The 94,526-nt window shown below is 68.1% G+C and carries 94 protein-coding genes, 2 tRNA genes, 1 other RNA gene and 2 pseudogenes; 50 read left to right on the top strand and 49 right to left on the bottom strand.

Annotated elements, in window-relative coordinates:
• Positions 1-44: 44 nt before the first annotated feature.
• A complete protein-coding gene (gene nth / locus MAY35_RS19165) occupies positions 45-734 on the bottom strand; it encodes an endonuclease III (RefSeq protein WP_238422877.1) in 690 nt (229 codons plus the stop codon).
• Positions 735-1,067: 333 nt separating this feature from the next.
• On the opposite strand from nth, the gene MAY35_RS19160 reads away from it, so the two are divergent.
• Both MAY35_RS19160 and MAY35_RS19155 read left to right on the top strand, forming a co-directional pair.
• Positions 1,068-1,328, top strand: coding sequence for a hypothetical protein (locus tag MAY35_RS19160; protein ID WP_238422869.1), 261 nt, complete (start codon positions 1,068-1,070; stop codon positions 1,326-1,328).
• Positions 1,329-1,513: 185 nt separating this feature from the next.
• Complete coding sequence (locus MAY35_RS19155; protein WP_004022089.1) at positions 1,514-2,188, top strand: Crp/Fnr family transcriptional regulator; 675 nt, start codon at positions 1,514-1,516, stop codon at positions 2,186-2,188.
• A gap of 190 nt (positions 2,189-2,378) precedes the next feature.
• Here MAY35_RS19155 and MAY35_RS19150 read toward each other — a convergent pair whose 3' ends face one another.
• The 7 genes from MAY35_RS19150 to MAY35_RS19120 all read right to left on the bottom strand — a co-directional run bounded on the left by MAY35_RS19150 (position 2,379) and on the right by MAY35_RS19120 (position 7,547).
• Entirely contained in the window at positions 2,379-3,200 is an 822-nt protein-coding gene (locus MAY35_RS19150; RefSeq protein ID WP_238422868.1) for an MBL fold metallo-hydrolase, read from the bottom strand.
• A 76-nt stretch (positions 3,201-3,276) separates the two neighbouring features.
• A complete protein-coding gene (locus MAY35_RS19145; protein ID WP_238422867.1) occupies positions 3,277-4,428 on the bottom strand; it encodes an SPFH domain-containing protein in 1,152 nt (383 codons plus the stop codon).
• Positions 4,429-4,558: 130 nt separating this feature from the next.
• On the bottom strand, positions 4,559-4,780 hold the full coding sequence (locus MAY35_RS19140; protein ID WP_238422866.1) for a hypothetical protein: 222 nt from the start codon (positions 4,778-4,780) through the stop codon (positions 4,559-4,561).
• Between the two features lie 41 nt (positions 4,781-4,821).
• Positions 4,822-6,078, bottom strand: coding sequence for an MFS transporter (locus tag MAY35_RS19135; protein ID WP_238422865.1), 1,257 nt, complete (start codon positions 6,076-6,078; stop codon positions 4,822-4,824).
• Positions 6,079-6,136: 58 nt separating this feature from the next.
• Entirely contained in the window at positions 6,137-6,898 is a 762-nt protein-coding gene (locus tag MAY35_RS19130; protein ID WP_238422864.1) for a TSUP family transporter, read from the bottom strand.
• An 8-nt stretch (positions 6,899-6,906) separates the two neighbouring features.
• Positions 6,907-7,380, bottom strand: coding sequence for a RidA family protein (locus MAY35_RS19125; protein WP_238422863.1), 474 nt, complete (start codon positions 7,378-7,380; stop codon positions 6,907-6,909).
• Between the two features lie 2 nt (positions 7,381-7,382).
• Positions 7,383-7,547 carry a DUF4177 domain-containing protein gene (locus MAY35_RS19120; RefSeq protein ID WP_238422862.1) on the bottom strand — a complete coding sequence of 55 codons (165 nt, stop codon included), beginning with the start codon at positions 7,545-7,547 and terminating at the stop codon, positions 7,383-7,385.
• 43 nt (positions 7,548-7,590) lie between these two features.
• Here MAY35_RS19120 and MAY35_RS19115 point away from each other — a divergent pair, with 43 nt between their 5' ends.
• Together MAY35_RS19115 and MAY35_RS19110 are read left to right on the top strand one after the other, a co-directional pair.
• On the top strand, positions 7,591-8,661 hold the full coding sequence (locus tag MAY35_RS19115) for an ArsA-related P-loop ATPase (RefSeq protein ID WP_238422861.1): 1,071 nt from the start codon (positions 7,591-7,593) through the stop codon (positions 8,659-8,661).
• On the top strand, positions 8,661-9,755 hold the full coding sequence (locus MAY35_RS19110) for an ArsA family ATPase (RefSeq protein WP_238422860.1): 1,095 nt from the start codon (positions 8,661-8,663) through the stop codon (positions 9,753-9,755). Before MAY35_RS19115 ends, MAY35_RS19110 begins: the two co-directional genes overlap by 1 nt.
• A 17-nt stretch (positions 9,756-9,772) precedes the next feature.
• On the opposite strand, the gene MAY35_RS19105 is transcribed toward MAY35_RS19110, so the two are convergent.
• Entirely contained in the window at positions 9,773-10,081 is a 309-nt protein-coding gene (locus MAY35_RS19105) for a WhiB family transcriptional regulator (RefSeq protein WP_238422859.1), read from the bottom strand.
• A 279-nt stretch (positions 10,082-10,360) separates the two neighbouring features.
• Between MAY35_RS19105 and MAY35_RS19100 the strand changes: the two genes are divergently transcribed.
• The 4 genes from MAY35_RS19100 to MAY35_RS19085 all read left to right on the top strand — a co-directional run bounded on the left by MAY35_RS19100 (position 10,361) and on the right by MAY35_RS19085 (position 14,799).
• Positions 10,361-12,811, top strand: a complete 2,451-nt coding sequence (locus MAY35_RS19100; protein ID WP_238422858.1) for a penicillin-binding protein — start codon at positions 10,361-10,363, stop codon at positions 12,809-12,811.
• 73 nt (positions 12,812-12,884) lie between these two features.
• Entirely contained in the window at positions 12,885-13,892 is a 1,008-nt protein-coding gene (locus tag MAY35_RS19095) for a metallophosphoesterase (protein WP_238422857.1), read from the top strand.
• Positions 13,889-14,602, top strand: a complete 714-nt coding sequence (locus MAY35_RS19090; RefSeq protein ID WP_238422856.1) for a haloacid dehalogenase type II — start codon at positions 13,889-13,891, stop codon at positions 14,600-14,602. Before MAY35_RS19095 ends, MAY35_RS19090 begins: the two co-directional genes overlap by 4 nt.
• 5 nt (positions 14,603-14,607) lie before the next feature.
• The gene (locus tag MAY35_RS19085; protein WP_238422855.1) at positions 14,608-14,799 is read left to right on the top strand and encodes a hypothetical protein; all 192 of its coding nucleotides are present in this window, start codon (positions 14,608-14,610) and stop codon (positions 14,797-14,799) included.
• A 133-nt stretch (positions 14,800-14,932) separates the two neighbouring features.
• On the opposite strand, the gene MAY35_RS19080 is transcribed toward MAY35_RS19085, so the two are convergent.
• Positions 14,933-15,006, bottom strand: a tRNA-Pro gene (locus tag MAY35_RS19080).
• Positions 15,007-15,207: 201 nt separating this feature from the next.
• Between MAY35_RS19080 and MAY35_RS19075 the strand changes: the two genes are divergently transcribed.
• Both MAY35_RS19075 and MAY35_RS19070 read left to right on the top strand, forming a co-directional pair.
• Complete coding sequence (locus tag MAY35_RS19075; protein ID WP_238422854.1) at positions 15,208-15,633, top strand: hypothetical protein; 426 nt, start codon at positions 15,208-15,210, stop codon at positions 15,631-15,633.
• Positions 15,634-15,749: 116 nt separating this feature from the next.
• Positions 15,750-16,364, top strand: a complete 615-nt coding sequence (locus tag MAY35_RS19070) for a lipocalin family protein (protein WP_238422853.1) — start codon at positions 15,750-15,752, stop codon at positions 16,362-16,364.
• Positions 16,365-16,442: 78 nt separating this feature from the next.
• Here the strand turns inward: MAY35_RS19070 and MAY35_RS19065 are convergent, their stop codons facing one another.
• Entirely contained in the window at positions 16,443-16,874 is a 432-nt protein-coding gene (locus tag MAY35_RS19065; RefSeq protein WP_238422852.1) for a helix-turn-helix transcriptional regulator, read from the bottom strand.
• A 226-nt stretch (positions 16,875-17,100) separates the two neighbouring features.
• Here MAY35_RS19065 and MAY35_RS19060 point away from each other — a divergent pair, with 226 nt between their 5' ends.
• Positions 17,101-18,183, top strand: a complete 1,083-nt coding sequence (locus tag MAY35_RS19060) for an acyl-CoA dehydrogenase family protein (protein WP_238422851.1) — start codon at positions 17,101-17,103, stop codon at positions 18,181-18,183.
• On the opposite strand, the gene MAY35_RS19055 is transcribed toward MAY35_RS19060, so the two are convergent.
• The 3 genes from MAY35_RS19055 to MAY35_RS19045 form a co-directional block, all read right to left on the bottom strand.
• A complete protein-coding gene (locus tag MAY35_RS19055) occupies positions 18,180-19,559 on the bottom strand; it encodes a dipeptidase (RefSeq protein WP_238422850.1) in 1,380 nt (459 codons plus the stop codon). The genes MAY35_RS19060 and MAY35_RS19055 overlap by 4 nt on opposite strands.
• A gap of 54 nt (positions 19,560-19,613) precedes the next feature.
• A complete protein-coding gene (locus tag MAY35_RS19050) occupies positions 19,614-20,990 on the bottom strand; it encodes a DUF2252 domain-containing protein (RefSeq protein WP_238422849.1) in 1,377 nt (458 codons plus the stop codon).
• Positions 20,991-21,125: 135 nt separating this feature from the next.
• Entirely contained in the window at positions 21,126-22,583 is a 1,458-nt protein-coding gene (locus MAY35_RS19045; protein ID WP_238422848.1) for a hypothetical protein, read from the bottom strand.
• A gap of 153 nt (positions 22,584-22,736) precedes the next feature.
• On the opposite strand from MAY35_RS19045, the gene MAY35_RS19040 reads away from it, so the two are divergent.
• Positions 22,737-23,291, top strand: coding sequence for a hypothetical protein (locus MAY35_RS19040; protein ID WP_238422847.1), 555 nt, complete (start codon positions 22,737-22,739; stop codon positions 23,289-23,291).
• Positions 23,292-23,366: 75 nt separating this feature from the next.
• Here the strand turns inward: MAY35_RS19040 and MAY35_RS19035 are convergent, their stop codons facing one another.
• From MAY35_RS19035 to MAY35_RS19020, 4 genes are all read right to left on the bottom strand, one after another.
• Positions 23,367-23,843, bottom strand: a complete 477-nt coding sequence (locus MAY35_RS19035; RefSeq protein WP_238422846.1) for a Dps family protein — start codon at positions 23,841-23,843, stop codon at positions 23,367-23,369.
• Positions 23,844-23,951: 108 nt separating this feature from the next.
• The gene (locus tag MAY35_RS19030) at positions 23,952-24,383 is read right to left on the bottom strand and encodes an organic hydroperoxide resistance protein (RefSeq protein ID WP_238422845.1); all 432 of its coding nucleotides are present in this window, start codon (positions 24,381-24,383) and stop codon (positions 23,952-23,954) included.
• A gap of 157 nt (positions 24,384-24,540) precedes the next feature.
• Positions 24,541-25,230, bottom strand: a complete 690-nt coding sequence (locus MAY35_RS19025) for a hypothetical protein (RefSeq protein WP_238422844.1) — start codon at positions 25,228-25,230, stop codon at positions 24,541-24,543.
• A 51-nt stretch (positions 25,231-25,281) separates the two neighbouring features.
• Positions 25,282-26,574: a lipase family protein gene (locus tag MAY35_RS19020; protein WP_374237982.1), complete on the bottom strand. Its 1,293-nt coding sequence runs from the start codon at positions 26,572-26,574 to the stop codon at positions 25,282-25,284.
• 35 nt (positions 26,575-26,609) lie between these two features.
• On the opposite strand from MAY35_RS19020, the gene MAY35_RS23385 reads away from it, so the two are divergent.
• From MAY35_RS23385 to MAY35_RS18995, 5 genes are read left to right on the top strand one after another with little or no spacing between them, the layout of a single operon-like run.
• Positions 26,610-27,506 carry an alternate-type signal peptide domain-containing protein gene (locus MAY35_RS23385; protein WP_238422843.1) on the top strand — a complete coding sequence of 299 codons (897 nt, stop codon included), beginning with the start codon at positions 26,610-26,612 and terminating at the stop codon, positions 27,504-27,506.
• Between the two features lie 22 nt (positions 27,507-27,528).
• Complete coding sequence (locus MAY35_RS19010; RefSeq protein WP_238422842.1) at positions 27,529-28,098, top strand: hypothetical protein; 570 nt, start codon at positions 27,529-27,531, stop codon at positions 28,096-28,098.
• Positions 28,095-28,724, top strand: coding sequence for a signal peptidase I (locus MAY35_RS19005; RefSeq protein ID WP_238422841.1), 630 nt, complete (start codon positions 28,095-28,097; stop codon positions 28,722-28,724). The genes MAY35_RS19010 and MAY35_RS19005 overlap by 4 nt, the downstream gene beginning before the upstream one ends.
• Positions 28,721-29,323: a SipW-dependent-type signal peptide-containing protein gene (locus MAY35_RS19000; protein WP_238422840.1), complete on the top strand. Its 603-nt coding sequence runs from the start codon at positions 28,721-28,723 to the stop codon at positions 29,321-29,323. Before MAY35_RS19005 ends, MAY35_RS19000 begins: the two co-directional genes overlap by 4 nt.
• Positions 29,316-30,656 carry a signal peptidase I gene (locus MAY35_RS18995; protein ID WP_238422839.1) on the top strand — a complete coding sequence of 447 codons (1,341 nt, stop codon included), beginning with the start codon at positions 29,316-29,318 and terminating at the stop codon, positions 30,654-30,656. Before MAY35_RS19000 ends, MAY35_RS18995 begins: the two co-directional genes overlap by 8 nt.
• Positions 30,657-30,676: 20 nt before the next feature.
• On the opposite strand, the gene MAY35_RS18990 is transcribed toward MAY35_RS18995, so the two are convergent.
• The 3 genes from MAY35_RS18990 to MAY35_RS18980 all read right to left on the bottom strand — a co-directional run bounded on the left by MAY35_RS18990 (position 30,677) and on the right by MAY35_RS18980 (position 34,092).
• Entirely contained in the window at positions 30,677-32,098 is a 1,422-nt protein-coding gene (locus MAY35_RS18990; protein ID WP_238422838.1) for a hypothetical protein, read from the bottom strand.
• Between the two features lie 96 nt (positions 32,099-32,194).
• Positions 32,195-33,589, bottom strand: coding sequence for a GntP family permease (locus tag MAY35_RS18985; protein WP_238422875.1), 1,395 nt, complete (start codon positions 33,587-33,589; stop codon positions 32,195-32,197).
• Complete coding sequence (locus MAY35_RS18980; RefSeq protein WP_238422837.1) at positions 33,589-34,092, bottom strand: gluconokinase; 504 nt, start codon at positions 34,090-34,092, stop codon at positions 33,589-33,591. Before MAY35_RS18980 ends, MAY35_RS18985 begins: the two co-directional genes overlap by 1 nt.
• A 124-nt stretch (positions 34,093-34,216) precedes the next feature.
• Between MAY35_RS18980 and MAY35_RS18975 the strand changes: the two genes are divergently transcribed.
• Positions 34,217-34,948 carry a FadR/GntR family transcriptional regulator gene (locus MAY35_RS18975; RefSeq protein ID WP_238422836.1) on the top strand — a complete coding sequence of 244 codons (732 nt, stop codon included), beginning with the start codon at positions 34,217-34,219 and terminating at the stop codon, positions 34,946-34,948.
• Between the two features lie 31 nt (positions 34,949-34,979).
• Here MAY35_RS18975 and MAY35_RS18970 read toward each other — a convergent pair whose 3' ends face one another.
• Entirely contained in the window at positions 34,980-36,005 is a 1,026-nt protein-coding gene (locus tag MAY35_RS18970) for an aspartate-semialdehyde dehydrogenase (RefSeq protein WP_238422835.1), read from the bottom strand.
• A gap of 2 nt (positions 36,006-36,007) precedes the next feature.
• Entirely contained in the window at positions 36,008-37,273 is a 1,266-nt protein-coding gene (locus MAY35_RS18965) for an aspartate kinase (protein WP_238422834.1), read from the bottom strand.
• A 164-nt stretch (positions 37,274-37,437) separates the two neighbouring features.
• Here MAY35_RS18965 and MAY35_RS18960 point away from each other — a divergent pair, with 164 nt between their 5' ends.
• The gene (locus MAY35_RS18960) at positions 37,438-38,832 is read left to right on the top strand and encodes a hypothetical protein (protein ID WP_374237981.1); all 1,395 of its coding nucleotides are present in this window, start codon (positions 37,438-37,440) and stop codon (positions 38,830-38,832) included.
• A 66-nt stretch (positions 38,833-38,898) separates the two neighbouring features.
• Here MAY35_RS18960 and MAY35_RS18955 read toward each other — a convergent pair whose 3' ends face one another.
• Entirely contained in the window at positions 38,899-39,561 is a 663-nt protein-coding gene (locus MAY35_RS18955) for a TetR/AcrR family transcriptional regulator (RefSeq protein WP_238422833.1), read from the bottom strand.
• 152 nt (positions 39,562-39,713) lie between these two features.
• On the opposite strand from MAY35_RS18955, the gene MAY35_RS18950 reads away from it, so the two are divergent.
• Positions 39,714-41,291: an MFS transporter gene (locus MAY35_RS18950; RefSeq protein WP_238422832.1), complete on the top strand. Its 1,578-nt coding sequence runs from the start codon at positions 39,714-39,716 to the stop codon at positions 41,289-41,291.
• A 41-nt stretch (positions 41,292-41,332) separates the two neighbouring features.
• Positions 41,333-41,911: a nitroreductase family protein gene (locus MAY35_RS18945; RefSeq protein ID WP_238422831.1), complete on the top strand. Its 579-nt coding sequence runs from the start codon at positions 41,333-41,335 to the stop codon at positions 41,909-41,911.
• 149 nt (positions 41,912-42,060) lie between these two features.
• Here the strand turns inward: MAY35_RS18945 and MAY35_RS18940 are convergent, their stop codons facing one another.
• Positions 42,061-43,467, bottom strand: a complete 1,407-nt coding sequence (locus MAY35_RS18940) for an MFS transporter (protein ID WP_238422830.1) — start codon at positions 43,465-43,467, stop codon at positions 42,061-42,063.
• 356 nt (positions 43,468-43,823) lie between these two features.
• On the opposite strand from MAY35_RS18940, the gene leuA reads away from it, so the two are divergent.
• The 6 genes from leuA (at position 43,824) to MAY35_RS18910 (ending at position 50,500) form a co-directional block, all read left to right on the top strand.
• The gene (leuA, locus tag MAY35_RS18935; protein ID WP_238422829.1) at positions 43,824-45,674 is read left to right on the top strand and encodes a 2-isopropylmalate synthase; all 1,851 of its coding nucleotides are present in this window, start codon (positions 43,824-43,826) and stop codon (positions 45,672-45,674) included.
• 112 nt (positions 45,675-45,786) lie between these two features.
• Complete coding sequence (locus tag MAY35_RS18930; RefSeq protein ID WP_238422828.1) at positions 45,787-46,806, top strand: LLM class flavin-dependent oxidoreductase; 1,020 nt, start codon at positions 45,787-45,789, stop codon at positions 46,804-46,806.
• A 125-nt stretch (positions 46,807-46,931) separates the two neighbouring features.
• Positions 46,932-47,252 carry a putative quinol monooxygenase gene (locus MAY35_RS18925; protein ID WP_238422827.1) on the top strand — a complete coding sequence of 107 codons (321 nt, stop codon included), beginning with the start codon at positions 46,932-46,934 and terminating at the stop codon, positions 47,250-47,252.
• Between the two features lie 179 nt (positions 47,253-47,431).
• Positions 47,432-48,625 (top strand): thiolase family protein, encoded by a 1,194-nt coding sequence (locus MAY35_RS18920; protein WP_238422826.1) that lies wholly within the window; start codon positions 47,432-47,434, stop codon positions 48,623-48,625.
• Complete coding sequence (locus MAY35_RS18915) at positions 48,618-49,289, top strand: TetR/AcrR family transcriptional regulator (RefSeq protein WP_238422825.1); 672 nt, start codon at positions 48,618-48,620, stop codon at positions 49,287-49,289. Before MAY35_RS18920 ends, MAY35_RS18915 begins: the two co-directional genes overlap by 8 nt.
• A gap of 59 nt (positions 49,290-49,348) precedes the next feature.
• Positions 49,349-50,500: an acyl-CoA dehydrogenase family protein gene (locus MAY35_RS18910; protein ID WP_238422824.1), complete on the top strand. Its 1,152-nt coding sequence runs from the start codon at positions 49,349-49,351 to the stop codon at positions 50,498-50,500.
• Between the two features lie 72 nt (positions 50,501-50,572).
• On the opposite strand, the gene MAY35_RS18905 is transcribed toward MAY35_RS18910, so the two are convergent.
• A complete protein-coding gene (locus tag MAY35_RS18905; RefSeq protein WP_238422823.1) occupies positions 50,573-51,454 on the bottom strand; it encodes a LysR family transcriptional regulator in 882 nt (293 codons plus the stop codon).
• 155 nt (positions 51,455-51,609) lie between these two features.
• Here MAY35_RS18905 and trxA point away from each other — a divergent pair, with 155 nt between their 5' ends.
• The gene (gene trxA, locus MAY35_RS18900; RefSeq protein ID WP_238422822.1) at positions 51,610-51,972 is read left to right on the top strand and encodes a thioredoxin; all 363 of its coding nucleotides are present in this window, start codon (positions 51,610-51,612) and stop codon (positions 51,970-51,972) included.
• Positions 51,973-52,055: 83 nt separating this feature from the next.
• Entirely contained in the window at positions 52,056-53,048 is a 993-nt protein-coding gene (locus MAY35_RS18895) for an EamA family transporter (RefSeq protein ID WP_238422821.1), read from the top strand.
• Here MAY35_RS18895 and MAY35_RS18890 read toward each other — a convergent pair.
• Positions 53,037-54,128 (bottom strand): alpha/beta hydrolase, encoded by a 1,092-nt coding sequence (locus MAY35_RS18890; protein WP_238422820.1) that lies wholly within the window; start codon positions 54,126-54,128, stop codon positions 53,037-53,039. The two genes, MAY35_RS18895 and MAY35_RS18890, sit on opposite strands and share 12 nt — an antisense overlap.
• Before the next feature lie 75 nt (positions 54,129-54,203).
• Between MAY35_RS18890 and MAY35_RS18885 the strand changes: the two genes are divergently transcribed.
• Entirely contained in the window at positions 54,204-55,505 is a 1,302-nt protein-coding gene (locus MAY35_RS18885) for a MurT ligase domain-containing protein (protein WP_238422819.1), read from the top strand.
• Complete coding sequence (locus MAY35_RS18880) at positions 55,502-56,224, top strand: type 1 glutamine amidotransferase (protein WP_238422818.1); 723 nt, start codon at positions 55,502-55,504, stop codon at positions 56,222-56,224. The genes MAY35_RS18885 and MAY35_RS18880 overlap by 4 nt, the downstream gene beginning before the upstream one ends.
• 5 nt (positions 56,225-56,229) lie before the next feature.
• Here the strand turns inward: MAY35_RS18880 and MAY35_RS18875 are convergent, their stop codons facing one another.
• From MAY35_RS18875 to MAY35_RS18840, 8 genes are read right to left on the bottom strand one after another with little or no spacing between them, the layout of a single operon-like run.
• The gene (locus MAY35_RS18875) at positions 56,230-56,952 is read right to left on the bottom strand and encodes a uracil-DNA glycosylase (protein WP_238422817.1); all 723 of its coding nucleotides are present in this window, start codon (positions 56,950-56,952) and stop codon (positions 56,230-56,232) included.
• 50 nt (positions 56,953-57,002) lie between these two features.
• Complete coding sequence (locus MAY35_RS18870) at positions 57,003-57,554, bottom strand: uridine kinase (RefSeq protein WP_374237983.1); 552 nt, start codon at positions 57,552-57,554, stop codon at positions 57,003-57,005.
• A 14-nt stretch (positions 57,555-57,568) separates the two neighbouring features.
• Positions 57,569-59,200, bottom strand: coding sequence for an alpha/beta fold hydrolase (locus MAY35_RS18865; protein ID WP_238422816.1), 1,632 nt, complete (start codon positions 59,198-59,200; stop codon positions 57,569-57,571).
• Positions 59,201-59,246: 46 nt separating this feature from the next.
• Positions 59,247-59,858 (bottom strand): recombination mediator RecR, encoded by a 612-nt coding sequence (recR, locus tag MAY35_RS18860; RefSeq protein WP_238422815.1) that lies wholly within the window; start codon positions 59,856-59,858, stop codon positions 59,247-59,249.
• A gap of 51 nt (positions 59,859-59,909) precedes the next feature.
• The gene (locus MAY35_RS18855; RefSeq protein ID WP_238422814.1) at positions 59,910-60,326 is read right to left on the bottom strand and encodes a YbaB/EbfC family nucleoid-associated protein; all 417 of its coding nucleotides are present in this window, start codon (positions 60,324-60,326) and stop codon (positions 59,910-59,912) included.
• Positions 60,304-60,633 (bottom strand): hypothetical protein, encoded by a 330-nt coding sequence (locus tag MAY35_RS18850; RefSeq protein ID WP_238422813.1) that lies wholly within the window; start codon positions 60,631-60,633, stop codon positions 60,304-60,306. The genes MAY35_RS18855 and MAY35_RS18850 overlap by 23 nt, the downstream gene beginning before the upstream one ends.
• Before the next feature lie 24 nt (positions 60,634-60,657).
• Positions 60,658-61,632: a pseudouridine synthase gene (locus MAY35_RS18845; protein WP_238422812.1), complete on the bottom strand. Its 975-nt coding sequence runs from the start codon at positions 61,630-61,632 to the stop codon at positions 60,658-60,660.
• Positions 61,633-61,650: 18 nt separating this feature from the next.
• The gene (locus MAY35_RS18840; protein WP_238422811.1) at positions 61,651-62,088 is read right to left on the bottom strand and encodes an SRPBCC family protein; all 438 of its coding nucleotides are present in this window, start codon (positions 62,086-62,088) and stop codon (positions 61,651-61,653) included.
• 80 nt (positions 62,089-62,168) lie between these two features.
• Between MAY35_RS18840 and MAY35_RS18835 the strand changes: the two genes are divergently transcribed.
• Both MAY35_RS18835 and MAY35_RS18830 read left to right on the top strand, forming a co-directional pair.
• A complete protein-coding gene (locus MAY35_RS18835) occupies positions 62,169-63,551 on the top strand; it encodes an FAD-binding oxidoreductase (RefSeq protein WP_238422872.1) in 1,383 nt (460 codons plus the stop codon).
• Positions 63,548-64,870 (top strand): class I SAM-dependent methyltransferase, encoded by a 1,323-nt coding sequence (locus MAY35_RS18830; RefSeq protein ID WP_238422810.1) that lies wholly within the window; start codon positions 63,548-63,550, stop codon positions 64,868-64,870. Before MAY35_RS18835 ends, MAY35_RS18830 begins: the two co-directional genes overlap by 4 nt.
• A gap of 176 nt (positions 64,871-65,046) precedes the next feature.
• On the opposite strand, the gene MAY35_RS18825 is transcribed toward MAY35_RS18830, so the two are convergent.
• From MAY35_RS18825 to MAY35_RS18805, 5 genes are all read right to left on the bottom strand, one after another.
• The gene (locus MAY35_RS18825) at positions 65,047-67,608 is read right to left on the bottom strand and encodes a DNA polymerase III subunit gamma and tau (protein ID WP_238422809.1); all 2,562 of its coding nucleotides are present in this window, start codon (positions 67,606-67,608) and stop codon (positions 65,047-65,049) included.
• A gap of 43 nt (positions 67,609-67,651) precedes the next feature.
• On the bottom strand, positions 67,652-69,139 hold the full coding sequence (locus tag MAY35_RS18820) for a glycosyltransferase 87 family protein (protein WP_238422808.1): 1,488 nt from the start codon (positions 69,137-69,139) through the stop codon (positions 67,652-67,654).
• Positions 69,140-69,271: 132 nt separating this feature from the next.
• Entirely contained in the window at positions 69,272-70,546 is a 1,275-nt protein-coding gene (locus tag MAY35_RS18815; RefSeq protein ID WP_238422807.1) for an aminotransferase class I/II-fold pyridoxal phosphate-dependent enzyme, read from the bottom strand.
• 70 nt (positions 70,547-70,616) lie between these two features.
• An RNA gene (gene ffs / locus MAY35_RS18810) (signal recognition particle sRNA small type) lies at positions 70,617-70,711 on the bottom strand.
• 216 nt (positions 70,712-70,927) lie between these two features.
• Positions 70,928-71,016 (bottom strand) — tRNA-Ser (locus tag MAY35_RS18805).
• A 79-nt stretch (positions 71,017-71,095) separates the two neighbouring features.
• Here MAY35_RS18805 and MAY35_RS18800 point away from each other — a divergent pair.
• Together MAY35_RS18800 and MAY35_RS18795 are read left to right on the top strand one after the other, a co-directional pair.
• The gene (locus tag MAY35_RS18800; protein WP_238422806.1) at positions 71,096-71,959 is read left to right on the top strand and encodes an NmrA/HSCARG family protein; all 864 of its coding nucleotides are present in this window, start codon (positions 71,096-71,098) and stop codon (positions 71,957-71,959) included.
• Between the two features lie 42 nt (positions 71,960-72,001).
• Positions 72,002-72,952, top strand: a complete 951-nt coding sequence (locus tag MAY35_RS18795) for a calcium/sodium antiporter (protein WP_238422805.1) — start codon at positions 72,002-72,004, stop codon at positions 72,950-72,952.
• Between the two features lie 9 nt (positions 72,953-72,961).
• Here MAY35_RS18795 and MAY35_RS18790 read toward each other — a convergent pair whose 3' ends face one another.
• Together MAY35_RS18790 and MAY35_RS18785 are read right to left on the bottom strand one after the other, a co-directional pair.
• Positions 72,962-74,047 (bottom strand): DNA polymerase domain-containing protein, encoded by a 1,086-nt coding sequence (locus MAY35_RS18790; protein WP_238422804.1) that lies wholly within the window; start codon positions 74,045-74,047, stop codon positions 72,962-72,964.
• A gap of 3 nt (positions 74,048-74,050) precedes the next feature.
• Positions 74,051-75,103 carry an ATP-dependent DNA ligase gene (locus MAY35_RS18785; RefSeq protein WP_238422871.1) on the bottom strand — a complete coding sequence of 351 codons (1,053 nt, stop codon included), beginning with the start codon at positions 75,101-75,103 and terminating at the stop codon, positions 74,051-74,053.
• 141 nt (positions 75,104-75,244) lie between these two features.
• On the opposite strand from MAY35_RS18785, the gene gluQRS reads away from it, so the two are divergent.
• The gene (gene gluQRS / locus MAY35_RS18780; RefSeq protein ID WP_238422803.1) at positions 75,245-76,156 is read left to right on the top strand and encodes a tRNA glutamyl-Q(34) synthetase GluQRS; all 912 of its coding nucleotides are present in this window, start codon (positions 75,245-75,247) and stop codon (positions 76,154-76,156) included.
• Between the two features lie 51 nt (positions 76,157-76,207).
• On the opposite strand, the gene MAY35_RS18775 is transcribed toward gluQRS, so the two are convergent.
• Positions 76,208-77,221 (bottom strand): hemolysin family protein, encoded by a 1,014-nt coding sequence (locus MAY35_RS18775; RefSeq protein WP_238422802.1) that lies wholly within the window; start codon positions 77,219-77,221, stop codon positions 76,208-76,210.
• Positions 77,214-78,644 (bottom strand): hemolysin family protein, encoded by a 1,431-nt coding sequence (locus MAY35_RS18770; protein WP_238422801.1) that lies wholly within the window; start codon positions 78,642-78,644, stop codon positions 77,214-77,216. The genes MAY35_RS18775 and MAY35_RS18770 overlap by 8 nt, the downstream gene beginning before the upstream one ends.
• A 279-nt stretch (positions 78,645-78,923) precedes the next feature.
• Here MAY35_RS18770 and MAY35_RS18765 point away from each other — a divergent pair, with 279 nt between their 5' ends.
• The 3 genes from MAY35_RS18765 (at position 78,924) to MAY35_RS18755 (ending at position 81,568) form a co-directional block, all read left to right on the top strand.
• Entirely contained in the window at positions 78,924-79,583 is a 660-nt protein-coding gene (locus tag MAY35_RS18765; protein WP_238422800.1) for a class II aldolase/adducin family protein, read from the top strand.
• A gap of 20 nt (positions 79,584-79,603) precedes the next feature.
• A complete protein-coding gene (locus tag MAY35_RS18760; RefSeq protein ID WP_238422870.1) occupies positions 79,604-80,533 on the top strand; it encodes a carbohydrate kinase family protein in 930 nt (309 codons plus the stop codon).
• 120 nt (positions 80,534-80,653) lie between these two features.
• Positions 80,654-81,568, top strand: coding sequence for an SDR family oxidoreductase (locus tag MAY35_RS18755; protein WP_238422799.1), 915 nt, complete (start codon positions 80,654-80,656; stop codon positions 81,566-81,568).
• 9 nt (positions 81,569-81,577) lie between these two features.
• Here the strand turns inward: MAY35_RS18755 and tgt are convergent, their stop codons facing one another.
• A complete protein-coding gene (gene tgt / locus MAY35_RS18750) occupies positions 81,578-82,849 on the bottom strand; it encodes a tRNA guanosine(34) transglycosylase Tgt (RefSeq protein WP_238422798.1) in 1,272 nt (423 codons plus the stop codon).
• A 65-nt stretch (positions 82,850-82,914) separates the two neighbouring features.
• Between tgt and MAY35_RS18745 the strand changes: the two genes are divergently transcribed.
• Positions 82,915-83,412 (top strand): hypothetical protein, encoded by a 498-nt coding sequence (locus tag MAY35_RS18745; RefSeq protein WP_238422797.1) that lies wholly within the window; start codon positions 82,915-82,917, stop codon positions 83,410-83,412.
• A 192-nt stretch (positions 83,413-83,604) separates the two neighbouring features.
• Here the strand turns inward: MAY35_RS18745 and MAY35_RS18740 are convergent, their stop codons facing one another.
• Positions 83,605-84,075 carry a hypothetical protein gene (locus tag MAY35_RS18740; RefSeq protein WP_238422796.1) on the bottom strand — a complete coding sequence of 157 codons (471 nt, stop codon included), beginning with the start codon at positions 84,073-84,075 and terminating at the stop codon, positions 83,605-83,607.
• A 117-nt stretch (positions 84,076-84,192) separates the two neighbouring features.
• On the opposite strand from MAY35_RS18740, the gene MAY35_RS18735 reads away from it, so the two are divergent.
• Positions 84,193-84,396: a hypothetical protein gene (locus MAY35_RS18735; protein ID WP_238422795.1), complete on the top strand. Its 204-nt coding sequence runs from the start codon at positions 84,193-84,195 to the stop codon at positions 84,394-84,396.
• Between the two features lie 64 nt (positions 84,397-84,460).
• On the opposite strand, the gene MAY35_RS18730 is transcribed toward MAY35_RS18735, so the two are convergent.
• On the bottom strand, positions 84,461-85,051 hold the full coding sequence (locus MAY35_RS18730) for a DUF2716 domain-containing protein (protein WP_238422794.1): 591 nt from the start codon (positions 85,049-85,051) through the stop codon (positions 84,461-84,463).
• Between the two features lie 309 nt (positions 85,052-85,360).
• Between MAY35_RS18730 and MAY35_RS18725 the strand changes: the two genes are divergently transcribed.
• Together MAY35_RS18725 and MAY35_RS18720 are read left to right on the top strand one after the other, a co-directional pair.
• A complete protein-coding gene (locus tag MAY35_RS18725; protein WP_238422793.1) occupies positions 85,361-86,128 on the top strand; it encodes a MerR family transcriptional regulator in 768 nt (255 codons plus the stop codon).
• Between the two features lie 51 nt (positions 86,129-86,179).
• Positions 86,180-87,604 (top strand): glutamate decarboxylase, encoded by a 1,425-nt coding sequence (locus MAY35_RS18720; protein WP_238422792.1) that lies wholly within the window; start codon positions 86,180-86,182, stop codon positions 87,602-87,604.
• Between the two features lie 3 nt (positions 87,605-87,607).
• Here the strand turns inward: MAY35_RS18720 and murF are convergent, their stop codons facing one another.
• Positions 87,608-88,921 (bottom strand): UDP-N-acetylmuramoyl-tripeptide--D-alanyl-D-alanine ligase, encoded by a 1,314-nt coding sequence (gene murF, locus MAY35_RS18715; RefSeq protein WP_238422791.1) that lies wholly within the window; start codon positions 88,919-88,921, stop codon positions 87,608-87,610.
• Between the two features lie 68 nt (positions 88,922-88,989).
• Here murF and MAY35_RS18710 point away from each other — a divergent pair, with 68 nt between their 5' ends.
• The 7 genes and pseudogenes from MAY35_RS18710 to MAY35_RS18680 all read left to right on the top strand — a co-directional run.
• Positions 88,990-90,066: a D-alanine--D-alanine ligase family protein gene (locus tag MAY35_RS18710; protein WP_238422790.1), complete on the top strand. Its 1,077-nt coding sequence runs from the start codon at positions 88,990-88,992 to the stop codon at positions 90,064-90,066.
• Positions 90,067-90,140: 74 nt separating this feature from the next.
• Positions 90,141-90,551: a hypothetical protein gene (locus MAY35_RS18705; RefSeq protein ID WP_238422789.1), complete on the top strand. Its 411-nt coding sequence runs from the start codon at positions 90,141-90,143 to the stop codon at positions 90,549-90,551.
• 160 nt (positions 90,552-90,711) lie between these two features.
• Positions 90,712-91,119, top strand: coding sequence for an NADH-quinone oxidoreductase subunit A (locus MAY35_RS18700; RefSeq protein WP_238422788.1), 408 nt, complete (start codon positions 90,712-90,714; stop codon positions 91,117-91,119).
• A gap of 38 nt (positions 91,120-91,157) precedes the next feature.
• Positions 91,158-91,712 carry an NADH-quinone oxidoreductase subunit B family protein gene (locus MAY35_RS18695; protein ID WP_004021558.1) on the top strand — a complete coding sequence of 185 codons (555 nt, stop codon included), beginning with the start codon at positions 91,158-91,160 and terminating at the stop codon, positions 91,710-91,712.
• A complete protein-coding gene (locus MAY35_RS18690) occupies positions 91,709-92,416 on the top strand; it encodes an NADH-quinone oxidoreductase subunit C (protein ID WP_238422787.1) in 708 nt (235 codons plus the stop codon). Before MAY35_RS18695 ends, MAY35_RS18690 begins: the two co-directional genes overlap by 4 nt.
• Positions 92,416-93,729 carry an NADH dehydrogenase (quinone) subunit D gene (nuoD, locus tag MAY35_RS18685; RefSeq protein WP_238422786.1) on the top strand — a complete coding sequence of 438 codons (1,314 nt, stop codon included), beginning with the start codon at positions 92,416-92,418 and terminating at the stop codon, positions 93,727-93,729. The genes MAY35_RS18690 and nuoD overlap by 1 nt, the downstream gene beginning before the upstream one ends.
• Positions 93,726-94,331: pseudogene (locus tag MAY35_RS18680) on the top strand (NADH-quinone oxidoreductase subunit NuoE); the annotation flags it as partial. The gene nuoD and the pseudogene MAY35_RS18680, both read left to right, overlap by 4 nt.
• Before the next feature lie 59 nt (positions 94,332-94,390).
• Here the strand turns inward: MAY35_RS18680 and MAY35_RS18675 are convergent.
• A pseudogene (locus MAY35_RS18675) lies at positions 94,391-94,513 on the bottom strand (NAD(P)H-dependent oxidoreductase subunit E); the annotation flags it as partial.
• Positions 94,514-94,526 lie beyond the last annotated feature (13 nt).

Here is a 94,526-nt window from a genome sequence, read left to right as displayed (position 1 = left end):
GTGCGTCGGGGTGGGGGGTGCGTCGTTCACGGGGGGTGCATCGTTCACGGCGCCTCCACCCCCGCGAGTGCGAGAAGATGCTCGGTCTCCGGACCCTTCACCAGGGCCGCCGCTTCCGCCTTGTCCATCGGACCGGTTCCCACCGACGGGCAGTCCTTGGCGAGGATGCACACGCCGCACGCGGGTTTGCGTGCATGACAGACCCGCCTCCCGTGGAAGATGATGCGGTGCGAGAGGTCGGTCCACTCCCGGCGCTCGATGAGTTCACCGACCGCGTGCTCGACTTTCACCGGGTCGGTCTCCTCCGTCCACTGCCAGCGTCGGACCAGACGGCCGAAGTGGGTGTCGACGGTGATGCCCGGAACGCCGAAGGCGTTGCCGAGCACCACGTTCGCGGTCTTTCGTCCGAAGCCGGGAAGCGAGACGAGGTCCTTCAGGTTGTCGGGGACCTCACCGTCGAAGCGTTCGACGAGAGCCTGGCCGAGCCCGATGATCGAATTCGTCTTGTTCCGGTAGAAACCGGTCGGACGGATCAGCTCCTCGAGTTCGGTCCGGTCGGCCTCCGCGTAGTCGCGCGCGGTGCGGTACTTCGCGAACACAGCGGGCGTCGTCTGATTGACCCGGACGTCGGTGCACTGGGCGGAGAGGATCGTCGCCACCGACAACTCCAACGGATCGGTGAAGTCGAGTTCGCAGTAGACATGCGGAAACGCGACCTTCAGCGTCCGGTTCATCCGTCGCGCGCGCCGGACCAGACCGAGATGGGTCTCCTGTTTGCGGACCGCGGCCGGACCCGCGGACGCCGCCTTGCGTGCGCTCACCTGATTCAGGTTAGCGATGTACTCCGCATATGCCGCTTCCGCAGGTGGGCCACGGCCCGGCGCCGGGCCGTGAGACCGCGCCCATGGCGGCAACAGCGCAGCTCACCGCCCCGACACGAGCCTCCGGACGGGGTCGATGGCTGCGACAGAGAACACGTCGCCCACAACCTACGGTCAGGTAACAAGTCAGTGACGTCGGTCCCTCGGATGAGGATTCCGCGGGGTCCATTGTGTTTACTTGTCCCCATGCATGGTCTCGCGGCGCTGCTGTTCCCGGCTGTACTCATGCTCTTCGCAATGGGCATGGACAAGGTGCAGGCACGGATCGACCGCTCCTCGGTCACCCGCGACGACGTCGAGGACTTCCTCGACGCCGCCGACGCCCAGAACGTCGACACCCTCGCCCGTGAGGGGATGCCCGCTGCTCTCGACGAGCTCCGCACCCGCCGGGTGACGAGGTCCGAGCCCGTCGTCGAGCGCGCCGAATCGCCCAAGCGCGCCAGCTGATCCGCGGCGACGACACACCGACGCACCAGGCACCGAACCCGTCGTTAACATCTCGCTCGCCGGACACACACGCAATGCACGTTCAGTGACCCATTCAACACTTATGCTTGGGCGCGGGGTAGCGTGTCCAAGGGCGCGCGATCTTCAGACGTGGCTGTGGCAAAGATTCGAGAAAGGTTCCCTAGGTGGAAGAAGTACTGGCGCGGGCGGGCATATTTCAGGGCGTCGAGCCTTCCGCCGTCGCGGCGCTGACCAAGCAGCTTCAGCCCGTCGACTTCCCTCGCGGACACGTGATCTTCCACGAAGGCGAACCCGGCGACCGGCTCTACATCATCATGTCGGGCAAGGTGAAGGTCGGTCGACGCTCCCCCGACGGCCGCGAGAACCTGCTGACGATCATGGGGCCGTCGGACATGTTCGGCGAGCTGTCGATCTTCGACCCGGGCCCCCGGACGTCGTCGGCGACGACCGTCACCGAGGTCCGGGCGGTCTCGATGGACCGTGACGCGCTGAAGGCGTGGATCAAGGATCGCCCCGAGATCGCCGAGCAGCTGCTGCGCGTGCTCGCGCGTCGTCTGCGTCGCACCAACAACAACCTCGCCGACCTGATCTTCACCGACGTGCCCGGTCGTGTCGCCAAGCAGTTGCTGCAGCTCGCGCAGCGCTTCGGCACCCAGGAGGGCGGCGCGCTCCGCGTGACGCACGACCTGACCCAGGAAGAGATCGCCCAGCTCGTCGGCGCCTCGCGCGAGACCGTCAACAAGGCGCTCGCCGACTTCGCCCAGCGCGGCTGGCTGCGCCTCGAGGGCAAGAGCGTGCTGATCGCCGACTCCGAACGACTCGCACGCCGCGCTCGCTGACCCTTCGAGACGCTCGCTTCGCTCGCTCCTCAGGGGGCAGTGGTACCGATGCTCGCTCCTCAGGGGGCGGCGGTACCGACGCTCGCTCCTCAGGGGGCGGTGACACAGACGCTCGCTCCTCAGGGGGCGGGGACACAGACGCGAAAGCCGCCCACTCCTCCGGGAGTGGGCGGCTTTCGATCTATGACCCTCAGGCCTCTCGCAAGTACTCCAGCTGCGCCTTCACCGACAGTCGGGCGGCCGGCCACAGCTTCTTGTCGACATCGGCGTAGACCCGGCGGACCACCTTCATCGGTTTCGCCTCGCGCGCGGAGACACCCATGTCGTCGAGTGCCGCGACGATCTGGTCGATGCGATCCTCGCGGTGCGCCTTGTAGTAGCGGGCGACAGGCCCCAGGTCCGGGTGGTCGGGACCGTGCGCCGGCAGCAGCGGCGCTCCTTCGCCCTCGACGATGAGCCGGTTCAACGAGTTCAGGTAGTCGCGCAGACCGCCGTCGGACGGATCGAGAACGGTCGTGCCACTTCCCAGGATCGTGTCGCCGGTGAGAACGGCACGCTGCCCGTCGCATTCGACGACGAAGCTCACCGAGTCGCCGGTGTGCCCCGGCGTGTCCAGCACCGTGATGCGCAGTCCGGCCACCTCGATGACCTCACGGTCGCGCAGGGGCGCCGCCTTGCGGCAGTGCTTCTCCAGACGAGCGCGCACCGGCGCCCCGGTGCGCTTGTGCAGCCGTGAGATACCACCGGTGTGGTCGTAGTGCCGGTGCGTGATGAGTACTAGTGCGACGCCCGGGAGTTCGGCGAGCCGACGGGCGTGGGCCTTGTACTTCGGCGGACCGGGATCGACGACCACACACTCATCGCTGCCGGGTGCCCGCAGGACGTAGGTGTTCGTGCCGTCGAGTTCCATCATCCCGGAGTTGTCGCACAGCAGCACCGATGCGAAGGGCGTCACCTCACGCAGGACCCCGTATGCGGGGTGGGTGGGGGCCGCCTCGTTCTGTGAGCTCATGGTCTCCGAGACTATCGACTCCGGACACCAGTCGTCCCGATGCCCGCCGATCGGGCCGGTGTGCCGATGCCGCCGATCAGTTCTCGGCGACCGCGGCGCCGTTGCTCGTCGCGTCGACCCGGGTGGACCCCGCACCGTCGACGACGGTCGGTGTCACCTGATCCTGCAGGCTGCGCAGCAGGGCCGCCCCCTGGGTGATCACGCCGGTCATGATCTCGTTGACGCCTTCCGCACCGTTGTAGACGGTCAGGTTCGCGGTGCTCAGCCCCTTGGCCACCTCGCCGACCAGAGTCGGCAGCGCTTCGATGAGCTGCTGGTCGAGCGCGATCCTGTTGTGCTGAGCCGCCGCCGCGGATTGGATCTCGACGGCCTTGGCCTCCGCCTCGGCGATGATGCGACGGCGGAGCGCCTCGGCCTCGGCAGGCTTGACGACCTCCGAGATCAGTTCCTGCTCACGGAGTTCGGCCTGGGCCTGGGCGAGCAGCGACTGTTCGCGGATCACCTCCTGGTTGACCCGCGCCTGGGCCAGCGGACCCGCCTGGGCCGCTTCGGCATTGGCCTTGTCGGTCTCGGCCTTGATGGAGGCGCGCTTGATCGAGGTCTCCCGCTCGTAGTCCGCCTGATTCCGCAACGACTCCTGCTGTGCTTTCGCCGACTCCTGGTCGGCGCGGGCACGTTCGACGGCGGCCTCGCGCTGCACCTTGGCGATGTTGGGCGCGGCCAGCGCGTTGATGTAGCCGGAATCCATGTCGTCGATCGACTGGATCTGGAACGAGTCGACGACCAGACCGATCGAACCCATCTCACGCTTGGACGCGTCGAGCACCTGGCGAGCGAGCGTGTCACGCTCGCGGATGATCTGTTCGACGGTCATCGACCCGACGATCGAGCGCAGATGGCCCGAGAAGATCTGTCCGGTCAGCTGATTCATCTCGTTCTCCTGCTCGGAGATGAACCGCTGACCGGCGTTGACGATCGACATGACGTCGTTGCCGACCTTGTGGGCGATCACGGCCCGTACGTTCAGCTGGATGCCCTGGGTGGTCACGCAGACCTCGCGGATCGTGGCCTCGTGCAGCGCCATCGACAGGAACCGGACCTTGCGGAAGAACGGCATCACCCACTTCCCGTGACCGACGACCACGACGAACGGCGCGTTGTCGGCATCTGACTTCGCACCCGAGATCAACATGGCCTCATCGGGTTCCGGGACGTAGTAGCCGAGCATGCAGTTCTCCTGTGGCGTCGCGCTTCGGGACAGCGAGGTGTCGCCCCGAACGGGTGGGTGTCGAGTGCCGATACTGCCCCATCGCACGCCGTACGAGAATCGGTTGTTCACATGCTGCCCCCGGCGGCCCTCACCATCCCGGGGGCTGCACCCACTTCTCGACGTCGACGATCCGCCCGGGGGACTCGGCGATCACCAGGATCGCGGCGTCGACCTCGATCGGTTCCACGCCGCGCGCGAGGAACCGTTGTGTCCCGCCGGCGAACCGCACCTCGACCTCCCCGAGCGTGTCGTCGCCTGCAATCGACATCGTCACGGTCCCGGTGCGCCCGACGAGCTGCGAAGGTGCCATCTGCTGCCTCCCGGCGAGTGTCGCGATCCCTGGCCGAAACCCTATGCGACCGCGGTGCGACGCCGGTCCCGCGCGCCGTCGGCCACCACGTACACAGCCGTGACGACAGCGATCACCGCCGATCCGAGGACGAGGACGCTGTATCCGAAGGCGCCGACCACGACCCCGGCGAGAGCCCCCGCAGCCGCCCCGGCGAGGCTCATCGCGGTGTCGGACACACCCTGCGCGGGAGCGCGATGCTCCACGTCGACGCTGTCGGTGAGCAGTGTCGACGCGGCCACCGTAGACGCCGACCATCCGATGCCCAGCAGTACGAGCGCCACCACCAGTCCGGCCTGCGTGCCCGCGAACACGAAACCCGTGACACAGCTGACCACGAGCGTCGCCTGACCGGTGAGGATGATCGGCGTCCTACCCACGCGGTCGGCGAGGAGCCCCATCACCGGTGCGAGCGCGTACATCCCGGCGATGTGGGCGCTGATCGACAGTCCGACGACCGTCACCGACGCACCGCCGTGATGCATGTGGACGGGAGTCAGCGCCATGACCCCGACCATCACCGCGTGCGCGGAGACCACCGCGGCCGTTGCCGCGCGCGCCGACGGCGACCGCAGGATCGCCGAGAGTCCCTCTTTCAGCGGAACTCTCGTGTGTGTCGCACTTTGGGCGTCGGTGGCCACGACGAGCGGGTCGGGGCGGAGTCCGGTGAACAGCACCGCTGCCGCCGCGGCACAGCCGACGGCGCCGAGCAGGAAGGGGCCGGAGAGTTCGGCCATCGAGAACCAGTCCGCGACGGTCGCACCCAGCGGCACCAGCGCGGGGCCGACGACCGCCCCGATCATCGTCATCCACACGACGAGCGAGAGGTCGCGGCCCCGTGTCTGCGGCGAAGACAGGTCGGTCGCGGCGAAGCGGGCCTGCAGGCTCACCGCGGTTCCCGACCCCACCCCGACCATTCCCACCAGCATCAGGGGGAACCACTCGCGGTCGACGGCGAAGGCGACGACGAGTGCACCGGCGGCGGCGATCAGCATTCCGGTCGTCAACGCCGGTCGGCGACCGCGGCCCGCGGCGAGCGACGCCAGCGGGAGACCGGCCGCCGCGGCGCCGAGCGTGAGCACGGTCGTCGGCACGCCGGCCAGCGAGTCGGTTCCCGACAGTTGTTCGCCGAGGATGGCGCCGAGCGCGAGCGCGCCGCCCATCGACACCCCGCCGAGGACCTGCCCCGCACACAGCAGCACGACGGTGCGCCGCTGGAGGCTTGCCCGGTCCGGCCGCATCTCGCCTGTGTTCACCATCCGAGCATCGACGGTCCGGCGCCGGTGCGCCAGCATTTTTCGTCGACGCCGCGCCGGGTCACCCGACGAGCAGGTCGTACCCCAGCTTGCCGACCATCACGACGACGACGCCGAGCAACACCCAGCGCACGAACGAACTGCCCCGGCCGATCGCCATGTGCGAGCCGATCTGGGCGCCGATGATGTTGGCCACGGCGAGGCCGAGCCCCAACAGCCACAACACATTTCCCTGGAGCCCGAACACCGTGAGGGCACCGAGGTTGGTCGCGGTGTTGATGACCTTCGCCATCGCCGAGCTCTCGAGGAAGCTGGTCCCGACCAGAGCGGTCAGGCTGATGATGAGGAACGTCCCGGTCCCCGGCCCCATCACCCCGTCGTAGAAGGCGACGACGACGCCGGCCACCACGAGACCGGCAATCGTGGACACGCGCGAGCGCGGTCCCGCCGATGCGTCACCGCCGAAGCCCGGGTTGAGCGCGACGAACAGTCCCACGCCGACGAGCATCACCAGCACGATCGGCGTGAAGATCTCGGTGGGCAGCGAGATCGCCACCGCCGCACCGAGTGCGGAGAAGACGAGCGCCGCGGCGAACACCGGGATGAGCCGCCGCAGGTCGATGCGCACGTGTCGCACGTAGCGCCAGGCGGCCGACGCGGTGCCGAAGACCGCGGCCAGCTTGTTGGTGCCCAGCGCGGTCGCCACGGGTAGGCCCGGTTGGGCGATCAGCATCGCGGGGATCAGGACCAGGCCCCCGCCGCCGACCACGGCGTCGACCCACCCCGCAGCGGCGGCCGCGACGATCAGAAGTGCGACGTCCAAGGCGGACGTCAGGCCACTTCGACGATCAGCTCCACCTCGACGGGCGCACCGAGCGGCAGTTCGGCGACACCGACGGCAGAGCGGGCGTGCACCCCGGCGTCGCCGAAGATCTCGCCGAGAACGTCGGAGGCACCGTTGATCACGCCGGGCTGGCCGGTGAAACCGGGTGCGGAGGCGACGAACCCGACGACCTTGACCACACGCACGATCGAGTCGATCCCCACGAGCGCGTCGATCGCCGCCAGTGCGTTGAGCGCACACACACGTGCCGCGGCGGTGGCGTCATCCGGTTCGACGACGCCCTCGGCGCCCTCGGCCACTTTCCCGCGCGCAGTGAGTTCGCCGTCGACCATCGGGAGCTGACCCGAGGTGTAGACGAGGTCGCCGGTCCGTACCGCAGGGGTGTAGCTCGCCACCGGGGGCACCACGCCGGGCAGCGTGATGCCCAGTTCGGCGAGTCGATCGGTCCAGGTGGTCGCCATGATCAGGCCTTCGGCCGCTTGAGGTATGCGACGTGCTGCTCACCGGTGGGGCCGGGCAGCACCGAGACGAGCTCCCAACCATCGGCGCCCCACTGGTCGAGGATCTGTTTGGTGGCATGGGTCAGCAGCGGCACCGTCACGTATTCCCACGCGGTCACTTCAGTCATGGACTCACCCTATCTGGCGAGGGTCAATGGATAAGGTGTTGCGGTGGCCAATGAACAGGGCTCACGATCCGGGGTGGGTGAGGCGCTCGATCCCGGCGTGACAGACGATTCCTCCGCTGCCGGCGAGAACGAGTGGCCGGACGCGGCCGCACGCGCCCGCCTGCACTTCGTGTCGGGCAAGGGCGGCACCGGCAAGACCACCATCGCCGCAGCACTGGCCCTCGCCCTGGCCGCGGACGGCAAGAAGGTCCTCCTGGTCGAGACGGAGGGCCGCCAGGGCATCGCGCAGGTCTTCGACATCCCGCCGCTCCCGCCGACCGACACCCGCATCGCGACCGCCGAGGGCGGGGGCGAGGTGTCCGCGCTGGCCATCGACATCGAGCATGCGTTGCTCGAGTACCTGGACATGTTCTACAACCTCGGTTTCGCCGGCCGGGCGATGAAGCGCATCGGCGCCATCGACTTCGTCACGACCGTCGCACCCGGCCTGCGTGACGTGCTGCTCACCGGCAAGATCAAAGAACGCATCATCCACACCGACAAGCAGGGGAACCGGGTGTACGACGCGGTGGTCGTCGACGCACCGCCGACCGGCCGCATCGGCAACTTCCTCGACGTCACCCAGGCGATGGCCGATCTCGCCAAGACCGGTCCGATCCGTAACCAGAGCGAGGGCGTCGTCCGACTCCTGCACTCCGAGGAGACGATCATCCACCTGGTGACGCTGCTCGAGGCGATGCCCATCCAGGAGACCGTCGAGGCCATCGCCGAACTCCGCGGCAAGAACCTCAACCTCGGCAGCCTGATCATCAACCGGGTGAGCACGCCGCACCTGCCCGCCGAGGTGATCGACGAGATCGCCGAGGGCCAGATCGATGCCGGTCGCGTGGAGGACGCGCTGACCGCCGCCGGACTCAAGCTCGCCGACGGCGACCTCGCCGGGCTGCTGACCGAGACCATCGAGCACGCGACCCGCCTGCAGGCGCAGCAGATCGCGAAGGCGCAGCTCGACGAGGTGGAACTGCCGATGGTCGAACTGCCGTCCCTCGGCGACGGCGTCGACCTCGGCTCCATCTACGAGCTGGCCAACCTCCTCCAGAAAGCGGGTGCCTGATGCCACTCGACCTCAAGATGGGCTCGGTCCTCACCGATCCGGCGACGCGCGTCGTGATCTGTTGCGGCGCGGGCGGAGTGGGCAAGACGACCACTGCGGCCGCGATGGCCATGTACGCCGCGGAGCAGGGCCGGACGGTTGCCGTCCTGACGATCGATCCGGCCCGACGCCTCGCGCAGTCGCTCGGCATGTCGGAACTGACCAACGATCCACAGCCGGTGAAGATCGACGGCGCCGGCACGCTCGACGCCATGATGCTCGACATGCGGCGCACGTTCGACGAGATGGTGCTCGAGTACTCGACCCCGGATCGGGCCGAGGCGATCATGCAGAACGCCTTCTACCAAACCGTCGCGTCGTCGTTCTCCGGCACACAGGAGTACATGGCGATGGAGAAGCTCGGCAAACTCCTCGAGCAGGACCACTGGGACCTCATCGTCGTCGACACCCCGCCGTCACGGAACGCGCTCGACTTCCTCGACGCGCCACAACGACTCGGATCGTTCCTGTCCGGTCGTCTGATGAAGGTGCTCGTCGGCGGCGGCCGTGGGGTGGGCCGGATGGTCACCGGCGCGATGAGCCTGGCGATGCGCGGGGTCTCGACCATCATCGGTGGGGAGATGCTGCGCGACGTGGCGACATTCGTGCAGTCCCTGGATTCGATGTTCGGCGGCTTCCAGGACCGCGCGGCGAAGACCTACGCGCTGCTCAAGCAGCCCGGGACCCAGTTCGCGGTGGTCGCGGCCGCCGAGGCGGACGCGCTGCGCGAGGCGGCGTTCTTCGTCGACCGGTTGTCGGAGGAATCGATGCCGCTCGCGGGGCTCATCCTCAACCGGACCCATCCGAACCTGACGTCGATCCCGGAGGAGTCGGCTCTGGTGGCACTGGAGTCGGTCACCGACGACCTCACCCGGGGCGTCCTGCAGATCCACGCCGACCGGGCCGCCACCGGGAAGCGTGAACTCCACCTGCTGCAGCGGTTCACGGCCTCACATCCGCGCGTGCCGATCGTCGGGGTGCCCGCGCTGCCCTTCGAGGTGGCCGACGTGACCGCGCTGCGGGCCGTGGCCGAGCAGATCACCGGCCGGGGCTGAGTCAGGCGGCGTACCGCTCAGACCGCGTCGCGATGACGCCGGCGCTGAGCGGAGAAGAACGCCGACCACGACGTCACCTCGGGGTGCTGGCGGAGCAGCGCGCGCCGCTGGCGCTCGGTCATCCCGCCCCACACGCCGAATTCGACGCGGTTGTCGAGAGCGTCGGCGCCGCATTCGAGCTGCACGGGGCAGTGGCGGCAGATCGTCGCGGCCTTGCGCTGCGCCGCTCCTCGCACGAACAGATCATCGGGGTCTCCCCCACGACAACGCGCCTGCGCAACCCACGTCAAGCGATCTTCTTCGTTGGAAACTGCCGCTGTAGCCATCCGCCACCCCTACCTGTCGTCTCCGCGTCGCTACGAACGCGCCTCAACATCGCTGCTCAAGCCACATTTACAGCCAACTGTTATGTGAGTCACATTCTGCACTCAATTTAGGGATGTGTGCTTGGGTGCGCAACCCCTGGAGCCAACAAAGTGGGACAAGCGTGCAATCTCATCTGTTCGGACGGGCGCTCGTGAGGGGTCGGGGCGGCCGGGTCTCACCCGTCCCGACGGGCGAGGGAGGGCGATGTTCTGTGGCGACGCACGTATCCTGTCGGGGTGATGTCGAAGAAACTGTGGTCGCTGGCCTGGGCGAGCCTGCTGGCCGGAGTTCTCGTCGCCGGCCTTCTGTACCCCGTGGCCAGCGGAATCGGGGTCGTCTCCAACCGAGCGGCGGCCGCTGTCGAGAACGTGTCCTCCGAACTGCTGAACGGCACCCTGCCGGAGGTCACCACCATGACCGACGCCGACGGCAAGCCGATCGCCGTGCTGTTCGACCAGTACCGCTACCAGGTCGGATACAACGACATCTCCCCCGACATGATCCGGGCGATCATCTCCGTCGAGGACCGCCGCTTCCTCGAACACGACGGGGTCGACTGGAAGGGCACCATCCGTGCCGCGCTGAAGAACTCGTCGTCGGGCGAGGTCCAGCAGGGTGCATCGACCCTCGATCAGCAGTACATCAAGAACTATCAGCTCCTCGTCCTCGCACGGACCGAGGCCGACCGCCAGGCCGCGGTCGAGACCACCCCGGCACGCAAGCTGCGCGAGGTGCGGATGGCGCTGACGCTCGAGCAGAGCCTCATCGATCAGGCCAAGCGCGACAAGGGCCTCGACGACGCCGCCGCCAAGCAGGAGGCCAAGAAGCAGATCGTCACCCGCTACCTGAACGTGGTGCCGTTCGGCAACAACGCCTATGGCATCGAGGCCGCGGCCCAGACCTACTTCGGCATCCCCGCCAAGGAACTGAGGGTCGAGCAGGCGGCGCTCCTCGCCGGCATGGTCCAGTCCAGCTCGGCGCTCAACCCCTACTCCAACCCCGAGGCCTCCCTCGAGCGGCGGAACCTGGTGTTGGACACGATGATCGACAACTTCCCGGAACGTCGCGCCGAGCTGATCACCGCCAAGGAGAAGCCGCTGGGCGTCCTCGCCCGCCCGCAGACCCCTACCCAGGGGTGCATCGCCTCGGGCAACAACGGCTTCTTCTGCGACTACGCACTGCAGTTCCTCGCCGAGAACGGCATGTCCCGCAACTCGGTACTGCGCGGCGGGTACATCATCCAGACCACCCTCGACCCCGAGGTGCAGCGCGCGACGACCCGCGCGGTGAAGTCGCAGGCCAGCCCCACCGCCGACGGCGTTGCCGACGTGATGAGCACGCTCCGGCCCGGCAAGAAGTCGCACGACGTGCTGTCGATGGCGTCGAGCCGCGACTACGGCCTCGATCTCAACCGCGGCGAGACCATGCAACCCCAGCCGTTCTCGATGGTCGGTGACGGCGCGGGCTCGGTGTTCAAGATCTTCACCGTCGCCGCGGCGATGGAGAAGGGACTCGGAGCCGGCTCCAACATCCCCGTCCCGGGCTCGATCGCGGTCGAGGGCATGGGCAACAGCGGCGGCGCCAACGGTTGTCCGGCGAATGCCTACTGCGTCAAGAACGACGGCCGGTACCCCGCGTCGATGTCGGTGACCAACGCGCTGGCCCAGTCGCCGAACACCGCGTTCGTGAAACTCCTGCAGCAGGTCGGCGTGAAGCCGGCGGTGGACATGGCCGTCCGTCTCGGCTTGCGCTCCTACACGATCCCCGGGTCTTCGGGCTACGGCGAGAAGAGCATGGCGCAGTACGTCAAGGACGGTAACTTCGGCTCGTTCACCCTCGGCCCGCTGCCGCTGAACGGTCTCGAACTCGCCAACGTCGCCGCCACCATCGCGTCGGGCGGCACCTGGTGCCCGCCCAATCCGATCAAGTCGATCAGCCGGATCAAGCGCGACCAGTACGGCAACCCGGTGATGGGACCCGACGGCCGTCCGGCCCTGACCTCGATCCCGTTCACCACGCCGCCGTGCGAGCAGGTCGTCGACGAAGGTCTCGCGCACACTCTGGCCAACGCGATGAGCAAGGACGACGTGGGTGGCGGAACCGCGGCGGGTGCGGCCGGATCGGCCGGTTGGACCCTCCCGATGTCCGGCAAGACCGGCACCACCGAGGCCCACCGGTCGTCGGCGTTCGTCGGTTTCACCAACCAGATCGCCGGTGCCGCCTACGTCTACAGCGACGGCCCCAACCCGCAGGGAGTCTGCAGCAGCCCGTTGCGCTCCTGCTACGACGGCGACCTCTACGGCGGCATGGAGCCCGCCCGGACGTGGTTCCAGGCCGTGCGGCCGGTGGCCACCAAGTTCGGGCCGGTGAATCTGCCGCCCATCGACCAGGAGTACTGGAACGGCAGCGACCGCGGCCGCATCCCACAGGTCAGTGGGCTGAGCGCCAGTGAGGCCACCTCTCGACTGCAGGCCGCAGGCTTCAAGGTGAGCGAACTCGACGTCGACAGCGGTCGTCCGCAGGGAACCGTGGTCTTCACCGCGCCGTCGGACTCGGCCATGCCGGGCAGCACGATCACCATCTACGTGTCCAACGGTCGCCGCGCCGGCGGCGGGGACGGTGACGGCCCGACCGAGACGACGGTCGTGGTCCCGGGCGTCGGACCGGTCGTGATCCAGCTTCCCGGCTGACCCGGCCGACACGGTCGCCGCCACCGTGGTGAACGACGGTCGAGGCACTCCCCCGAATGCGTATTCTGGGGGGATGCCGCACTCCGAACTCGACATCACACGCCTCGGCCTGCCACGCCTCGGTTCGTCCGGTTCCGGAGTTCCCGTCCGCGCTCTGGCCGGGGTCGCCGGCCTCGCCGCGGCCGGACTGTTCTACTCGACGGTGATCGAGCGCAACGCCTTCGCGCTGCGACACACGACGCTGTCGGTCCTCGAACCCGGGGCCTCGCCGCTGCGGGTGCTCCACATCAGCGACCTGCACATGATGCCCGGCCAGCGGCTGAAGCAGGCGTGGATCGCCGAGCTGGAGGCCCTGGAGCCCGACCTCGTCGTGAACACCGGCGACAACCTGGCCCACCCGCAGGCCGTGCCATCGGTCATCCAGGCGCTGGGGGGTCTGCTCTCGCGACCGGGGCTGTTCGTCTTCGGGTCCAACGACTACTTCGGTCCCAAGCCGAAGAATCCGCTCAAGTACTTCAAGAAGGACCACCAGCGCACACACGGCGAACCGCTTCCGTGGCAGGACCTCCGAGCCGCGTTCACCGAGCGCGGCTGGCTCGACGCGACCCACACCATCCGTGAACTGGAGGTCGGTGGGGTACGCGTCGTCGCGGCCGGTGTCGACGACCCGCACATCGAACGGGATCGTTACGAGACGGTCGCCGGACGCCCCAATCCGCTCGCGCATCTGCGGCTCGGCCTCACCCACTCGCCCGAGCCGCGCGTGCTCGACCGATTCGCCGCCGATGGCTACGACCTCGTGATGGCCGGTCACACACATGGTGGCCAGCTGTGCCTGCCGTTCTTCGGTGCGCTGGTGACGAACTGCCAGATCGATCGTTCCCGGGTGAAGGGCGCGTCGAGTTGGGGATCGTCGATGAAGCTGCACGTGAGCGCCGGGCTCGGCACATCCCCCTACGCCCCGGCGCGGTTCTGCTGCCGCCCGGAGGCCAGTTTGCTGACCCTCACGCCCGTCTCCCACGGCGACGCCGACTACGACGCCGACCAGTCGCTTCCCCAGCTGGCCCGGGAGACCATGTGAGCCGTGACCTTCGAAAGCAGGTGAAGGTCCTGGCGTTCGACACCTTCGGCACCGTCACCGACTGGTTCACCGGTATCTCCGACGCGGTCCGCACGACCGTCCCCGATGTCGACGCCGCAGCGTTCGCCAAGGAGTGGCGACGACGCTACGGACCCATCCTGGCGCGGGTCGAGTCGGGTGAGCTGCCCTGGCGGCGTCTCGACGACCTGCAGACCGAGACGCTGCACGACGTCGCGGCGGAGTTCGGCATCGAACTCGACGACGATCAGGCCGCGACGCTGGTCCACTCGTGGCGGACGATCCCCGGCTGGCCCGACGCAGCCGACGGACTCCGGCTTCTCAAGCAGGACTTCATCATCTGCGCCCTGAGCAACGGTACGGTCGCGCTGCTCACCCACATGGCCCGGCACAACGGCTTCCCCTGGGACGTCGTCGGCGGGTCGGACCTGTGGCGGCACTACAAGCCCGCCCGCGAGACCTACTGCGGACTGGCCGACCTGCTCGAGGTCGAGCCCGGCGAGGTGATGATGGTCGCGACCCACCAGAACGACCTCGATGCGGCGCGGTCCTTCGGACTGCGCACCGCCTTCGTCGAGCGCCCGGGCGAGTGGGGTGGCGAGCCGAAGGACGATTCCGGTTCGCCGGACAACGACGTGCACGCGACGGATCTGCTCGATCTGGCGCGGCAACTCGCCGGCGACGCATCGTAGACCCGATGACGCTCGACGACCTGGTGCGGTGGGAGGACTCCGGGGCGGGATGGCGGGTGATCCACTCCGGCCCAGCGGGAGTCACGCTCGCGCTGCTCCGCTGCGACGGCGGGGAGGAGGTCGACCGGGTCGTCGTCGACGACCCGGAGGTCATCGCTCATGTCGGCGGGCGCTCGTCGTCGGAAGACCTGAACTGACCGACCCTCTGGATCGCGTTGCGCTCTGTCCCGGATACCGGCGCACGAACGCAACCGGATACCGCCCGCACAAACGAGGAGACCCTGACCGGATCTCTCCGGTCAGGGTCTCTTCTGCAATCTCAACCTTGCGTCGGGGTGGCGGGATTCGAACCCACGACCTCTTCGTCCCGAACGAAGCGCGCTACCAAGCTGCGCCACACCCCGTGTGTAGCCTGCGATAGCTTATACCCGCCCCGCGCCCAGTACTAAATCGCCTGGTCATAGCCGGGCCAGATGTGGCCGAACATCGTGCGAAACCCGGCCCGAGCGCCCATCCTTGTTGTGGTCCATCCGTACCAGAGCCGCCGCGTCGACGGTTCGGGGCCATGGAGTCGGCGCACCACTCATCGAAAGGACACGCCTACCATGAGCGCTTCCCCGGATCAGCAGGCCAACAGGTCTGCCAAGCAGGGTTTCGCATTGGGTATCTCCATCGTGGCCGCGGCCCTGTTGTTCGTGGCCGGTCTGGTCTCGGTCTTCCAGGGCATCTCGGCCATCGCGAACGACGACCTGTTCGTCGTCGGGCGCGAGTACGTCTTCCAGTTCGACCTCACCACCTGGGGTTGGATCCATCTGATCCTGGGCGTCGTCGCCCTGCTGATCGCAGGCGGACTGGCGGTCGGCGCCGATTGGGCGCGGATCTCGGCGATCGTGATCGCGTCGCTGTCGATCATCGCGCAGTTCCTGTGGCTGCCGTACTACCCCGCGTGGGCCATCCTGATCATCGTGCTGGACCTCATCGTGATCTGGGCGGTGTCCACCTGGAACCCGAACACCGCCTACAACATGTGACGGACTGACAGGGCTGCCGGGGACGACCAATCCACGGTGCGCAACCGGTCCGAATCGTCTGTTGACGCGGCTCCACCCGGGAGCGGCGGTACGACGAACGGCACGAAAGGAACCTCATGCGCATCACCCGCTCCCTGGCAGCCCTTGTCGCCGGCCTGGTCGTGAGCATCGGCTTCGCGGTCGGAACCGGTCCGGCACAGGCCGCCCCGCTCGCGCCCGTGGCACAGGTCGAGGTGGACCGCTACCTCGGCAAGTGGTGGCAACTGGCCACCGTCCCGTCCTTCTTCGGCCTCACCTGCGCCCGGGACACCAGCGCCTTCTACACGAAGATCGACGCCACGACGATCGGCGTCGACAACCAGTGCACGGGACCGACGGGCATGCGGGGTGGCGTCGTCGGACGTGCCACCGTGGTGGACACCAAGACGAATGCGCAACTGAGCGTTCGCTTCCCACAGACGCCGGGAAGCATCAATCCGGGCAATGCGCCCAACTACGTCGTCGCCTACCTGGAGGACGGCGAGAATCCCGACGGGCCGTACCGGTACGCGATCGTCGGCGATCCGAACCGCGGGTCCGGGTTCCTGCTCTCGCGCGACAAGGTGGTACCCGATTCGGAACTGCGTCGCCTGACCAAGGAGATCGAGAAGGTCGGCTACAACCCGTGCACCTTCCTCGTGTCACCGACCACCGGTGGGCGCAGCGACTACTCGCCGCTGTGCATCGTGTGACAACTCCCTGACCGACTGCCGACACACTCCGGCGCAAGCACGAAAGTGCTTGCGCCGGAGTCGTTCGGTGAGACTTGTTCAGCTGGCCGCGGCGTCCGGGGCCATGCGGCGGAACTCGTCGGGCGTGCAGCCGAACTTGGAACGGAAGCGATTGCGCATGGTCGCCGTCGAGGCGAATCCGGAGGCGTGGGCGACTGCCTCCAGCTTGAGATTCCCCGGGCCGGTGAGCAGACCCTTGGCCCACTCCAGCCGACGGTCGGCGATCATCTCGGCGAGCGACGTGGGGCTGCCGGCCAGCACCCGATACAGGTGCCGCCGACTCACGTGCAGCTGCCGCGCGACGATCTCGACACTGAAGTCCGGGTCCCGGAAGTTGCGCTCGATGAGGTCGGTGACCGCGGCGCGCAGATACCGCTCACTGGTCCGCAAGTCCGATAGCGCGGCACCCGGGAACGACTCCGGCACAACACGTATCGCTTGCACGTCACGACCCTTCAGACCTACGGTCACGTGATTCCTTCCACACGAGAGATGACTCCCACCCGATACCTGAGTTTATCGACGGTCACATCCGCAGTCTTGGGCCTTTGGTCCCAAATGCAAATATCTCTGTCTCGGTATTACGCTGCGCCACGCGGCCTTTCCGTGCGAGCCGGAGAACTCTTGTGGGTCGACCGTCCAACTCCGGCCCGTTCGACAACGGTCTCCGACAGTCGCCCGGCGTAGGGTGTGGTGCGTGATCACCCCCCGGAGCGAGCCCGGTTCCGCCGACCCGGCCGCTCGCGGCGCCGTCCTCCGCGCCGCGGCTCTGCGAATCGCCGACGAGGTGCTGTTCCCCGCAGCCGCCGACGTCGACCGAACCGGCGTCGTCCCCGCGTCTCACTGGCAGGCACTGTCCGAGGCGGGCCTGTACGGAATCGCCGCCCCGGCCGAGGCCGGCGGGCCTGGCCTCGACTTCGCCGAGGTGACCGAGATCCTCGAGGTCCTCCTCAGCGGTTGCCTCGCAACGGCTTTCACCTGGCTACAACACCACGGCGTCGTCATCTCCCTTGCACGCTCCGCCAACACCCACCTGCGCGACGAACTGCTCGGCGCGACCGTCCGCGGCGAGCTGCGCGCCGGGGTCGCCTACGCCGGGGTCGTACCCACCCCGCCGCGCATGAGGGCGTCACGGGAAGACGGCCGGTGGGTCCTCTCGGGCGACGCGCCGTTCGTCAGCGGCTGGGGGGTCGTCGACCTCCTGCAGATCTCCGCGCGGGACACCGACACAGACGACGTTGTCTCCGCGGTCCTGCCGATGCCCGAGCTCGTCGACCCGCGGGGGAACATCCGCGTGACGCCGATCGACCTGTCCGCCGCGTCGGGCACCAGCACCGTCTCCTTGCACATCGACGAGCTGCCGGTGTCCGACGCGCAGGTGGTGAGTCGAGTAGGCCTCGCCGACTTCTTCGCCGGCCAGAACGTGGGCATCCGTCTGAACGGCACCCTTCCCCTGGGGTTGGTCCGCCGCTGCACCGCTGTCCTGGACACCACGGGCCATTCGCGCGAGGCGCGGCGGCTGCGCGAACGGGCGGACGTCGCCCGCCTCGCGCTCGACGATGCCCTGCCCGATGCCGCGGCCCTGCTCGCCGCTCGGGCCGACGCGGCCGGTCTCGCCCTCGATGCGGCGGCAGCCCTCGTCGCCGCCTCCGGTGGGAGGGCGCTGGTCCGCGGCGCCGACTCCGAGCGGTTGTTTCGGGAGGCGTCGTTCGTCCTCGTCGCCGCCAGCCGCCCGGAGCTCAAAGACGCCCTGCTGCAACGGTTCAGCGACTCCCGCTAATCTGCGTCGGCCGTGCCGGCGGACGGTGTCGCCCGAGCCGCGAAGTCGCGGAGGAACAACGCCTCGGCGAGCGCGATCCGTTCGATCTCCGACGGATCGACGCTCTCGTTGGGCGCGTGGATCAGGCACTGTGGTTCCTCGACACCGAACAGCATGATCTCGGCTTCGGGGAAAGTGGTCTGAAGGACGTTGCACAGCGGGATCGATCCGCCTTGGCCCTGGATCAGGACGTCGGTGCCGTACGCCGTCCGCAAGGCGTCGGTCAGCGTCTCGTAGGCGGGACCGCTGGTGGATCCGACGAACGGCGAGCCCACCGCCTCGCGCTCGAAGCTCACGCGCGCGTTCCAGGGTGTGACGCTGCGCAGGTGTTCGATGAGCGCGTCCTGGGCGTAAACGGCATCCATGCCCGGCGGCACCCGCAGGTTGATCCGTGCCCGTGCCCGCGGTTGAACGGCCGCCGACGACCCCACCACCGGCGGACAGTCGATGCCGAGGACGGTGGCCGCCGGCCGGGCCCACACCATGTCGGAGACCGATCCCGAACCCACGAGGTCGACACCGTCGAGAACCGTCGCATCCGCACGGAACCGCTCGGGCGGATAGGCGACACCGGACCACTCCGCGTCGGCATCGAGGCCGGTGATCGTGGTGTTCCCGTGCTCGTCGCGCAACGTCGCCAGCATCGAGATGAGGGCTGCGAGCGCATCGGGAGCCGCGCCGCCGAACATCCCCGAGTGCATGGCCGAACCCAGGGTCTCGACCGTCACCTCGATGTTGGCGATCCCACGCAGCGTCGTGGTGAGACTCGGTGCGCCGACCGCGAAGTTGCCCGAGTCGGCGATCAGGATCGCGTCGGCGCGCAGGAGTTCCGGGTGGCGGACCGCGAAGTCCTCGAGCCCACCGGTCCCCTGCTCCTCCGACCCCTCACCGACGATCTTGACGGTCACGCCCGCTTCCCCGGCGAGAGCGCGCAGCGCGGTGAGGTGGACGGCGATGTTGCCCTTGCAGTCGGCGGCGCCGCGTCCGTACCAACGGCCGTTGCGTTCGGTGAGTTCCCAGACGGGAGAATCCCATTCGTCGTCACCCAGCGGCGGTTGCACGTCGTGGTGGAAGTACAGCAGGACCGTCGGCGCCCCCTCGGGTCCGGGGATGCTGCCGGTGATCGCCTTGCTGCCGTCGCTGGTGACGTGCGCCGCCGCGTCGTCGACGCCGAGCTCGCGGAAGGCACGCAGCACCCAGTCGACCATCCCGTCGCACTCGTCCACCGGGAACTGCTGCGGATCGTGGACCGAACGGAATCGCACCATCTCGGCCAGGTCGGTCTTCGCCCGGGGCATGAGCTCGGCCACCCGCTCCCGCAACGTCGCGTCGTCCATTCGTCTCCTCTCGCCGCTGCACCGGACCCGTCGATCGTCACCGGGCCGGGCAGGTCAGTGCTTTCCCTCCCCCGCCAAGTCGTACACCTCGAGGTCGCCGCGGTCGATGGCGGCCATCATCTTCGCGTGGTCGCCGTCGTTGAGATCGGCGTAATCCACCGAGAAATCGGCGATTGCGCCGCTGAAACCCTTGGTGCCGTCCAGATATCGGGCGATGTCGAAACGGCTCGCGGTACGTGCGTGCGCCTGTGCGAGAACCATCCCGCACAGCTGGGCGTACAGCTTCATGCCCTCGGGGCCGAGTGCTTCGACCACCACGGACCCCTTGCCGTCGCGTAGCTGGCGTACGTAGAAGTCGCGACGCTCACCGTTCTCGTCGATCCCGGTCGACCAGCCCAGGAACAGGTCGCTGGCGGCCTGGAGCAGTCGCTGCCCCTCCACCACCCGTTGTCCCTGGTTGTCGAAGCCGGACGCGGGTACGTGGTCGGCGAGGACGGACCGCTGCGCCTCCTTCACCTGCAGGAACAACGGGTCGTCGAGGTTCTTGCCGATCAGCAGCACGATCCAGGCGCGCGTGCCGACGCTGCCCACACCGACCACCTTGAAGGCGATGTCGACCATGGAGAACTGCGCGAGAAGAGACTGCACGTGCAGCGGCAGGGTGTCGCGATAGCTGTTCACCCGTTCCCGTATCCGGTCGGCGACGACATCGGCGGTCTCGGCCGGGAAACGTTCGCGCAGCGGTACGAGCAACGGTGGGTCGCTGCGGATGTGCGCGCTCCCCGCGTCGTCGATGACGCAGAGTTTCGCGAGTGCCTGCGCGCTGTCGCGGTGCCGCGCCTTGGTGAGCGCCTTCTGCGTGCGCTCACTCATGGACGTGTCCAGTTTGGGTCCGAACTCGCGGAGGAAATCGTCGACATCGATACCCGCGTACCAACATTCGAGGGTTGTCCGCCCAACGCTGCGGATGATGGTGCGGCGGTATGCCTTGGCGACGGTCTTGGCGACCTTGCGGTTGATCCGGTCGTCGAACCCGTTGTTGCGACCGGCAATCGCGAAGCTCGCGGCCAACCGCTTGACATCCCACTCGAACGGTCCGACATGCGTTTCGTCGAAGTCGTTGAGGTCGAACACCATTCGTCGTTCGGGACTGAAGAACAAGCCCAGGTTGCTCAGATGTGCGTCGCCGCACAACTGCGTGATGATCCCCGTGTCCGGTGTGCGCGACAGGTCGTCGGACATCACCGCCGCGGCACCCCGATAGAACGTGAAGGGGGTGGCCGACATCCGGGCGTGGCGCACCGGGATGAGGTCGGCGACACGGCTCTGCGCCTGAACGGCGAGGATGTCGAGCGGGTCCCTGCGCTCAGAAGGGTCCGGGATGGCGGCGAGTTCGTCTGCGCCGGGGAGGGTTGCCGTGGGAGAGGCCACCGGAGGCTCCTTCACATCAGTGCGGTCCTCGCGGGGCCGCGATCGACCGGGCACCGGCCGGGGCCCGGTTCGGGTGAAGGTCTCGCCTCGTGGTGCCCGGGTCCCATCGGTTCGGCGCCGGCGATCACTCCGCGATCACTGATATGACACGAACCAGGGCGAGGGGCGCACCGCCAGCGTGGTCTCCGGCGAGAACGTCGGCTTGTCCTCCGTGTAGAAATTCTTCCAGCCCATCCACACCCCTGCGGGGAGATCGGTGATCAATCTGCGCCACGTTTCCATCTTCACGTCGGGGGCACCGTGCCCGTCGGCGTGCACGACGACCTGCAACTCGTCGCGGTCGGTGACGATGCGGCCCCGGTCGGCGAGCATCCCGGCGTCGAACTGGTGCAGCACGAACAGTTTCTGCGGCAGATGCCGACTCCGGACGAGGTCGGCGAGCCATGCCGACGTCCGGTTCACCTCATCGGCGCCGACCGATCCGATCTGGGTCAGGTGCACCTGATCGGGCTTCAGCCGCCATTCCGGGTCCAGCGCCAGTCCCACGTGCGGTTGCGCAAGGAGGTCCGCGTACCGCCGTGCCTGCGCCAGGAAGTCCATGCGACCCGGCTGGAGGTCGAGGGTCACGTACACCCCGGCGCGGCCGGCCGCCTCGACCCACGGCCGCAGGGTCTCGGGATCGATCATGTTGGTGTAGGTCGACCCGGGCCCCGGTTCGGCGGAGGCCACCGTCGCGATGATCTCGAACGCGGGTACCACCGGCTCGGCACTCACCCGCTGATAGTCGGCGGCGAGGCGCCGGGCCCGTTCGATCGAGGCCGGGATGTCCTGGCGGCCGAGCGGCCCCAGGGCGGGCGCGCCCGGCGAACCGTACAGCGCGACCATCCGGCGCCCCGGGAAGACGACCTGTCCGCCGCCGGGCAGTTCTGGTGTCGTCCGGGCCTGGTCGACTCGACGGGCGAACTCCGCGGTGCTGCCGAAGGCGGGCCCCACAGCCCGTATCGCCCCGGACCCGGCCCCGGCCGGGTCGAGCGCGCCGATAGCTTCGGCAGTCGATCGCGGATCGGGCACGGGCAGTTCGACGACCCGGGCCGCCGATCGTGCGGTCAACGCGGCGTCGACCGGAGCATCGTGGGTCATCATCATCAACGGTTCCGGGCCCCGACGTTCCGCGTTGCCGCGCACAGCAGCGAGATCCACCGTCTCACGGCCGTCGTCGATGCCGTCGACCCGACCGAGCCGGACCTCGGTGGTCACACCGAGCCGCCGCAGTTCGCGGGACACTTCGGATGCGGTGCGCGGTGTCACCGCCAGGACCGGCACGTGTCGCTCACGCGCCACGCGACCGGCGTGGTCGCGCACTGCCGGATCGTCGGCGGCCCCGACACCCAGCAGGATCGCCTCGTCGGAACGCGCGTACAACTCCCTGCTGAGCAGGACCGACTGCGGTTCTCCGCCGCCGAGCACCTCGATGCCGGGCGCGGGACTCGCCATCGCACCGACGCCGTCCGAGGGTTCGCCCGTGGCCGATGCGCTGACGACGAGGGCGACGACCACGCCGACGATCGACGTACCGATCACTCGAGCTCTCACCCGCGTCCTTCCGTCGTGGGGCACAGACGGTCGCCCAACCTAGCAGCGCACGCGCCGGGCTTCGACGGCCCGCCATCGTGCAGGTCCGCTGACCGGCGCCGACGGTTGCGGCGTGTGACCCGCTTCACGACTGCAACAGGTTCTAGTTGTAGCGTGAACGCCGTGGACTACTGGGGTGTGATGATCGGGCTGGGACTCGTGGCGGCGGCGTTCGGCGTGGTCGCGTTCGTGCGCTATCGCGAGCGGGAGGCCGTGACGCTGCAACGGCACACGCAGCTCGCTCGCGAACTGCGCGACCTGGCCGGCACCGACGAGGTGCGGCTGGCGGCGGTCGACGAGTTCTCGCTGACCATCTACCAGCGCCTGTTCTACACCTCCGTGGTGGCACCGTGGATCCGCAGTGCGGCGTGGGCCCTGCTGGGAGCCACCCTCACCGGCGCCGGAGCCCTCGCGGTCGAGCCCCTCGACGGCGTCTTCGCGACGGTCAGCCACATCGCCGCCATCGCAGGCTGCGCGATCTTCGCGGTCGCCACGCTCGTGTGCGCCGGTGTCGCGCTGTATCACTCGGCGACGACGCCCCGGGTTTCGTTCAGCGACTCCTACGCCGCGCAGGACGACGACGCGGACAAAGACGACGCGGACAAAGACGACGCGGACAAAGACGAGGTGGCGCCGGAGACCCCGACGCCCACCCGCGCCGCCGACTGAACGCGGGTTCCAGACACAACGAACCCCGCCGGGATCGGCGGGGTTCGTTGCTGTGAGAGGGTCAGACGAAGGCGATCAGACGGCCTGCGCCTGCCACATCCAGTGCAGCTGTTCGAGTTTCGATGCGAACGAGATCAGCAGATCCTGGGTCACCGGGTCGGCCGACTCGGTGACCTCGATACGGTCCCGCAGACCGGCGACGACGGCCTTCAGATTGGCGACCACGGCGTCGACGACGTCGCTGTCTTTTGTCCAGCCTTCGCCGAATCCGGTGGTGTGAGCGGTCTTCGCGACCGTCTCGGCGCGACCGTCGGGGCTGACGCCGATGGCGGTGGCACGCTCGGCGGCCGCATCGGTGAACTCACGGGACACCGTGACGAGCTCGTCGAGGTCGAGGTGCACCGAACGGAACTGCTTGCCGACCACGTTCCAGTGGGCCTGCTTGGCGATCAGGGACAGGTCGATCAGGTCGACGAGCGTGTCCTGCAACGCCTTGCCGGCGACAGTCTGCTGTTCGTCGGTGAGAGTGCTGGTAATCGGGGTGATGGTCATGATCACGAACTCCCTTCATTTCCATGCCGTGCAGTCCGGGCTGAGACTGCTACTGCGGCAACGAGTTGTCTGCTGTCACGGGCAACAGATCCCGGGGCTGACTCCGCGTCAGACGGTGACGGTGACCTCGGAATCGATGTTGCCCTTGGTGGCCTTCGAGTACGGGCAGAACGCGTAGGCGACATCGGCGAGTTCCTTCGCCTTGGCCTCCTCGAGGCCCGGCAACGACACCTCGATGGCGACGGTCAGACCGAATCCGCCATCTGCGGGGTCCTTGCCGATGCCGACCGTCACGTTGACCGTCGCGGCGTCGGGAACCGAGGCGCCGGCCTGTTTGGCGGTCGCACGCAGGGCGCTGAGGAAGCAGGCCGCGTAGCCCGCGGAGAACAGTTCTTCCGGATTGGTGCCCTCGCCGTTCCCGCCCAGTTCCTTCGGCGGGCGGAGATCCAGGTCGATGTGGCCGCTCGCGGAGACGACCTCGCCATCACGACCGCCTCCGGTCGCCTTCGACGAGATGCTGTACACCGGTTCAATTGCCATTCGAGATCCTCCTGGATGTCACTAGCGGGTCGGGCCGACGACCTGTCCAACCCGCCCCACTGCCCGAACATTCCGGAACCGGGCGTCGACCGCACGTGATCGTCACAACAACAGGTGACGCGGAGGAGCGCGTGCGAGGAGTAGGCGGTTCGGTCCGTCAGCGCCCGCGGATCATGCGGGTCGGCTTCATCCGCGTCGAATCCGGCAGCCACCGGTTGACCGGGCGACGGAGAGTGCAGAGCGCCGCGACCACGAGCAATCCGAATTGCAGGTAGCTCAGGACGACCATGATCGACGACACGTCCGGGTACCGGAACAGCAGGTCGACGCCCACCGGAATGCACAGGAGATGGACGACGACTGCGGCGAGGAAGAAGTTGCGCAGGTGCCGGCTGTGATGGGTGGCAGCGGCGACGAGGCAGGCGTACTCGATGACGAGGACGACGATGATCATCACCAGCATGAACGGTGGGAAGAAGCCCGCCAGGGTGTCCACCTCGTTCTCGGGCGCGGCGTTGGCCGGGTCGGCGGCCACCCCCTCGAGGAGTCGTGCGCGCAGGTCGTCGGTGATGGTTCCCAGGCTGAAGAATCCGTAGAGCACCAGGACGACCCCCACGACGGCCGCTCCCCACCACACGATCCGGGCGTGCACCGCGAGTGCCTCCGGGGGCGTCCCCGGATCTGCCGGTCGCGGCGGGTAGAGCGCGGCCTGATCCCGATCACGCGAGGAGCGTTCGAGGGCGGCGAGGTCTTCGGCGTCGAGTTCGGCCTGGGTCGGGATGCGATCGGGCTCGCCGTCGGCGGGGTCACCGGAAGCGCGGCCGCCCGGCCCGTGCGGATCCTTCATGGCCCCGATCCTTCCATCCGAGCGACGTGCCCGACAGGGCCTCGCCCCGCGCTACTTGCGGAACTCGCCGAGGACGAACTCCATACCGGGCAGGAACGTGGCCAGCATCGGGACGACGTGGTTCACGATCGACTTCGTCAGGATCGGCGGCGTGGGATCGGTGACGAACGTGACGTCGGCGCCCTGGGCCCGCCAGTCCGCGGCGAGCTGCGCGACCTGCCCGTAGGGGATCACGTCGTCGTGGAGTCCACCCTCGAGGAAGACCGGCGCGTTGGGCGTGAGGCGCCCGATCCGCTGCTCCCCGACCACCTTCTGCAGTTCCGGCGTCCGCGAGATGAGCGACGACAGTGTCTCGCCGGTCCGGGTCCAGGACTGGACGCGCTGAAACCCGAAGGCCGGGATGATGTCCCCGATACAACTTCTCTCGAGCTGCTTCAACGCCGCCTTGCCGGTTCGATTGGTCTCCCGGTCGACCACCTCGGCGACCTTCGGGTACCGCTCGGTGAGGCCGTTGACGGCGAACCCGATGGCGCCGGCGATCGTGCTGCCGTCGATGGCCGGGATGACCTTCTCCAGGTCGGCCGGCGGCGCACCCGCATAGGTCGCCCGCACGTTCAGTTCCGGTGCATACGTCTGGGCGAGTTCGGCCGCGGAGGCCGCCGCGCCGCCACCCTGCGAGTACCCCGCGAAGCCCACGGGCGCATTCGCGGGCGCATCCGAGATGGCGAGTGCGGCACGAGCGCCGTCGAGCATCGCGTGCCCGCTCTCGGCCCGGTTGACGTAGGTGTGGACGCCGGGCGTGCCCATGCCGATGTAGTCGGTGATGAAGACCCGGACGCCGTGGACGAGCATGTAGTACATCTCGGGTGCGGTGTAGTTGACGGAGATGCTCGGCTGCGTGATGTCCACCGCCAGCGGGAATCCCATGAGCTTCGACGCCGCGCACTGGTCGCCCTGCCCGATCGTCCCCGGCCCGACGACAACGGTCGGACGCGGCCCCCCGCTGCGCCAGGGCGCGGTCGGTTCGATGACAGTCCCGGTGACGGCGGTGGGCTTCCCGTCCTGAAGGCTCGAGGTGTACATCACCTTGCGCGCCGTACCCGGCCACTGGCCGGGCATGCCGGGGATCTGCAGCAGCAGCGGACTCGACTGACTACGTATCACCGATCCGGGGTCGGACGCGTAGGACCGAGGCGGCGTGTAGAAGTCAGCGGCATCCGCCGACCCGACGGCCGCGGGCACGAGCGAGGCCGCGCACGCAGCGGCCAACGCTCCCACGGCGGCCATCATGCGCATCCGGCGCACGCCACTGAATCCAGACCTGTTCCCCGACTTGCCACTCATGGACGAGTAACCTACCCCACAGTAACTTGAGTCATGTGACTGGGGTCGCCGGGCCACGGGCGGCGCGCGTGGGCATCGGAATGGTCCGCAACGCCCACCCCGGCATCAAGAATGGTGCAATTCTGCACACAATTCGAAGCCAACCCGAATCGACCCTCCATTCTCGGAAGGATTCAGGCCTCATTCTCGACACGGACCCTTATCGTTATATGTCCGTTATTCGAAGCCTCGACCGTTTCCCCTTTTTGTGGACAGGAACGATTTTCGACTTTCTTTTCGTAATCGCGCGCAATAGCGTGGTCGCCATATATCGGGGATTCTTTCGCAATGCTATCGATTTCACGCGACCGTTTTCTCGAAATCTACGAATTCATATGAAAGGTGATCACGTGAAGAAGAAGGTCAGCAAAGGTCTGTTGGCGGCCGTCGCGGCCGTTCTGCTCCTGCTCGGCGGACTCGGGACGTTCGCATTGTGGAGTGACAGCGAGACGACGGATTCCGGCGACGTCCAGACCGGAACACTGGACCTGAGCGCGGTCAATTCCGGTCAATGGCGGGACATCTCGACACCTGCATCGCCCGTGACGATCGATCCCGCGACCTTCCGCATGGTGCCGGGTGACGTCCTGCAGTACACCGCCAGCTACCGGGTCGAGGCCGTCGGAGACAACCTCACCGCGCGCATCACGACCACCAACCAGGGCACCAATGTCATTCCGGCCGCCCTGACGAACTGGGTCACGGTCACCAACACGGCGACGTTCGGCGGCGCACCGATTCCGAGCAGTGTGATCACCAGTGCGGACAGCGGTAAGACCGTCGACGTCACCGTCACGGTGACCTTCAACCAGGCCACCCCGGACCAGGTGGGCATCAACTCGACGATCAACCTGTCGCAACTGCAGGTGACCCTGCAGCAGGAACGGGCCTGATCGACGTCCGCCCGATGTGACGATGCGCATACCGCGTCACCTCTCCGGGCCGGTCGCGGCGTCGGTCGTACTCGCCGTGGTGGTGGTCCTCCTCGCCATGTCGGTCCGGTCGACGGGAGCGTACTGGACCGAAACCGCATCCTCGAGTCCCGGTCAGGTCACCACCGGACGGTTGTCGCTCTCGACGGGAACAGGGAGCGACAACACCTACACCTTCCCCGGATTGACCGGAACCGCTCTCATCGCCAACCAGTTCAAGCAGGCCCCGCTGGTCATAGTGAACACCGGGACCGAAGCGTTGCGGTATCGGTTGACCTCGGCGGGGCCGCAGGCGTCGACCGCGTCGACGGTGACCATCACGTTGGCCGGGGCGGTCGGTGGAACCTGTACGGCCACATCGAGTCTCGGAGCGGTCAGTGCATTTCCCACCCTTGCCTCGATCACCGGCGTCACCACGGCGGCGTCGTCGTTCCGGACCCTCGCCCCGGCTGCCCAGGAAACCTGGTGCATCCGGAGCACTCTGGTCGCCGCCACCGGGGCGGACCCGGCCGCCTACACGCATGTCTTCACCTTCCGAGCGGAGCAGGTATGAGTGGGACTCACCGCTACCCCGACACCCGTGCGACGGGCCATGCCGACAACGGCGCGGCAGGTACCAGCACGGGGTCGTCCACGCGCACCGGACCATGGTGGTGGATCAGCACGATCGCGACGTGGTTGCTCGTCTTCGCCGTGTCCGCACTGGTTCTCGCACTCATCGTGGTGCCGCTGTTGTCCGGCGCCCAGCCGTATACCGTGCTGACCGAATCGATGCGCCCGACATATCCGCCGGGCACCCTGGTCGTGGTCCGGAAAGGCGATGTGAATCGCCTGCCGGTCGGCGAGGCCATCACCTACCAGATCAAGTCGGGTGAACCTGCGGTCGTCACGCATCGGATCGTCGCGACCGGGATGGACAGCTCCGGCGCGCGCACCTATGTGACCAAGGGAGACAACAATCCTCAGCCCGATGCGAAACCTGTGGAGCCCGCCCAGATCCGGGGAGCCGTGTGGTACTCCGTCCCCTACGTCGGGTATGTGAACAACTGGCTCACCGGCGACACGCGTGTCTTGGTGGTGGCGGTGATGGCCGGCGCCCTGGGTCTCTACGCGCTGTTCCAGCTGGTCGGTGCGGTCGTCGAGCGCCGCCGGTCGACGACTCGCGCCGGGTCGCCGTGATACCCGCCGACGCGATCGCCGGTCGGGTCTGGCGAACACTGCGCTCCGCACGCGTTCGAGCCGTCCTCAGCGTCGGCATCGTCCTCGGGCTCGGTTCGGTCGGCACGCTGGCGGCGTGGTCGGCGACCACCACGACGACGTCGGGCACGTTCACAGTCGGATCGGTGGACCTCTATCTCAACAACAGTCCGACGTCGTCGTCGATCACGGTTCCGCTCGGCGCCGCGCTGCTGCCCAACAACTCGGCAGCCGTACTCATCACCGTCCGGAATCGAGGCGTGTCGCCGGGGACGTACACGACGAAGGTCAACGCGAACAACGTGACGGCGCAGAGTCTTCGACTCCGGGTCGTCGCGAACGCCACCGTGTCCGGGACGTCCTGCTCGACCGGCGCCGGCACAACCCCACTCGTCGACAATCAGATCGTCTCGACGACCGTGAGCACCTTTCTGACCCAACGCGGTCCCCTGGCGGCCACCTCCGGTTCCGAGACCCTCTGCATGCAGTTCTCACTCCCGAACGATGCTGCGAACAGCTTGCAGGGTGCGTCGACCACCGTCGTGTTCACGTTCGACGGAGCGGCGGTTGCCGGTGTCTGACCATGAGACCCCTCGAAGTCGTTCCCGGCTGGTCGAATTCGCGCTGACCGTGGGCGCGGTCTCCGGTGTCGTCTGCGTGCTGATGGCTGCGTGTGCGTTCCTGTTCGGGGTGACGCCACTGATGTTTCGTTCGGGCTCCATGGCACCCGCGATCCCGACCGGCTCGCTCGCGCTGGCACGCGAGGTCCCGGCCACCGCGGTCGTGCACGGCGACGTGGTGAGCGTGGTGGCGGACAACGGGAATCGGATCACGCACCGGGTGGTCGCCGTCGGTGAGCGGACGGGCAACTCGGTGCCTCTCACCCTGAAAGGTGATGCCAACTCCGACCCGGATGACACGCCCTACGTCGTGACCGACGTCCAGCGCGTCCTGTTCAGCGCTCCCCTGCTGGGATACCTCGTGGCCTGGCTGTCCACTCCGACGGCACTCGCGGCGGGAATCGTCCTCACTGTCTGGCTGCTGGTGATCGTCTTCCGCCGGGACCCGCGCGAACGCCGACCCATCGAGAACGACGACACGCCACGATGGTTCCCCTCCGGACCGCAGGTCGGCCCGCCCCGTCATGCGGCCGGGGAATGGCGGATGGGGATATCGGCGACCGTCGTGCTGCTCATCGCCGCACTCGTCGTCGCCGAACCCGCGCCGGCGCGCGCCGCGTTCACCGACACCACGGTGGGGCAGGTGACGATGACATTGGGCACCGTTCCGCGGCCGGCCAGTTTCACCTGCACGACGCAACCGGGTGCACTGGGACTCACGACGGCCGTGCTCAGTTGGCCCGTTGTCGGGGCGGCCTACCGCTATCGCCTCGAGTTCCGGCAGACGAACGGGACACTGTCCGAGACGCGCGAAGTGGCCGCACAGGCCTCTGGAACCGTGACCTATCAGGTCACGGGTGGACTGCTGGACCTCTTGGGCAACAACACGAACGTCTCCTTGTTCACGCTTGTCGGCGTGAACTGGGTGTCGGCGAGCCCCACTCTCGTGCAGCGGGTGTCCAAGAATCTGCTGTCCACGACGTGTCTCGCGCCGGGCACGGTGACGAGCACGGCGGGCGCCGTCGCGGCCCGGCAGGCGCCGAGCACCACCTCGTCGACGACGTCGTCGACGACCGTCTCATCGTCGAGTTCGTCCGACTCGGAGACGACGTCCGAGACAACGAGTTCCTCGTCGAGCCCGACCGTGCCGAAGGTCCCCGGGTCCCAGAGCACCGATGGATACGACCCGACGACCACCACCACGTCCCCACCGGCAGAGGGCCAGTCGGCGGACGGACGGTCGGTGCCGGAAGCATCCTCGTCCTCGTCGACCTCCCGGGAGGCCTATCGCTGAGGGGGTTCCTACGGCTGCGCTCACCGGGGCGGGGTGATCTTGAGCATCCTCCCCAATGTCGCCTGCCAGAGGGAGCCATCCGCGGTGATGGTTCCGGTCAGCTCGAGCGGCTCGTCGACCGGTGCCGCACCGACGCGCCGTGTCTCGATCCGGCGACCGGTGTCGAAGTCCGTCGCGACATAATCGATCGGGCCCACCTGCTGTGGGAGACCCGGGATCAGCGGGCCATAGCCGAGGGCGTGAATCAGTCCGTCGGCGCGGGACAGCTTGGGCAATGTCGCCAGTCGGTCGGCGTTCTCCCAGACTCGCCTGCACCCTTCGGCATCGACGTCGATGCGGGTCGCGCCGCCGACGAACGGCGCATCAGCCGGGACGGATGCACCACGCACAGCGAACGGCGGGTACTGGTAGCCGTACGTGCTGGGGATGACCAACGAGTTCCCCCACGCCATCGGCGAATTCTCCGTGCCCGGTCCCGATGTCGAAAACGCTTGCATGCGGCAGACTTCGGAGCCATCGTCGCTGCGCAGCACCCGTAGCTCCGGAGCCCGGGCGTTGTCGACGATGGCCACCCAGCCGTCGCCGCCCGGACCGAAGTACGTCGGCGTCGTCCCCGAACCCCAGGTGAGTTGCCCGGGTTTGCGAGCGGGTCCCCGGTCGTAGGCGCGACGCCAGACGACTCGTGGCGCCTCGCCCGGATCGGCGTGCATCTCGTAGAGAGCATGCGTTGTCAGGATCGACGCCCCCGCGCGCCGTATCGACAGACCGTTGCCCAGTTCCTCACCAGCGGGGAGCCGGGTGGACCGGACGGCGCGATGCCGGTCCACCGTCCCGACCACCCCGTGCGTCGTCGCGAACCACACCCGGCCGTCAAAATCCGGTGCGAGACCGGTGATCGCATCACCCACGGGTATCGCACGCCGGACGTCGATCCGTTCGTCGACGAAGACCCGCCAACCCTGCGCCGTCCTCTCGTGCGCCACACGCAGGATCGATCCCGAACCGTCGGCGACGACCACCCGGTCGCGGTCGTCGAGGTAGCCGTAGACGCCGCCCAGCAGTCCGCCCTTTGTCAGCTGGGTGGACGCCAGCGGTTGCGCCGTCCGGGGATCGAAGAGGACGACCGTCGGCGCCGCGAACGCGGGTGGCGAGATCCCGACGAACTGTGTACACAACGCGACCGGCATTCCGTCGCGCCCCACGAACGTTGCCGCGCATGCACCGCCGGGAACCGATGATGCGGCCGGCCGCGCGCCGCGCCCGGGTCCACGATGCGACGTGGAGTCCGTGGAGGCGAGGTCGCCGTGCATGAGTGAGGTGTCCGGCGGCCCGAGTCCGGAACTCGGCGAGTTCGGCTGTGCCGCTGCGGGATGAGCGAGGGCCACGGCCACCGCCACGACTCCGGCGATCACCGCCGGCCAGACCCGCTTCGTCCGTGTCATGAGTCGTCAAGCTACCCGGGCCCCAGCTCCCGAACCAGACAGAACCGCAGATCTGCTGCCTCTGATCCGAAAGAACCGATGCTCCGCGAGCAGGACTCAGATGACCAGACCCAACGCCATCACGACGATCAGACCGCTCACCGACAACACGGTCTCCATCATCGACCACGTCTTGAAGGTCTGTCCGACCGTCATCCCGAAGTACTCCTTCACCAGCCAGAAGCCCGCATCGTTGACGTGCGACAGGAACACCGAGCCGGCTCCGATGGCCAGTACGACCAGCGAGACCTGGCCCGAACTGAGACCGTCCACGAGCCCCAGGATCAGCGAGGACGCGGTGATGGTCGCGACCGTGGCCGACCCGGTCGCGAGCCGGATCAGTGCGGCGAGAGTCCATGCGAGCAGGAGGACCGGGACGTTCGCACCGGTCGCCCAATCGGCGAGGAGCGTGCCGATGCCGGTGTCGACGAGCACCTCCTTGAAGCCGCCGCCTGCGGCCACGATCAACAGGATGCCCGCGATGGCGGGCAGGGCCGCGCCCGTGCACTTCGCGATCGTGTCGCGATCCATCCCGGACCCGCGTCCCAGCGTGAACATGGCGACGATCACCGCGATGAGCAGTGCGATCAGCGGCGTGCCGAGGATGTCGAGAACACGACGCACGGGCTGCCCCTCGTCGGAGACGAAGATCTCGGCGAGCGCCTTCCCCAGCATGAGGACGACGGGGAGCAGGACGCTGAACATGGTGACCGCGAAGGACGGCCGCCGGGTTGTCCGTCCGTCGTCCGGGTCGAGGTCGAACGTCGTCGGGGCGTCGACCGTCACCCACCGGCCGGCGAGGGTGCCGAACAGCGGGCCCGACACGATGATCGTCGGAATCGCCACTGCCACACCGAGAGCGAGCGTCAACCCCAGATCGGCGCCGAGAGCGTCGATCGCCACCAGCGGGCCCGGGTGCGGCGGGACGAAACCGTGCATCGCCGATAGTCCGGCCAGCGCGGGGATGCCGATCGGGATCAGACCGAGTCCCGATCGTCGGGCCACCAGGTAGATCACCGGCATCAGCAGGACGAGACCGATCTCGAAGAACATGGGCAGGCCGATGATGGCGCCGACGAGGGCCATCGCCCAGGGCAGCATCCGCGGCGACGCATGGCCGACGATCGTGTCGACGATCTCGTCGGCCCCGCCGGAGTCCGCCAGGAGTTTGGTAAACATGGCACCGAGCGCGATCAGGATGCCGACACCCGCTGCGGTGGTGCCGAATCCGGCGGTGAACGACTCGAGGACCGTCGGAATGGACTCGCCCGCGACGATGCCGACGGTGGCGCCGCCGCCGATCAGTGCGAGGAAGGGGTGCACCTTGGCCACGGTGATGGCCACGACGATGACCGCGACACCGGCGAGCGCCGCGACGACGAGTTGCCAACCGGGAGCGACGGGTTGGGGCAGATCCGCGCCGGCGGCGAGGAGCATGGCGGTCGGTGGCATCATCGGTTGTCCTCTCCGGCAAGCGCGGCGACCACTGCGTCGACGATGTCGTCGACGCTCTGATCCACGTCGACCGCGACTCCGCGCTCCTCGGCGCCCAGCGGTTCCAAGGTGTCGACTTGCGACCTCAGCAGGGCCGGGGGCATGAAGTGCCCGGGCCTCGACGCCTGCCTGCGCGCGATGACCTCCACGGAGCCGGCCAGATGCGCGAACACCACGGTGGGCGCGTGGTCGCGCAACCGGTCCCGGTATTCACGCTTGAGCGCGGAGCAGCTCATCACCCCGCCGTGGTCGTGTTCGGCGAGCCAGGTGCCGATCGACTCCAGCCAGGGTCGGCGATCGTCGTCGTCGAGCGGCTCACCGGCCGACATCTTGGCGATGTTCGCTGCCGAATGGAAGTCGTCCGCATCGGCGCAGGGCACACGCAGACGCTGCGCCAGCGCGGCTCCGACCGTTGACTTGCCAGACCCCGAGACCCCCATGACGACCATCGGTGATCGCATGTCCACTCCTCACTCCAGTGTGCTGCTGATCACGTAGGCTGCCGTAATAGTCATACTTTTGCAAGCCCATGCTCTCAATCAGCACATGTATTGCTGGGACAGGCGTCAATGAGAAGATGAAGCGGTGAGTCAGGGCACACCGGGGACCGGAGAGAGGCACGACGAGATCCTTGCCGCGATCGGCCGACGCATCGTCTCGGGCGAGCAGCCCGCGGGCAGCGTGCTGACCCTCGACGCGATCTGCGCGGCACACGGGGTCTCCCGGACGGTGGCGCGAGAGGTGATCCGGGTCCTCGAATCGATGGGGCTCGTCGCGTCGAGACGACGCGTCGGCATCACCATCCAACCGCGGACGCGCTGGAGCGTGTTCGACGCACGGCTCATCCGGTGGCGGCTCGACGGCGGTGAGCGCGCCGAGTTCCTGGCGACACTGTCGGAGTTACGGCGTGGTTTCGAACCGGTGGCGGCAGCGCTGGCCGCGGAACGCGCTGACGAACACCAGTGCCGCATCCTCGCCGCGGCTGTGTCGGACATGTCGGTGCATGGCCGCACCGGCGACCTCGAGTCATACCTGTTGGCCGACAAGGTCTTCCACCGGACACTGCTCGAGGCGAGCGGCAACGAGATGTTCCGGTCACTCACCGGCGTGGTCAACGAGGTCCTGGCCGGACGCACCCATCACGGGATGATGCCGGCGACCCCCAACCCGGCCGCCATCGCACTGCACGACGACGTGGCCAGAGCAATACGCCTCCGCGACCCGGAGGTCGCGGAGGCGTCGATGCGGGCGATCATCACCGAGGCGGCGGCAGCTGTCTCCGAGGAGACCCCGTTGCCGCCTGAGGTGCGAGCGTAGCGAGCCACGAAGGCCGCCCGGGTGAGACCGCTCAGACCAGCAGTTCGGCGATCTGAATGGTGTTGAGCGCAGCACCTTTTCGGAGGTTGTCCCCCGAGACGAAGAGCGCGAGACCGCGACCCTCGGGTACACCCGGGTCCTGGCGGATACGGCCCACGAGTGACACGTCGTTACCCGCGGCCGCCAGCGGCGTCGGCACGTCGGCGAGCTCGACACCGGCGGCCGCGCCGAGGATCTCCTGGGCGCGCGCCACCGACAGCGGACTCGCGAACTCGGCGTTGATCGACAGCGAGTGTCCGGTGAACACCGGGACACGCACGCAGGTGCCGCTCACGAGCAGCTCCGGGAGGCCGAGGATCTTACGAGACTCGTTGCGCAGCTTCTGATCCTCGTCGGTCTCGCCCGAACCGTCGTCGACGAGCGACCCGGCGAGGGGCAGCACGTTGAAGGCGATCGGCGCGACGTACTTGTTCGGCGCGGGGAAGTCGACAGCCGATCCGTCGTGGACCAGCTTCTCGGCGTCACCGGCAGCAGCACGCACCTGACCGGCGAGCTCCTCGACCCCGGCCAGGCCACTGCCCGAGACCGCCTGGTAGCTCGAGACGATCAGGCGCTGGAGGCCGGCCTCGTCGTGCAGCGGCTTGAGGACCGGCATCGCAGCCATGGTGGTGCAGTTGGGGTTGGCGATGATTCCCTTGGGCGGGTTCTTTGCCAGCTCGCCGTTGACCTCCGAGACCACCAGCGGCACATCGGGATCCTTGCGCCACGCCGACGAGTTGTCGATGACGGTCACGCCGGCCGCCGCGAACCGCGGCGCCTGCTCGCGGGACATCGTGGCCCCCGCGGAGAACAGCGCGATGTCCAGACCCGACGGGTCGGCGGTCGAGGCGTCCTCGACGACGATCTCGCCGTCGCCCCACGGCAGCGTCTTGCCCGCCGAACGCGACGACGCGAAGAACCGCACCTCGTCGGCCGGGAAGTTCCGCTCCGCCAACAGGGTTCGCATGACGGCGCCGACCTGACCGGTCGCGCCCACGACTCCGATACGAACACCCATGACTATCGCCCCGTCCCGCCGTAGACGACGGCTTCTTCTTCGCCGCCGAGGTCGAATGCGGCGTGCAGGGCGCGCACCGCGTCGTCGAGTTCGGTGTCGCGGCACAGCACCGAGATACGGATCTCCGAGGTGGAGATCAGCTCGATGTTGACGCCGGCCTCACTGAGCGCCTCACAGAACGTCGCCGTGACGCCGGGATGCGACTTCATACCCGCGCCCACCAGCGACACCTTGCCGATGTGATCGTCGTAGAGCAGATCGGTGAAACCGATCTCTTCCTGCAGCTTGGTGAGCTTCTCGACACCGAGGGGTCCGAGTTCGCGCGGCAGGGTGAAGGTGATGTCGGTCTTGCCGGTGTCGATCTTCGAGACGTTCTGTAGCACCATGTCGATGTTGATCTCCGCGTCGGCGACGGCGCGGAAGACCCGCGCGGCGTAACCGGGCTTGTCGTCGAGCCCGACGACGGTGATCTTGGCCTCGCTGCGATCATGTGCGACGCCGGTGAGAATGGCTTCTTCCACGGGAATGTCCTCCATCGATCCGGTCACCACGGTGCCGGGTTTGGTCGAGTACGACGAGCGCACGTGAACGGGAACGTTGTAGCGACGGGCGTATTCGACGCAGCGCAGCATCAGCACCTTGGCACCGCAGGCGGCCAGTTCGAGCATCTCCTCAAAACTGACGGTGTCCAGCCGGCGGGCGTCGGGAACGATGCGCGGGTCCGCGGAGTAGACGCCGTCGACATCGGTGTAGATCTCGCAGACATCCGCCTCGAGCGCCGCGGCGAGCGCGACCGCGGTGGTGTCCGAGCCGCCGCGTCCCAGTGTGGTGACGTCCTTGGTGTCCTGCGAGACACCCTGGAACCCGGCGACCAGCACGATCTTTCCCTCGTCGAGGGCACTGCGGACCCGGCCGGGGGTCACGTCGATGATCTTGGCCTTGCCGTGGCTGCTCGTCGTGATCACGCCGGCCTGCGAACCGGTGAACGACTGCGCCTGCGCACCCATCGAGCTGATCGCCATCGCGACGAGCGAGTTGGAGATCCGCTCGCCCGAGGTGAGCAACATGTCCATCTCGCGCGCCGGCGGCGCCGGATTGACCTGCTGGGCGAGATCGAGCAGTTCGTCGGTGGTGTCGCCCATCGCGGACACGACCACGACGACGTCGTTGCCCTGCTTCTTCGTCTCGACGATGCGCTCGGCGACGCGACGGATGCGTTCGGCCGTTGCGACCGAGGATCCGCCGTACTTCTGCACCACGAGGGCCACGTCGAGTTACCTCCCGCCGGCCGCGTCGGCCGGACCATAGACGTCAACTTGCCGGGACAACCTTACCGGGGAGTCTGAGGATGCCCTGACCTGGTCTCCGCCTGCACCCGCCGTAGAGAACCCATCCGGGGTGCTGCGATGCCATCCGCTCTAGGATCTCTCGCGTGGCCTCCTCTACCGACGTCGGCGACACGGGACGCCATTCCGGTGACGAGGCCGCATCGCCTGCCGGAACCCGCCCGGGGGCCCGGCGGTCGCACACCGGCTCGGGTGGGCGGCTGTCGTCGACGAGGACGGCTCTGTTCGGTCCGCTGACCTCGTCGTCGACCCTCTTCCGACGCCACCGCTGGTGGATCGACGCCCTGGTCGTCTTCCTGGTCATCCGTGCCATCGGGATTCTCACGCTCGCCCGGTTCGCCGACCTGCGGGACACCACGCTCGGCGCATCTCTGACCGTGTGGGACGGGCAGTGGATGCTGGCCATCGCGACCCACGGCTACGACGGGGTCCCCTACGCGCTCACCGACGCGCGCGGCATCCACACCGTCGACACCGCCTACGCCTTCTTCCCCGGCTACCCGTACCTCGTCGGCGCGATCGCGAAGCTCCCCGGCGTCAGCCCGTTCGGCGCCGCGATCTCGGTGAACCTCGTGCTGGGATGCGTGGCCGCCGTGGGCGCCGCCCGCCTGGGCATGGTGTGCGCCCGCTTGATGGCCCGCCGGTCACTCCTCGGTTCGTCGTCCGAGCGCGGCACCGGATGGTTGTCCGCCCGGTCGCCCATCGGCCCGGCACCCGAGCGCGGCACCGGGCTGTTCCTGGTGGTGCTGTTCGCCGCGACGCCCATGTCGATCGTCTTGAACATGGCCTACACCGAGGCGCTGTTCTGTGCGCTCGCGGTGTGGGCCCTGGTGGGGGTTCTCGAGCGACGATGGCTTCTCGCCGGCACGATGGCCGCGATCAGCGGACTGTGTCGCCCGACAGCCGCGGTGGTCATCGGGGTCGTGATCCTCGCGGCGATCCTGTTCCTGTGGCGATCCGGCGACGCGGTCTCCCGCCGCGCCCGCATGCGTGCGGCGATCGCGATCGTCATCAGCCCGCTGGGTTATCTCGCCTACCTCGGGGTGGTCTGGGCGCACACCGGATCACCGACCGGCTGGTTCCGCATCCAGACCGAGGGGTGGGACACCGAGTTCGATTGGGGCGTCGCCGCGCTCCGCTTCGTCAACGAGATGCTCGTGCACTCCGCCGAGATCGCGCCGGTGGCGACGTCATGGATCGTCCTCGGCACGATCGCCATGCTCGGCGTCGCGGCCTGGGCACGGCTGCCGTGGCCGGTCCTGCTGTACGGCTCGCTGCTCGTCGCGCAGATCGTGCTCTCGAGCGGGCTGATGATGAGCAGGCCGCGGCTGCTGCTCCCCGCCTTCGTGCTGCTCATCCCGCTCGCGATGGCGCTGGCCCGGATGCGGCCCGCGGTCGCCGGCCTCGTCGTCGTGCCGATCGTCGCCGGCAGCTCCTGGTTCGGCGCCCACATGCTCACGGTGTTCCCGCACGCCATGTGACCGCCTCCCGATCCACAACTCCGAACCGCGCGCGGCACGGACTCGGGCCATGAGATGGCCGGGGGGTCACTCCGCCGAGGCCGCGAACCCCCGACAGAGGTAGTCGATGCCGACGTCGAGCCGGGCGCGCGGATCGAGCAGACGTGCGGCGTCGCGGCGCCCGGCGAGGCGAGCGAGATGCGACGGGACCCCGACCTCGGACTCACCGGAGATCACCTCGGCGAGTCCGGCGGACGGCAGCAGCGCGTCGTCGTGGAGCAACTGGTCGCTGACCGCGACGATGGCGACGCCGTGCACGAAACTCCACACCGACAGCGCCATGTCGGTGGCACGTTCGATGTCGACGCCGAGGTCGAGGAACCCGGCCGCGAGCCAATCCAGACTGGTGAGCGAATCCTCGCCGTAGCTGTGGCGGAGCGATGAGTAGGCCAGCACGACCCACGGGTGGCGCGTGTACAGCTGCCACTCGATGTCGACGGCCGCCTGGACCCGATCGCGCCATCCCGGATCCGTGTCGACGGGGTACGGGAACCGTCGACCGACCTCGGAGGACATCGCCTGCAGCAACGCGTCTTTGTCGGCCACGTGGCGATACAGCGACATTGCGCCGACCCCGAGCCTGTCCGCGACCCGCCTCATCGACAGCGAGCTGAGCCCGTCCTCGTCGGCGACCGCGATCGCGGCGTCGACGATGGTCGCCGGCGACAGCTTCGAGGTGTCGGACGTCACTGTCGAGTTCCTCCTGCTCAGAACGGGAATATTCCGATTGCGTACAGCGTACTCACACCCGTACCCTGACCCGCGTACACCGTACGCCCTGCCGCGCCTGCGGCTGCCGTAGAAGTCCGTCAGGCCCGCGCCTGCCGTTGAAGGAGGAGATCATGTCCGCCCAGCTCGACCCGTCGAATCGGCTACACCCGAGCACACCGGGTTCCGCCGACCGACGTACGTGGCTGGGCCTGGCTGTCCTGACCCTGCCGGTGTTCTTGGTCTCGATGGACGTCTCGGTGCTGTACCTGGCCATCCCCTCCATCACCGATGCGCTCGCACCGTCGGCCTCCGAGCAGTTGTGGATCCTCGACATCTACGGCTTCCTCATCGCGGGTCTGCTGATCACGATGGGCAACGTCGGCGACCGCGTCGGCCGTCGACGCATACTCCTCGCCGGTGCGGGCCTCTTCGGCGTCGCCTCGGTGATCGCCGCGTTCGCCCCGTCTGCCGGCGTGCTGATCGCGGCGCGCGCACTGATGGGCGTGGGCGGGGCGACCCTTCTACCGTCCAGCCTGTCTTTGATCGCCAACATGTTCCCCGACGCCCGCGACCGCGGCCGCGCCATCGGCGTGTGGACCGCGGCGTTCGCCGGCGGCAGCGCGGTCGGTCCCGTCATCGGAGGCGTGCTGCTGCACCACTTCTGGTGGGGCGTGGTCTTCCTCATCAACGTGCCGGTCCTCGTGATGCTGTTCGTGTTCGGCCCCCGCCTGATCCCGGAATACCGGGCAGCCTCGAGCGAGCCGTTCGACGTGATCGGCGTCGTCCTGTCCATGGCCGGCATCCTCCCGCTGGTCTACGCGGTGAAGACGGTCGCCAGCGAGGGCGCCAGCATCGGCGTGATCGCCGCAGGCGTCGTCGGCGCGGCCCTGCTCGTCGCCTTCCTGCTCCACCAGCGACGCATCGCGGCGCCGCTCCTCGACCTCAAGCTGTTCGCCAACACCCAGTTCAGCGCGGCGGTCGGCGTGGCACTCATCGGCATGATGGCCCTCGGCGGGATGTCCTATCTCACCGGCGTCTACCTGCAATCGGTGATGGGGCACGACGTGCTGGCAGCGGCGATCGCGGGCCTGCCCATGGCCGTTGCCGTCGCGGTGTTCTCCGTCGGCGCCACCAAGGTGGCCTCGATCGTGGGGACCCGCCGCGCGTTCCTGACGTCGATCGCCCTCGCGGCGGCCGGAAACCTCGGATTGCTCGCGCTGGGCACGTCGTCACCGGTGTGGGTGTACATCCTGTGCACCACGGTCGCCGGTGTCGGTTACGGCATCCAGTTCAGTCTGGTGTCGGTGGTGGTCGTCGGCTCGGTCCCGCCGGAGCGGTCGGGTGCGGCCTCGGGGATCTCCGAGACCAGCTTCGAACTCGGCACCGCGATGGGGCTCGCCCTGCTGGGTTCCCTCGCGACCCTGGTGTTCCGCGCCGGCAACGACGGCTGGTCGTTCGGCGACACCCTCGGCGAGACCCTGCACCGCTCGACCGACATGGGACCGGCCGGGGAGGGCCTGGCCACGGCAGCCAAGCAGGCGTTCGTCGACGGTATGCATGCGGCGTCGCTCGCAACCGGGATCGCCCTCCTCGCGCTCGCGGCGGTCCTCCTCGTCGTCCTGCGCGATGCCCCGACCGATCCCGACGCCCAGGTCGCCGAGGTGCGCGTGCCCGATGCGGAGGCAGTCGCCCCGGCTCGCGCCGACTGACCCCCACCGCCGGGTTCGGCGGCGCGGCTACCCTCGGGCGGATGCACGAACTGATCTCGGGCCGGTGGAGCGCCCGCGGCTACGACCCGACCGCATCCATCTCCGTCGACGACGTGGCGACCATCGTCGACGCCGGCCGGTGGGCTCCGACGTGGGGCCGCATGCAGCCGGTGCGGTTCGTCGTCGGACGCCGCGATGACCCGACCTTCGCGGCCCTGACCGGCATCCTGACCCGGGGTAACGCGGGGTGGGCGCCACGGTCGGCAGCTCTGATCCTGGTGTGCACCACCGAAGATCCCGACGACGCCAAGGCGGACACCTATGCCGCGGTGGACTGCGGGCTGGCCGTCGGGCAGATGATCCTGCAGGCGCAGGCACTGGGTTTCAACGCGCATCCGATGGCCGGGTTCGACGCCGAGGCCGCGCGCGACGCCTTCGGCATCCCCGCCGGCCAGAGGCCGCTGGTGCTGCTCGGCATCGGTGCGCTGGCCGAGCCGTCGTCGCTACCCGATGACATCCGCGCGCGCGACGAGAAGCCCCGAACCCGCCTACCCCTCGATGAGGTCGCCTTCGCCGGGCAGTGGGGAACACCGGCCTTCCCGGAGCTGCCTACCACCTGACTCGCTCAGCCCCGGACCCGCCTGAATCCGCCCCTGAAATGCGCCCTCCCGGGAGGCTCCGACGACGATATGTCGTCGGTCCTCCTCGGGAGGGCGGATTTCAGGGGTGGAATTCTGCGGGGGCGGCGCCAGGGTTCGAGCCCGGCACGTCAGCCGACGAGTTCGGCGTCCTCGCCGCGGTGTTCGACCGCACGCATCGTCTTGTCCTTGGTCTCGACGATCATGATCGTGCACACCACGCTGAGTGCGGACAGTCCGGCGAGCAGGACACCCACCCAGATGGCGCCGGGACCGGCGATCAGCGGAGCGGCGATCAACGGCGGGATGGCGCCGCCGAGGATGCCGGCGAGGTTGTAGCCCATGCCCGCGCCGGTGTACCGGTATCGCGCCTCGAACAGTTCGGGCAACAGGGCGCCCGCAGGCCCGTAGGCGATGCCGAAGATGAGCAGCGTCCCGAGGAGCCCGACGACGAACGCGAGACCGCCGCCGATCTCGAGGATCGGGAACAGCACCAGCGACCACGGGATCGCGATGGCGCACGAGGTGAGGATGACGCGACGACGACCGACCCGGTCAGACCACACTGCCGACGCCGCGGTCGACAGACCGAACACCACGGCCGCACACATCCCCGCACTCAGCACGAAGGTCCGGGACAACTCCAGCGACTTGGTGCCGTAGTTCGTGAGGAATGCGGTGCCCATGTAGAAGAGCGAGAACAGGCTCGCGAGCGCGCCACCGGCGATGAGGATCTCGCGCCACTGGTGACGGAACGCATCGAGGAACGGGAGCGCGGGGCCGTCGGCCGCCCCGACGCCGTTCTCCTTGCGCTGCTGCGCTTCCCGGAACACCGGCGTCTCCGCGACGGCGAGGCGAACCCACAATCCGACGGCGACGAGAGCGAAGGACAGGATGAACGGAACCCGCCAGCCGTAGTCGAGGAAGGCCGAACTGGTCTCGCCCAGCGTCAGACTCGCGATCAGGAAGGTCAGGCTCGACAAGAAGAAGGCGAAGGCCGGTCCGAGCTGCGGGAACATCGCATACAGACCCCTCTTGCCCTGCGGCGCGTACTCGGCGGTGAGAAGCGTTGCGCCCGCCCATTCACCTCCGACGGCGAAGCCCTGCAGGAACCGCAGGAACACGAGGAGGATCGGCGCGGCGATACCGATACCCGACTCGGCGAACCCGAAGACCCCGGTCTCATAACCGGGGAGGAGTCCGATGGCGACCGTCGCGAGGCCCATGATCAGCAGGGTCCACACCAGGGTGCGCTTTCGGCCGATCCGGTCACCGAAGTGTCCGAAGAGCATCGCGCCGACCGGCCGTGCGAAGAAGGCCACGGCGAAGGTAGCGAACGAGGCGATCGTGCCGGTCACGTCGTCGGCCGCGGGGAAGAACACGGTGGGGAACACCAGGGCGGCCGCGGTGCCGTAGATGAAGAAGTCGTAGAACTCGATCGTGGTGCCGATCGAGCTCGCAGCCGCCACACGGCGGAGACTCGTGCGTTTGTGCTCGGGCGGTTCGATGACCGGCGGCTCGGCGGGGATGGTCGTCACTGGCGTTGATCCCTTTCTGCATGCGGCCGCGTGGGGTGGGCGGCTCGTCGTGCTCGGGCACTGGTCCCGATACCCCGGTCGTTGTCGGGGATGGTGAAGATCACCACAACGTTCGACTGAGAGGCATTTCACAGTCTGGGAGGCGACCGACGTTCGTGGCACCCCCCGAAGAGGGGGGTGGGAATCTGCCGTCGACCTGCAGCTTTGGTCACCCCGGCACCGGGGAGTACAGTCAAGCGCATGCAGCGCGCACTCCTCCTCGGTTGCCGCGGCGGGGTCTGAACCGACCGGCCCTCCGTCGCGGGGCCCAATCACGCGCCGGTCACTTTCCTTCCAGACACGGAGAATGACCACCGATGGCACCAGCAGACACCTTCACCTCCGGCGCTAGCCGAATCGTCGAGCCGGCCGGCCCGATTCCCACCGGACAGCCCGCATGGAATCCGCAACGCAGTTCGGCGATGCCCGTCCACCGATATCGCCAGTTCGCCGACGAGGTCGAGACCATCTCGGTTCCCGACCGCACCTGGCCCGACAAGGTCATCACCAAGGCACCGATGTGGTGTGCGGTCGACCTCCGCGACGGCAACCAGGCCCTGATCGACCCGATGAGCCCTGCGCGTAAGCGACGCATGTTCGATCTCCTGGTCCGGATGGGCTACAAGGAGATCGAGGTCGGATTCCCGTCGGCCAGCCAGACCGACTACGACTTCGTCCGCGAGATCATCGAAGACGGGGCCATCCCCGACGACGTCACGATCCAGGTCCTGACCCAGTGCCGGGACGAGCTGATCGAGCGCACCTTCGATGCATGCCGCGGCGCGTCGAACGTCATCGTGCACTTCTACAACTCCACCTCGGTGCTCCAGCGCCGGGTGGTCTTCCGCGCCGACAAGGCCGCCATCACCAAGATCGCGACCGATGCCGCGCACAAGGTGCTCGAAGTCCAGCAGAACTACCCCGACACCAATTGGCGATACGAGTACTCGCCGGAGTCCTACACGGGCACCGAGCTGAGTTTCGCCAAGGAGGTGTGCGACGCGGTCACCGAGATCATCGACCCCACCCCGGAGCGGCCGATGATCCTCAACCTGCCGGCGACCGTCGAGATGGCCACGCCCAACGTCTACGCCGACTCGATCGAGTGGATGCACCGCAACCTGGCTCGTCGTGACTCGGTCATCCTGAGCCTGCACCCGCACAACGACCGCGGAACCGCCGTCGCCGCAGCCGAACTCGGCTACCAGGCGGGCGCCGACCGCATCGAGGGATGCCTGTTCGGCAACGGCGAGCGCACCGGCAACGTCTGCCTGGTGACCCTGGGCATGAACATGTTCAGCCGCGGCGTCGACCCGCAGATCAGCTTCTCCGACATCGACGAGATCCGGCGCACGGTCGAGTACTGCAACCAGCTCAACGTGCCGGAGCGTCACCCCTATGGCGGCGATCTGGTCTACACCGCCTTCTCGGGCAGCCACCAGGACGCCATCAACAAGGGTCTCGACCAGATGAAGGTCGACGCGGACAGCTCCGACACCGACGTCGACGACCTGCTGTGGGCTGTCCCGTATCTGCCGATCGACCCCAAGGACGTCGGTCGCAACTACGAGGCCGTCATCCGCGTGAACAGCCAGTCCGGCAAGGGCGGCGTCGCCTACATCATGAAGGCCGACCACGGCATGAACCTGCCGCGACGCCTGCAGATCGAGTTCAGCCGTGAGATCCAGAAGATCACCGACGGCGAGGGCGGCGAGGTCAATCCCAAGGAGATGTGGGATGTCTTCGCGGAGAACTACCTTCACCCGGTCTGGCCGCTGGAGCGCATCCGTCAGAAGGTCGACGCGGCCGAGGTCGACGGCGGGGACGACCACATCACCGCGGTCGTGAAGGTCGAGGGCAACGAGCGCGAGATCGCCGGATCGGGCAACGGCCCGCTCGCGGCGTTCGTCGACGCGCTGGGGAGCGTGGGTTACGAGGTCCGGGTGCTCGACTACAGCGAGCACGCACTCACCGCGGGCGGCGACGCCAGTGCCGCTGCGTATGTGGAGACCGAGGTCAACGGCGAAACCGTGTGGGGCGTCGGTGTCGCGTCGTCGATCACGACCGCGAGCCTGCGTGCCGTGGTGTCGGCGGTGAACCGCGCCTACCGCGTCACCTCGACCGCCCCCGCCGAAGAAGAAGCGGCACCCGGCACCTGGGCGCCGTGAGCTCCCCGCACTCCCGCTGAGCTGTTCCGTCCCGCTGACCAGATTCCCGATCTGATCAGCGGGACATAACGGCACCGCGGAACAAAACGGACCGGAGTATCATTTACCGATCATGAAGAACATCGGTTTCCTGTCGTTCGGGCACTGGTCCGACGCCCACGGTTCTGCGGTCCGCACCGGCGCGGACACCTTGCTGCAGTCGATCGACCTGGCGGTCGCGGCCGAGGAGCTCGGTGCCGACGGCGCCTACTTCCGGGTGCACCACTTCGCGCGCCAGCTCGCCTCGCCGTTCCCGCTGTTGGCTGCGATCGGCGCGAAGACGAGTCGTATCGAGATCGGTACCGGCGTCATCGACATGCGCTACGAGAACCCGCTGTACATGGCCGAGGATGCGGGGTCCGCCGACCTGATCGCCGAGGGCAGGCTCCAGCTCGGCATCAGCCGGGGATCGCCCGAGCAGGTCATCGACGGTTACAAGTACTTCGGATACGTCCCGCCGGAGGGCTCGACCGACGCCGACATGGCGCGTCAGCACACCGAGGTGTTCCTGCGGGTCATCGAGGGCGGCGGCTTCGCGACACCCAACCCCCGCCCGATGTTCCCCAATCCCCCGGGCCTGCTGCCCATCGAGCCCCAGTCACCCGGTCTCCGCGACCGGATCTGGTGGGGTGCCGGTACGCGTGCGACCGCGGAATGGACGGCGCAACAGGGCATGAACCTCATGAGTTCGACGCTGCTGACCGAGGACACCGGGGTGCCCTTCCACCAGTTGCAGGCCGAGCAGATCCAGCGGTTCCGCAAGGCATGGGCCGACGCAGGACATCCGCGTGAGCCACGAGTGTCCGTGAGTCGCAGCATCTTCGCGATCGTCGACGACCGCGACCGCGCCTACTTCGGGCGCGGCGGGTCCGAGTCCGACCAGGTCGGTGTCATCGACAACAGCGTCGCCCGGTTCGGGCGGAGCTATGCCGACGAGCCGGACAAGCTGATCGAGCAGCTCCGCGAGGACGAGGCGATCGCCGCCGCCGACACCCTGCTGCTCACCGTGCCCAACCAGCTCGGCGTCGACTACAACGCCCACGTTCTCGAGTCGATCCTCACCCACGTGGCACCTGCGCTCGGCTGGCGGTGACGGCGCGCGCACGAAATCGCCACATCGAGAGGACCGGCTGATCTAACGTCACCGGGGTGTCCGGTGTCGTCGGCCGGCATCATCTCCAGATCCCCACTCTCGACCCCGCGAACGGAGCAAGCCGCATGTCCGAAGTGATCGTCGTCGCCACCATCTCCCCGAAACCCGGTGAGGAGCAGGCAGTCCGGGATGCGGTTCTCGCCGCGATCCCCCAGGTCCATGCCGAGCCGGGTTGCGTCAAGTACGCGTTGAACGAGGCCACCGGCGACTCGACCGACCTCGTGATGATCGAGCGTTGGGAGTCGATGGAGGCTCTGGCCACCCACGGCGGCGCCCCGGCCCTGACCGAACTCGGCAAGGCCATCGGCGGCCTGCTGGCCGGACCCCTCGACGTGAAGACCTTCACCCCGGTCCCCGCCGGCGACGCCGACAAGGGCGCCATCTGAGACACGTCCACATCCCCGCCCGGACCATCCGGGCGGGGATGTCGGCGTGCCCGAATTCTCTCCACCTGGTTGATTCCTCGCACGCGAGCATGCTACACCGGTATAACGATCGTTAGATAAAGTGATGCGCGCCATGCCGCGCGTCGATCCGACGTACGCCACGCCCGAGAGGAACCCTCATGCCCGAAGCCGTCATCGTCGACGTCGTCCGCCTCGCCTCCGGAAAGGGCAAGCCCGGCGGCGCGCTGTCGGAGACCAAGCCCGTCGAGCTGCTGGCCCAGGTGCTGCGGTCCCTGATCGAGCGCAACGACATCGATCCGGCGATCGTCGACGACGTCATCGGCGGCTGCGTCGGGCAGGCCGGCGAACAAGCACTCAACATCTCGCGTACAGCGCTGCTGTCGGCCGGTTTCCCGGAGTCGGTACCCGCGACGACCGTCGACCGCCAGTGCGGTTCGAGCCAGCAGGCCGCCCACTTCGCCGCGCAGGGCATCATCGCCGGCGCCTACGACGTGGTGATCGCCGCCGGGGTCGAGTCGATGAGCCGCGTTCCCATGGGGTTCACCACCGCCGGCCGCAGCCCGTACGGACCGAGCATCGCCGCCCGATACCCCGACGGCCTCGTCGGACAGGGCATCTCGGCGGAACTGGTCGCGGCCAAGTGGAAGTTCGACCGCGAGGCGCTCGACGCGTTCGCGGCGCAGTCCCACCAGCGGGCCGCAGCGGCGGCCGCCGAGGGCTTCTTCGATCGGGAGATCCTGCCCATCGAGGTCGCCGACGCCGACGGCAAGACCTTCACCCACTCGACCGACGAGACCGTGCGTGCGTCCACCACGCCCGAAGGCCTGTCGGGCCTCAAGCCGTCGTTCTACAGCGAGGACTTCGCGCAGCGCTTCCCGGAGATCAACTGGCACATCACGCCGGGCAACTCCTCCCCGCTCACCGACGGGGCATCGGGCGCCCTCATCATGAGCGACACGATGGCCTCGAAGCTCGGCCTCACGCCCCGGGCCCGGTTCCACTCGTTCTCCGTGGCTGGCGACGACCCGATCTTCATGCTGACCGCACCGATCCCGGCCACGCACAAGATCCTCGAGCGTTCGGGTCTGTCCATCGACGATCTCGACGCCTACGAGGTCAACGAGGCCTTCGCCTCGGTGCCGATGGCCTGGGCACACGAGTTCGGTGCCGACCCCGCCAAGCTGAACCCGCGCGGTGGCGCCATCGCGCTGGGCCACGCGCTCGGATCGTCGGGCACGCGCCTGCTCGGAACGCTCGTCAACCATCTCGAGGCCACCGGCGGGCGCTACGGCCTGCAGACCATGTGCGAGGGCGCGGGCATGGCGAACGCCACCATCATCGAACGTGTCTGACGCCGCCAAGACGGCTCCCGCACGGAAGCTGACGATCGAAACCGAGGGCCTGGACTGGCGGCGGCGCGAGCCCGTGCCGCTGCCGGCCACCCTCGTCGCGGCCAAACACGCCTTCTACGAACGCGGTTACCACGGCACCTCGATCCGCGACATCGCCTCGCGCGCCGGGGTGTCGCTGCCGACGCTCTACTACCACCACGACAACAAGCTCGGCATCCTCGTCGAACTGCTCGAGGCGGCCATGACCTCGGTTCTGGCGTGGGTGGGTGCCGCGATCGAATCGGGCCGGACACCGAGCGAGCAGTTGTCCAATGCCATCGAATCGATCGTCCTGCACATGACCAGCGATCTCGAACTCGCGAGCGTGGCAAGCGAATTCCGCCACCTCGACGTCGAGGACCCGCGCCGCGAACCCTATGTCGCGATGCGGACCGAGACCGAGAACCTGCTCGCCGACGTCATCGCGCGCGGCGTCGAGGCGGGCGAGTTCCACTTCGACGAGGACGTCAAGGACGTCCTCCGCTATCTCTTCGGCGCGTGCCAGGCGGTCACCACCTGGTATCGGCCGTCGGGTGCTCGCACACCCGCCGAGGTCGCCGCGTCGTACGCGTTGATCTCACTACGCGTCGTCGGCGCGCGGGACACCACCGAGAACGACAACTGACCGACCCGCAACACCATCGACTCTCTGCACCACCGGGACAGACACGAAAGGCAAAGCCCATGAAACGCACCATCTTCGAAGCCGAGCACGAAGCCCTGCGCGACACCGCGCGTCAGTTCCTGCAGCGTGAATGCGCCCCGTACACCGAGGAGTGGACGCGCGCCGGCCAGGTCGACCGCGATGCGTTCAAGAAGGCGGGCGAGGCCGGCCTCCTCGGCTTCAACATCCCCGAGGAGTACGGCGGCGGCGGCGCGATGGACGACTTCCGGTTCAACGCCGTCGTCGTCGAGGAGTTCGCCAAGTTCGACGGCGCCGCTCCCGGTCTGAGCCTCCAGAACGACGTCGTCGCACCGTATTTCGTGCACCTGGCCAATGACGAGCAGAAGAAGCGCTGGATGCCGGGCATCGCGACCGGTGAGACCATCCTCGCCGTCGCCATGACCGAGCCGGGTGCCGGCTCCGATCTCGCGGGCATCAAGACGTCGGCCAAGCTCGAGGGCGACCACTACGTCCTCAACGGCAACAAGACCTTCATCTCGTCGGGCATCAACTCCGACCTGGTGGTCGTGGTCTGCCGCACCAACCAGGATCCCGAGGCCGGCCACAAGGCGTTCTCACTCCTCGTCGTCGAGCGCGGCATGGAGGGCTTCGAGCGCGGACGCAAGCTCGACAAGATGGGCCTCAAGGCACAGGACACCGCCGAGCTGCACTTCAACGACGTGCGGGTGCCGGTCGAGAATCTGCTGGGCCAGGAGGGCATGGGCTTCTACCACCTCATGCAGAACCTGCCGTCGGAGCGCCTGTCGATCGGCATCGGCGCCATCGCCGGCGCCCGCGCCATCTTCGACGAGACGCTGCAATACACCAAGGACCGCAAGGCCTTCGGTCGTCCGATCGGCACCTTCCAGGCCAACCGCTTCACCCTCGCCGAGATGGCCACCGAGCTCGACATCGCCGAGGTCTACATCGACCGCTGCCTGCAGGGCGTCCTCGACGGCGAGCTGAATGCCGTGGACGCCTCGAAGAACAAGTGGTGGTGCACCGAACTGGCCAAGCGTGTCATCGACAGCTGCCTGCAGCTGCACGGCGGCTACGGCTACATGAACGAGTACCGCGTCGCCCGCGCCTACACCGACGCGCGCATCCAGACGATCTTCGGTGGCACCACCGAGATCATGAAGGACATCGTCGGCAAGAGCCTCGGCGTCTGACCACCCGCGCCTGAGACAACCGGAGACAGCCCGGGGCGAGCATCTCGCCCCGGGTTGTCCGCGTCTGCGGCCTCAGCCCCGGCCGTCGCTCGCGGTCTGGAGATGCTCGACGACCCGCTGCACCGCCGAGCGGGATCGTGGCCGGGACAGCGCCTCGTAGACGCGGGCGGCGCGAACCCCCTTGATCACCAACCGTTTCACCCCGGGATGGCGCACCGCGAACCTGGGCATCAGCGCGATGCCGTGACCACCGGCCACGAGCGCTTCGATGGTGGTGAAGTCCAACATCCGCTGGGTGACCCGGGGCGCGACGCCCGTCACCGCCGAGATCGACTGCAACACATCGTCGACCGGAAATCCACCCTCCACACTGATCCAGTCGTGTTCGGCCAGTTCGGTCACCGCGACCTCGTCCCGGCCGGCCAGCTCGTTGTCGCCGGCGACGATGACGTCGACGGGTTCACGCATCAGCTCGGTCACCCGCACGCGTGGCACATTGACCGCCGGGGTGCGCTCGTCCCGGTGCGTGACGACGACATCGAAATCGGCGAGAGCCGGTGCGGCGTCGTGGTATCCGACATCCAGATGCACCGCATGCACGTCGATGCCCGACTCGGTCGCCATGTCGAGGACCGACGGCAGCAGCAGCGTGGACCCCGACGGGAACATCGCCAGCCGCACCCGTGCCTTGCCGGACCGATACGACGACATCTCCTCGTGCGCGCGGTCCACCGCCGCGATGACGTCGTCGGCCCGCAGCACCAGGGCGCGTCCGGCCTCGGTCAACCGGATTCGACGCCCGTCCGGCTCGAACAACGCGACGCCCGCCTCGTCGGCAAGCACCTTCAGCTGCTGGGACACCGCCGACGGGGTCATGTGCATCGCGTCGGCGACCGCCCCGATGGACTCGCGATCGGCGAACTCGCGCAGCAATCTCAGGCGACGGACCTCCATGCGGCAACGGTACTCACCGAGGTCGGCACGTCGCGCCGGTCCGTCACCCCCACGCGGCTCGGCATCCGTCCCGGTCCGCCATACCCGGAACATCCGCCATGCCCGGAATATCGGCTGCCCGGAATGTCTGGACACCCTGCACCGTTGTGCGAGGCATGGCATCACAAGACATCACCCTGGAAACCTTCGAGGACACCATCGCCTCGGACGGCATCGTCCTGCTCGACTTCTGGGCCGGCTGGTGCGGTCCCTGCCGCCAGTTCGCGCCGGTTTTCGAGAAGGCCTCCGAAGCCCATTCGGACATCACCTTCGGCAAGATCGACACCGAGGCCGAGCAGCAGCTCGCCGGCAGCCTCGGCATCCGATCCATCCCCACGCTGATGGCGTTCCGCGACGGCATCCTGGTCTTCAATCAGCCCGGCGCGCTTCCCGCCGCCCAGCTCGAGGAGCTCATCGGAGCGGTCGAGGGCCTTGACATGGAGGACGTCCGCGCGAAGGTCGCCGCCGCGCAGGAGTGACCGCGGCAACATTCACCGAAACTGAATAGTCCATCCGTCTAAATTCGATTGTTCTTCACTTCCTACGCGCTGACGATGGGACCATGTCCACACGTGATCGGTTACTCGCGCTGTTCGTCGTCTTCCTCTGGGGACTGAACTTCATCGCGATCCGACTGGGGTTGGATCACTTTCCGCCGTTCTTCCTCGCCGCCCTGCGGTTCGCCGTCATGGCGATCCCCGTGATGGTCTTCGTGCGGTTCCCGAAGGTCCGCGTGAAGTGGTTCCTGCTGTACGCCACCGGATTCGGGACCGTGCAGTTCATGATGCTGTTTCTCGCGATGGAACTGGGCATGCCCACCGGGCTCGCGTCACTCGTGCTGCAGACCTCGGCCCCGTTCACCGTGGTGCTGGGTGTCCTGTTCCTGCGCGAGCGGATGACCGCCGCCCAGGTCATCGGGTTGCTCATCGCCGTCGGAGGAATGGCGCTCATCGCGGTCGATCGGGTGCACGGCACCGACCTCGGCGTCGCCGCCCTGCTCCCGATCGGACTCACCGTGCTCGGCGGACTCAGCTGGGCTGCCGGCAACATCGGCGGACGCCTCGCACGACCGGACGACTCCTTGCGGATGACGCTCTGGATGGCCGTCGTGGCCACTCCCCCGCTCTATCTCGCCAGCCTCGTCATCGAGGGACCCGCCGCCGGGATCGAGTCCCTGAAGACCCTGAACACCGAGACCGGGTGGCTCGCGCTGGGCGGGCTCGCCTACCTCGCGATCTTCGGCACCGTGATCGGGGCCGGCCTCTGGACGACGCTCCTCGGGCGCAACGACGCGAGCCGGGTGTCGCCGATGTCCCTGCTCGTGCCGGTGGTCGGCATCTCGGCGGCGTTCGTGTTCCTCGGCGAGGTCCCCACCGTCGGTGAGATCGTCGGCGCCGTCATCGTGGTCGCCGGGTGCGCTGCCGGGGTGATGGCCCGGCCGCGGTCGTCCGCGCGGCGTCGAGAACCCGTCTCTCCGCAGGCGGCGGGCGTCTCGACAACAGACGCCAACCCCGAACCGGTCTGCGCCGCGAACGGGGTGCGCTCAGGCGCCTGAGGCCGGCCCGCCCTGCGCGACCGCCGCCATTGCCTCACGGACCCGCGCGCACATGCGGTCGACGGCCGCACGAGCACCCGGGCTGATGAGGGTCATGTTCACGAAACCGTGGATCATCGACCCCTCGCGTCGAAGGGTGACCGGGACCCCGGCCTCCTCGAGCCGCTGCGCGTACGCGAGCCCTTCGTCGCGCAACGGGTCGAACCCCGCGACGATGACGTGCGCGGGCGGCAGCCCGCTCAGATCCTCGGCCCGTAGCGGCGAGCACCTCGGGTCCGTTCGCTGGTCGACGTCGGGCAGGTAGCGGTCGGTGAACCAGTCGATACCGTCCGCGGTCAGGAAGAAGCCGGAGGCGAACTCGCGGCGCGACGGGGTGTCGGCCGCCTGGTCGGTCACCGGGTAGATGAGGAGCTGGAACGCCGGGGTCACCGCCTCGCCGCGAACCTGGAGGGCGACGACGGTCGCGAGGTTGCCGCCGGCACTGTCACCCGCGACGACGATCCGCGCCGGGTCGAGTCCCCATCGCGGCGCGACGTCGACGGCGAAGCGCCATGCCGCGACGGCGTCGTCGACGGCGGCCGGGAACGGATCATCCGGCGCCAACCGGTAGTCGACGGAGAGGACGTCGAGCCCGGTGCCGTGGGCGAGTCTGCGGACGAAGGCGTCGTGGCTGATGCGGCTGCCGGTGACGAAGCCACCGCCGTGGAAGTAGAGGAGCAGCCCCGCCGACTCGGTCGACGAGCGATAGCGCGTCGCCGGGATCGGTCCGGCCGGTCCGTCGAGGACGAGATCCTCCTCGACAGCCAGCGGCGGCAGCACCTCGGCCATGGAGACGCCGCTCTCGTCGGTCTGCAACCGCGACTGCGCCACCTCACCCTGGAACGGATTGAGCCCGGGCACGTTGTCGTTGGCCCAGCCGATCGCCGCGAGTTCGGGTGCCACCCGCTCGCCGTCGGAGTTGACCGGCGCGCGACGGCCCAGGAAGGCCAGGGCTCCTTCGGGAATCCTCGCCGTGGCGAGCAGCACCCCGCGCTGGATTCGGGCGGGCAGGGACAGGCGCATGTAGGTGTCGCGGCTCACAGCCGCAGAGCCTACGCGTCGTCGACGAGCGGCACGACCATCCTCGCCGGAACAGCCTGTGACACACTCGTGCGCATGCCCGACCGAGTCTCTTCCACCGGTTCCGCACCCCGCAGCAACGCACGAGTTCCCGCCCGGACGTCCGTGGCGCTGGGGGCTGCGGCCGCGGCCCGATGGGCGTCCCGGACCGCGGGGCGGGGCAAGGGGTCGATGATCGGCGGACTCGTCGCCGCCAAGATCGACCCGCAGATCATGCGGCGACTCGCCGCGGGCAAGCGGACCGCGATCGTCACCGGAACCAACGGGAAGTCGACGACCACGCGGATGACCGCGGCCGCGATGGCCGAGTTGGGCGATGTCGCCACCCAGGCCGACGGCGCCAACATGGACGCCGGCATCATCGCGACGCTCACACTCAACCGTGACGCCCCGTTCTGCGCACTGGAGGTCGACGAACTCCATGTCCCCCACGTCAGTGACGCCGTCGACCCCGAGGTCCTGATCCTGCTGAACCTGTCTCGCGACCAGCTCGACCGTGTCGGCGAGATCAACATGATCGAGCGCCGCCTCCGCGAGGGCATCGCACGGCACCCCGAGACGACCGTCGTCGCGAACTGCGACGACGTCCTCGTCACCTCCGCCGCCTTCGACGCCCCGGACGTCGTCTGGGTCGCCGCGGGCGCCGGATGGGTCGGCGACTCCGTCAGCTGCCCCCGCACCGGGGAGCCGATCATCCGCACCGAGGCCGGCTGGCAGTCCACCGGCGACGAGAAGTTCCGGCGGCCCGACCCGCAGTGGTGGTTCGACGACGAGAAGATCTATGGCCCAGGCGGATTCAGCGCACCGCTGGAAATCGCCGTCCCCGGCAAGGCCAACCGCGGCAACGCAACGCAGGCGGTGGCCGCTGCCGTCGCGATGGGCGCCGATCCCGCGGCCGCCGTCGCCGCGGTCGGGACGGTCGGCGAGGTCGCCGGCCGGTACGGCGTCCACCAGGTCGGAAATCACTCGGTCCGAACACTTCTCGCGAAAAATCCGGCCGGCTGGCAGGAGGCCCTGTCGATGATCGATCAGGACGCCGACGGACTGGTCATCGCGGTCAACGGGCAGGTCCCCGACGGCGAGGACCTGTCCTGGTTGTGGGATGTGCGCTTCGAGGCCTTCGAGACCATGCAGGTGGTCGCCGCGGGCGAACGGGCCGCCGATCTCTCGGTCCGGCTGCTGTACGCGGGTGCCGAACACACCACCATCCCCGACCCCATGGCGGCCATCGCCTCCTGTCCGCCCGGACGTGTCGAGGTACTGGCCAACTACACCGCGTTCCGTGACCTCGGTATCGCCCTGGAGCGCGCCGCACGTTCGCGAAAGGCGGAGCAGTGAGCGAATCGACCCTGCGCATCGGCCTCGTCCTCCCCGACGTGATGGGCACCTACGGTGACGGCGGCAACGCCCTCGTCCTCAAACGGCGGGCGCTGATGCGCGGCATCGACGCCGAGGTCCTCCACATCACGCTCGACGACCCGGTCCCCGACTCGCTCGACGTCTACACCCTCGGCGGCGCAGAGGATTACGCCCAGCGACTCGCCACCCGCCACCTCACCCGCTACCCCGGACTGCAGAAGGCGGCCGCCGCCGGACGCCCGGTGCTGGCGATCTGCGCCGCCATCCAGGTGCTCGGTCACTGGTACGAGACGTCCGCGGGCGAACGCGTCGACGGGATCTCGCTCTTCGATCTCACGACGGCGCCGCAGCCCAGGCGCAGCATCGGCGAGCTGCTCGTCGAGCCGTCGTTGCCCGGCTTGACCCAGACTCTCACCGGTTTCGAGAACCACCGCGGCGGAACCACTCTCGGCTCCGATGCCGCGCCGTTGGGCCGGGTTCGCCACGGCGTGGGCAACGGTGTCGGCGACGGCACCGAGGGCGTGGTCCAGGGCAGCGTACTCGGTACCTACATGCACGGTCCCGCGCTGGCCCGCAACCCCGAACTCGCCGACCATCTGCTGGCCACCGCCATGGGCGTGGAAACCCTTGCGCCGCTGGACCTCCCCGAGGTCGACCGGTTACGCCGCGAGCGCCTCGCGGTGGGTCGGCGCCGGTAGGGGCGTCACCCGCGCTCGATTCCCGCCGATGCCGCCGCGGCGGTGAGGACGTCGACGACCATCGGAACCGTCAGTCTCCCGGTGAAGGTGTTCTGCTGACTGACGTGATAGCACCCGAACACCTCGAGCTCGGTGCCGTCGCGGACGAGTGTCGTCGAGACCCCGTGACCGAACTTCGGCAGCGGTTTCGGCACAGTCCATCCCAGCTTCGCGAACGTCCGCAGCGTCGACTGCCAGCCGAACCCACCGAGGGTGACCACCGAGCGAACCGTCGGCGCCAGCAGCTCGAGTTCGGCATGCAGCCAGAACGAGCATGTGTCCCGTTCCTCGACGGTCGGCTTGTTCTGCGGCGGCGCGCAGTGGACCGGCGCGGTGATGCGGGTGTCGAAGAGTTCCAGGCCGTCGCCGATGGCGACCGAATGTGGTTGATTCGCCAGACCGGCCAGATGGAGCGCGGAGAACAGCACGTCGCCGCTGCGGTCTCCGGTGAACATCCGGCCGGTGCGATTCCCGCCGTGCGCCGCGGGCGCCAGACCCACGATGAGCAGTCGCGCATCCGCCGGGCCGATACCGGCCACCGGCCGGCCCCAGTAGTCCTCGTCGGCGTAGGCGCGACGCTTCTCCACGGCGACGAGCTCGCGCCAGGCGACCAGCCGTGGGCATGCGCGGCAGTCGATCAGATGCGCATCGAGCTCCGCGAGATCACGGAAGCGTCGTCGGGTGGCCATCCCCCGACACTAACCGCCGATCGGACAACCGCTGCTCACGGCCGAGCATCCTAGGCCAGCTCGTCGAGCACGACGCAGCGCTCCCGCGTGCCGTCGACCGCGAACCACCCCGCCTCGAACTCCTGCCATCCCTCGAGATGCTCCCGCTCGGCCTCACCGTCTCGGGCGAGGGTCCGCGCCAGCCGGTCGGCGGCGGTTCCCCCGTCGAGCCAGAGTGCGTGTCCCAGGCGGTCGGCGATCCTGCGCCGAGCCGAGGACACGCCCTCGATGATCAGCAGCGGTTGCCACTCGATCCACACGCGGGGACCGGGCGTGGGAGTGCCGTCGCGCCAGACGCGTGGCCGGTAGCGATAGTCGCGTCGTCGACCGAACGGATGCAACACGTCCGACTCGAGTTCCGGCCACCACCCGACGGGGTCGTCCCACGTCGCGAAATCGTCTGTGCGCACGAGGGTCACGCCGACGCCTCGGGCCCGCAGCTCGGCGACGAGCAGATCGGCCACCGTCGACTTCCCCGCACCCGACGGCCCGTCGATGGCCACGATGCCTGCGTCGAGACGATCCGCTAGCTCGGTGAGCCGCGTGCGGATCTCCGACGTCACGACACCGGGCGTGGTCACCACGCGGTCGCGCCCGCGTTCATACTCGGCATCCGGGTGAGCGGCGCGGTGATCGGGGCCTGTTCGACGCGGGTGACCCCGGTGCGTCCGGTGCGCAGGTACTCGACGATCGCCGCCTCGAGCGGCGCGTTGGCCCGGCCGAGCTGGGCGTGATCGCCGCCCCCGACGGTGATGAGGTGACTGTTCATCTGCCTGCGCATCACCAGCGATCCCCGATACGGGGTCTGCGGATCTCCGAGGCTCTGGATCTGCAGGGGACGCACCGTGAGTCCGCGGTTACGGATGTCCACGGGCCGGGTGAGCGCCGGGGCGCCCGCGCACGCGATACCCGACCGGTAGGCCAGCCCCGGTGCGTCGAACGGGTCGCCCGTGACGTAGTTGGCGATGAACGCCTCGAAGCCGAGCGCCGGCTGGGCCGGCACCTTGTTCTCGTTGCACAGGACCGCGGCCTGCATGTCCTGGGACACCTGGGCCGCCGCGAGTACCTCGGGTGACGGCTTCGGCAGTTTGCGGCCGGGGTCGGCTGTCATCAACGCGACCGTGGGCCACGAATTACGGTCGGGTGCGAAGGCCCGGGTCAGTGCCAGCAGCGTCGACGTCAGCTGCAACGACCCGGGCCGGAGCAGCGTGGCGACGAAGTTCTCGAATCGCGCGCGGGCATCCGCGGTCAGGTCGGTGCCGGCGATGTACTGCCTGGCGAACGCCCGCAGACCGGGCGGGACGTCGCCGACCTGCGCAGGGGGTCCCAGCAGCGACGGCGGAACCCCGGCCTCTGCACTCACCCGGTCGCTCCACTTGCGGTAGACGGCCAGCGGCGTCTTCCCCAGGTGGTAGACGGAATCGTGGCGTGCGATCCACGCCATCATCTCGTGGACCCGGGCCTTGTAACCCGGCGTCTGTGCTGCGAGCAGGCTGTTCCAGACCAGACCCGGGTCGAATCCGGAGTCGAGGACCATGCGGTCGACGCGCTGCGGGAACAGCGTCGCGTAGGTCGACATCAGCAGCGTGCCGTAGGAGATGCCGTAGAGGCTGACCTTCTGCTCCCCGAGGAGCCGGCGGACGACCTCCATGTCGCGGGCGGTGTTCTCGGTGGTCAGCGACGCGCCCAGTCCGGGAGTCCGACGCTCGCACCGATCGCGGTTGACCTTCCCCAGCGCCGTCATCAGTTCCGGCTCGTCGCCGGTGATCGCGTCGCACCGCAGTGCGGTCCCCGAGACGAGGCCGCGCGGTTGCACCGCGACCAGGTCCCATTCGTCGAGCATCGCCGCGGGCGGACGGACCTGGCTGAACATCGCGATGCCATCGCCACCCGGACCGCCGGGGTTGCCCATGATCACACCGCGGCGTCGGGATTGATCCCGGGCGGCCATGCGGCTGACACCGATCTCGATGGTCTTGCCATCGGGCTTGCTGTAGTCGAGCGGGACTTCGACGGTGGCGCAGCGCACCTCGGGCGCCACGCCGTGCACCGCCGGACATGAGGTCCACTCCAGATCGCTCGGTGCGGCACCCGCGGTCGGCGCGAGAGCGCCGGCCCCCGTGCCCACCAGGCCCGCGACGGTCACCGCCGCCAGACCTGCAGCCAACCCCCGGATACGACGACGCCCCCGCTTCAGCGAAATCACCACCTGACAGTAGCCGTCCGGTTTGCCGGGCTCACGGCGGGCGCGGACGTCAGGCCAGGATGCGCCGCCCCGACAGCGCTCGGCCGAGGGTCAGTTCGTCGGCGAACTCGAGGTCGCCACCCATCGGCAGCCCCGACGCCAGACGCGTCACCGACAGTCCGGGGAAGTCCTTCAGCATCCGTTGCAGATACGTCGCGGTCGCCTCGCCCTCGGTGTTCGGGTCGGTCGCGACGATCACCTCGGAGACGTCCACGCCGTCCTCCTGATTTGCGAGGCGTCGCAACAACTCTCGTATCCGCAACTGGTCGGGGCCGATACCCGACAACGGGTCCAGCGCGCCACCCAGCACGTGATAGCGACCGGTGAACTCCTTGGTCCGTTCGATCGCGTGGACATCCTTGGGCTCTTCGACGACACAGATCTTCGTCGCGTCCCGGCGCGAGTCGGAGCAGATGCGGCACAACCGATTCGCCGAGACGTTGCCACATTCGGCGCAGAACACCACGTCGTCGCGCACCCGTCCGAGGGCCGCGATCAACCGGTCGATGTCGGGCTTCTCCCCGGCGAGCAGGTGGAACGCGATCCGCTGTGCACCCTTGGGACCGAGACCGGGCTGTTTGGCCAGCTCGTCGATCAGGTCCTGGATCGGTCCTTCATACATGGAGTGCCTGGATCTCTACTCGTCGCTCACGGCGTGGCGCGTGCAGCGCGGTCAGCCGCCGAGCCCGGGGATGCCGCCGCCGAGACCGCCGGCCAACGGGCCCATCTTCTCGCTCGCGAGCTGCTCACGCTTCTCCGAGAGGTCCGCAAGCGCCCCCAGCAGCAGGTCCTGCAGGGTCTCGACGTCCTCGGGGTCGACGACCTTGGGATCGATGGACACCGCGGTCACCTCGCCGGTGCCGTTGCCGGTCACGGTGACCAGGCCGTTGCCCGCCGTTCCGACGACCTCCGCCGCGGCGATCTCGTTCTGCGCGGACAGGAGCTTCTCCTGCATCTGCTGCGCCTGGGCCAGCAGGCCTGCCATGGGGTTCTCCCCACCCTGGCCGCCGCCGAACAATGCGCTGGGATCGAATGGTTGCGTCACCCGGTCCAGGGTAGTCGCAGCGTCAGCGCAGCAACCGATCGACATGCGCGGCGATGTCGTCGACGGTCGACTCGTCGGACGGGCTGATCTCGAACGACAGCACCTCGTCGCCGAACAACCTGCCGGCCCGCGGGGTCAGCGCGAACTCGAATCGGTCGTCGACTCGACGCCACTGTGTGATCCCGCCGTACACGGGGGCGCTCGCGCCGGTGGTCACGCAGTACTCGTCGGCGCGCGGGCCACCGGTCAGGTCGCGCTGGATCTGGAAGCACGCCAGCGACTCGTCGTCGATGAAGACCACGGCTTCACAGCCCAGGTCGGTATGCCGTTCATACGACGCTCGGATGGTCATCCGGCCAGGGTAGATCGTCGCGGGTCAGGCGGGGTGCCGGTCGAAGACCGTTCGCATGCTCTCGAACCGGCGTTCCTCGCCGGTGAGCGGGTCGTCGAACTCCAGGGCATGTGCGATCAGTCGCAGCGGAGCCGAGAAGTCGCCCCGGTCGGGACGTGCGGCGAGTTCGGGCCGCACGTCGGGGTAGAGCGGGTCGTCGACGATGGGGACGCCGACCGACGCCATGTGCAGCCGCAACTGATGTGTCCGGCCGGTGTGCGGTCGCAGTAGGTAGACGCCCTGTCCCCCGGTCTGCTCGACGAGGGTGATCTCGCTGACGGCGTTCACCGGTCCGTCGACCACCCGGGCGCGCAGGTCACCCGCGGTCTTCTCGATCCGGTCGCGGACGGTGACCGGATCGGCGAGGGCCTCGTCGGCGGGTGCGAGCGCGCGGTACTCCTTGCGGGCGATCCGAGCCGCGAACAGGTCCTGGTAGGCCGCGCGCACCTCGGGACGCAGGGTGAACAGCAACACCCCTGCCGTCAACCGATCCAGTCGGTGCGCAGGCGAGACGGTGTCGGAACCCAGCTCACGGCGCAGCCGCACCAGCGCGGTCTGGGTGACGTGCCGACCGCGCGGCATCGTCGCGAGGAAGTGCGGCTTGTCGACGACGACGATGTTCTCGTCGCGGTACAGCACCGGGAGATCGAACGGGATCGGCACCTCGTCGGGCAGGTCCCGGTACAGGTACAACGAGACGTTCACCCGCGATGGAGCATCGAGATCGACGGGACGGCCGTCGGCATCGACGATGTCACCGACAGCGGCGCGAACCTCCAGGTCATGCGGTGACAGACCCGCCAGACTCGACGACGCCAGCAGCGCGTCGCCGACCGTGAGCTCGGGCCCGGAGCGCAACACCACGCGCGTCGCGTCGACCCCGTCGCGGATCGGGAGCGGCGAGGGCCGGGCCCGGCCGCGGCGGCGTCGGACGTGATCCGAACGCCCCGCATCGCTCATGGGTCCGGCCGGGACGCGTCAGCCCTCGATGCGCTTCTTCAGGTTGCCGAGCACCTCGGCCTGGATGCGCTGCAAGCCCTTCGGCGCGAACGTCTTCTCGAAGAAGCCGCCGACGCCGCCGGCACCCTTCCAGGTGGTGGTGGTCGTGACCCGCGAGCCGCTGCCCGCCGCGGAGACGCTGTAGGTGGTCACCATCGTGGAGTTGGCGTCACGCTCGGTCACGGTGTCCGGGGTGACGCTGACGGTCGCCTGCACATCGCGCTGGCGCTTCGACGTCGCCTGGAGAATCCAGTGCACGACGGTGCCGTCGCCCTTGCCGCCGCTGATGACCTTGTAGTCGCGGTACTGCTCGGGCAGGATCGCCGGCCGCGTGGTCTCGTAGTCGGAGAGGGCACCGACGACGGCGTCCGGTGCGGCGGCGATGTCGATCGACTGCGAAGCGGAAACCTGACCCACGATGGACACTCCTCGGGACGAAACGATTGGCGACTGAACTGATCGAGTCCTAGGCTAACCGGGTGAGCAACGGCTTGGAGATGGGGGCCGCGGCATTCGACCGAGGGGTGTCAACCCTTCTGGCCAGCTACCGCGCCATTCCTCCGCACGCGACGGTGCGCCTGGCGAAGAAGACTTCCAACCTCTTTCGCAAGCGCGCCGCCAATCCGCATCCGGGATTGGATGTCTCCGGACTCGATCGGGTGATCTCGGTGGATCCCGACGCGCGCACCGCCGATGTCGCCGGAATGTGCACGTACGAGAACCTGGTCGCCGCGACCCTGCCGTACGGACTGGCGCCACTTGTGGTCCCGCAGCTCAAGACCATCACGCTCGGCGGTGCGGTCACCGGTCTCGGCATCGAGAGCACCTCGTACCGATCGGGCCTGCCGCATGAGTCGGTCCTCGAGATCGACATCCTCACCGGCGACGGCGAGATCGTCACCGCCACCCCGACCAACGAGCACGCCGATCTCTTCTACGGATTCCCGAACTCCTATGGCACGCTCGGTTATTCGGTCCGCCTGCGCATCGAGCTCGAACCCGTGCAGCCCTACGTGGCGCTGCGCCACATCCGCTTCTCGTCGGTCGCCGAACTCGAGTCCACGATGGAAGCGATCGTGACCACGAGGACCCATGACGGCGAACAGGTCGACTACCTCGACGGCGTCGTGTTCTCCGCCGACGAGTCCTATCTGACGCTGGGCCGCCAGACCGACGAACCGGGCCCGGTCAGCGATTACACCGGGATGGACATCTTCTACCGGTCCATCCAGGAGCGCGAGACCGACCGGCTCACCATCCACGATTACCTGTGGCGCTGGGACACCGACTGGTTCTGGTGCTCACGCGCATTCGGCGCCCAGAACCCGAAGATCCGTCGCTGGTGGCCCAAACGTCTACTGCGCAGCAGCTTCTACTGGAAGTTGATCGGTCTCGATCAGCGGTTCGACATCGGCGACCGGCTCAACGCGCGCAAGGGTCTTCCCGCAGGGGAACGCGTCGTGCAGGACATCGAGGTGCCGATCGAGCGGACCACCGAGTACGTCGAGTGGTTCCTGGCGAACATCCCCATCGAACCGATCTGGTTGTGCCCGCTCCGACTCCGCGACCCCGCACTTCCCGGTGCCGATGCGATCCGCCCATGGCCGCTGTATCCGCTTGCCCCGCAACGTACCTACGTCAACGTGGGCTTCTGGTCGGCGGTACCGGTCACCCCCGGCGATCCGGGCCACACCAACAAGATCATCGAACGCAAGGTCGCCGAACTCGACGGCCACAAGTCGCTGTACTCGGAGAGTTTCTACTCGCCGGACGAGTTCGACGAACTCTACGGCGGGGAGAGTTATCGGCTCCTCAAGAAGCGGTACGACCCCCGCGGCCGACTGCTGGACCTCTATGCGAAAGCGGTGAAACGCCAATGACCACCTTCAAGGACAGCACGCCGTCGAGTGTGGACTCCCACCCCGGCAAGATGACGCTCGCCGAGATCTTCGAAACCCTTCTGGGCGGCAATCTGTCGATCCGGATCTCGGCCTACGACGGCAGCAGCGCCGGGCCCGCCGACGCCCAGTACGGTCTCAACCTCAAGACCCCGCGCGGCACGACCTACCTCGTCACCGCCCCCGGCGATCTCGGACTGGCCCGGGCATACATCGCCGGCGACCTCGAACTCATCGGCGCCCACCCCGGCGATCCGTACCCGGCGCTCAAAGCGCTCGCGAGCAATCTGCAGTTCCACCGCCCGTCCCCGCTGGCGCTCGCCCAGATCGCCCGGTCACTGGGCATCGAACACTTCAAGCCGATCGCGCCGCCGCCCCAGGAGGCCGTCCCCCGCTGGCGCCGGTTCGCCGAGGGACTGCGGCACAGCAAGTCTCGCGACGCCGAGGTCATCCACTACCACTACGACGTGTCGAACACGTTCTACGAGTGGGTCCTCGGGCCGTCGATGACCTACACGTGCGCCGTCTATCCCGAACGGAATGCCTCGCTCGAGGCCGCGCAGGAGAACAAGTACCGGCTGATCTTCGAGAAGCTGCGCCTGAAACCCGGCGATCGGCTCCTCGACATCGGTTGCGGCTGGGGCGGAATGGTCCGTTACGCCGCCCGTCGCGGCGTGCACGCCATCGGCGCCACACTCTCCGCCGAGCAAGCCGAGTGGGCTCAGAAGGCCATCGCCGACGAGGGATTGGGCGAATTCGCCGAGGTGCGCCACAGCGATTACCGCGACGTCCCCGAGAGCGGTTTCGACGCCGTGTCGTCGATCGGCCTCACCGAACACATCGGCGTCCACAACTATCCCGCCTACTTCGGGTTCATGCGCGACAAGCTCCGCCCGGGCGGCATGCTGCTCAACCACTGCATCACCCGGCCCGACAATGCCAGCCGCGCCAAGGCCGGCTCGTTCATCGACCGGTACGTGTTCCCCGACGGCGAGCTCACCGGCTCCGGCAAGATCATCTCCAAGCTGCAGGACATCGGCGGCATGGAGGTCGTCCACGAGGAGAACTTCCGCGAGCACTATGCGATGACGCTGCGCGACTGGAACATCAACCTCGTCGAACACTGGGACGAGGCTGTCGCCGAAGTCGGCGAGGGAACCGCCCGCCTGTGGGGCCTGTACATGGCCGGGTGCCGAATCGGCTTCGACCGCAACATCATCCAGCTGCACCACGTCCTCGCCACCAAACTCGACGAGGACGGCGGCCACCAGGTTCCGCTGCGCCCGTGGTGGGACGCCTGACGGGCGCCCGACCCGGGACCGTCCGGTCCTGAAATCAGCCCCCGGCATCTGCCCCTGAAAACCGCCCTTCGGAACAGAGCCGACGACATATCGTCGTCGAACCTGTTGTGGAGGGCGGTTTTCCGGGGCGCTTTTCGGCGTAGGGGGTCGACCGGTACGTCCGACGCGGCCGCGCCCTACTCCAGCGGTCGGGCCCCGAGCTCGGACTTCAGCAGCTCCAGCGCCACCTGATCGGGGTCGAGTCGCTGTTCGGGACTTCCGGTGCGCGCGTCGGCGACCATCTCCGCACGTTCGTCGTGGGGGATGTCCTCGTCGGCCCGTGGCGGTTCGGGCTCCTCCGGCTCCGCGACCGGTTCGGGCGCCGGGACCGGTGCCGCACCCTGGTCGCGTGCGCGGCTCGGTCGGGAGTACGACTGGCGCGCCTTGCCCGGCTGTTTGCCCGGTGCGGCGGTGGGGCCGCCGGTCGGCGCGGGAGCACCCGGCGCCTGGTGGACGGTCCGGACGTCGAGCTCGGTGCCGAACACCTCGGTGAGGGCCTCGCGGATGATCGTCACCGCGTGGGGCGCCGACAACCGGCTGACGAGTACCTCCACCGGGTGCGACAGCACGACCGTCGAACCGTCGACGTCGGCGATGACCGCGGCCGACAACATGGGCTCGATGCTCTTCGACCGCTCGCGGACCGCAGATCGGATGTCTTGGTACCTCTTGCGGACCGCGTCGACGTCCAGGCCGCCGGTCGCCTCGGGTTCCGGCTCCGGCTCCGGCGTCGGCTCGGGCGCGCGCACCCGTGCGGGCATCGCGTCCGGCGGCGGCACGTCGTACTCGTCGACGGGTTCGTCAGGTAGTGGGATGTCGTCGTACGGCATCGACGATCCCGGTTCGGACGCCTGCGCAGGCTGCGAGCGCGAGGGAGGTTCGGGTGCAGTCGGCGTGCGCGGACCGGTGACCGGTTCCGGACCGGCCACGGCCTGCGACGGGGCCTGATCTGCCGACGACTCGTTCCGGACGGTGTCCTCGACGACCGGCTCGGCTGCTACCTCCTCCACCGCCGCGTCCTCGACCGCCGCCGCGTCCTCGACCTCAGGCCCTGCCGCAGCCTGTTCGACGACCAACTCGTCGAACATCGACTCGGTGTCCGCGTCCTCGACACCGGGAGCACCTGCGTCGACGACGGCCTCCACGTGGGGTGTCGCAGCGGTGTCCGCGACCTCGACAGCAGGCTCGACCACCTGGGGTTCGACCACCTGGGGTTCGACGACCGGCGGGGTCTCGACAACCGGCGGCGTCTCCACGACCGAGGGCGCCTCGACTACCGGCGGCGTCTCCACCACCGCGGGTGCCTCGACCTCCTCGACGCGCGACGGTTGCTCCACCACGGGCGCGGCCACCGCCGCCGGTTGCTCGACCGACTGCGGCTGCGCGGCAGATGCCGGTGCGGCGTCCGCCTCCGCGACCTCCGCCGCGGCGCGTTCGGCCTCCTCGGCCGCCTTGGCCTCTTCCATCGCCTTGCGCTGAGAGGGCCGGACGAACTTCGGTTCGGGTTCGGGCTCAGCCGGCGCCCCGGGAACCGGGATCGAGGTGGTCCCGATGCCCGACTCCAATCGCTCGAGCCGCTGCAGCAGCGCCGCGTCGTCGGCGGAGACCGCGGGCAGCAGCATCCGCGCGCACATGACCTCGAGTAGAAGTCGGGGTGAGGTGGTGCCGCGCATCTCGCCGAGTGCGTCGTGCACGATCTCGGCGAAACGCGTCAGCGACGCCGGCCCGAGGGTCTCGATCTGCGCACGCATCCGCGCCAGCTGATCTCCCGGCGCCTCGACCAGACCGCGATCGGCGGCGTCCGGAACCGCTTGCAGCAGAATCAGATCGCGCAACCGTTCGAGGAGGTCGACGGCGAACCGCCGGGGATCGTGCCCGGCGTCGACGACCCGTTCGACCGTCCCGAACAGGGCCGACCCGTCGGCATCGGCCAGGGCGTCGACGGCGGTGTCGATGAGCGCCACGTCGGTGACACCGAGCAGCGCAAGGGCACGCTCGTAGGCGACGCCGTCGTCGTCGGCCCCGGCGAGCAGCTGGTCGAGGATGGACAGCGAATCGCGCGGCGAACCGCCTCCCGCGCGGATCACCAGCGGGTACACCTCGGACGCCACCGTGACGCCCTCGCGTTCGCAGATCTTCTCCAGCAGCCCGCGCATCACCGGCGGCGCGAGGAGCCGGAACGGGTAGTGGTGGGTGCGCGACCGGATGGTGGGCAGCACCTTCTCTGGCTCGGTGGTCGCGAAGACGAAGATGAGGTGCTCGGGCGGCTCCTCCACGATCTTGAGCAGCGCGTTGAAGCCGGCGTTGGTCACCATGTGCGCCTCGTCGACGATGAACACGCGGTAGCGCGACTCGGCCGGTGCGTAGAACGCCCGGTCGCGCAGCTCGCGGGTGTCGTCCACGCCGCCGTGACTCGCGGCGTCGAGTTCGATCACGTCGAGGTTGCCGGGACCACCCGGGGCGAGCGCCACACAGGATCCGCACTTGCCGCAGGGACGCGACGTCGGGCCCTCGACACAGTTCAGCGACCGGGCCAGGATTCGGGCCGACGACGTCTTGCCACATCCGCGCGGACCCGAGAACAGATACGCGTGATTGATGCGACCGGAATCGAGCGCGCGGCTCAGCGGATCGGTGACGTGCTCCTGACCCACGACGTCGGCGAAGGTAGCCGGGCGATAGGTGCGATACAGAGCCACGCGTCGAGACTACCGGCGAGGCATGACATCCGATGACCCTGCCTCACACTGTGCGGGCGGGCCCCTGATCGGGTGTCTCGTCGAGCCGTTCACCTGCGGTTCCGACCAGGTCATCGGCCATCTCGGCCGCCCGGCGACCGGCCGGTTCCAGGCGGTCGGATGCGTCGTCGCGGTCGGTCCGTCCGTGGTCCTGCGGACCGGTCTCGCCCGGCCCGGTCCCCTGCGGGGGCAGGCCCCCCTCGGCGATGACCGCGGCGGCGACGCCGGGCGGGATGACCGGATCGATCGACGGCGTCGTCGACCTGCTCCCCACCATCCGCAATCCGATGACGGTCGCCAGCAGCACCCCGAGATACGCCCACAGGTACGGGCTGACGGTGAACCAGTTGAGCCACGTCACGCGAGTCTTCACGTAGAGCCCGGTGTAGTAACCGTCGGGGATGAGCGCGGGAACGTGCGTCGGCCATGCGAACGCGAGCAGCACCAGTGCACCGACGCCCACGCCCGCCCACACCCGCTCCGGGCGGTCGCGTCGCATGTCGAGGACGAGATGAACCCCGATGACGAGGATCGGCACGAACCAGACCCAGTGGTGACCCCACGACATCGGCGACACCACACAGGCGGTCATCCCGACGATGCTGACCGCGAGGAGTTCCTGCCCGCGGCGATGGGCGTACGACGCCACCGCGAAACCGATGGCGAGCGCGACGAGGACCAGAGCCAGCCACAGCAGGGTCGGCGGATTGTCGGTGTCGAGGTGGTTGGCCAGCATCCCGCGGATCGACTGGTTTCCGCGCAACTGTGCCGACCCGACGCGGTCGGACTCGAACAGTTTGCCGGTCCAGTACGACCACGAGTCCCTCGGCAGGGCCAGGAATCCGACGAGCATTGTCGCGGCGAACCCGCCGATCACCCCGAAGAACGCCCGCCAGTTCCGTTGCACCGCGTAGTACCCGGCGAAGATCAGCGGGGTCAGTTTGATGCCGGCGGCGATCCCCGTGCCGAAGCCCTTCAGCCGACCGCGCTTCCCGCCGTCGGGACGGGTCAGGTCGGCCAGGATGACGAGCATCAGGAACACGTTGATCTGGCCGTACCAGATCGTCGTACGCACCGGCTCGAACAGCATGGCCACCGCCACGAGTGACATCGCGATCACGCGCAGCGGCCAGGTCACCGGACGGCCGAGGCTCCGGAAGCTCAGCATGATCACCAGATACAGCGCCACGACGATGCCCGCGGTCCACAGCGGACGTGCGAGGTCGAACGACAGCCACGCCAGCGGGCTGAACAGCAGTGCCGAGAACGGCGAATACGTGTAGTCGAGGTCGTCGACCATCTTGACGTCGTAGAGGCTGACGCCACCGGTCAACGACCGGGCACCCGCCTGATAGACGGCGAGGTCGATCTGGTTGTGGAGCAGTCCCCAGAATTGGGCGCCCAAGGGTACGACGACATCCTGGAGCGCCAGAGCGATGACCCCCACGACGGCGAAGCCGGTTGCGAGAAGAACCGGCCTGGGCAGATTCACGATTTCAAAGCCTGTCACATCAGAGCGTGCTTGCCAGCGCACTCGCCGAGGAATGAGAGCAATCTAACGCCGCAGCCCCGCGCGCCCCGGTGTGTCGGGGCACGCTGGGCTCGGCACGGATGGGTGCGGCGGTCAGCTGTGCCGCGCGAGCAGCGTTTCCGCCGACGCGAGCAGCACGCATGTCGACACCCCGTCCATCGCGGCCCGCAGGTCGTCGGTGTCGGGGAACGTCGGCGCCAGGCGGATGTTCTGGTCGTGCGGATCGGTCTTGTACGGGAACGCCGAGCCGGCACCGGTGAGCGCGATACCGGCCTCTTTCGCCAGCTCGATGGTGCGTCGCGCCGCACCATCGACGACATCGAGGCTGATGAAGTACCCGCCCTCGGGTTCCGACCAGGACGCGACCTTCGACGCGGCGAGACGGTCCTCGAGGATGTCGAGCACGAGCGTGAACTTCGGGGCCAGGATCTCGCGGTGCCGGGCCATGTGCGCCCGGACGCCGTCGGCGTCACCGAAGAACTTCAGGTGGCGCAGCTGATTGACCTTGTCCGGACCGATGGTCTTGAGCGACAGGTACTTGCTGAACCAGGCGAGGTTCTCGCTCGACGATCCGAAGAACGACACGCCCGCACCCGCGAAGGTGATCTTCGACGTCGAGCCGAGGACGTACACGCGGTTGGGGTGGCCGGCGGCCGCGGCCATCTCGAGGATCGGCAGCGCGGCGGGCGGGTTCTCCACCAAGGTGTGCACGACGTAGGCGTTGTCCCAGTAGATCCGGAAGTCGGGCGCCGCGGGCATCTCCAGCAGACCGCGGGCGACCTCGTCGGAGAAGGTGACGCCGGTCGGGTTGGAGTAGGTCGGGACGGCCCACATGCCCTTGATGCTCGGGTCGTTGGCGACGAGTTCGGCGCACACGCGAACGTCCGGACCGTCGGGCAGCATCGGTACCGGGATCATCTCGATGCCGAAGCTCTCGGTGATCGCGAAGTGGCGGTCGTAGCCGGGGGCGGGGCAGAGGAATTTGATCGGTTGCCGTCCCCACGGCTCGTCGGAGTCGGCGGTGCCGTGCAGCATCCCGAACACGGTGAGGTCATGCATGATCTCGAGGCTCGAGTTGCCGAGGGCGATCAGATTGTCGGGGTCGACGGCGAGGAGCTCACCGAAGATGCCGCGCAACTCGGGCAGGCCGTTGAGTCCGCCGTAGTTGCGGGTGTCGGTACCGGCGCCGTCGCGGTACTCCTCACCCGGAAGGGAGAGCAGGCCGTTGGAGAGGTCGAGCTGCTCGGGAGCCGGCTTGCCGCGGGTGAGGTCGAGCTTCAGGCCCAGAGCGCGCAGCGACTCGTACTGCTTCGTCAGATCCGCCTGGGTGTCGCGGAGCTGGTCGGCACTCATCGAGTGGAAGTTCAACGTGGGCCCTCTCGCGGCTCGACGCCGGTGCGGGTGGCCGACGCCGCAGACCTAGAAAATGTGTATCGGATATAGGGGACCCCGCGCACCCGAGAGAGCCCGTTGACCCTTGCTGCCTTCCGGCCCTGGGGGAGTTCACAGGATGCACGCCGCGCGGGATCCGTCGTCCAGTGTAGCGAGGGGTTCCGGCGGGGCGACACCACCCCCGTGGCCCGGTCGGCGCCGGTCTCCTGACAACCGCCCAGAGGACTCCAGCCGGCGATGTTTCGGCGCCCGTCCGTTTTCCCCGGGCGGTTTTCGTCGTTGATGCCTGCGGGGATGCCCGCGAACGACGAAGGTCCGCGGTGCACCCGGCAAGCGGGTGTCACTGCGGACCTTCGGTGGCGGAGGATAGGGGATTCGAACCCCTGAGGGCTGTTAACCCAACCCGCGTTCCAGGCGAGCGCCATAGGCCACTAGGCGAATCCTCCAACGTCGAGATGATAGCCGCCAGGCGTGCGCACACCCAAACCGTTCGGTCGCGCAGCGGCGAGCGCTAGGGTTGCGCACATGCCCGATTCCTCTCCCATCGTCGTCGTCGGAGCCACCGGAGGACAGGGCGGCGCCGTGCTCGATGCGCTGCTCGACGCCGGTTTCCCGGTCCGCGCCGTGGTCCGCGACGCGGTCTCGTCAAAGGCCGCCCGTCTCGCCGATCGCGGCGTCGAACTCGCCGTCGGCGACATCGTGAGCGGCGCCGGTCTCGCCGACGCCTTCGCCGGTTGCGCCGGCGTCTTCGCCCTCACCACACCGTTCGAGTCCGGCGTCGAGGCGGAGATCGCGCAGGGCACCGCGCTGATCCAGGCGGCCACGTCGGCCTCGATCCCCTACCTCGTGTTCTCCTCGGTGGCCTCCGCCGATCGGCACACCGGCGTTCCCCACTTCGATTCCAAGTTCGAGGTCGAGAAGATGCTCGCGGCCACCGACATCCCGCACACCATCGTCGGTCCGGCCTACTTCTTCGACAACCTCCTCGGCGGTGCCGACGCACTGGCGGCCGGCGTCATGCCGATCGCGATGCCCGCGGACAAGCCGCTGCAGCAGCTCTCCCGGCGCGACCTCGGCCGGCTGGTCGCCGAGCTGTTCGCGGCCCCCGACGTCCACATCGGCCAGCGCATCGACCTCGCGTCCGACCAACCGACCCCCGACGAGATGGCTCGGATCATCGGCGAGGTCCTCGGCACCACAGTCACGGCCGAAACGTACGACCCCGAACGCATTTCGTCGGACGACATGCGTGCGATGTTCACGTTCCTCGGCGGCCGCGGTTACGAGGTCGACATCCCGACGCTGCACCGACGCTTCCCCGACGTCGGGTGGCAGAGCTTCGCCAACTGGGCCGCCGAGGCACTGCGTCCCCGGCCCGCACAGCACTGACCCGGCGACACCGACTCCCACCGGCCGCGGCAAGGACACCGGATGATCGTCGACGCGGCGTTGATCCTCGCCGGGCTCGCGGGCCTGATCGTCGGCGCCGAATTCCTCGTACGCGGCGGTTCGGCGATCGCCACCCGCTTCGGTGTGTCGCCCCTGCTGGTCGGGCTCACGATCGTCTCGATCGGCACCAGCATGCCGGAACTCGCGGTCGGCATCGACGCCACGCTGAACGACGCCGGTCCCCTCGCGATCGGCAACATCGCGGGCACCAACATCGTCAACCTGCTGCTCATCCTCGGGCTGTCGGCGGCACTGGTGCCCCTCGCGCTGGGGCGCCAGACACTCCGGCTCGACCTCCCGGTCATGACCGTCAGCGCTCTGCTGCTCCTCGTGCTGAGCCTCAACGGAAACCTGACCCGGCTCGACGGGGCGTTGCTGCTGGTCGTCGCCGTCGTGTACACCGCGACGGCGATCCGGGCCGAACTGAAGACCACGTCGACGACGCCGGAGATCGCCGACGAGCTGCCCGCGACCGGTGGCCCCCTATGGGCGCGGGTGCTCGAACTTCTCGGCGGGATCGCCGTCATCGTCCTCGCCGCAGAGTGGCTGGTGCGCGGATCCGTCGACATCGCCACCGATCTCGGCGTCAGCGAGGCCTTCATCGGCCTCACGATCGTGGCCATCGGCACCTCCGCGCCCGAACTGACGACCACGATCATGTCGACGATCCGCGGCGACCGGGACCTCGCCATCGGCAACCTCATCGGGTCGAGCGTCTACAACATCACCTTCATCCTGGGCGTCACCGCACTCGTGAAACCACTCGACGTCACCGACGAGCTCATCCGCGTCGATCTCCCGCTGATGGCTGCCGTCGCCCTGCTGTGCATTCCGGTGTTTCTGTCCGGCCGGCGCGTATCCCGCTACGAGGGAATCGCTTTCGTCGCACTGTACGTCGTGTACCTGGGCCTGCTCATCGCGTTCCGGACCTGATCGCGCCGCTCACCCGTCGGCCCGGCGGTTGCCCTTCTCGTCCCAGTGCTCGGCGACCTTCTTGCTCGGCTGCACGCGCGGCGGTTCACCGGGCATCTTCGGATAGCTGGGCGGATATGGCATGTCCCCCAACCCGTTTGCGTCGTCCTCCTGCACCATCTCGAGCAGCTTCTCGACGCCCCGGCGGTGGTCGGCGATGTCGGCCCAGGGGTCACCACGATCGGCGAGCAACCGCGGGACCGTGGCCATCGTGCAGTCGTCGGGATCGACGTCGGCGAGTTCGGCCCAGGTGACCGGCGTCGACACCCGGCCCCGGGCGCTCCGCCGGACCGAGTAGGGCGAGGCCATCGTCCGGTCCCGGGCGTTCTGGTTGTAGTCGATGAAGATCCGTTCTCCGCGTTCCTCTTTCCACCACGACGTGGTGACCGCGTCGGGATCGCGGCGTTCGAGTTCGCGGGCGAGCGCGATGACGCACCGGCGGGTCGCGATGAAGTCCCAGAGCGGTTCGATGGGCACGTACACGTGCACTCCGCGACCTCCCGAGGTCTTGACGAAGCCGGCAAAACCGAGCTCGTCGAGCAACGGTTTCAGTCCCTCGATCGCCACGCGCCGAACGTCGTCGAAGGTCGTGCCGGGCTGCGGGTCGAGGTCGATGCGGAGCTGGTCGGGGTGATCGTTGTCTGGATGCAACGTCGGCCAGGTGTGAAAGGTGACGGTCCCCAGGTTGGCGCCCCACACCAGGTCGGCGGGCACCGTCGGCCGGATGGCGTCGCCGGTTCGCTTGGACGGGAACACGATCGGGGTCGACTGCACATGCTCCGGACGCTTCTTCGCAATGTGCTTCTGGTAGATCTCCTCGCCCTCGACACCGTCGGGAAAGCGCTGCAGGAACGTCGGCCGGTCGCGGGCCGCGCGCATCAACGGGCCCTCGTCGCCGTCCTCGACTCCCAGCGCGACCGTGCGGTAGTACCCCACGAGATCCCGCTTGCGGCCACCGTTCTCACCGAGCTCGGGAAAGTAGATCTTGTCCGGGTTGCTCATCCGGACGGCGACCCCGTCGACGTCGAGTTCTTCTGCGGGAGAACGTGTTGCCATGGGTCACTGCCCTTCGAGGACGTCGTGGAGGTCATAGGTGAGAGGGACCTCGAGCTGGTCGTAACCGCAGCTCTCCGGGTCCCGGTCGGGTCGCCACCGGAGAAACTTCACGGTGTGGCGGAACCGCTGGTTCTCCATCTGGTCGTAGGCGAACTCGGCGACCAGTTCGGGACGGATGGGGATCCACTCCCCCGACTGCTCCGAACGCCACCGCGTCGGCTCACCCGGCGATGCCTTCTCGGGGTCGAGGCGCATCGGTTCGAACATCTCCTGCAGCTCGACGCGTTTGGCGTCGGAGAACGCCCCCGCTCCCCCGACCATCCGCAACTCGCCGTCGTCGCCGTGCAGGCCGAGCAACATCGATCCGATGCCGGTGCCGGACTTGTGGATCCGATAACCGAAGATGACGCAGTCCGCCGTTCGCTTGTGCTTGATCTTGAGCATCTCGCGTTTGTTCTCGACGTATGCACCGGCGAGTCGCTTCGCGACCACCCCGTCGAGCCCCGCGCCCTCGAAGGCAGAGAACCAGTCCTCGGCGACCGACGGATCGGCCGTGACCCGGCTGACATGCATCCGGCGGTCCCGACCGCCCGGTCCGACCGCGCGCAGCAGCGCCTCCCGCCGCACCTCGAAGGGTTCGTCCTTCACGCTCGTCGTCTCCAGAGCCAGCGCGTCGAAACCGATGAAGATCGCCGGGGTCTTCTCGGCGAGCATGTTCACACGCGACTCGGCGGGATGAATTCGTTGCGCCAGCGAGTCCCAGTCCAGCCGGTGGGTGTCGCCGATGAGGGCGGGCACCCCGATCTCGCCGTCGAGGACCACCTTCTCGGGCAACTCCGCCTTGGCCGCGGCGACGATCTCGGGAAAGTACCGAGCCAGGTCCTTGCCGCCGCGTGAACCGATGGCGACCTCATCGCCGTCCCGGAAGATCAGCGCCCGGAAGCCATCCCACTTCGGTTCGTACGACCAGTCCGGCGACCCGTCGGGTTGCGGCGGCACACTGGTCACCGCCTTGGCCAGCATCGGCGCGACGGGCGGCATGACCGGGAGATCCATGGACGTCATCGTTCCTCACTTCTCGACGGGACCGCAACGCCCCGCGCCGCTGCGTCACCGGCGGCAGCATGTAGCGCCGGACCCCGGGACAGACCCGGCTCGACCCCGATTCTCATCGGTGTGGGCGGTAATCTCGACGCGATGTCGACACACGCACCCGCGGGCCGTTACGCGCCCTCCCCGTCGGGCGACCTCCACGTCGGCAATCTGCGTACCGCGGTCCTGGCATGGCTGTTCGCCCGGACGACCGGACGGCGCTTCCTCATCCGGATGGAAGACCTGGATCGAGCCGTCGCCGGGTCCGAGGCTCGTCAACTGGCCGATCTCGGCGCGCTGGGCGTCGACTGGGATCCGCCGGTGATCCGGCAGAGCGACCGTCGGGGCAGATACCGCGACATCATCGGCAGGCTGCACGACGAAGGCCGGACGTTCGAGTGCTTCTGCACCCGCCGCGAGATCCTCGAGGCCCCGTCCGCACCGCACGCGCCGCAGGGCGCCTATCCGGGGACGTGCCGCGATCTCACCGAGGCCCAGCGCACCGAACGACGCGCGCACCGGCCCCCGGCCATTCGCATCCGCGCCGACGCCGCCGAGTTCGAGGTCGACGATGTGCTGCACGGCGCCTACACCGGGGTGGTCGACGACTTCGTGATCCAACGCAACGACGGCACCCCGGCGTACAACCTGGCCGTCGTCGTCGACGATGCCGCCCAGGGCGTCGACCAGGTTGTGCGCGGTGACGACCTGCTGTCCTCGGCGCCGCGCCAGGCCTATCTGGCGACGCTGCTCGGATCTCCGCCGCCGACGTACGCGCACGTGCCGATGGTGCTCAACGCCGAGGGAGTCCGGCTCAGCAAACGCGACGGGGCCGTGACGCTCGCCGACCTCGCCGGCGAGGGTGTCCCGACGTCGACCGTACTTGCGCGCATCGCCCATTCACTCGGCCTGGGCGGCCGTACCGAAACGGTGGACCTCCCCCTGCTCGCCGACCGCTTCGATCCGGCCGCACTGCCGCGGCAACCGTGGATTCTCACGGACGACGAGTGGGTGTGAGACGCCACCCCGCTCCCTGAGGTGCGTGCGAAGCGAGCCTCGAAGGGCCCGCTACGCCGTCGTCGCGAGCAGGCGCTGGAGCACGTCGTTGATCGTGATCAACCCGATCGCGCGTCCGTCGTCGGTGACGAGCGCAAGGTGTGCACGCTGCTCGCGCATCGCGGTCAACGCCTCGTACACCGGCTTGTCCGCCTCGACGATCAGCACCGGACGCATGAGGTCCGCAGCGGTGGTCCCGGGCGGCGCGCTCAGGCTGTCGCGCACGTGCACGACACCGCGAACCGGCGAACCGGATGCGTTCTCACGCACCAGTAGTCGCAGGTGTCCCGACGTCCGGCCGGCGGTCTGGATCTCGCCTGCGTCGGCGGCCGGTCGGACGACACCGAGGTGATCGTTCGGCGTGACCACATCGCGGACGGTCAGTGACTCCAGTTCCAGTGCGCTGGTGAGGTGCGCGTGGTACCGCTCGTCCAGGGTCCCGACCGTTGCCGAATGCTCGACGAGATGGCGCAGCGCGTCACTGTCCTGTCCGGTGGCCACCTGATCGACGGGCTCGACGCCGACGCGCTTGAGACACCAGTTCGCCAGGTGGTTGAGCTGCACGATGAACGGCCTCGTCACCCACATGAACGCCCGCATCGGCAGTGCCAGCATGATCGCCGACCGCTCGGGGTGGGCGATGGCCCACGACTTGGGCGCCATCTCGCCGACGACGAGGTGCAGGAACGTCACGATGATCAGCGCCAGCACGAAGCCGACGACGTCGGCCGACCAGTACGGCAGGCCCCAGTCCACGAAGACCGGCGTGAGCCAGTGGTGCACAGCGGGTTTGGTGACCGAGCCGAGCGCCAGGGTGCACACCGTGATGCCCAGCTGGGACCCGGCCAGCAACACCGACAACTCGGAGGCGCTACGGAGCGCCGCGCGGGCGCTACCGCTCGACGCGGCAGCATCCTCGAGCCGGTGCCTGCGTGCGGCGATGAGAGCGAACTCGACGGCGACGAAGAACGCACTCGACGCGATGAGGACCACGGTCACGACCGCGACGATCCACGGGTTATCCACGGTCGTTCTCCTGTCCCTCGACGTTCTCCGCGAGGCTCGCGGCATCCCCGCCCTCGGTCACACTCATCGACAGCAGCGACGGGACACGCTTGTCCACCTCGAGCACCGTGGCACGCACCGTCCGCGGGGGTGCCTCGTCGTCGTCGAGCAGGGTCGCCGGATCGGGGTCGATGGTGATGGTCACCGTGTCCCCCACCTCCGGCAGACCGACGAACTCGGCGATGACCAGCCCGGCCATCGTCTCGTAATCACCTTCGGGCAGTTCCCAACCGATCGTGCGGGACACCTCGTCGACGTGCGCGTCGCCGCGGACACGCCACCCGTCGGCGGTCTCCTCGATCGCCGCCGAGGCCTCCGGATCGTGTTCGTCGTCGATCTCGCCGACGAGTTCCTCGGCGATGTCCTCCGCCGTCACGACGCCGGCGAACCCGCCGTATTCGTCGATGACGACCGCCATCTCGTCGTGCGCGTCCGCGAGGTTCTCCAACACCTCGGGCAGCGGCAGCGTCGAGGGCACCACCACGGCGCGGCGACACAGGTCGACCGCGGTGGCCGACGGATCGGCCTGTGGCGGTGTCTGTTCGAGGGCGTACGTCCACTCCAGCAGGTCTTGCAGGTGGATCACGCCCCGCACCTCGTCGTCTCCGCCGGCGAGCACGGGGTAGCGCGTGTGCCCGGTACTCATCAGCGTGAGCACCTCGCCGGCGGGCAGATCGGCGTCGACATGGTCGGTGTTGGGTCGCGCGATCATCGCGTGTTCGGCTGTCCGTGTGGGGAATTCCAGAACACGATCCAGTAGCACCGACAGTTCGTCTGGCAACTCCCCGGCATCGCGCGACTCGGCGACGATGTGCTCGAGGTCCCGTACCGATGCGGAGTGCTCGACGTCGTGCACCGGCTCGATGCGCAACGCCTTCAGCAACAGGTTGGACGCCTTGTCGAACAGCGCGATCAGCCAGCCGAAGACGGCGAGGTAGATCGTGGTGGATCGGGCCAACCACAGTGCGACCGGCTCGGGCCGCGCGATCGCGAGGTTCTTGGGGAACAGTTCGCCGAACACCATCTGCACCACGGTCGAGAACAGGATCGCGATGACCGTTCCGATGGCGACACCGACACCGACCGGGATGCCGACCTCGCCGAGCAGTTCGCCGACGCCGGAGCCGATCAGCGGTTCGGCTACGTAGCCGACGAGCAGGCCGGTGATGGTGATGCCGAGCTGGGCGCCGGAGAGCATGAAGGAGGTGCGGCGGGTGACGGTGAGCGCGCGTCTCGCAGCGGCGTCACCGGCCTCGGCGCGGGCTTTCAGGCGGGAACGGTCGACCGCCATGTAGCCGAATTCCTGAGCCACGAAGTAGCCGGTCAGGGCGGTGATCAGGAAGACCACCAGAATTCCGAGTCCGATCCCGAGGAGCGTCAGCATGCGACTGTCCCGAGGCCGGCGCCGGGCGGAATACCCGGGTTGATCGATTCACAACAGGGGGCCGACTGGTGTCGTCGTCGGCGTTTTCGGCGCTTTCCGCGTCTCATCGTCTCTCTCGCTGGTGCTCGACTGCTCATACCGGGTGCCGAGCGTCGGGGCGTATGCGTAAATGTCCGGTATGTCGACCCAACGTACCGAATGCCTGCCGGGTTCCGTGAGATGCCCGACAAGTTTGAGCCGCGGCCCGTTGCACCGCGAACCGGCCGCCACCCCGACCCGATGAGCCAGAAGTCACTGCGCGAGCAGGTCGCGGAGGCCGCTCGACGCCTCGCGGCCGAGGGACTGCTCATCGGGACGTCGGGCAACGTCTCCGCGCGATCGGGCGACCGGGTGGCCGTCACCGGCAGCGGCGTGGTGCTCGCGGATTGCTCCGACGACGAGGTCACCGAGGTGACCCTCACGGGTGACGTCCTGTCGGGAGACGTCACGCCGTCGTCCGAGCTCGGCCTGCATCTGAAGGTGTACGACCGGACCGACGCGCAGGCGGTGGTCCACACGCACGCACCCTTCAGCTCGGCGGTCGCCTGCGTCGACGGCCTGACGTCGCTTCCGGTTCTCCACTACCAACAGCTGGGCCTCGGCGGGGCCATACCCATCGCGCCCTATGCGACGTTCGGCAGTCCCGAACTGGCCGACGCCGTCGCCTCGGCGTTGGTCGGTTCACAGGCAGCACTCATGGCGAATCACGGTTCGGTGGCGCGGGGTTCCGGGCTCGCGCACGCAGTCGACAACGCGCTGCTGCTGGAATGGCTGGCCACGCTCTACCACCGGACCAGCAGCATGGGTCGCCCTCGCGTACTCACCGCTGACGAACAGGAAGCCGCGATCACCCAGGCGATCCGGTTGGATTACGGGAGCCCGAAGGAGAATCGAACGTGAACACCGAACTGCCGCAGTCGATGTCGATCGCCACCGTCGGCGTCCATGTGCTCGACATCCACGTCATCGGGATCGAGTCCATACCCAGTGGTTCCGACGGCGCGCTCGTGGAGAGCATCTCCTTCTCGGCCGCCGGCACCGCGGGTGGCACCGCCCTGGTGCTGAGCCGCCTCGGCGCCGCGGTCCGCACGTACGGTGCGATCGGCACCGACTCGATCGGCCGATCGCTGACCGATCTGCTGACGGCCGAGGGCGTCGACACCCGGGGGCTGGTTCCCAAGTCCGACATCCAGACCTCATCGTCGGTGATCCCGGTGCGTACCAACGGGGACCGTCCGGCCTGGCACTGCATCGGCGCCAACGCCGGATTCGGCCTCGACGACCTCGGGCCGGACGCGCTCGACGGGCTCGATCACCTCCACCTCGGAGGACCGGAGTTCCTCGGTGGACCGGTCGCGGGCGAGCTCCTCGGCAGAGCTCGCGACCGCGGCATCACAACGTCGGCCGACCTGCTCTCGGGCGGCGACGACCCCGGCCTTCTCGAGTGGATCGGCGAAGCCCTGCCGCACATCGACTACCTGCTGCCCAACGACGAGCAGGTCCGTGGCCTGACCGGTTCGGACGACCTCGAAGCGGGGGCGAGGTCGCTCTTGGAGCGCGGCGTCGGGTGTGTCGCGCTGACCCGGGGCGCCGACGGCGCGCTCGTCGTGACGGGCGACGAGGTGGTCGCGGTGCCCGCGTTCGCCGTCGACGTCGTCGATACGACGGGGTGCGGCGACTCGTTCTCCGCCGGGTTCATCACCGCCCGACATCGGGGGCTCGACCTCGCCGCCGCAGCCGAGTTCGGTTGTGCCGTCGCGGCGCACGTCGCACAAGGCATCGGCACCGCGGCGAACTCCTACGACCTCGCCACGGTCGAGGCGTTCGCGGAGGCCCATCGGTCGTCGTGAACTCGACGATCGGTGGCGCACCTGTGTGGTGGTGATGCTGACTGTCTCAGGGCCCGGTTTGGTGATGCTGACGTCGGGTACGCGACCACCGATCTGTTGTCGACGCAGGAGGTGGCCGCCATGGCCGAGGAGAACGTGCAGGGTTCCACGATCGTGATCGCCGGGGCGTCCAGCGGATTCGGGCGCGGCGCCGCGGTGAGGCTCGGCGAGCTCGGTGCCAACGTCGTCGTGGCCGCCCGTCGGGGTGAGGTGCTCGACGAGGTCGTCGGCGAGATCACCGGCAAGGGTGGCTCCGCGATCGCGGTGACCACCGATGTCAGCGATCCGCGCGCCGTGAGTCACCTCGCTGCGGCGGCACTCGAGCACTTCGGGGCCATCGACGTGTGGGTCAACAACGTCGGTGTGGGTACTGTCGGTTACTTCTGGGACATTCCGGTCGAAGACCACGCCCGCATCGTCGACGTCAACCTCAAGGGGTTGATCTACGGTGCACACGCGGCGCTTCGGGTGTTCCGGGCTCAGGGTCGGGGCACGCTGGTGAACGTCGGGTCGGTCGACTCCGAGGTTCCGCTCGCCTTGCAGAACACCTACGCGGCAACCAAAGCCGCGGTCCGCAGTCTTGGCCACTCCCTGACCGAGGAGTTGCGGATGTCCGGCGACGACGCCATCCGGGTCGGCACCATCCTGCCGTGGGCGGTGGACACACCGTGGTGGACCCATGCCGCCAACTACACCGGCCACGAACCGCGCATGGCCGCGATGGACGACCCGCAGATCGTCGTCGACGCTATCGTCGCCGCGTGCACCGACCCGAAACTCGATCAGCCGGTCGGTTACAAGGCCAAGGCCGCCAGTGCTTCTCATACCGTGATGCCGGGTATCACCGAGCGGTTCTCGGCGGCGGTCGTGAAGTCGGAGACCGAGAAGGGTGCACCCGTGAAGGCTCACTCCGGAGCCATCCACGACCCGAATCCGGACAGCACCGGGGTCTCCGGCGGAATCCGCGAGCGGATGGTCGCCGAGGACGCTCGCTGAGATCGCCTGTCAGCCGCGCGTGTTCGCGTAGTAGCGGCGCAGGAACTCGTCGCGGTACTCGGTGTACGTACCGTTCTCGATGGCTTCGCGGGCACGGTCGACAAGGGTCACGATGAAGGACACGTTGTGCAGCGTCGCGAGGGTCGGGCCGAGCCCCTCCTTCGCCTTGAAGAGGTGGTGCAGGTACGCGCGGCTGTACTGCGACGAGTAGTTCTCGACCTCGGGATCGAGCGGCCGGAAGTCGCTGCGGTACTTCGCGTTCGTGACGTTGTACCTGCCGTCGAGGGAGTAGATCGCGCCGTTGCGCGCCACGCGTGTCGGTGACACGCAGTCGAAGGTGTCGACGCCGTTCTCGATGGCGGTGAAGATGTCGTCGGGTTCGCTGATCCCGAGCAGGTGCTTCGGCGCGTCCTCGGGCAGTTCGTCGTTCACCCATCCGACGATCGTGCCGAGGTTGTCCTTCTCGAGTGCGCCGCCGATGCCGTAGCCGCCGAACCCCTTGCCGCCGGCGGCACGATCGGCCTCGCTCAGCGCAACCAGATCCCGCGCGGCCTTGCGCCGCAGGTCCTCGTACTGGGCGCCCTGGATCACACCCCACAGCGCCTGCTGCGGGCGGTGCGCACGCTCGACACTCAGCCGATTGTGTTCCGCGAGACAGCGAATCGCCCAGAGCCGAGTGCGTTCCAGCGAATTCTCCTGGTACGCGCGGGTGTTCATGAGGGTGGTCAGCTCGTCAAAGGCGAAGATGATGTCGGCGCCGAGTTGATGCTGGATCTGCATCGACACCTCGGGCGTGAACCGGTGCGCCGACCCGTCGAGGTGGGACTTGAAGGTGACCCCGTCGTCGTCGACGCGCGACAGGCGTTCCTTGCCGTTCGCGGTGAGGTCGTCGTCGGGGGTGCCGGTGGCCTCCATCGAGATGACCTTCTTGAAGCCCGCTCCGAGCGACATCACCTGGAATCCGCCGCTGTCGGTGTAGGTGGGGCCCCGCCAGTTCATGAAGGCACCCAGCCCGCCCGCGGCGTCGATGATCTCCGGCCCGGGCTGCAGGTAGAGGTGGTAGGCGTTGGCGAGTACCGCCTGGGCACCCAACGCGGCCACGGACTCGGGCAGCACCGTCTTGACCGTGGCCTTGGTACCGACCGGAACAAAGGCCGGCGTATGGATCTGCCCGTGCGGGGTGGTGATGATCCCCGTGCGTCCGCGGGTACCCGCCAGGGTGGTGCCGACGGTGTATGCGGGGTCGGCGACTTCGGTTCCGGTACTGCTCACCCGGAGCATCTTCCCAGGTCGAGGCGTGCCACCCAAACCGGCGCCCGGTCCAGCGTTCGCTACGGTGGTGAACCATGTCGCGCAGAACTCACTCACCCGTTGCCGCAGCGATCCGACTCCGCCGTTCGATGCGGCTCGCCGGAGCGGTTCTCGGCGTCTCGGTGGCGATGATGATGCTGGCCGCATGCGGCGAGGAGCAGGACGTCACCGCGACGTCCTCGGCCCCGACCTCCGCCGCGTCGAGCGAGACCGCCTCGGACGGGCCCGCGACCTCTCCCCCGGTGGTCCCCGGCCGCAAACCGGTGTCGACGGGCACGTCCAGCGCCGTCGAATCCGACGACACGGACACCGCCTGTGGAACCATTCCCGGTCCAGACGGCTCGCTGCGGGTGATGATCCTCGCCGGGGACGTGGCCTGCGACTCGGCGACGAGCATCGCCACCCAGTACGGACCGAAGATCGCATCGGGTCAACAGCAGTCGGTGGCCGGCTGGACCTGCGCGCCGTCGCAGGTCGAAGGAATTCTTGCCGCATGCCAGAAAGGCACAGCGGTCATCGGTTTCGCACCCTGATTTCGGGTTTGTGATCGAGGCGCCCTGGCCAGCTCGGGTTACCAGAAAGAGCGCAATCCCGGGCAGTGGACGGTGTGCATCCGCTATCAGCGGTTTGTCACCTCTCTGTTCGACATGTTCCGAAGACGAAACCGCTTGGCCCTTTACCTAAGTCGACGATTTTCCTTCTGTCTGCCTGCGTCTCATCTCAGCTCAGTGGGCAGCCGGTCGTTGCTTTGGTGCGGTTTCCGCCTGTTCCGCGTGCCGTGAATCGCGGTAGGCCTTCACGCCGAGGTGTGAGGCTGCGATCACGATCGCGCCCACCGTCATGGGGGCGCCGCCGACCATCAGCAGCCCCCAGAACCCGGTCCAATGCCCAAGCCCGTAGACGGTCAGACCCGCCAGTACCGCAATTGCAAGCCACGATACCCACCAGCGCATAACCAGGGCGGCAAAAAGTGGTGCGGCACTGAGCAAGACACCGAGAGTCACAGGAGGCCACACTCCATAGGCCGACCACACCGGGTCATCGCAGGTAGCGTCGGCGCGAGCATCAGGCTCATCCAACTCGCCGATCTTGCCGCACGACATCGACGACCATCCAGCAGGTTCGAAAGCGTTCCACACCGCGAACGTCAGGCCAAGCACTCCCAAGACCACCCATGCCGCCCGCACCCACTTCATGGGCCGCACGCTACCTGCTCATAACAGTCCTCTGGAGCGTCCGATGCTGCCGACGGCCTGATCGTTCGCCGTCAACCAATGTTGACGGATCGCGCGAACGCAGGCACGCTGTGTTGCATGAGGACTGGACTAGACGGCGGCGGCAACGAGACACCGATCGAGCAACTCGCCCGGGTCGCAGATTGGCGACGGGAGATTGCTCGCGAGGAGGAAGTCGCGGTGCGGCGGGCACGCCTGGCAGGGCTGTCGTGGGCAGAGATCGGCACCCTCCTCGGAACAACCAAGCAAGCAATGCACAAGAAGTACCGCCGGGTCGGTTGAGAATCGACCCACCGGACTCAGCCGCTGTTGGCTACGGCTTCGCCCCCGGCGGTGTGCCGACGATCTACCGTTTTGAAGACTTCCCAGGGGTGGTCGTATCTTCTGTGTTCGTCGGAACCTGATCGCTGTTCTCCCGCTTGAGCGGTAGCCATGTTGCGAGGGTCTGTCCCAAGGTCTGGACCAGCTCGGCACCGAATACGCACAGCGTCTTTTCCCACGGGTGCCCGAATGTGCCGGTGCTGAAGTCGGGACGGGCGAAGATGTAGTAGTCCCCGTTCGGGCACACGGTCACCGGCCACTCGGTGTCGAACGTCTCGGCGTGTACCGCGGCATCGAGCCGATAGCCGGGATGCTGCCAGTCGAGCACGATCCAGCCGGGATCGTCGAACACGCTGACGAAGCAGCGCTGAGCCTCAGCGTTGATTGCATCAAAATGTGCGCTCCAGACGCCGGGCAAGCCCTCCGAAACAGACAGATCGAAGGTTACTGACGGAGTCGGATCAACTACTGCGGGCCAGTCTTTCGGGTAAACGCTCGGGCGGAATGATTGGAACCGGTCGATGAAGAGATCCCACGCGAGATTCTCCTCATCGCGAGGCAGATAGGTCCACCCTGGTGGCAGCGGGTTCCCATGGTCGAGGGTCCAACGCATCATCAGAACATCGTCGCAGAGCAGTCATCAATGGCCGTGGTCGTAGCGCGTGGGAGTTTTCGACGGGCCCGCCGAACCGAACCGTCGCGTCCGCGGTGACATCGATTCCGGAGTCGTCCTGGGCGGGGCGCTGTCATGTAGCTCAACACCGACCGTGGCGGGGCAGCAACCGAAAGCGACAGACAAGGCGGGTGCGATCGTCGGCACAACCGTTGGCCCCGCCACAGAACAACCTTTCGTACCACCCTTGACCCTCACGCGACGTGAGGCAGCAGGGTTGTCGTTGTGAGCGAGGAAAAGCACACTTCGAAGATGGACACCCGGGAGCTGACTGTCGGTGTCGTCGCCGGCATGGTCGGCGTCAGCATCCGCACGTTGCATCACTACGACCAGATCGGTCTGGTGGTCCCGTCGGGTCGGACGAACGCCGGCTACCGCGTGTACGACGACTCCGACGTCGAACGTCTCCATCAGGTTCTCACCTATCGAGAGCTGGGCTTCTCCCTCGAGCAGATCGCGACCCTGCTCGACGACCCCGAGGCGGACCCGCTGAGTCATCTACAGACCCAGCGGGCGCTCCTCACCGACCGGATCGATCGCTTGCTCCGAATGGTCGCAGCACTGGAGGAGATGATGAACGCCAAGAACGAGGGCATCTCGCTGTCGGCGGCCGAGCAGGCCGAGATCTTCGGGGACGACTGGCCGGGCGAGGAGTACGCCGCCGAAGCCGAGGAGCGCTGGGGCAACACCGAGGCGTGGGCGCAGAGCCAGAAGCGAACTGCCCAGTACTCCAAGGAGGACTGGCAGCAGATCAAGGACGAGACCGACGACCTCGAGCGGCGCCTCGCCGAGGCCATGCGCCGCGCGGTGACACCCGGTTCCGCGGAGGCCAACGCCCTCGCCGAGGAGCATCGGGCGCAGATCGGTCGCTTCTACGACTGCGACCACGACATGCAGGTGTGCCTGGCCGACATGTACGTCGCCGATCCGCGCTTCACCGAACACTACGACACCCACGCCCCCGGGCTGGCCGTGTACCTGCAGGAGGTGATCCGCGCCAACGCCGACCAGCGTCGATGATGATCGTCATCGACGCCCGCCCTCGTCGGTGGTGCATTAGATTTGCTCTACATGACCACTGACGAGGGCGTTCACAACCAATCGGGTGGCGCTCGCGCCACGACCAACATCGGCGACGCGATGTCGTTGCGGACCGTCTTCACCCGGACGGGCGAGGCGACCGAACTCCCCAAGTTCTCGCTGAGCGACTCGATGTTGTTGCCGGAGACGGCTTATCAGATCGTCCACGACGAGGCGATGCTCGACGGCAACGCGCGGCTGAATCTGGCGACGTTCGTCTCGACGTGGATGGACGGCGAGGCGCAGAAGCTGTACGCCGAGACCGTCGACAAAAACATGATCGACAAGGACGAGTACCCGCAGACCGCGGCGATCGAGGATCGCTGCTGGCGCATCCTCGCCGATCTGTGGCACAACCCCGACGTCGAGAACGCGATCGGCACCTCGACCATCGGTTCGTCCGAGGCGTGCATGCTCGGCGGACTGGCCCTCAAGCGGCATTGGCAGACGCGGCGCCGTGCCGACGGCAAGTCGACGGAGAGCCCCAACATCGTGCTGTCCACCGCGGTCCAGGTGTGCTGGGAGAAGTTCTGCAACTACTTCGAGGTCGAACCGCGCTGGGTGCCGATCAGTCCCGACCACCTCGTGCTCGACGGCCACGAACTCGAGAAGTATGTGGACGAGAACACCATCGGCGTCGTCGCCATCATGGGGCAGACCTACACCGGCATGTACGAGCCGGTGACGGCGATCGCGGCGAAGCTCGACGAGATCCAGGCCGACACCGGGCTCGACGTGAAGATCCACATCGACGGCGCCTCGGGGGCGATGATCGCACCCTTCTGCCAGCCAGATCTGGAGTGGGACTTCCGGGTTGACCGCGTCGTCTCGATCAACACCTCCGGCCACAAGTACGGCCTCGTCTACCCCGGCGTCGGCTGGATCGTCTGGCGCGACACCGAGGCACTGCCGGAGAGCATGGTGTTCCACTGCTCCTACCTCGGCGGCGACATGCCTACGCTCGCACTCAACTTCTCGCGGCCCGGCGCGCAGGTTCTGCTGCAGTACTACATGTTCCTGCGGCTGGGTCGCGACGGCTTCACCCAGGTCCAACAGGGCTCACTCGATGTCGCGCAATGGCTTTCATCGCAGATCGCGCAGATCGACGGCCTGGAGCTCGTCAGCAAGGGCGATACGATCCCGGTCTTCGCCTGGAGGCTGACGGCCGGACACACCGAGAACTGGAACCTCTACGACCTGTCCGACCGCTTGCGCATGAAGGGCTGGCTGGTTCCCGCCTACCCGATGGCCGACGACCTCGCCGACCTCACGGTGCAGCGAATCGTCGTGCGCGCCGGGCTGAGTCACGATCTCGCGCGAGCCCTCATCGCCGACATCAAGGCCGAGGTCGAGTTCCTGGACCGACTGGAGAGCCCGATGCCCCGCGAAGGCGACGGGTCACACTTCCACCACTGAGCGCTAGCCCAGCAACGCCTGCGCCACGCGCTCGAGTGCTGCGACGCGACTCCCCTTGACCAGTACCGCGGCACCGTCGCCGAGTCCGGCGAGTTCGGCCACCGCCGCATCGACGTCGGCCGCGTGCCTGGCCGTCTCGCCGTAGGTGGACTCCGCGACCGCGATGACCTCGATGCCCAGGTCGCGGGCCTCGAGTGCGATGGCCTCGTGCTGGGCGGGTGAGTCGGCGCCGAGTTCGGCCATCGTGCCGAGCACGGCCACCCGACGGGATGCGGGCAGCGCGGCCAACGACCGCAGGGCTGCCGACATCGAGGTGGGGTTCGCGTTGTAGGCGTCGTTGAGGACCGTGACACCCTGCGACGACGTCGCGAGTTCCATTCGCAGACCGGACAATTCAGCGGCGGTCATCCCTGCGGCGATGGCCTCGACCGGCACCCCGAGCCCACCACCGGCTGCGGCCGTCGCGAGCGCGTTGGGTACCTGGTGTTCGCCGCGCGCGCCGAGGCGGACGTCGGTGGAACCCCACGGGGTGTGCAGGCGGAACGAAGCGCGCAACTCGTCGTCGACGACGATGTCCGACGCGTAGACGTCGGCATCCGGCGACAGCCCGTACCTCAGCACCCGTGCGGAGGTGCGGTCGGCCATCGCCGCGACATAGCGGTGGTCGGCGTTGAGCACGGCGATCCCGTCGGACGGAAGAGATTCGACCAGTTCGCCTTTCGCCCTGGCCACCGACTCGATGTCACCGAAGAGCTCCAGGTGCACACCCTCCACCCGGGTGATGACCCCTACCGTCGGACTCGCGATGGAGCACAGCAGCTCGATGTGGCCGATGCCGCGGGCACCCATCTCCAGGACCACGGCCTCCACGTCGTCGGCCGCGGCGGCCAGGGTGATCGGCAACCCGAGCTCGTTGTTGAACGACTTCTCGCTCGCCGCGGTGCGGTAGGTCGTGGCCAGCACCCCGGCCAGCAGGTCCTTGGTCGACGTCTTGCCCACCGACCCGGTCACCCCGACCACGCGGTCGGGGATCCGGCGCCGCACCGCACGCCCCAGGTCGGCCAGGGCCAGCGCGGTGTCGGCAACGCGGATCGCCGTCCCGCCGGCCGGCTCGGCATGTGTGGTGAAGTACGCCGTGGCGCCGCCCGCGAGGGCGGCCGGGATGAAGTCGTGCCCATCGCGCTCGGCCACGATCGGCACGAACAGCTGACCTGGCCGGATACTCCGCGAGTCGATGCTCGCGCCGTCGATCTCCACATCGGGTCCGATGAGCTGCCCGCCCACCGCGGCCGCGACCTCGCTCGCTCTGAAATGCACGGTCTCACGCTAGCCGAAGCGCCATACACGCAGAGAACCCGTTTGCCCCGGCCCGTATCGTGACAGGCATGTCTTCACGGCTGCTGCGTCTGGTGGTTCTCTACGGCGGCGTCTCCGCCGAGCACGATGTGTCCCGGGTCACCGCAGCGCACGTTCTCGCAGCCGCCGACCGCACCAAGTACGACCTGGTGCCCATCGGCATCGCCAAGGACGGCACCTGGCTGCGCAACGACAAGGCGATCGCCGCGATCGACGACGGCACGCCGCTGCCCGACAGCCTCGAGATCGCCGGGACGCAGGTCGAGCCGCTGGCCGAACTGCGCGGTCACGCCGATGAGGCCGTCACCGTCGTGCTGCCGCTGCTGCACGGTCCGCACGGCGAGGACGGCACCATCCAGGGGATGCTGGAGCTGTTCAAGCTGCCGTACGTGGGCGCCGGAGTATTGTCGTCGGCCGTCTGCATGGACAAGGCCATGGCGAAGATCGTCGCAGCTCAGGCGGGCATCCCGCAGTGCCGTTGGGTGGAGTTCCGCGACGGCGTCGACGATCCGGAGACGATCACGAAGCGGGCCGTCGACGAACTCGGACTGCCGGTGTTCGTCAAACCCGCGAACCTGGGCTCGTCGGTCGGCATCACCAAGGCCCACGACGCTTCCGAACTCGATTCCGCGATCGACCTCGCCCTGCGCTACGACAACGTCGTCATCATCGAGGAGGCGGTGACCGGCCGCGAGATCGAGGTGGCGGTCCTCGGTGACACCGCGCCCGAGACCTCGGTGCCCGGCGAGATCCAGCCCGGCAGCGATTTCTACGACTACGAGGACAAGTACGTCACCGGTGCCGCCCGGCTCGTGATCCCGGCTCCGGTGTCCGACGCCGCGGCTGCCGAGGTCCGTGAGCTCGCCGCCCGCACGTTCACGGCGATGCGGTGCAGCGGCATGGCGCGAGTCGACTTCTTCTACGAGGAGTCGGGCCGCGGGTGGCTGCTCAACGAGGTCAACACCATCCCCGGCTTCACCCCGGGCTCGATGTACCCCAAGCTCTGGGAGGCCACCGGGGTGGCCTACCCGGATCTCATCGACCAGCTGGTCACGTTCGCGCTCGAGGTGCATCGTCGACGCGTCGGGTTCTCCACCGAACACTGAGCTCTCCCTCGAACACCGAGGCTCTCCATCGAACACCGAGCCGCCTGCGGTCGGCGGGTTGTAGCATCGCAACCGTGACCGACTCCCAGGCTGCCCGGGCGCTGCGAGTGCTGGTCTATTCCGACGACGCGCAGACCCGCGCGCAAGTGATCGGGGCTCTCGGCACCCACCCCGATCCGGCGATCCCACCCGTCAGCTTCATCGAGGTCGCCACGGCCCCAATGGTCTTCGCCCAGCTCGACGCGGGCGTCATCGACGCCGTGATCGCCGACGGGGAGGCATCGCCCGCGGGCGGGATGGGCGTCGCGAAGCAGATGAAGGACGAACTCGACCCCAGTCCCCCGGTGCTGGTCCTGCTCGGACGTGCCGACGACCGGTGGCTCGCGGACTGGTCTCGCGCCGACGCCGTGGCCGTCCTGCCGGTCGATCCGATCGCCCTGCCCCGCGCGTTCGTCGAGATGATGACGGGAAACGCCGAACTCTAGAAAACAGTGACTCGCGCCGCACACTCACCTAGGCTTGTGTTGTAGCTCACAGTCGTACTGGCGGACCAGAACGTCCAGCCGCGCGACGAGGACGAACACCCGAGCCGGCAGCACCGACCAGATGCGACCCGGCCGCCACAAGCGAGGAGGGGTCCGCGCTTTGAACGCCTACGTGCCGATCATGGTCCTCGGAGCAGTCGGCGTGGCGTTTGCCGTTTTCAGCGTCTTCATCGGTATCGCGATCGGACCAAAACGGTACAACCGCGCCAAACTCGAGCCCTACGAGTGCGGCATCGAGCCGGTCGAACAGAGCCTGCTCTATCCGGCCGCGGTCTCCGGTGCCGGCGGTGCGGTGTCGGTCGGTTCGGTCCAACGCGTGCCGGTGAAGTACTACCTCACCGCGATGCTCTTCATCATCTTCGACATCGAGATCGTCTTCCTCTACCCGTGGGCCGTCGCCTTCGACTCCCTCGGGTGGTTCGGCCTCATGGCCATGCTCTTGTTCATCGTCAATGTCTCCGTCGCTTACGCCTACGAATGGCGTCGCGGTGGACTGAGTTGGGACTGAGAGCTTTTCCACGGATCAATGCGGCCAGGAGGTCACTCATGGGACTCGAGGAACGACTCCCCAGCGGATTCCTGCTGAGCACCGTCGAAGATCTGGCCGGTTTCATGCGCAAGGGATCCCTGTGGCCCGCGACCTTCGGACTCGCCTGCTGTGCGATCGAGATGATGGCCACCACCTCCGGGCGGTACGACCTCGCACGCTTCGGTATGGAGGCCTTTCGCGCCTCGCCCCGGCAGGCCGACCTGATGATCGTCGCCGGCCGGGTGAGTCAGAAGATGGCACCGGTGCTGCGGCAGATCTACGACCAGATGCCCGAACCCAAATGGGTTCTCGCGATGGGGGTCTGCGCGTCGTCGGGCGGGATGTTCAACAACTACGCCATCGTCCAGGGCGTCGACCACGTCGTTCCTGTCGACATCTACCTGCCGGGCTGCCCCCCGCGTCCGGAGATGCTCCTGCACGCGATCCTCAAGCTGCACGAGAAGATCCAGGAGATGCCGCTCGGGGTGAATCGCGAGGAGGCCATCTGGGCGGCCGAGCGCGCCGCATTGCAGGCGACCCCGACCATCGAGTTGAAGGGCCTGCTGCGATGACGACTCCCGCAGGACACCAGGACCCCGAGAACCCCCCACCCTCTCCCCGGGATGGGGAGGTGATCGGTGTCCGGCACGGACTCTTCGGCCCACCGGGTTCCGGCGACACCTCCGGTTACGGCGGGTTGGTTCGGCCGGTCACGTTGCCGCCCAGCTCGTCTCGGCCCTACGGCGGCTACTTCGACGACGTCGCCGATGAGCTGGCAGCCGAACTCGGCGACCTCTACGACGCCGCGGTCGAGAAGGTGGTCGTCTTCCGCGAGGAAATGACCCTCCACGTCGCCCGGGAACATCTCGCGACGGTCGCGCTCACGCTGCGCAACGCCCCCGGTCTGCGTTTCGAGCTGTGCCTGGGCGTCAACGGAGTCCACTACCCCGACGACGTCGGACGCGAGCTGCACGCTGTGTATCCCCTCGCATCGCTGACGCACGGCCGGCGGGCACGACTCGAGGTGGCCGCCCCCGACGCCGACCCGCACATCCCCAGCATCTGCGACATCTACCCCACCAACGACTGGCACGAGCGCGAGACCTACGACTTCTTCGGCATCGTCTTCGACGGCCACCGGTCGCTCACGCGGATCGAGATGCCCGACGACTGGGAGGGGCATCCGCAGCGGAAGGACTATCCGCTCGGCGGTGTCCCCGTCGAGTACAAGGGGACGCGCATCGATCCGCCGGACCGCAGGAGGTCGTACAACTGATGACCGACACGCACACCCGCACCTACACGGTCTCCGGGCAGGACTGGGATTCGATCGTCTCCGACGTCCGCACCCGTGCCGAACAGCAACCCGGCGACGAACGCATCGTCGTCAACATGGGCCCGCAACACCCGTCGACGCACGGCGTGTTGCGCCTCATCCTCGAGATCGAGGGCGAGACGGTCACCGAGGCGCGGTGCGGAATCGGCTACCTGCACACCGGGATCGAGAAAAATCTCGAATACCGCAACTGGACCCAGGGCGTCACCTTCGTGACCCGGATGGACTACCTCTCACCGTTTTTCAACGAGACGGCCTACTGCCTCGGGGTCGAGAAGCTGCTGGGCATCACCGACGACATCCCCGAACGCGCAACCGTGATCCGGGTGATGCTCATGGAGCTCAACCGGATCTCCAGCCACCTGGTCGCGCTGGCGACCGGTGGAATGGAGCTCGGCGCGGTGACCGCGATGTTCCTCGGGTTCCGGGAACGCGAGATGATCCTCGACCTCTTCGAGCTGATCACGGGTCTCCGGATGAACCACGCGTTCATCCGGCCCGGCGGTATCGCGCAGGACCTGCCGGAGGGTGGCGCCGAGCGGGTGGCCGAGGTCATCGGCCTCCTGCCCGGCCGACTCGACGAGCTGGGTGATCTGCTCAACGACAACTACATCTGGAAGGCACGGACGCAGGGTGTGGGTTACCTCGACCTCACCGGATGTATGGCGCTGGGGATCACCGGGCCCGTGCTGCGATCCACCGGATATCCGCACGACCTCCGCAGAGCCCAACCCTATTGTGGCTACGAAGATTACGACTTCGAGGTCATCACCGAGGACACCTGCGACTCCTACGGCCGGTACCTCATCCGCGTTCGGGAGATGCGCGAGTCCATCCGCATCGTCGAACAGTGCCTGGAACGGTTGCGTCCCGGCCCGGTCATGGTCGCCGACCGCAAGCTCGCCTGGCCCGCCGACCTGGCGCTCGGCCCCGACGGTCTGGGCAACTCGCCCGAGCACATCGCGAAGATCATGGGCACCTCCATGGAGGAGCTGATCCACCACTTCAAGCTCGTCACCGAAGGCATGCGGGTCCCGGCCGGCCAGTGCTACGTCGCCGTCGAATCGCCTCGTGGCGAACTCGGTGTCCACATGGTCAGCGACGGCGGGACGAGGCCGTACCGCGTCCACTTCCGCGACCCGTCGTTCACCAATCTGCAAGCGGTGGCGGCGATGTGCGAGGGCGGAATGGTCGCCGACGTGATCACCGCCGTCGCGAGTATCGACCCCGTGATGGGAGGCGTGGACCGATGACCGATCCCGTGTTCGTGGACCTGTCCACCTCGCCGCCACCGGAGGGTTCGCTGCCGACGACGGCCTCCCCCGCGCCGACGATCACCTTCGACGGCCCCGCCGCCTATCCCGGCGACGTCACCGAACGACTCGCCGCCGACGCGGCCCCCATCATCGCGCGGTACCCGCAGGCGCGGTCGGCGCTGCTCCCGCTCCTCCACCTGGTGCAGGCCCAAGACGGGTTCCTGACCCGCGCCGGGATCGACTTCTGCTCCCGACAGCTGGGTTTGACACCCGCACAGGTCAGTTCGGTCGCGACGTTCTACTCGATGTACCGCCGGACCCCCACCGGCGAGTACCTGGTAGGTGTCTGCACCAACACGCTGTGCGCGACCCTCGGTGGCGACGAGATCCTCCGGCGGGTCTGCGACCACCTCGGCGTCGCGCCCGGAGACACCACCGCGGACCGGCGGATCACAGTCGAACACGTCGAGTGCAACGCGGCCTGCGACTTCGCGCCCGTGGTGATGGTCAACTGGGAGTTCTTCGACGACCAGACACCCGACTCGACGGTCGAACTCATCGAGGACCTGCGGGCCGGCGTCACCGTCACCCCGGCCCGCAGGTCCTCGATGAGTTCGACCGTCGAGTCGGGTGTCTGGTCGTCGAAGAACTCCCAGTTGACCATCACCACGGGCGCGAAGTCGCAGGCCGCGTTGCACTCGACGTGTTCGACTGTGATCCGCCGGTCCGCGGTGGTGTCTCCGGGCGCGACGCCGAGGTGGTCGCAGACCCGCCGGAGGATCTCGTCGCCACCG

The organism is Gordonia sp. 'Campus' (assembly GCF_022206305.1).
In the GTDB taxonomy this organism is placed as follows: domain Bacteria; phylum Actinomycetota; class Actinomycetes; order Mycobacteriales; family Mycobacteriaceae; genus Gordonia.
This window is presented reverse-complemented; position numbering and strand designations above follow the sequence as displayed.

What these genes read in the sequence shown, in the direction of transcription:
- MAY35_RS18745 (WP_238422797.1), top strand. Translation starts at nt 82,915, where the DNA reads ATGTCGCGCAGAACTCACTCACCCGTTGCCGCAGCGATCCGACTCCGC.
- MAY35_RS18930 (WP_238422828.1), top strand. Translation starts at nt 45,787, where the DNA reads ATGAAGAACATCGGTTTCCTGTCGTTCGGGCACTGGTCCGACGCCCAC.
- MAY35_RS18905 (WP_238422823.1), bottom strand. Translation starts at nt 51,454, where the DNA reads ATGGAGGTCCGTCGCCTGAGATTGCTGCGCGAGTTCGCCGATCGCGAG.
- MAY35_RS18790 (WP_238422804.1), bottom strand. Translation starts at nt 74,047, where the DNA reads ATGGCAACACGTTCTCCCGCAGAAGAACTCGACGTCGACGGGGTCGCC.
- MAY35_RS18835 (WP_238422872.1), top strand. Translation starts at nt 62,169, where the DNA reads ATGGGGGCCGCGGCATTCGACCGAGGGGTGTCAACCCTTCTGGCCAGC.
- MAY35_RS18980 (WP_238422837.1), bottom strand. Translation starts at nt 34,092, where the DNA reads ATGCGATCACCGATGGTCGTCATGGGGGTCTCGGGGTCTGGCAAGTCA.
- MAY35_RS18875 (WP_238422817.1), bottom strand. Translation starts at nt 56,952, where the DNA reads ATGGCCACCCGACGACGCTTCCGTGATCTCGCGGAGCTCGATGCGCAT.
- MAY35_RS18720 (WP_238422792.1), top strand. Translation starts at nt 86,180, where the DNA reads ATGACCACTGACGAGGGCGTTCACAACCAATCGGGTGGCGCTCGCGCC.
- MAY35_RS19160 (WP_238422869.1), top strand. Translation starts at nt 1,068, where the DNA reads ATGCATGGTCTCGCGGCGCTGCTGTTCCCGGCTGTACTCATGCTCTTC.
- MAY35_RS18990 (WP_238422838.1), bottom strand. Translation starts at nt 32,098, where the DNA reads ATGACACGGACGAAGCGGGTCTGGCCGGCGGTGATCGCCGGAGTCGTG.
- MAY35_RS18950 (WP_238422832.1), top strand. Translation starts at nt 39,714, where the DNA reads ATGTCCGCCCAGCTCGACCCGTCGAATCGGCTACACCCGAGCACACCG.
- MAY35_RS19105 (WP_238422859.1), bottom strand. Translation starts at nt 10,081, where the DNA reads ATGGCTACAGCGGCAGTTTCCAACGAAGAAGATCGCTTGACGTGGGTT.
- MAY35_RS18710 (WP_238422790.1), top strand. Translation starts at nt 88,990, where the DNA reads ATGTCTTCACGGCTGCTGCGTCTGGTGGTTCTCTACGGCGGCGTCTCC.
- MAY35_RS18830 (WP_238422810.1), top strand. Translation starts at nt 63,548, where the DNA reads ATGACCACCTTCAAGGACAGCACGCCGTCGAGTGTGGACTCCCACCCC.
- MAY35_RS19030 (WP_238422845.1), bottom strand. Translation starts at nt 24,383, where the DNA reads ATGGCAATTGAACCGGTGTACAGCATCTCGTCGAAGGCGACCGGAGGC.
- gluQRS (WP_238422803.1), top strand. Translation starts at nt 75,245, where the DNA reads ATGTCGACACACGCACCCGCGGGCCGTTACGCGCCCTCCCCGTCGGGC.
- MAY35_RS18920 (WP_238422826.1), top strand. Translation starts at nt 47,432, where the DNA reads ATGCCCGAAGCCGTCATCGTCGACGTCGTCCGCCTCGCCTCCGGAAAG.
- recR (WP_238422815.1), bottom strand. Translation starts at nt 59,858, where the DNA reads ATGTATGAAGGACCGATCCAGGACCTGATCGACGAGCTGGCCAAACAG.
- MAY35_RS19100 (WP_238422858.1), top strand. Translation starts at nt 10,361, where the DNA reads ATGTCGAAGAAACTGTGGTCGCTGGCCTGGGCGAGCCTGCTGGCCGGA.
- MAY35_RS18770 (WP_238422801.1), bottom strand. Translation starts at nt 78,644, where the DNA reads ATGCTGACGCTCCTCGGGATCGGACTCGGAATTCTGGTGGTCTTCCTG.
- MAY35_RS19120 (WP_238422862.1), bottom strand. Translation starts at nt 7,547, where the DNA reads ATGACTGAAGTGACCGCGTGGGAATACGTGACGGTGCCGCTGCTGACC.
- MAY35_RS19135 (WP_238422865.1), bottom strand. Translation starts at nt 6,078, where the DNA reads ATGGTGAACACAGGCGAGATGCGGCCGGACCGGGCAAGCCTCCAGCGG.
- MAY35_RS18735 (WP_238422795.1), top strand. Translation starts at nt 84,193, where the DNA reads ATGAGGACTGGACTAGACGGCGGCGGCAACGAGACACCGATCGAGCAA.
- MAY35_RS18765 (WP_238422800.1), top strand. Translation starts at nt 78,924, where the DNA reads ATGAGCCAGAAGTCACTGCGCGAGCAGGTCGCGGAGGCCGCTCGACGC.
- nth (WP_238422877.1), bottom strand. Translation starts at nt 734, where the DNA reads ATGAACCGGACGCTGAAGGTCGCGTTTCCGCATGTCTACTGCGAACTC.
- MAY35_RS18970 (WP_238422835.1), bottom strand. Translation starts at nt 36,005, where the DNA reads ATGGGTGTTCGTATCGGAGTCGTGGGCGCGACCGGTCAGGTCGGCGCC.
- MAY35_RS18795 (WP_238422805.1), top strand. Translation starts at nt 72,002, where the DNA reads ATGATCGTCGACGCGGCGTTGATCCTCGCCGGGCTCGCGGGCCTGATC.
- MAY35_RS18755 (WP_238422799.1), top strand. Translation starts at nt 80,654, where the DNA reads ATGGCCGAGGAGAACGTGCAGGGTTCCACGATCGTGATCGCCGGGGCG.
- MAY35_RS19075 (WP_238422854.1), top strand. Translation starts at nt 15,208, where the DNA reads ATGAGCGCTTCCCCGGATCAGCAGGCCAACAGGTCTGCCAAGCAGGGT.
- MAY35_RS18760 (WP_238422870.1), top strand. Translation starts at nt 79,604, where the DNA reads ATGTCGATCGCCACCGTCGGCGTCCATGTGCTCGACATCCACGTCATC.
- MAY35_RS18855 (WP_238422814.1), bottom strand. Translation starts at nt 60,326, where the DNA reads ATGTCGATCGGTTGCTGCGCTGACGCTGCGACTACCCTGGACCGGGTG.
- MAY35_RS18800 (WP_238422806.1), top strand. Translation starts at nt 71,096, where the DNA reads ATGCCCGATTCCTCTCCCATCGTCGTCGTCGGAGCCACCGGAGGACAG.
- MAY35_RS18785 (WP_238422871.1), bottom strand. Translation starts at nt 75,103, where the DNA reads ATGGATCTCCCGGTCATGCCGCCCGTCGCGCCGATGCTGGCCAAGGCG.
- MAY35_RS18740 (WP_238422796.1), bottom strand. Translation starts at nt 84,075, where the DNA reads ATGAAGTGGGTGCGGGCGGCATGGGTGGTCTTGGGAGTGCTTGGCCTG.
- MAY35_RS19110 (WP_238422860.1), top strand. Translation starts at nt 8,661, where the DNA reads ATGCCACTCGACCTCAAGATGGGCTCGGTCCTCACCGATCCGGCGACG.
- MAY35_RS18850 (WP_238422813.1), bottom strand. Translation starts at nt 60,633, where the DNA reads ATGACCATCCGAGCGTCGTATGAACGGCATACCGACCTGGGCTGTGAA.
- MAY35_RS19145 (WP_238422867.1), bottom strand. Translation starts at nt 4,428, where the DNA reads ATGCTCGGCTACTACGTCCCGGAACCCGATGAGGCCATGTTGATCTCG.
- MAY35_RS19095 (WP_238422857.1), top strand. Translation starts at nt 12,885, where the DNA reads ATGCCGCACTCCGAACTCGACATCACACGCCTCGGCCTGCCACGCCTC.
- MAY35_RS19055 (WP_238422850.1), bottom strand. Translation starts at nt 19,559, where the DNA reads ATGGACGACGCGACGTTGCGGGAGCGGGTGGCCGAGCTCATGCCCCGG.
- MAY35_RS19025 (WP_238422844.1), bottom strand. Translation starts at nt 25,230, where the DNA reads ATGAAGGATCCGCACGGGCCGGGCGGCCGCGCTTCCGGTGACCCCGCC.
- MAY35_RS18885 (WP_238422819.1), top strand. Translation starts at nt 54,204, where the DNA reads ATGCCCGACCGAGTCTCTTCCACCGGTTCCGCACCCCGCAGCAACGCA.
- MAY35_RS18690 (WP_238422787.1), top strand. Translation starts at nt 91,709, where the DNA reads ATGACGACTCCCGCAGGACACCAGGACCCCGAGAACCCCCCACCCTCT.
- MAY35_RS18910 (WP_238422824.1), top strand. Translation starts at nt 49,349, where the DNA reads ATGAAACGCACCATCTTCGAAGCCGAGCACGAAGCCCTGCGCGACACC.
- MAY35_RS19035 (WP_238422846.1), bottom strand. Translation starts at nt 23,843, where the DNA reads ATGACCATCACCCCGATTACCAGCACTCTCACCGACGAACAGCAGACT.
- tgt (WP_238422798.1), bottom strand. Translation starts at nt 82,849, where the DNA reads ATGCTCCGGGTGAGCAGTACCGGAACCGAAGTCGCCGACCCCGCATAC.
- MAY35_RS19020 (WP_374237982.1), bottom strand. Translation starts at nt 26,574, where the DNA reads ATGAGTGGCAAGTCGGGGAACAGGTCTGGATTCAGTGGCGTGCGCCGG.
- MAY35_RS19150 (WP_238422868.1), bottom strand. Translation starts at nt 3,200, where the DNA reads ATGAGCTCACAGAACGAGGCGGCCCCCACCCACCCCGCATACGGGGTC.
- MAY35_RS19005 (WP_238422841.1), top strand. Translation starts at nt 28,095, where the DNA reads ATGAGTGGGACTCACCGCTACCCCGACACCCGTGCGACGGGCCATGCC.
- MAY35_RS18925 (WP_238422827.1), top strand. Translation starts at nt 46,932, where the DNA reads ATGTCCGAAGTGATCGTCGTCGCCACCATCTCCCCGAAACCCGGTGAG.
- MAY35_RS18730 (WP_238422794.1), bottom strand. Translation starts at nt 85,051, where the DNA reads ATGATGCGTTGGACCCTCGACCATGGGAACCCGCTGCCACCAGGGTGG.
- MAY35_RS18945 (WP_238422831.1), top strand. Translation starts at nt 41,333, where the DNA reads ATGCACGAACTGATCTCGGGCCGGTGGAGCGCCCGCGGCTACGACCCG.
- leuA (WP_238422829.1), top strand. Translation starts at nt 43,824, where the DNA reads ATGGCACCAGCAGACACCTTCACCTCCGGCGCTAGCCGAATCGTCGAG.
- MAY35_RS18695 (WP_004021558.1), top strand. Translation starts at nt 91,158, where the DNA reads ATGGGACTCGAGGAACGACTCCCCAGCGGATTCCTGCTGAGCACCGTC.
- MAY35_RS18985 (WP_238422875.1), bottom strand. Translation starts at nt 33,589, where the DNA reads ATGCCACCGACCGCCATGCTCCTCGCCGCCGGCGCGGATCTGCCCCAA.
- MAY35_RS18895 (WP_238422821.1), top strand. Translation starts at nt 52,056, where the DNA reads ATGTCCACACGTGATCGGTTACTCGCGCTGTTCGTCGTCTTCCTCTGG.
- MAY35_RS19070 (WP_238422853.1), top strand. Translation starts at nt 15,750, where the DNA reads ATGCGCATCACCCGCTCCCTGGCAGCCCTTGTCGCCGGCCTGGTCGTG.
- MAY35_RS19140 (WP_238422866.1), bottom strand. Translation starts at nt 4,780, where the DNA reads ATGGCACCTTCGCAGCTCGTCGGGCGCACCGGGACCGTGACGATGTCG.
- MAY35_RS19010 (WP_238422842.1), top strand. Translation starts at nt 27,529, where the DNA reads ATGCGCATACCGCGTCACCTCTCCGGGCCGGTCGCGGCGTCGGTCGTA.
- MAY35_RS19125 (WP_238422863.1), bottom strand. Translation starts at nt 7,380, where the DNA reads ATGGCGACCACCTGGACCGATCGACTCGCCGAACTGGGCATCACGCTG.
- trxA (WP_238422822.1), top strand. Translation starts at nt 51,610, where the DNA reads ATGGCATCACAAGACATCACCCTGGAAACCTTCGAGGACACCATCGCC.
- MAY35_RS19085 (WP_238422855.1), top strand. Translation starts at nt 14,608, where the DNA reads ATGACGCTCGACGACCTGGTGCGGTGGGAGGACTCCGGGGCGGGATGG.
- MAY35_RS18725 (WP_238422793.1), top strand. Translation starts at nt 85,361, where the DNA reads ATGGACACCCGGGAGCTGACTGTCGGTGTCGTCGCCGGCATGGTCGGC.
- MAY35_RS18845 (WP_238422812.1), bottom strand. Translation starts at nt 61,632, where the DNA reads ATGAGCGATGCGGGGCGTTCGGATCACGTCCGACGCCGCCGCGGCCGG.
- nuoD (WP_238422786.1), top strand. Translation starts at nt 92,416, where the DNA reads ATGACCGACACGCACACCCGCACCTACACGGTCTCCGGGCAGGACTGG.